This is a genomic window from [Clostridium] citroniae WAL-17108, assembly GCF_000233455.1.
GTDB lineage: Bacteria > Bacillota > Clostridia > Lachnospirales > Lachnospiraceae > Enterocloster > Enterocloster citroniae.
The window spans coordinates 176,167-291,509 of sequence record NZ_JH376426.1 but is presented as its reverse complement, the minus strand read 5'-3'; the positions used below and the strand labels follow the sequence as shown (position 1 = coordinate 291,509).

The window sequence follows — 115,343 nt, the reverse complement described above, 5'->3', positions numbered from 1 at the left end:
ATTGAGTTCCTTCACCGCAGCCATCCCCGGATCCTGGCATACAGGCGAAGTGATGAGGAAAATGAGCTGATGGTCTGGAATAATATGGGGAGTACGGCTGCTGCGCTTCCTGAGCCCTTTGGCCTGTGGGGGTGGAAGCTGCTCATTGGAAATTATGAGGATGAGGATGGAGCCGGGTTAGGAGATGATGGTGTGGGGAAATCCTGGTTAAGGAGTCTGCGTCCCTATGAAAGCCGGGTGTATATACGGAACAGGACAGGAGGAGACAGTTCGTGCGGGTAACGGTAAATCCGTCTGTCCCTACCATATTTTAGGCCGGTCTTCCGGCTTCCGATACATGCCGTCCCCCTCTTTTATGTCAAAGGCAGTATAGAAGCCATCGGTTGCGGACAGAACCCCATTGACACGTATGATCCCGGGGGCATGGACATCATTGGACATGATATAGGACAGGTATTCATCCCTGTATTTGCTGGCCCACACAGAGGCGTAGGCTTTGTATAGCTCTTTCAGGTCATAGCCTTCCTTTTTGGCAATCTCCGTCAGGCAGGAGACAGCCCCGAGATCAGCAATGTTTTCCGTGGCGCTGAGACTGCCGTTGACCGGTATCCCATTGACCTCCATCAAGCTGTAGTAATCTATGACTTTTTGGCCCAGCTCCTTAAAATGCTGTCGGTCCTCATCAGTCCACCAGTCCCGCAGGTTTCCCTTTTCATCATACTGGGAGCCGGTAGTGTCAAAGGCATGGGTGATCTCGTGCCCGATCACGGTTCCGATGCCGCCGAGATTGGCCACCGGATTCCCATTGGCAGAGTAGAAGGGGGCCTGCAGGATGGCTGCCGGGAATACGATTTCATTGTTCCCGGGGTTATAATAGGCATTGACGGTCTGGGGAGTCATCCCCCATTCGCCTCTGTCCACGGGATCGTGTCTGGTCTCAAACCTGAAATCCTGTTCCGCTTTTTTTAGGGACAGGATATTATCTATATAGAGCCCGCCCTGATCGGGGGGAGTTAATTCCAGTTCATATCTGTCCTGGGGCCATTGATCCGGATAGCCCACCTTTATGGTCAGGTTAGCCAGCTTTTTCCGGGCTTCCTGCCGTGTGGACCCGCTCATCCAGTCCATTGATGCAAGCCGCTGGTCATATACCCTTATGATTTTTTGGATCATAGCGGTCACATCCTGTTTGGCACTCTCGTCAAAATAGTTTTGGCAGTATATCCTGCCGCACTGATATCCCAAAAACTGCTGGACGGATTCGGATACGGTCCTGTCAAATGATTTTTTCTGTTCAATGCCGTTGGCGGATGTCTCATATACCTGGGCCGCATCCAGGGACTTTGTGCCTGCGATCCGGGACAGGTCCGAATACAGGCATGTCTTTACATAACGTTTCAAGAGAGGAAGATGTTCCTCTGAAAGGTATTGGCCCAACTTACGGCACAGGTCGGGCTCCGGTATGATGGTTTTTTCAGTCTGCTGAACGCCGTAGACATCTTCCAGGAGGGAAAAGGGAAGTGCGCCGGAATAAATAGCAGCCGCATCCTTTGCTGTATACACATTGTAGGTCTTAGACGAATCATAGGCCTCCTGTATAGTCAGGGACGAGGATGCCAGATCCTTCATCATTGCAGTCACCTGCGCCACGGTTTCCACTGCCTCCTGATGACTTGCTCCGTTTATTTCCTGGAGTGTGGTGAGATATTTTATATATTCCTCCACACGTTTCTTGTTGGAGTCATCCTCTGAAAACCATATTTCCCTTGTAAGCCCCTTGTCCGGCGGGCACACGTAGGCTGCTTTGACCGAGGAGTCCTGGCTGTCCCCTTCATACTCAATTCCTATCAGGCTGTAATATCCGTAATCCTTGTGGAACTGGAGGCAGGATCTTAACAGCTGGTCCAGTGTCCCGGCTCCGTCCACCTCCTTAAGAAATGCTCCGGCCGCCTGGCCGTAACCTCCCTTGTCCCTGGCTTCCTTATCCAGTCCGGTCAGGTTCAGGGCACGGATATTATACATATCCCTGCTTTCCCGGGGACGTTCCTGACTATTCCCCAAGGCGCCTTCCCGGGCGTTCTCCCGGGTATTCTCCAGGGGGGATTCCAGGGAGGAAACCTGTTGGATGATTTTGTTGACCTTTTCATAACTGTCCTCCCGGGATACCCGGAACCAGCTTATCTCAGGCTGGTCTGCCGGAATCGTCCACTCCTCCAGAGTCCGGCGGTTTACCGCGCTGTAAAAATCATCAGCGTAAGACGGGACCGTACTGGCCCTGGGCGGTGCGGCTGCTTCTGAGGCGCGGATGGAGTCCGGGGCGGAGGAGTCCGGGGTGGAGGAGTCCGGGGTGGAAGCGTCATGTGCAGGGAAGTCAGGGGAAGAGTCCGGGGCTTTTTCCCCATGGGAAGGACCGGATCCCCCGTGGTTTTCAGGGTAATAGCTGATGACAGCCAGGGCCATGGCGACCGCGACCGCGGTCCAGACAGAGGAATGATTTCTTTTTTTCATTAAAATGTCTCCTTTCTGTACGAATCCCAAACCTCATTTACATTTCCGTAAAAACATAGTACAATTGTGAAAGCAAATAAACGCTTAGATGTATCGCACGTAGGAGACCAAAATACGGTCTCTAAGTGCTCATAACGAGCCACTGCACTAAGTTCGTGGGAAACCTCACTAAGTGCCAGTGACATGTATCGCACGTAGGAGACCAAAATACGGTCTCCAAGTGCTCATAACGAGGAGGAGAGATCCGGAATGAAACATTATGATTATGTGTTGGTTGGCAGCGGGCTATACGCAGGAGTATTTGCCTGGTATGCAAGAAAGAACAAAAAGACATGCCTGGTTCTGGAGAAACGGGACCATATTGGGGGAAATATATATTGTGAGGATGTGGAGGGAATCCATGTTCATAAGTATGGCGCCCATATATTCCATACCAGCAATAAAAAGGTGTGGGAGTTTGTGAACAGCCTTGCGGAGTTTAACCGCTATACCAACAGCCCGGTGGCTAATTTTAAGGGGGAGATGTATAACATGCCCTTTAATATGAATACATTCAGCAAGATGTGGGGCATTTCCACGCCGGATGAGGCAAAGGCCGTCATTGAGAAGCAGAGGGCTGAGATAAAAGAAGAGCCCAGGAACCTGGAGGAGCAGGCGATCAGCCTGGTTGGACGGGAACTGTACGAAAAACTGATCAAGGGGTATACGGAAAAACAGTGGGGCAGGGACTGCAGGGAGCTTCCGGCCTTTATCATCAAGCGCATTCCTGTGCGGTATACCTATGACAACAATTATTTTAATGACCTGTACCAGGGAATCCCCATAGGCGGATATAACGTGATCATGGAAAAGCTGTTCGAGGGCTGTGACATAGAGACGGGAGTGGATTACCTGGAGAACAGGGAGCATTACGACAGTCTGGGCGAAACCGTAGTCTATACGGGAACCATTGACGCGTTTTATGGTTACCGGTTCGGGAAACTGGAATACCGCAGCCTGAGATTTGAATCCCAGGTCCTGGAGGAGGAGAACCACCAGGGCGTGGCTGTTGTCAACTATACAGACAGGGAGACACCGTATACCAGGGTGATCGAGCACAAGCACTTTGAGTTCGGAAGCCAGCCAAAGACTGTTATAACCAGGGAATATCCGGTGAGCTGGCAGGAGGGGATGGAGCCCTATTATCCGGTCAATGACCAGAAAAACCAGGAACTGTTCTGCCGCTATGAGCAGCTGGCAAAGGCGGAGGAACATGTATGGTTTGGCGGCCGTCTGGGAGAATATAAGTATTATGACATGGACAAGGTAATTGAGTCAGCCATGAGGCGGGCAGAGGAAATATTTGGGTGATGATTTTTGGGTGATACAGGTATGAGCCAGGGCACAGACCATCTTATAACAGTTTTGGCAGCCGCATACAATGGCAGGGAATATATTAAAGAGCAGATGGATTCCATCCTGGCCCAGAGCCAGGGAGGAATCCTTCTTGTGGTATCTGATGACTGTTCCTCAGACGGCACAGACAAACTTCTGGACCGGTATGGGGCGGAGCATGGAGACCAGGTGATCGTCCTTCACCGGAAAATTAGATCGGGCGGTGCGGCGGCCCATTTTCTTGCCATGCTGAAGCTGATGGCGGACCTGGCCTCAGGCCGGGGCATGGAGGCCTGGAACGGGATCTATGACCTGGGGGAGGAGACTTGTCTCCGGTTAAGGGAGGCTGCCGGCGCAGGGTATTTTATGCTCAGCGACCAAGATGATGTGTGGCTGCCTGAAAAGGCGGAGATCCTTCTTGGGAAGATGAAACAGATGGAAAGAAATGGGAATGCGGCAGGGGCCGAGCCGGGTAGTGGAACAAATGCCGGGGCCGAGCCCGGAACAAATGCTGGAACAAATGCCAAAGAACCCGGTCCCACGCCTCCGATCCTGGTCCACTCCGACCTGAAAGTGGTGGATGAGGATCTGAGGGAAATCGCCCCCAGCTTTTTCAGGTATCAGAAAATATCCCCGGAGCGCACCCGGCTTTCCCAGTTGCTGGTCCAGAACAATGTGACAGGCGGAGCGGTCATGATCAACCGTTATCTGCTTCCCTACCTGGAGCATACCCCCAGAATCTGCCTGATGCATGATGCCTGGCTGGCGCTGCTTGCCAGCTGTTTTGGATGCGTGGGATGTGTGGACCGGCCTCTTTACCTTTACCGCCAGCATGGGACAAACACCCTGGGGGCGGAAAAGGGTGATAACCTGGCGGGAATGGAAAATCGCCTGAAGGACGGGAGCGCGGCCAGGGAGAATTACAGGCGGATGTTCGGCCAGGCCGAGAGCCTGCTGGAGCTGTTTGGGGAGGAGCTGAGCCCGGGGCAGAGGAAGATCCTGGCCGCGTTTGCGGGCCTGCCGGGCAGGAGCAGGCCGGGCAAGATGTTCCTCATACTCAGGTATGGTTTTACGAAAAATACTGTCCTGCGTACCCTGGGACAGATGCTGTTGATTGGAGACTGAGAAAATGGATGAGCGAATAAAGGAAAATGTGCACAGAGGACCGGCGGATCAGGCGGATCCGCTGCAGGGCGGGGAGCTGTGGGACAGCCCCACTGTGAGTATTTGCTGTATCACATTTAACCATGCTTCGTATATAAGGAGCGCCCTGGACGGGTTTCTCATGCAGGAGGTGGACTTTACCTACGAGATCCTGATTCATGATGATGCGTCCACTGACGGCACGGCGGATATCATCCGGGAGTACACGGAGCGATATCCCCATATCATAAAGCCTATCCTGAGAGAGGAAAACCAGTATTCAAAGGGAATATCCAATATCAGTATATTTAATTTCCCAAGAGCCCGGGGAACATACATTGCCATGTGTGAGGGCGATGATTACTGGACGGATCCCCATAAGCTTCAGAAGCAGGTGGATTACCTGAAGGAGCATCCCCATTGTTCCCTTTGTTTTCACAGCGCAAAGATCATCAGCGTGGACGGTTCTAAGACAGAAGGTTTGATGCGCCCCTATGGGGAGAGCCGGAGGGTGGAGCCGGAGGAGATCGTGGATAAGACCTCAGGTTATCCCACGGCCTCCCTGGTGTTTCCGGCCTGGATCGTCAAGAAACTGCCTGATTATTATCTGGATTGTCCGGTGGGGGACATTCCCATGCAGCTGATGATGGCATCGGTGGGGGATGCCTTTTATATGGATGAGCCCATGTGCGTGTACCGGGTGGGCGTGGCCAGCTCCTGGACCAACCTGATGAAACAGGGGGATTATGAAGGGAAACAGAAGCGATACAGTGACCAGATGAGGGAAATGTATCAGGCCTTTGACCGGGCCACGGGAGGCAGGTTCCATGAGCAGGCAGTGAGCGCTGCAACGCGGATCTATTTTCTTACCCAGGTCAATACAAAGCATTATGATCAGGTCATGAGTAAGGAATACAGAAGGTATTACAGGGAACTCAGCTTCAGGACCAGGTTTTTTATACGGTTTGAGATACTGGCCCCCGGTCTGTACCGTCTGCTCCAGAGAATGGTCAGGGGGAGCAACTGATGCTCTGGCAGGCACTTTTTTGTACGGATCTTAAGGAAAGGAAGTTGTGCTTTGGCAGATACGGAGATTAAGAACAAGGTCATGCACGGATTGTTCTGGAAAATATTGGAGAATGGCGGGGCCCAGGGCATTCAGTTTGTGATCGCCATTATCCTGGCCCGGCTGTTGAGCCCGGCGGAATATGGGCTTGTAAGTATAATCATGATATTTATCACCATTGCCAATGTGGTGGTGCAAAATGGTTTCAGCACGGCCCTGGTGCAGAAGCGCCATTCCGATGACGTGGATTTTTCATCGGTTTTTTATTTCAGCCTTGCCATTGCGGCGGCTATGTACGTTGTGCTGTACATGGCAGCCCCCTCCATTGCAGGATTTTACCGCAGTGATGTGCTGGTACCCATTGTAAGGGTGCTCTCAGTGGTGCTGTTTCCGGGGGCCGTCATCTCAGTGCAGACAGCCTATGTTTCCAGGAAAATGGAGTTTAAGGGCCTGTTTAAGGCGACCATGGCAGCGGTCCTGGTATCCGGGGCTGTGAGCATAACCATGGCGTTCAGGGGACTCGGTGTATGGGCCATGGTGGGACAGCAGATCTCTTATTACCTGGCCCTCATGACCGCCTTGTTTGTTACGGTCAGCTGGAAGCCGGGCTTTATGTTTGCCATAGGGCGGGTTCGGGCCATGTTTGCCTTTGGCTGGAAACTCCTTTTAGCAGCTCTGCTGGATACGCTGTTTAACAATCTGTACGGCCTGATCATGGGGAAAATCTACAATGAGGAACTTCTGGGCGCTTACAACAGAGGCGACCAGTTCCCAAAACTGATTGTCAATAACCTGGGGGCGGCCATCCAGGCAGTGCTGCTGCCGGCATTTTCCTCCAGACAGGGGGACATTGCCCAGGTCAGGAGCATGGTGCGCAGGGCGATCAGGACCAGTTCCTTTTTGGTCCTGCCAATGCTGTTGGGGCTGTTTGCGGTGGCGGACACCATGGTGCTGGCCCTGTTGGGGGAAAAATGGATGATCTGCGTGCCGTATCTGCGGATCATGTGTATCGCATACTCCTTTTGGCCCATCCACATCACCAACCTTCAGGCCATCAATGCGGTGGGGCGCAGCGATATTTTCCTGAAACTGGAGGTCATCAAGAAATCCATCGGTATCATGGGACTTGTGATCGGGGCCATGTACAGCCCGGTGATCCTGGTGTCCATCAAGGCGGGGATCGATTTTCTGTGTACCTTTATCAACGCATGGCCCAACAAGAAGTTGCTTGGGTACAGCATATCCAGCCAGTGGATGGATATCATGCCTTCCATGGCTCTCTCCGCTGTAATGTGCATTTTTGTATATTTCCTGCAGTTTGCACTGCCCGGCGGCCCATGGGGGAAACTGGTTATGCAGATCGTGGCAGGGGCCCTGTTCTACGGGGGCGCGGCCTGGATATTAAAAATGGAAAGTTTTATGTATCTGCTGGGAATGATCAAAAGAAGGGGATCATCACAGGCATAAAAACAGGGCTGGACCCGGATCGTGAAAATCCGGGCACAGCCCTGTAATCTGTTATAATCATATCCCGTATCTGTTATGAACCTACTGACCTGCGTTTAAAGCAGCTGCGGCAACCGGGTCCGTAGGATCCCAGTGCTGGTCGGCAGAGATCGGCTGCTCAATGGCAGGCCTGTCGTATGGGCCGGGGATGGAGGAATTGTATACCTCAACCGTGGTGCCCAGAGAGCAGTGGTCGAAGATCCACTTGGAATCACCGGATGTATAGCGGATGCAGCCGGCGGAACGTACCACGCCCAGGAAGTTATAAGTCTCGGGCTTCAGTGTGTTCACATTGGGTGAATCGTAAATAATGGAGTGGAGCAGGAAGCTTAAGCCGGAGCCAAGGCGGGTTGCGTACTGGGTGTACACACCGCTGTTCATCAGCCTCCAGCGGTACTTCTCAGGCGTCTTGAACGTGCCCAGAGGAGTATCCTCACCGGTGGAGCACAGGAATGTCTTAAGGGGAATGATGAAGCCGTTTCCGCCGTCCTGCACATACACGGTGGTGGTGTTCATCTGCTTGTTGATCCGGATCAGGAAGGGACCGGTTGCGCCGAGGATCGGCTCCAGATCCGTTACCACCTTTCCTGTCTCGTCAAAGTAATACTTGTATCCGTCAATATACTGCCATCCAGTTACAGGAACATTGTTGACAAAATAATACCTGTCCCTGTCATTCCATCCCCATCCTGTAAAGGGAACGCCTGTGCCGCTGCTGTAAACAACAGCACCGTCAATGGTCTGGATGCCGTCCGGAGCAGCTGCTTCCACCGGCTTGGTGGTGTTGTAGGTGGCGCCGTCCACATTCTTTCCCCACAGGGACACGCGGAAGCTCTGCATCACCTTGCCCGTGCCCATGGTTCCGGCAGTCTGGCCGTTGCGGGCCCAGTTGAGTTCGGTCCCGTCATTGAGGGTAGAGCTGTAATACACATCAAAGGTGTTGCCCACAAATCCGGTAAAACGGATCTGGATCGCCTCCACCAGGGATCCGTCCTCCCACACCGTGGTGTGGTCGCCGTTCATGGCCCATTCACTCCAGCCATGGGCGCTGGTGTAGGTCCTGTACAGGACATTGCCCACAATGTTGTTTAAGTAAATGCACAGGGAGCGGAAGCCGCCCTCTGATGCCACCGGGGTGTCGCCGATCACCGGCTCACTCCAGGTAGTGTCAGGACGAAGGACCTGAATTTGGAGATAAGGCGTGTTGGCAATGATGGCCGCCTGCATGGCTGCTTCCTCAGCCGCCGCTGCCTGCTCGGCCGCCGCCTGGGCATCCGCTGCATTGGCATCGGCCTGTGCATTGGCCGCCGCGTCATTTCCCGGAAGGGTCTCTGTGGGAGTGCCCTGGGTCTGCTGGGGCTGTGTCTCCTGAGACTGCGTCTCCTGGGGCGCTGCCTGTGTTTGATTATCTCCAGGGGCCTGTTCGCTGCCAGGTGAAACCTGTGCAGGTTTCGTGGTGCCAAAGGCAGGCCCGTAATTGGAATCGTCCTGTGCTGCAAATGCCGTACATGCCTGTCCGAGAATAAAGATTCCGGCCAGGAGAGCGGCAGCAGTACGTTTCATGTACTTATGCATTGGAAAATCCTCCTAAGTTTTATATATACCATACATGTCCTAATTTATCATATTTACGGTAAAAATTCCAGATGTGATTTACTTTTTAACGGCGGTATTGTAAAATTGTAAACAAAATGACCTTAGAAAGACCAAAGAATGTAAGAAACAGGTGGCATAATATGGATTGGAACCAAGATACAGCAAATATCATATATGCATCCAATGACGGATACGCCGGACATCTGGCAGCATCCCTGTATTCCCTGATGGATCATAACCGCAATATAAGGAATATGGACATCTATGTGCTGTCCGTTGGAATGTGCAGGGAATACCGGGAACGGCTTTCCGGGATCGCGGACAGATTTCACAGGGGTCTGTACGTGGTGGAACTGGGTGATCTTAAAAGCAGGTTTAATTTTGACATTGACACCAGGGGATTTGACATCAGCGCCATGGCAAGGCTGTTCGCTCCCCAGGTCCTGCCGGAAACCGTAACAAGGGCCCTGTACCTGGACTGTGATACCATTGTGTGCCAGAGTATACGCCCCCTGTATGAGACGGATCTGGGAGACTGCCTGGTGGGCATGGTGATGGAACCCACGGTCTATGAGGAGATGAAGGCGTCCATCGGCCTTCAAAAGGACGACCCCTATTACAACTCAGGTGTTCTGCTTATGGACCTTGGAGGCTGGCGCAGGGAGGGTGTGCTGGGGCGGCTGCTGGATTTCTACAAAAGCTGTCAGGGCAGGCTTTTTGCCTGCGACCAGGATACCATCAACGGCGCGCTGAAAGGAAGAATAAAAACCCTTCCTGTGAAATACAATTATTTTACCAATTACAGGTACTTCAGGTACGCCACCCTGTGTTCCCTGTGCGGCGCATACAGGGAAGTGGGGGAGGAAGCATACAGGGAAGCCGGGAAAGCCCCGGCAGTCATCCATTATCTGGGGGATGAAAGGCCATGGATCGCGGGCAACCACAACCATTTCAGGAAGCTGTATGAATATTACCTGGCCAAGACACCTTGGAAAGATACCCCAAAGCAGAGGGGAAAGGAGCGGTACATGCACATGTGGTGGGTATTTAACCGCCTGACCTGGATCTGCCCGCCCTTCCGGCTGTGGATCAGCCGCTGCCTGGGCATGAAATTGGTGGACAGCCGCAGAAAACATGTAAAATCTTACTATGTAAAATCTTAAGAACAGGGATGGATATGGACAAAGTTTGCTGTATTATATTAAACTATAATGATGCTTCCACAACCATGAGTCTGGTGGATGAGATAAGGGAATACGACTGTCTGGACAGTATTGTGGTGGTGGACAACTGCTCCACCGATGGGTCCTGGAAGCAGCTTAAGGCGCTCCGTGGCCTGGACAAGGTCCATGTGCTGCGCACAGAGGAGAACGGCGGTTACGGAAGCGGGAACCAGGCGGGGATAGATTATGCGGTCACCTACCTGGAGGCCGGGTATGTTATAATTGCCAATCCTGACATCCACGTCAGGGCCTGCTGTATTGAGCGGGTAAAGCTCGCCCTGGATGGGATGCCTGAGGCTGTGATGGCCTCGGCCCGGGTGACAAGCCCGGAGGGCGGGGATCTGTTTTCTTACTGGACACTGCTGCCCATGTGGAAGGATCTGCTGGATACGGGCCTTATTACAAGACGCCTGTTTAAGCCCATGCTTAACACCCCGGCTTACCGGTTAAAGGAGGGTGGAGATGAGGGCTGCCGTCTGGTGGATGCCGTACCCGGGTCTTTTTTTATGCTGAAGCTGGGACTGCTTACACCTCAGGAGATCAAGGAATTATTTGACAGGCATATGTTCCTGTACTATGAAGAAAAGGTACTGGGGCAGAAGTTTAAGGAGATGGGCCTAAAGACCCTTCTGGTGACGGATGCATCCTACGTACACGCCCATTCCGCCACCATAGATAAAAGCGTGAAGCGGATCGTGGATAAGCAGAAGCTGCTCCATGAGAGCAAACGTTACTATTACAGGGAATATCTTCACGGAACACCGGCCCAGATGGCGGCGGCCCGTGTGCTTCTGGGCCTGGTGCTGGCGGAGGTGTGGTTCCTTACAGTTGTGTGCAGGATGCGGTGGTAAAGGGGCAGAAAGGAAATGTTACATGAGCCAACAGAGAGAGAACGGCGAGAAGATCCTGGTAACAAGATCTTCCATGCCTTCCTATGAAGAATATATTGAAATGATAAAACCCATATGGGACAGCGCCTGGCTGACCAATATGGGAGATTTCCACAAGCGCCTGGAACAGGAACTGAAGGATTACATGGGAATCAGCAACCTGGTGCTGTTTGTCAACGGGCATATGGCGCTGGAGATGGCTATCCAGGCCCTGAATCTCACCGGTGAGGTGATCACCACGCCGTTTACATTTGCTTCCACCACCCATGCCATTGTGCGCAATGGGCTTACACCGGTATTCTGCGATATCAATCCCCTGGACTATACCATGGATGTGGAGCAGATAGAGTCCCTGATCACGGACAAGACCTCGGCCATTATCCCGGTCCATGTGTACGGGAATATCTGTGATGTGGAGCGCATAGACGCCATTGCCAAAAAGCATGGGCTGAAGGTGATCTACGATGCCGCCCATACCTTTGGGGAGCGGTATAAGGGAAAGAGCGTGGCTGAGTTTGGGGATGCCAGTATATTCAGCTTCCATGCCACCAAGGTGTTCAACACCATTGAGGGAGGCGCGGTGTCCTTTGCGGAGGAATGGATGGACCACAGGCTGAACTGCCTGAAGAATTACGGGATTGTGGACCAGGACCATGTGGTCTGGGTGGGCGGCAATGCCAAGATGAACGAATTCCAGGCAGCCATGGGTCTGTGCAATCTGCGTCATTTGGATGACGAGATCGAAAAGCGCAAAATGGTGACGGAGCGCTACCATGAGAACCTTGGAGGCGTTCCAGGGCTTAAGCTCCCTGCATATAAGGAAGGACTGACGCCCAACTATGCTTATTTTCCGGTTGTGTTTGACGGGTTTAAGGCGGACAGGAATGAAGTGTATGACCGTCTGGCTGAGCACAATATTTTCCCCAGAAAGTATTTCTATCCCCTGACCAACGGGTTCCAGTGTTATTCGGACCGGTTTTCGCCGGAGGATACGCCGGTTGCAGCTTATATGGCGGACCGGGTGCTGACCCTGCCGCTGTATGCCGGCCTTTCCTTGGAGCAGGTGGACAGGATATGCAGGATCATGAAGGATATTTAGGTGGATGGGATCGGAGGGAAAGATGAACATTTTGCTTACAAGCGCGGGCAGGAGAAGTTACCTGGTCCAATATTTTAAGGAAGCCCTGAGACTGGGGGGCTGCGGCGGTCTGGTCCATGCGGCCAACAGCTGCCAATGTCCGGCATTTGCATGTGCGGACAGATCCGTGGTAACGCCCATCATCTATGACCAGGGATATATTCCCTTTTTGCTGGAATACTGTAAAAGAGAGGAAATAGGCATGCTGATCCCTCTGTTTGACATTGATGTGCCGGTGCTGGCAGCCCACAGGGAAGCGTTCGCGTCAGCGGGTACCGTGGTGGTTACGGCGGACCCTGAGGCGGTAGGTATCTGTAATGACAAGTGGAGGACCCACAGGGCGCTGGCAGAGGCGGGGATCCGGGTGCCTGCGGCCTGGCTGGACGGGGAACTGGCCCTGGGCGCTATTGAGGATGGACGCATGTCCTGGCCTCTTATGGTGAAACCGCGCTGGGGCATGGGATCCATTTCCGTGTATCAGGCAGACTGCCGGGAGGAGATGGAGGTATTTGCAGGCAAATGCCGCCGGGGCATACAGGAATCCTATCTGAAGTACGAAGCCATGGCGGATCAGGAACGCTGTGTCCTGTTCCAGCAGAAGATAAAGGGACTGGAATACGGCCTGGATGTGATCAACGACCTGGAAGGCAGATATTGCACCACCATTGTTAAGAAGAAGACGGCCATGCGGTCCGGTGAGACGGATGCGGCGGAGACTGTGGAAGATAGGGAACTTTCCGCGCTGGGAGAACGTCTGGGCACCCTTATAAGGCACAGAGGAAACCTGGATGTGGATGTGCTGGAGGAAGATGGAAGGTATTACGTGCTGGAGATGAATGCACGCTTTGGAGGCGGTTATCCCTTCAGCCATGCGGCCGGGGTGAACCTGCCCCTGGCGCTGGTGCTTTGGGCCATGGGCAGGGAACTGCCGCCAGGGCTTCTCACGGCCAGGACCGGAGTGAAGGCACAGAAAGACATATGCATGCTGGTCTGGTAAGAATAAATCTGACAGAGGAATCTATATGGAAAAGGTACTGCTGGTGATACCGGCCTACAATGAGGAAAAAAATATTGAAAAAGTGGTAAATCATCTGGAGCAGGATTTTCCGGAACTGGATTACGTGGTGGTGAACGATGGGTCCAGGGACCACACGGCTGAAATCTGCAGGAAAAACGGGTACAACCTTCTGGATCTGCCCGTGAACCTGGGACTTGCAGGCTGCTTTCAGGCCGGAATGAAATACGCCTACCAGAGGGGATACCGGTACGCGATCCAGTTTGACGGGGATGGGCAGCACAGACCTGAGTATGTTGCCTCCATGAAGGAGAAGCTGGACCAGGGATATGATATTGTCATAGGGTCTAGGTTCCTGACTGCAAAAAAAGACTGGTCCATGCGCATGGTGGGCAGCCGCCTGATCGCAGCGGCGATCCGGCTTACCACAGGGGCAAGGATCACGGACCCCACTTCCGGTATGCGTCTCTTTGACAGGAAGATGATCGAGGAGTTTGCCCTGAACCTGAATTACGGGCCGGAGCCGGATACGGTTTCATTTCTGATCAAACAGGGCGCGCAGGTGGCGGAGGTTCCGGTTACCATTGACGAGCGTTTGGAGGGGGAGAGTTATCTCAGGCCCCTCACCGCAGTTCATTATATGACCCGCATGCTTTTATCCATATTATTTATACAGAATTTTAGAAAGCGTTGAACCGGAATGAAGAATTTAACGAGACATTTATTATATAAAGGCACTGACATTGGGCGGCAGAACGTGCTCTGGAACATTGCAGGAAGCTTTGTTTATGCATTTGCCAGCATGGTTCTGTCTTTTCTGGTCATACGCGTGGTGGGGGATGACCAGGGAGGGATCTTTTCCTTTGGATTTTCCACCCTGGGACAGCAGATGTTCATTGTGGCTTATTTTGGCATCCGGCCCTTTCAGATCACGGACAACAAGGGAGAGTATTCCTTTGGGGAGTACCTGGAATGCCGAAATGCGACATGTATCCTGGCATTGGTGATGGGGGCGGTGTACCTGACCTACCGCCATGGAACCGGGGAGTACAGCGCGGGGAAATGCATGATTCTCATCCTTCTTGTCATATACAAGGTAATAGATGGGTATGCTGATGTATATGAGTCGGAGTTCCAGCGCCAGGGCAGTCTGTACCTGACAGGGAAATCCAACTTTTTCAGGACCATCCTTTCTGTGTCCTCCTTCCTGATCGTGCTGGTCTCTTTGGAGCACCTTCTGCTGGCCTGTCTGGCCGCAGTGGCGGCCCAGATGCTGGGGGTGGCTCTGTTTAACCTGGACGTGATCCGCGCCATCGGGACAGTGGACTGGAATAAGAGGGAAAAGCAGAACCTGAGGGTGCTTGGCAGCACCGTATTCCTGTTTGTGGCCACATTTCTGGACTTTTATGTGTTTTCCGCAGCCAGGTACGCCATTGACGCAAGAATGAACAATGCCGCTTCCGGATACTTTAACTTGATTTTTATGCCTACCTCTGTTATTTATATGGTAGCTAACTTTGTGATACGGCCATTCCTCACCAAGCTGACAGATATGTGGAACGGGCATGAGTTTGACTGTTTTAAAAGTGAGCTTAAACGGATCGCCGCTGTTATTGGCGGACTGACCGTGCTGGCAGTGGGCGCCACGGCTGTGTTGGGAAAATGGGTACTGTCCGTGATGGAAATGCTTCTGGGCGGACAGTACACAGGCATGCTGGTGCCTTATTATGGGGCATTTGTGGTTATTGTGCTGGGGGGAGGATTTTATGCCCTGGCTAATCTTATGTATTATTCGCTGGTTATCATGCGCAGGCAGAGAGCGATCTTTGTGGTCTATCTGCTGGCGGCGGTTCTGGCAGCGGCCCTATCGGGAACCCTGGTGTCTGGCTTCGGGATCAATGGGGCGGCAGGATGTTATCTGCTGTTAATGGTGGGATTAGTGCTGGGATTCGGCCTGTATACGGCAGGCGTTTATCAGAAGGAAAAAAAGGAGTATGCTTGTAATGGAGGAAGAGAGGACTAGAATATCAGAACACACATACAGCCCTAAAGTGGATGTGATCATACCCACCTATAAGCCGGGAAAGAAGTTTTCCAGGCTGCTTAAAATGCTGGGGCTTCAGACATATCCGGTGGGAAGGATCATAGTGATGAATACGGAAAAGGCCTACTGGAATGACAAGGGATATCAGGGGATCCCCAATATGGAGGTCCACCATTTGTCAAAGACCGAGTTTGACCATGGAGCCACCAGGAACCGGGGCGCCCGCTACAGCAGGGCGGACATCATAGTATTCATGACAGATGACGCCGTGCCTGCGGATGAGCACCTGATCGGGCATCTTGTGGATGCGTTTAAACAGCGGGGGCCCCAGGGGGAGTCTGTGATCATGGCCTATGCACGCCAGCTGCCGGATAAGGACTGCCCCATGGCAGAGCGTTATACCAGGTCCTTTAACTATCCGGAGGAGAGCTGTATCAAGACAAAGGAGGACCTGGAGCGCATGGGGATCAAGACCTTTTTTGCCTCCAATGCGTGCTGCGCCTACGACCGTGAAAAGTTTTGGTTCCAGGGCGGGTTTATCACCAAGACCATATTTAATGAAGATATGATATTTGCGGGCAGGGCCGTGCTTCAGGACGACTACGCCATTGCCTATGTGGCGGAGGCAAGGGTGATCCATTCCCATAACTACGGGTGCGCAGCCCAGTTCCGGCGGAATTTTGATCTGGCCGTATCCCAGACAGACCATCCTGAGGTATTTGCCGGCATCCGGTCGGAGAGCGAAGGAATCCGTCTTGTGAAGCAGACCGCAGGACACCTTGTGAAGATCCGCCGTCCATGGCTGATACCGGGTATGATCGTGAAAAGCGGATTCAAGTATATGGGATACCGGGTGGGAAGATGCTACCGCATGCTGCCCAAAAGCCTGGCAGTCAAATGCAGCATGAATAAAGAATACTGGAAATAACAAAAGAAAGCAGGTAGGACCATGATGCAACCTATATTCAGGATCATATTGATTATAGTCTCTTTATTGACTATGTCCTTTATGCTGAGGAAAATACGTCAGGCAAAGGTCCAGATCGAGGCAGCCATGTTCTGGGTGATCGTAGCCTTGATCCTGGTGGTGTTTTCCCTGTGTCCGGCCGTGGCTGATGCCTGCGCCAGGCTTCTGGGAATCTATTCCACCCCCAATTTCCTGTTCCTTTTTATGATATTTTTGCTTATGGTAAAGGTATTCAGCATGACCCTCCAGGTATCCCAGCTGGAGAGCAAACAGAAGGAGCTGGTCCAAAAGATCGCTCTTGCCCAGAAGGAGCAGGAGGAGTTGGAGCTGCGGATGCAGGAGCTTTTGGATGCCGGCACGGCCGGGGAGGAAGAAGATGGGAGGTAAGCGGACCACAGGCAAGCAGGCGGTGTCCTGTAAGCGGTATGGACTTTGGGTGGGCTGCGGCCTGACTCTGCTGATCCTGGCAGCCTGGCATTTCCTGGATGTGAGGGCCGGGGTACTGGAAACAGGAGAGACCTGGCTTTACGGCTGGTATGGAGGGCTCTGCTTTTTGGCGGCACTGACAGCTGGGGGGCTGGGATATGTGGTTTTTATAAGAAAGCAGTGGAAACTGGAACAGATATTTGCAGCGTCCGCCATCAGCCTGGGACTTTTGTTCCTCTTTGTACTGCCGCCCCTTTCAGCGCCGGATGAGGTGAGCCATTTTATCAGTGCTTACCAGCTGTCCAGCCATATGATGGGAAAGACAGCCAATGCCCATGACGGGCGGGTGCTCCTGCGGGCGCAGGATGCGTTCATCGAGGACCTGTATGATGTGATGGAGACGGACGGGACCGGATTCAGGGAACATGGAGGAGAACAGCAAAAGGCAGTGGTCCTGGGCCAGGAGTTGGGCCAGGATACCTACCGCGCCATCTATGACCGGGGGATAAGAGGCGCGCACCAGGAAGAAGAGGGGGAGGAGATGGAGGAGACGGCGGTTTCCTACCAGCCTCCGGTGAGGACAACCCCTCTGGCATACGTGCCCCAGGCCCTGGGAATTACCCTGGCCCGGCTGATGGGACTGGGAGGCATTGGCCTTCTTTATATGGGCCGTTTGTTCAACCTGTTTTTCTTTACGGCCATGGGCTGCCTTACCATAAGGCGGATGCCCTTTGGGAAAGAGGCGGCGTTTGGCGTGTACCTGCTTCCCATGACCCTGCATCTGGCGGCATCTTTTTCCTATGATGTGATGATCATCTCCCTCAGCGGCTATTTTGCCGCGGTCTGCCTGCATCTGGCTTATGAGGCGCAGCGTGTAAAGGTAAGAGATGTGGTTTTGCTGGCCCTTATCATGGCAGTCATGGGACCGTGTAAGATGGTGTACGGTGTAATCGCAGGTTTCTGCCTGCTGATCCCTGTAAGGAAATTTGGGGGATGGGGGAAATGGACGGTGAGCGCTGCCGCTGTGCTGGGTGCCTTCGGGGCCGCTATGCTGGCCGTAAACAGCCGGACGGTGGCCATGTATACGGAGGCTTCGGAGGGCTACATTGCCTGGGCTGAGGAGACGGGATATACATTTGCCCAGCTGGTGCACAGTCCCCTGCTGGTACTTAGAATGTGCTACAATACCCTGATGTGGCAGGGGGAAAAGCTGTATTCCGGTATGCTGGGGGAATCCCTGGGCAACATGGATGCGGTGCTGAACACCCCCTATGTGTTGATCCTTGGGCTGACAGCCATTCTTTTGATGCTTGCGTTCAGAAAACCGGGAGAGCGCCTGGTCATGACCATGGCGAACAGGGCATGGATCTGGTTTCTCTGTTTTTTGTGCCTTGGGGCCCTGATGTTCTCCATGCTTTTGGCATGGACTCCGGTGACTTCCAATGTGATCAACGGCGTACAGGGCAGATACCTGCTGCCCCTGCTTCCCATTTTCCTGCTGACCCTTAAAAACAACAGGGTGGTGCGGACGGACTGCAGCGACAGGCCGCTGCTTTATGTGATGGCAGTCATGGATCTGTATGTGGTGCTGAGGATTTTTTCTATTGTATGCCTTCGGGTTTCGTGACCGCAGTGGGTGGATCGGTTTGCCCGGCCGTGGATAAAGTAGATAAAGTATTGCCAGACCGTGGATAAAGTGATAAAATTGCCAGATGGATGTGGATAAGAGATAAAAGGAGCAGATAATAATGGGAAAGATAAAAGTGACGCCCTGTGAGATCAAGGGGTTATATGTGATTGAGCCAACTGTTTTTAAGGACGAGCGGGGATATTTTGTGGAAACTTATAATCAGAACGATTTCAGGGAAGCGGGACTGAATATGGTATTTGTCCAGGACAACCAGTCCATGTCCGTGAAAGGCGTGCTGAGAGGCCTGCATTTCCAGAAACAGTATCCCCAGGGCAAGCTGGTGCGCGCGGTCAGGGGAACTGTGTTTGATGTGGCAGTGGACCTGCGCTCTGATTCTGAGACATATGGAAAATGGTTCGGCGTGGTGCTCTCTGCGGAGAACAAAAAGCAGTTCTATATTCCGGAGGGGTTTGCCCATGGTTTCCTGGTGCTCTCTGATGAAGCGGAGTTTGCTTACAAATGTACGGACTTCTATCATCCCGGCGATGAGGGCGGCCTTAAATGGGACGATCCGCAGATCGGGGTTCAGTGGCCCATTGAAGAGGGCATGGAGCTGATCATCTCCGACAAGGACAAGAAGTGGAGCGGCCTTGAGGATACTTTTAAATTTTAGCTGTCTAAGTGGCATTGGAAAAGGAAATAACATATGAATTACGTACTGTCTCTTGGTAAGGAGATTATAGAGAAGAGAAAGCTGATCTGGGATTTAGGCAAGGCGGATTTCCGCAAGCGGTTTGTGGGATCCTATTTCGGCATTGTGTGGATGTTCATACAGCCCATTGTGACCATTGCCATCTATGCCTTTATATTTGGTGAGGGAGGCTTTAAGACGCCGCCGCCCGTGACTGGGGCATCCTATGTGGCCTGGCTGGTCCCCGGTATCGTGCCCTGGTTCTTTTACAGTGAATGCATGAACGCAATCACGGGCTGCCTTCAGGAATACAGCTACCTGGTAAAAAAAGTGGTGTTTAAGGTGGAGATCCTTCCCCTGATCAAGCTGGTGAGCTGCCTTCTGGTCCATGGATTTTTTGTGCTGATCATGATCGGCATGTACCTGGTTACGGGAGTACAGGTCCGAATTACCTGGATCCAGGCCATTTATTATACCTTTGCAGCCAGTATGCTGGCTCTTGGGATCGGGTTTTTCACCAGCGCGGTCAATGTGTTCTTTAAGGATATGACGCAGATCGTGGGTATCTGTCTTCAGTTTGGGATCTGGATGACGCCTATCATGTATGCGGAGTCCATGTTTTCAGACAGGCCCTGGATCGTGTCCCTGTTAAAGTTTAATCCATTTTATTATATTGCCGCCGGTTATAGGGACAGCATGCTCACCGGAAATTGGTTCTGGGAACGGCCGCTTATGACCATATATTACTGGGCGGTGACGATCACCGTGTTCCTGGTTGGACTTAAGATGTTCAAGCGTCTCAGGCCGCATTTTTCCGATGTGCTTTAGAGCGTGTGTTTCCGGATGTTTAGACCCGGTTTCAGGTATTTTGTAAAAAGCAGGTGTTTTCAATGATACGAAAAGTGGAAATCAACTGGCGCCGTGGACAGGAAGAGGGGGTGATCCCCGTGGAGGTGATCTACTCCAGGCGCAGGACCATGGGACTGGAGGTCAATGCCGATGGGCGGGTCTGTGCCCGTGTCCCCCAGAGAATACCGGGCCAGTCCGTGATGGACTTTATCCGGGAACGCCAGGACTGGATCGTCCAGAAGTGGTTTCTTACAGAGGAAAGGCGCCGCATCCGGGAGGAAAGGCCCCAGCCTGACTATGTGCAGGATCCCGGGCTGGAAGCAGTGTACAGGAAAAAGGCCAGGAAACAGCTGGAAGACAGGGCCGCGTATTATGCCGGTCTGATGGGCGTGACCTATAACCGGATCACGGTACGGGCTGCAAAGACCCGGTGGGGCAGCTGCAGCGCCCGGGGAAACCTGAATTTTCACTGGAAGCTGATCCTTATGCCTCCGGAGGTGTTGGACTATGTGGTGGTCCACGAGCTGGCCCACCGCAGGGAGATGAATCATTCTTCCAGGTTTTGGGCCGAGGTGGAGCGGATCATGCCTGATTATAAAAGGCGCAGGAAATGGCTGAAGGAGAACGGAGGCCAGGTGTAAGCCTGCCCGGCGAGGGTACATAGAAATTAAAAGGAGGTCTGTTCAGGCCTCTTTTTTTGCCCTGTCCCAGAGAAAATACATTGCATTATAACCAGCGAGGATGTATGATTACTTTTATGAAAGCATTGATGAAAGTAGGCGGATCATATGAAGATAAATGAAAAAGCAGCAGAGAAAAAGCGCCTGAACAAGGCCAGGATCGCCAGCCACATCCGTCTCAGAAAGCATATTTCCAAACCTGAGCTTGCCGTGGAGCTGGGACTTAGTATGCCCACGGTCCTCCAGAATGTGAAGGAGTTAATGAAAGCCGGTATTGTGGAGGAGGTGGGGGAGTACGAATCCACAGGAGGACGCAAGGCCAAGGCCCTGTCGGTTGTAAAGAGTGTAAAATACGCGGCGGGCATAGACATTACGGCCAACCATGTCAGCTATGTGATCATTGACCTGAACGGGGATGCTGTGTGCGGACACCGGATCCGCAGACGGTATGAGAATACATCTGAGTATTATGAGAAAGTGGCGGGGGAGTTGGAGAAGTTTCTGGACCAGGCCGGGGAGAGCCGCCGGATCAACAGGGATAAACTATTGGGGGTAGGTATTTCCATGCCTGGGATCATTGATAAAGAGAACGCCCGTCTGATCCGCTCCCATATCCTTCAGGTGAGTGATATTAATCTGGAGGTGATCAGCCGCCTGATCCACTATCCGGTCCACTTTGAAAATGATGCCAACAGCGCCGCCATTGCAGAACTGCAGGGGACGGACCGGAATGCGGTTTATCTCTCCCTCAGCAACACGGTGGGGGGATCGGTGTATCTGGACAATACCATATATGCCGGGGATCATTTCCGCAGTGCCGAGTTTGGGCATATGATCATACATCCTGGGGGAAAGCCCTGCTACTGCAAAAAGCGCGGATGCGTGGATCCCTATTGTTCCGCAGGAGTGCTGTCTTCCTTTGCGGGAGAGGACGCAGGGCTGGCTGATTTCTTCCAGCTTTTGGAACAGGGGGACCGGGAAGCCATGGAAATCTGGGATACCTACCTGGAGGACCTGTCCATCGTCATAACGAATCTCAGGATGGCTTTTGACTGTGACATTGTGCTGGGGGGATATGTGGGCGGTTATCTGAAGCAGTACATGTCAAAGCTGGAACACAAGGTAACGGCGTATAATATGTTTGACAACGACACCCTGTATCTGAGGACCTGCGGCTATGAAAAGGAGGCTTCCGCCGTGGGGATTGCCATGACCTTCCTGGATGAGTATTTCAGGACCCTGATATAAAAGGGGGAAAAGCCGGAAAATGCAAATACCATATTGACAAAATTTATTCGCAGTGCAATAATATAATTACTTTAGTAAAATATTTTATAAAAGATTATATATAAACAAAGAGAAGGGGAAAACATATGTTGCAGCAGGTAATGACAGCTCCGGGAAAAATTGAATTTCGTGAGATTCCGGTACCGGAGATCGGTGAGAATGAAGTGTTGATCAAGATTATGAAGATCGGTGTCTGCGGTTCGGATATCCATGTGTACCACGGGGAGCATCCGTTTACAAGCTATCCCGTGACCCAGGGACATGAGGTTTCCGGCGAGGTGGTAAAGACAGGGACAGCGGTGTCAGGAATAAAGCCGGGGCAGAAGGTGACTATCCAGCCCCAGGTGGTCTGCGGCCGCTGCTATCCATGCCGCCACGGCAAATACAATTTGTGTGAGGAACTTAAGGTTATGGGGTTTCAGACCACCGGTGTTGCCTCCCATTACTTTGCTGTTGACCAGGCAAAGGTTACCCCTCTGCCGGATGAGATGAGTTATGACGAAGGCGCCATGATCGAGCCCCTGGCTGTCGCCGTCCATGCAGTGAGACGGGCGGGGGATGTGAAAGGGGCAAAGATCGCGGTTCTGGGAGCAGGACCCATCGGCATACTGGTGGCCCAGGCAGCCAAAGGAATGGGAGCAGACCAGGTGATGATCACCGATGTCAGCAGCCTCCGCCTGGAAAAGGCTAAGGAGTGCGGAGTTGATTTTTGTGTCAATACCAGGAATCAGGACTTCGGTGAGGCTATGGTCCATAACTTCGGACCGGATAAGGCGGACGTGATCTATGATTGCGCAGGCAACAACATTACCATGGGCCAGGCGATCAAATATGCCCGCAAGGGAAGCGTCATCATTCTGGTGGCCGTATTTGCAGGTCCGGGACAGCTTGACCTGGCGGTTCTCAACGACCATGAGCTGGACCTGAACACCAGCATGATGTACCGGAATGAGGACTATCTGGATGCCATCCGTCTTGTGAATGAGAAAAAGGTGGTGCTGGCGCCTCTGGTTTCCAAGCATTTTGCGTTTGGGGATTACCTGAAGGCCTACCAGTACATAGATGAGAACAGGGAGAGCACCATGAAGGTTATCATCAACGTACAGGAATAAGAGACGTGAACGGAGAGGGGAACACAATGACAAACTATGATGTGACAGCGCTGGGAGAGCTTTTGATCGACTTCACTCCCTCCGGATTGAGCGCCCAGGGAAATCCTGTCCTGGAGCAGAATCCGGGCGGCGCACCGTGTAATGTCCTGGCCATGCTGGCAAAATGCGGCAGGCAGGTGGGATTTATCGGTAAGATCGGAAAGGATATTCATGGAAGGTTCCTGAAAGATGCTATTATGGAAGCAGGCATTGGCCTGGACGGCCTGGTCATGTCGGATGAGGTCCATACAACCCTTGCCTTTGTAAGCATAGACGGATCGGGGGACAGGAGTTTCTCATTTTACCGTAACCCCGGCGCTGATATGGCCCTGAGGCCGGATGAGGTGAATCTGGATATGATCAGCCATTCCAGGATATTTCACTTTGGCACCCTGTCCATGACCCACGATGGAGTGCGCAGGGCCACCAAGGAGGCGGTGGAATGTGCAAAGGCCAGCGGATGTATGATCTCCTTTGACCCCAATCTCCGTCCGCCTCTCTGGGAGGATATGGAGGAGGCCAGGAGACAGATGATTTACGGGGTATCTGTGTGCGATATCCTGAAGATCGAGGATAAAGAGCTGAGTTTCATGACCCGGACCGAGGATGAGGGGGAAGGGGTGCGCCGTTTACAGGATACATATGGTATTCCCCTTATTCTGGTCACGGCAGGAGCAGAAGGGAGCAGGGCTTACTGGGCCGGAAATTCCCTGAAAGCAGAGGCGTTTTTAACGGACCGGACCATTGACACCACGGGAGCGGGAGATACGTTCTGCGGATATTGCCTGAATTATCTTCTGGACCATCCGCTGGGATCCCTGACCATGGATAAGGTCGGAGAAATGCTCACAGGCGCCAGCGGGGCGGCGTCCATTGTCACCACCAGGAAGGGGGCTTTGCGCTCAATGCCTGAGTTGGCGGAGGTGGAGGCGGCGGTAAAACAAAGGACCGTCACCCGGGGATGATTATTTGAAATTCCTTTGGAACCCAATCATTGTAAAGAAAGAATCAAGTATGATCCCCTGGCTCAGCCAAACTGACAAAGGGGATCCTTTTTATTTTCAGTTTCCCCTTAATGCCGTTGTCCGGAGACTTCATCTTGAGGCAGATCCCAATCGCCGGTAAGAGATGAATATTAATATCACGGTAATGTAATATTCAGTAAATAATAAGGTATGGGCTCCGCAGTTCTGATATAATCAAAGCATACTGACACTACAGCGAGAGAAGGAGGAACATGGGACATGAAACGGATGATCACAGGAAGAAGCGGGGCCTGGATCCTAGTGCTGTGCATGGCGGTGCTGATCGGATGCAGCCAGAGAGCGGATGGGGCTGGGACAGCAGGAACGCCGGTGGAGACAGGAACAGCAGGAGCAGCGGGAGAGACGGACACACCAGGAGCAGCAGAGGAGGCAGGAACGCCGGGGACAACGGGAATACAGGGAAATGAAGATACTCTGCCCCCGATGGAAGAAACCGTTAATCGTTTTGAGATCCTGGATGTAAAGGAAAGCAGCATGCTGGTCTGCGGCCTGGATGATATGAAAGGCCTGTACCATGTGGGGCACGGTGAGGTTCTGAAAGATGTGGATCAGAAGGCGATCCAGGTATCGGACCTGGAAACAGGGATGATTGTGGATCTGACCTGGAATGGGGCTGTGCAGGAAACATATCCTGGGCAGTTTAGTTACCGGAAACTTCAGGTCACGGAGGAAAGGGGAAGCAGGGAACTGGAATTCTACAAACAGCTGATCCGGGATCTGGCGGAGGTGGATCCCGGGCTGAATGACGGGGTCACAGAGAGCTATTTTGACTTAACCCAGATGGAATCCCTGACTGATGCGGAAAAGGAAGGCCTGGCGTACATGGGAGGCGGTAGTTTTAATGTATGGGGATTCCTCTCCACGCCGGAGCAAGTGACACAGGATGGGATCATGGACCCCCAAAAGGGCCTGGAACATGGGATACTTATAACCATTGAGGAGATATCCGTCACGGAGACGGCCAATGAGGGCGGGGATGGCGATGTGATCACTGTGAACTGCAATGCGAGAAAGTACAGAAGCGGCACAGGGGCATATTATTTTACAGATGTAAAGGCAACATTCCAAGATGGCGGATGGAGTTATACCATAGGAGCAGAGATGATAAGCTGAAGGAATTTTTCCATGACCCGGACGGCCTTCCTTTGGAGCCTCATGAGTGAGAGGCAGGCACCGGCGCTTTGGGCCGTTCATGGTAAAAGGCAGTGAGCAAATTCCACACGGGAAGCAGGTACAGGTAAAATGCGTACAGCATACACACCATGGGCGCTCCGATGGTGGCCACAGGTACGGCGCCTGCAATTCCCCAGGGAACCAGGGCCGCAAGCACGATCACGGTATCTTCAAGGGCCAGAGCCAGTTTTTCCTTGCTGGGATACAGGGTATCGCACATCTGGCAGGTCAGTATGGTTGCCAGGCTCTGGTTGCAGCTCACGGCACAGGACAGTACGGAAGTGACCACCACGGTCCCAAACGGCGTAAAGATCCTGGCTGAGCGCTGGAGTGCGGATTTCACACCGGCCAGCAGGCGGGTGCGGGAAAAAATGCCGGAGTAGGAGGAAGAGATCAGTACAATGATGCCCACCTTGACCATGGAGGATATACCGCCTCCATTTAACAGGGATGACAGGCGTGTTTCGGATTCTGCCCGGTAACCGGTCCAGAGACTTTTCATAAGATCCGCAGGCATAGCTCCCTGATACAGGACCGCCACCACGGCAGCGGCAGCAATACTGGCACCCATGGCGTATTTTACATCCACATGGAAAAGGGCCAGTCCGAGAATGATAAGGGCGGGAAGGGCTGTTGCCGGGTGAAGGGAGAAGTTGTCCCGGAACAGTGCCAACAGGCCGCTGTCCACCTGCGCCCCTGTTTCCCTTCCTGCCAGAGCCACGTACAGGATACAGCTTATGAGCAGGGGAATGAGACAGGTGCGGCACATATTTTTCAGGTTTGTGTAAATATCGGTCCTGGTCAGGGTGCACACCAGCTGGGCGCTGGAGGACATGGGGGAACAGCGGTCCCCAAAAAAGCTGCCGGAGAGGACCGCTCCTCCTGTGAGGGCGGGATCCAGACCGGCCGCGTTGGATATCAGCATGCAGATAACACCCATGGTGCTGGCAGTCCCAAACGAGGTGCCTGTGAGAAAGGACATCATGGAGCACAGGAGAAATGTGCACAGCACAAAGAACCTGGGATCGATCAACCCCATGGCATGGTACAGGATAAAGGGAATGGTGCCGCAGGTGCGCCAGATGGATGTAAGGGAGCCGATCAGCACAAAGATGATAAGGATATTCTTAACTTTTCCCATGCCTTCTCCCAGCATGGAGCAGGTTTCCCTGACAGAATACCCTCTGGAAAGGGTGTAGAGGGAAAAGCAGGCAAGCCCAAACAAAAGCGCGTACAGGATTTGTATTCCTGTAAAGATACACAGGCCAAGCCCTGCCAGAAACAGTCCAAGTGTGATGATTTCAGCAATCATTTTAATCCCCCTGATACGGAAAAATAGGCGGCCGACAAGCGGCCGCTTATTATATTCTATATGGTATTCTATAGCGTAAGGGATATAAAGTCAATGGGTTTCATTTGTACGGCAGGAACCGCATGATAAGCTGGCACACTGTCTCAAACACGCCGGACAGCACCATTACCAGGATAGGGCTCATTTTAAAACGTATCAGCAGTACCAGAGCGCCCAGGAAAATGCAGACAGAGCGCAGGTTGAGCGCCTGGAGGTCCGGCGTAAATCCGCCCAGCCCCCAGAAGGCAGTCACCAGGATGCTGACACCGGCAGCGCCGATCATGGCCACCACCGCGGGCCTTAAGGACTGGAGCACACCCTGTATAATGCTCAGGTTTCGGTACTTCAGATAGATACGTGCCAGCAGGGTTACCAGGATACAGGAGGGCAGCACGCACCCGGCCGTGGCTGCCAGGGCGCCTGGGGTTCCGGCGATCCGGGTCCCCACAAAGGTGGCTGAATTGATGGCAATGGGTCCGGGGGTCATCTGGGAAATGGTTACCAGGTCGGTAAACTCAGCCAGGTTCAGCCAATGGTGCAGGTCCACCACCTGATTCTGGATCAGGGGCATGGCGGCATATCCGCCTCCAAAGCTAAAGGCGCCAATCTGAAGAAAACTCAGGAACAGCTGAAAATAAATCATAATGTCCGGCCTCCTTCCTTGCGCGTCTTTTCCGCTCGGAGGGTGCGGGCCACACCGATCAGGGCGCAGATCAGGATGATCAGGATCACGTTCACATTAAGAATATAGTTGGCAACAAACGCGGCGATCATGATGCATACAGAGATCCATTGCCGGTTCTTTGCAATACCGCTGCCCATTTCCCACACGACCTGGGCAATGACGGCTCCCACTCCGGCCTGCATGCCGCCCAGCATCCAGCCCACCACCAGGTTGGAGCGGAACGCCGCATAGAACAGGGAAATGGCAGAGAGGATGACAAAGGGAGGGATGACCGTGGCTAACACGGAGGTGAGAACGCCGGCCATGCCCGCCAGCTTGTAGCCCACCACAATGGCGCCATTGACGGCAATGGCCCCCGGAGAGGACTGGGCAATGGCCACCAGGTCCAGCATTTCCTGCTCATCGATCCAGTGGTATTCGTCCACGAACTTCTTTTTCATCAGGGTGATGATCACGTACCCGCCTCCAAAGGTAAAGGTGCTCAGGTACAGGGTAGAGATAAAAAGCTTACATAATAAAGAGCGGCGCCCCTTTGGATGGGACGCGGGCTGGGATTTTACATTGACGACCATAGGGAGTACTTCCTTTCCGCGTTTATTCTGTCTCTATACACTATACAGCTTGCAAATATATATGTAAAATACTATAATTAAATAATATTTATAATAAAACCATTATATATTTTCGGCTGATCCATGGGCCGGGAAAATTGGAAAGGAGAAATAGTATGACGCTGCGCCACTTACGGATCTTTGTGGCTGTATGTGAGACGGGGAGTATGACGGCGGCATCGGCCCAGATGTTTATTGCCCAGCCGTCCATCAGCCTGGCCATATCGGAGATGGAGGAATATTATGGGGTAAAGCTGTTTGACCGGATCTCACGCAAGCTGTACCTGACGGATAATGGGCGCAGGGCCCTTCAGTATGCCAGACATCTTATAGACCTGTTTGACGAGATGGAGCAGGGGATCAGGGACCAGGACGCGGTGGGACAGCTGAGGGTGGGCACCAGCATTACCATTGGCACCTATCTGCTTCCCCAGTATATCAACAGGTTAAAGCAGGTATATCCTTCCGTCCGGGTGGAGGCATTCATTGGAAATTCCGGGAGTGTTGAGCAGCAGATCCTGGATAATCAGATCGATATCGGAGTCATAGAGGGGGTATCCCACAGCAGCTATATACTCAGCGAGAGCTTCCAGGGGGACAGGCTGGCTTTTATCTGTTCCGTGGAACATGCCTTTGCGGGCAGGACGCTGAAGGAGCTGGCCGAAGTGAAGGATCAGGATTTTATCCTCAGGGAAAAGGGGAGCGCGGGCAGGGAGATATTTGATGGTCTGCTGGCCGCCCAGGAGCTGGCGGTTGCTCCGCTGTGGCAGAGCGCCAGCAATCAGGCCATTCTTCACGGGGTCAGGTCAGGGCTGGGGATATCCATCCTGCCATATTCTCTTGTGCAGGAAAGCCTTAAAAAGGGGGAGATTGCGGAATTTAAGATCAAGGGAATGGCCCTGAGCCGCAAATACTCCGTGATCTACCATAAGAACAAGTTTTTGTCCCAAAGCGCAAGGACCTTGGTGGAAATCTGCAAGGGGGAGGAGTTTCCGGGAAACTCCAAAACAGGATAAGGGCCTTATGCCAGCAGCTTACGCAGCTTCCGGGTGTCCACCACCGTGATGGTTCCCCTTCCAAGGGAAACAATCCCTTCCTTTTCAAAATATTTCAGCATCCTGGAAACCACTTCCCGGGCCGTACCCAGATTTTTTGCAACCTGTTCATGGGTGGTGGAAATGGTGTTGGTCCGGGACTTAACCTGCTCATCGGCCAGATAGGCGGCCAGGCGTTTGTCAAAGCTGGAAAAGAGAAGCTGGCCCATGGACCACATCACATCGGAGAAACGTTCCGCTGTCCGGCGGTAAATATAATTTTCCGCATAGATATTATCCTCCATCAGGCGGTGGATGCAGGCAGCCGTTGTGATGAGAAGGGTGGATTCCTCCACAGCCTCTATGAAAATGTCAAATGTGATTTCCTGCATCATACACGCAGCGGAAAGAGTGCACACATCCTCGGCACCCAGCCGGAACAGGGTTACCTCGCGTCCTTCCTCAGACTGGATATAGGTGCGGACCTGGCCTGAAAGCACAAGGATCACACCCAGGCACTCCTCGGAGCGGCTGTGGATAAAGCTGCCGGGGGAGTAGGCGCGGATGTGGGAACAGGAAACCAGCTGGTCCTTTTGTCCGGGACTGAGATGGTCCCAGAAGGGATAGCTGGTTTTTAAGGTCTCTGTTATATTATAGGAAACAGTACTCATGGCAGATGTTCCTCCTTTAACAAAAAATCATCTCACAAATCTGTGTGCCGGGAGATTCCGGGAGCACACTCATCTGCCATAAGTGTATCCTGTTTTTTGTCCTTTGTCAAAGAATCTGTCTGAGTGCCTGCTTTGGCTTTGCAGATCATCTGGGTCATGGTGCCCATGGGACAATAGACGCACCAGGAGCGGGGGCGGAACAGTACCATGGTAACCAGGCCCAGTATGGTGGAGGTGAGCATCACGCTGTAAAAGCCGAATGCAAACTGTGACATCCACAGGGGAAGCCCTGTAACGTAATAGGCGTGGTTCCAGGGAAGGCGGAAGGTCCAGAGCACAGTCACCACCTGTTTTAAACCGGTTCTTCCCCTGAACACCAGGTAGGTGCCCAAAAGCATCTGGCAGAACATGACCAGGAAAAAGACAAGGAAGCCGTAGCGGAATGCCCTGGACTTCATCCAGTTGGGAATGGGCCGGTTGGAGGAAAGGCGGAATGTTTTCCCCATAACGGAAAACAGCTGTCCCCTGCCGCAGTACCGGTTACAGTAAAGCTTGGAGCCTGTGGACAGGGAGATGAACAGAGGGACCAGAAAACAGATCAGGCCAAGCCAGGCGAACATGATGTTGAAAAATCCCAGGATCAGGTAAGCAAGGGAGGCGATCCATAAATAATCGTACCAGTGTTTGCCGGAACCGGCTTTTGTTTTCCGGGAAATGGAATCTGATTTTGATGTGCTGCCCATACTATGCTTCTCCTTTCCGGTTGTCTGAAGATGAGTTGGTTTTTATTTGGCGGGGAATGATATCAATGACAGATGCAGGACATTCCCTGGAGCATTTGCCGCATCCCACGCACAGGTCCGGGTGTACCACTGCGTAGGAGCCCTTCCAGATGTCCAGGGCCTGGCGTGGACATACCTTAAGGCAGCAGCCGCAGGCAACGCAGTCGTCTTGGTGGACATAGGCAATGGATTTAGATAAGGGTTTCATTATTAAATACCTCCGGTTTGCTGTAGTGTACTCTCGGAGTCATCCCGCAAATCCGGGTAGCGGGAGACTATGGGAGTACACTGTATCTTGTTAAAGGATACCACATACCGGGGATAGGGTCGGTGACCGCGGTCACATAGAAGCAATGTACGGAAGCGGTGTACAGATGTACCGTATAAAAATTAAAAACCGCGGCCTGTGTGAGGGGCCGCGGTTTTTAAATCTATTTTGGTAGCTGTCCGTCCGATGTGAAAATGGGTGTAAAAACGGACTTATAAGCAAGCTTAATGCCCGCTTTTGCACCCATTTTCCCGCCGTTCTGAACTGTTACCAATTTTGTAAGGATCGTGCAGACTATTTATTCTTCTGGATCTCCCGCTCCATATCGGCCGGGGACACAAGACCTACGGACTTACCAACGATCTCGCCCCTTTTCATGTAGAGGAGGGTGGGAACGCTCATGACCTGGAAACGGGAAGCAAGATCGATCTCCTCATCAATATCTACCTTATAAAAATGTACGTCCCCGTACTTGTCAGCCATACGCTCTACAACGGGTGAAAGCATCTTGCAGGGACCGCACCATGTTGCAAAGAAATCAACGATCACCAGATCATCCCCTGCGTTTACTGCCTGATCAAATTCGCTTTTAGATAAATGTTTAATTTCCATGATAAAACCTCCTGATTTATATTCAATATTATTATTTCATTAACTGCTTATAGCATACCACATTTTAGCGGAGAGTTATGTGACAAAAATCACCAAACATTCATTCTTATATCTAATGTTTAAGATTCCTCCTTTAAGCCAAACTTATAAGAGGACGGACAGGGTTTTATTTCACTCTGTCACCGTGTCATAGGGCCAATCTGCAATGCCGCCAAAATCATAGACATTGGTATATCCCAATTTGATCAATTTGTCGGAGGCCTGCCTGCTCCTTATCCCGGTGCGGCAGTGGACTAAAAGGACCGCGTCCAGGTCCGGAAGTTCTTCCGGCTGTGTGTCGCCGATCTCCTCATTTGGAACCAGGATGGAGCCGGGGATATGTCCTGCCGCATATTCATCCGACCTGCGCACATCCACCACCGTAACGTCTCCCTTATCCATCATTGCCTTTGCTTCCTGGGCCGTGATCTTGCGGTAGGTGCCCTGTGCTTCCTGGGGCTGTGCTTCCTGTGCTTGTGTTTCCTGGGGCATTGCCTGCGCAGAAGGCGGGGGAGCTGCTGTTGCGGTGCCGCCGGATGTGCTGCACGCGGCCAGGGCGGCGCCGCACAGGAGAAAAACAGCAAATAGGGTGGGATTTAGTTTCTTCATCACATGGCTCCTTTCTGTAATTGGTTTTAATACAGTTCATACTGTAACTATAAAACATACAGTTAAAAATGTCAATAGGATTCCTTAACTTTTTTTGAAAAATATTGTTTGAGGTATAAAAATATCGCATTGTATGCTATACTTATGCCCATAGCGTGTTTAAAAATTCATTTCCGACAGTCTGTCCCAACGGATCCGCCAGGCCCTGCCCGGCACAGTGGGACATAGCGCGCCCGCTTCGCGGTACATTGGCCCCGATTCAGCCGGCGTAGCCTTCTACGTCATCTTCTTCGGGGCCATAGTTTCCGGGAGATGGGACGTGCTGCTGCCGGAACCTGTTTTTAAACAGACATGTTTCAGGATGGAGATTGTTTTATGCCAGTAAAAGATCAAGACAACGGGTATGCCATCAATGTTGCGGATGTGACAAAGGTATACAGACTATATGAGAAACCCATTGACAGGCTGAAGGAATCCATGAGCATTTCCCATAAGAATTACCACAGGGATTTTTATGCATTGAACCAGTTGTCCTTCCAGGTAAAAAAAGGCGAGACCGTAGGTATCATAGGAACCAATGGTTCGGGCAAGTCCACCATTTTAAAGATCATCACAGGTGTTCTGACCCCCACCACAGGCCAGGTGGAAGTGAATGGAAAGATATCGGCCCTGCTGGAGCTGGGCGCCGGCTTTAATATGGATTACACGGGAATTGAAAATATATATATGAACGGCACCATGATGGGGTATACGAAAAAGGAGATGGACGCCAAGCTTCAGGATATTCTGGACTTTGCGGAGATCGGGGATTTTGTATACCAGCCGGTGAAGACTTATTCCAGCGGTATGTTTGTACGGCTGGCTTTTGCGTTAGCCATTAATGTGGATCCTGAGATACTGATCGTGGATGAGGCTCTGTCCGTGGGAGATGTATTTTTCCAGGCGAAATGCTACCGCAGGATGGAGGAGATACGCCAGAAGGGAACGACCATTTTGATGGTGACCCATGACATGGGGAGCATCATCAAATACTGTGACAAGGTAGTGCTGCTAAACAAGGGTGAATTTGTGTCGGAGGGCGAGCCCGGCCATATGGTGGATCTATATAAGAAGATACTGGCCGGTCAGATGGATTCCCTGAAAGCGGAGCTGGACAGGGAAAAGGCCGAGGATCCGGTAGGGATGTCTGACTTTTCCGGAGGCATGGGCCTGGATCAAAAGGAGGAAGGCCATGTAACAGGCCAACTCATGAAGGACCAGCTGACCATTAACTTTGACAGGACGGAATACGGGGACGGACGGGCGGAGATCTATGACCTGGGCCTCTTTGATGAGAGGGGCAATATCACCAACCTTCTCCTTAAAGGGGAAATGTTTACGATCAAGGAGTGCATCCGGTTTAACACCGAGATTGACGCACCCATTTTCACCTATACGATCAAGGACAAAAAGGGCACGGATCTGACCGGCACCAACACCATGTTTGAGGGAGCGGACATAAAGCCGGTGAAAAATGGGGATGAATATACCGTGGAGTTTACCCAGAAGATGACGCTTCAGGGAGGCGAATATCTGCTGAGCATGTCCTGTACCGGATTTGAACACGGGGAGCACGTGGTGTACCACCGCCTGTATAATGTGACCAATATCACCGTGATATCCAACAAGAACACAGTGGGCGTATATGATATGGAGTCCCAGGTCAGGGCAGAAAAGAAAAGCAGTGACAGTTAACATGCTAAAGTAAAAAGAGGAAATTCATGAACGACATCAGTTATGAAATCTTAGATTTATTTAAAACATACGGCAGCACGCAGGAAGGCATAGAGCGGGCGCTTACATCAGACCACCGTCCGGAGGTGCTTCATGCCCTGACTCCTGTCCGGGAGAATCTTCTGGAGTGGCTGGATCTCTCTGTCCATGACCAGGTGTTGGAGATAGGATCCGGTTACGGTGCGTTCACCGGGCTCCTGGCTGACCGCTGTGCCCATGTGACGGTGATGGACAGCAGGGATGAAAATCTGGCCGTTAACCGGGAACGGAACCGGGACAAGTCCAATATTACCTATGGACTGGAGGACGGGGAGAGCAGGTTTGACTGGGTTTTCCTCATAGGGCCGAGCAGCGGAACGGGGCAAAAGGCTGATATAAGACAGATCATAGGCCGGGCCGGGAAATACCTGAAGGATCATGGCCGCCTTGTATTTGCATGTGAGAATACCATAGGGCTTCGGTTTTTGGCAGGAGGCGGATATGACCCACAGGAGGGCGCCTGGATGAAGGGGGAGCTTGAGGCAGCCTTTTTGGATGCCGGACTGCCCCGGGTTGAGTTCTACTACCCTATGCCGGATCACAGGCTGCCTGTGTCCATTTATTCAGACCGCTATCTTCCGGGCAAGGGTGACATTACCCACATGGATATGGCCTATGACAAACCGCGGTATGCCTGTTTTCATGAGGAAGAGATCTTTGACAGGCTTATCAGCGAGGGGGACTTTGGACGGTTTGCCAATGGATTTTTAATTGTGGCGTCAGCGGATGCCCCTGCCCAGAAAACCATCTTCACAAAATATAACCGTACCAGGAAAGGAAAATTCCAGATCCGGACCAGCATTCTGGAGGAAAAGGGAACCCGCTATGTGGAAAAGGCGGCTCTTGGGAGCCAGGGAAGCTGGCATATTCTTTCCTTTCAGAAGAAATACGGACAACTCCAGGAATTTAACCCTTCGGTCCGTGTGCTGGAGCCGGATATATCCCGGGACGGGATGACGGTGCGGTTTTCCTTTTTGCGTGGAGAGACACTGGCAGAACGTCTGGGCAGGGAGATCAGGGAAGGAAAAGCGCCTGTGGAGGCTATAGAGGCAGCCATGAAGGTGCTCTTTGGCGTGCCAGAGGACCAGATCATGCCCTTTGCCGTTACACCTGAGTTTACGGAGGTATTTGGGGAGATACCGGATATCAGCGACAGTTCCTACCGTGTGAGCAACATTGACGGGCTGTTTGAAAATCTGATGGTCGTAGAGGGAGAGGACGGCAGGGAAGACGGTCTGTACTGTCTGGATTACGAATGGGTGTTTGATTTTCCCGTACCGGCCCATTTTGTACAATACCGTAATCTGGCTTATTTCTATTATAAATATGAAAACTTACTGGACTATGAAGGGCTGGAAGGGTTTCTGAAGGAATTCTCAGTATCCGGGGAGATGGCGTCCGTGTATGCTTCCATGGAAAGAGCCTTCCAGTCCTATGTGCACGGGGATGGAAACCAGGGATATCTGGCAGGCTACAGCCAGAAGGTGACCACATTGGAGGAACTGAGGCAGGCAGACCAGGGCCTTGCCAGGGCAAAGGACAGGATCAACCAGCTCCAGGCAGAGGTGGAGGAAAAGAATCTCCAGATCCGCAAGGAACAGGAGGTGCAGCGCCTGACCAACAACCATGTGGCCAACCTGGAGGTGATGATCAGGGACCTGCGCCATGAGATTGATGAGCTTGGCAAGCTGGCCACCTATCTGAACGGCCACGAAGCCCTTATATTCAAACTGCGCCGCAAGCTGGGCAATGGGGTGAACCGGGTATTCCCAAAGGGGACCAGGAAACGCAAGATCCTGAACTATTGTTTTAATACGGTAAAACACCCGGTGCGTTACGGCAGGATGTATGCGGCCAAAGAGGGGCGAAACCTGATCAATGGGGATTTTGAAATCGGGGAGGATTACCTGAAATATGGCAGACTAAGGTTCCCCCAGGTGCCGGGCCAGGGAAAAGAGGGACCCGGAGGCTGGGAAGGCCCCATGGTATCCATTGTCATTCCCTGCTACAACCAGGTGCATTACACCTATGCCTGCCTTCAGTCGATCCTGGAATTTACAAAGGATGTGACATATGAGGTCATTATTGCCGATGATGTATCCACGGATGCCACCGCCCGGCTGGACCAGTATGTGGAAGGCCTGGTCATCAGCCGCAACCAGACAAACCAGGGATTTTTGAGAAACTGCAACCATGCCGCAGAGGCGGCGCGGGGCAAATATATCATGTTCCTGAACAATGACACCAAGGTGACCCGGGGATGGCTTTCATCTCTTGTAACACTGATTGAGTCGGATCCCTCCATCGGCATGGTGGGATCTAAGCTGGTGTACCCGGACGGACGTCTCCAGGAAGCAGGCGGCATTATCTGGAGCGATGGCTCCGGCTGGAACTACGGCCGTCTGGATGACCCGGACAAAGCGGAATACAATTATGTAAAAGATGTAGACTATATATCAGGAGCAGCCATTCTGCTGCCCGTGTCCCTGTGGAAGCGGATCGGAGGATTTGACCAGCGGTATGCGCCGGCTTACTGCGAGGATTCGGACCTTGCGTTTGAGGTGAGAAAGGCCGGGTACCGGGTAGTGTACCAGCCGTTGTCCAAGGTGATCCACTATGAAGGCATTTCCAATGGCACGGATGTGAATGGTACCGGGCTTAAGCGCTATCAGGTGGAGAACAGTGAAAAGCTGAAGGAAAAATGGGCGGTGGAGCTGAAGGGGCAGTGCGTCAATACGGGCAATCCCAATCCCTTTAGGGCAAGGGAACGCAGCCAGGGAAAGGAGATTATCCTGGTGGTGGACCACTATGTGCCCACCTTTGACAGGGACGCCGGTTCCAAGACCACATACCAGTACCTGAAGATGTTCCTGAAAAAGGGATATGTGGTGAAGTTTTTGGGCGATAATTTCCTTCACGAGGAGCCCTATTCCACCACCCTGCAGCAGATGGGGATCGAGGTGCTCTACGGCGATGGATACGCGGCAGGCATCTGGGACTGGCTTAAGGAAAATGGGGATGAGATTTCCTATGCTTACCTGAACCGTCCCCATATCGCCACCAAGTATGTGGATTATATCAGGGATTACACCGGGATAAAGGTGATTTATTATGGCCATGACCTGCATTTTTTGCGTCTGGGAAGGGAGTATGCCCTGACCGGGGATATTGAGATCAAGCGGGAAGCAGATTACTGGAAATCCGTGGAACTGACCATGATGCATAAGGCAGCGGTATCTTATTATCCCTCCTATGTGGAGATCGATGCCATCCATGCCATTGACGGAAGCATCCGGGCAAAGGCCATAACCGCTTATGTATATGACACATTCCTTACGGACATCCGGGATGACTTTGCAAAAAGGGAAGGTTTGCTGTTTGTGGGCGGCTTTGCCCATCCGCCTAACGCGGATGCGGTGCTCTGGTTTGCAAGGGAGATCTTCCCGGGGATCAGGGAGCGCATACCGGGCATAAAGTTTTACGTGGTGGGCTCTAAGGTGACGGATGAGATCAGGGCCTTGGAGCAGGATGGAAATGGAATCATCATCAAGGGGTTTGTAAGCGAGGAGGAACTGGAAAGCCTTTATGCAAGCTGCAAGCTGGTGGTGGTGCCCCTCCGGTACGGAGCCGGAGTCAAGGGCAAGGTGGTGGAGGCCATTTACAATGGCGCTCCCATTGTGACCACCTCCACGGGAGCGGAGGGCATTCCCTTTGTGGAATCCGTCCTGGAGACGGCAGACGAGGCGGAGCAGTTCGCGGACCGGGTGGTAAACCTGTACCGGGACAATGAGCGGTGCAGGGAACTTTGCCGCAAAACCCAGGATTATATTAAAAAATATTTCAGCCTGGAAGGGGCCTGGAAGGTAATTGAGGAAGATTTTACACAGAGATAAGGATGTGCATTGGCCGTTGCAGCAGACCGGACCGGCGGACAGACCGGAAGAACAGACCGGAAGGACAGACGGAAAAACGGACCGAATGGAGGATGAGGAATGGAAGCAATACTTTTGGCCGGCGGACTTGGCACACGGCTTCGCAGCGTGGTAAGCGACCGGCCCAAGCCCATGGCGCTGATTGAAGGACGCCCTTTTATGGAGTATGTGACCAGGGAACTGGTGCGCCACGGGATCACGGACATTATCTTTGCCGTGGGGTATAAGGGTTCCATGGTGGAGGAGCATTTTGGCAGTGGAGACAGGTTTGGATTTCATGCTTCCTACGCCTATGAGGAGACATTGCTGGGAACAGCGGGGGCTATTAAGAATGCGGGCCGACTGATCACACAGGACAGGTTCTATGTCCTCAATGCGGATACATTTTATCAGATCGATTATACGCGGCTGTCCAAGATCATGGATGTCCGGGATCTGGACATGGCCCTTGTACTGCGGGAAGTGGAGGATGTGTCCAGATATGGACAGGCTGTCCTGGACCGGGAAGGGATACTCACTGCATTTAACGAAAAAATAGAGGAAGCCAGAACAGGGACCATTAACGGCGGCGTCTACCTGATGAAAAGGGAGCTGCTTGACAGGATACCGGAGGGAAAGGTTTCACTGGAAAATGACATGATACCCAGATGGCTGGGCGAGGAAAAAAGGCTGGGAGGTTTTGTCAATGACGGATATTTTATCGATATCGGCATTCCCGAGGCATACTACCAGTTCCAGGAAGATGTGAGGAGGAAGGTTATATGGTGATCAGAGGAAGGGCGCCCCTTCGCGTAAGCTTTGGCGGAGGGGGAACCGATGTGGCGCCGTTCTGCGAGGAACAGGGCGGGGCCATTATCGGAAGCACCATTAATAAATATGCGTATTGTTCCATTGTCCCCAGGGAGGATGACCAGATCATTGTGAATTCCATTGATTTTGATATGACGGTCAAATACAATACAAATGAGAATTATGTCTATAACGGAAAGCTGGACCTGGTAACCGCCGCCTTAAAGGCCATGGATATCAAGCAGGGCTGCGAGGTGTTCCTGCAGTGTGACGCGCCTCCGGGCTCAGGTCTTGGAACGTCCTCTACGGTGATGGTAGCCATGCTCATGGCCATGTCCCGCTGGAAGGGAACTATGATGGACGCCTATGCCATGGCGGACCTGGCTTACCAGGTGGAGCGTCTGGATCTGGGGATCGATGGAGGTTACCAGGATCAGTATGCGGCCAGCTTTGGCGGATTTAATTTTATCGAGTTCCATGGACGCAATAATGTGGTGGTGAATCCTCTGCGCATTAAGAAGGATATCATCCATGAGCTGCAGTACAACCTGCTGCTCTGCTACACGGGAAAGATCCATGTATCCGCCAACATTATCAAGGACCAGGTCCAAAACTATGAGAAAAAGGACAGTTTTCAGGCCATGTGCGAGGTGAAGGCCCTGGCCTATGCATTAAAGGATGAGCTGTTAAAGGGCAACCTCCACAGCTTCGGAAAGCTTTTGGACTATGGATGGCAGAGCAAAAAGCGCATGAGCTCCAAGATAACCACACCCCAGATTGATGAGCTCTATGACGAGGCCCTGAAAGCAGGGGCCCTGGGCGGAAAGCTTTTGGGAGCCGGCGGGGGAGGCTATCTTTTGATGTACTGCCCCTATAATGTGCGCCACAAGGTGGCGGCCCGCATGGAGCAGGTGGGAGGCCAGCTGGCTGATTGGAACTTTGAACTGCGGGGAGCCCAGAGCTGGGTTATGGATGACGACAGATGGCAGTACGACCAGGTGACGGTCCATATGCCTGACGGAGAGTACAGGTTCGGCCTGTAAGCCGGATACAGGGAGATATGATCTGAATGGAACGAATTGTATTTTTAGACAGGGATGGTACCCTGAATGAGGAGGTCCACTATCTTCACAGACGGGAGGACTTAAAGCTGATCCCAGGCGTTCCCCAGGCGCTGAGGCTGCTGAAACAGGCCGGATACCGGCTGGTGGTGGTGACCAATCAGGCAGGGGTGGCCAGGGGGTACTATAAGGAGTCGGATGTGGAGGCGCTGCACCGCTATATGAACCGTGTATTGGAGCGGGAGGGGGCGGCCGTTGACGCCTACTATTACTGCCCCCACCATCCGGAGCATGGTCTGGGAAAATACAAAACCCAGTGCAGATGCCGCAAGCCCGGGACCGGTATGTTTGAGATGGCGGAAAAGGACTTTGAAGTGGACAAGGCCCATTCCTTTATGGTGGGCGATAAACTGCTGGACGTGGAAGCGGGAAGGAATTACGGCATTGCCTCCATTCTGGTGGGCACCGGATACGGCAGGGAGCAGCACCAAAAGGATATGGACCGGGGAGTAAACCCTGTGTACGATCATTATGGCGAGACCCTTATGGACGCGGCACGGTGGATTGTGGAGAAAGGACAGGTGTGAACCCATGAAAGAGATGGAATATCTGGAGGAACTGACCGGAAGATATCCGGTGCTTGAAGCGGTAAAGGAGGATATCCGGGCCGCTTATGAGCTTTTAAAGGATTGTTATGAGCAAGGGGGAAAGGTCCTCATCGCGGGCAACGGAGGAAGCTGCGCGGACAGTGAACACATTGTGGGGGAACTTATGAAGGGCTTTGTTAAACGGCGCCCCGTGTCCCCGGAGTTTGCCCGTGCGCTCAGACAGGCCGATCCCCAGCGGGGCGCTGCGCTGGAGGAGGGACTTCAGGGAGCGCTTCCCGCAATCGCCCTCACCGGGCATACGGCCCTGTCCACCGCATTCCTCAATGATGTGGATGGGGAGATGATCTATGCCCAGCAGCTGTATGGTTATGGAAAAAAAGGAGATGTATTCATAGGTATTTCCACATCGGGCAATGCAAAGAATGTGATGTATGCCGCGGCTGTGGCAAAAGCCATGGGAATTAAGGTTATTGGCCTGGCCGGAAAGGATGGGGGAGCCCTGGCAAAGGCCAGCGATGTGCCCATTGTGGTTCCGGAAAAGGAGACCTTTAAGATCCAGGAACTCCATCTTCCGGTTTACCACGCCCTTTGCCTGATGCTGGAGGAGCATTTCTATGAAGTATAAGCATGTGTTTTCTATCTGCGCATACAAGGATTCCCCTTATCTGGAGCGCTGTATCCGTTCTCTGAAGGCCCAGAGCCTGCCGGGCCACATGATCCTGTGCACATCCACCCCAAGCCCCTACATAGACGGGCTTGCATGGAAATATGGAATTCCTCTGTATGTAAGGGATGGGGAGAGCAATATAAGGGATGACTGGAATTTTGCCTATGAGATGGCGGATGGTGAGTTGGTCACCATCGCACATCAGGATGATATGTATCACAGGGAATATTCGGCCCAACTTCTGGAAGCCTATGGCAGATACCCGGATATGACCGTGTTTACCACGGACTATGCCATTATAAAGAACGGCCGTCTGATCACAGGGGATAAAATGCTCTGGATCAAGCGTCTGCTGCGCATTCCGCTGCGTATGCCCTGTCTGAATGGTTTGACCTGGGTCAAACGCCTGTCCCTGATCCTTGGCAATCCGATCTGCTGCCCGGCCACCACCTACCAGAAAAAAATGCTGGGTGTACCCCTGGTGCGTTCCGGATTCCAGTTTGCCCTTGACTGGGACAATCTTTACAAGCTGGCCGGGGAAAGGGGCCGTTTTATCTGCGTGGAACGTCCCCTTCTCTATTATCGAGTCCATGAGGGCGCTACAACCAAGGCATGTATTGCGGACAACAGAAGGCAGCTGGAGGAGGAAATCATGTTCAGACGCTTCTGGCCGGAACCTGTTGCCCGTCTTCTGATGCATTTTTATAAGTCGGCTTACGCAGAATATGAGTGACGGATCCGTTTTGGAAAATCGAAAGAACAGAAGGATTAAAGGTTATATATGAAAGGTAGCAAGAGAGAGAACCTGCTCCTGGCAGGGCTTTTTGGGCTGGCAGGAATATTTCTTATCATATCATGCCATAAGGTAATGGTCACCGGTCCCCTGAGCCTTGTCCTGAAGGAGGCATCTTCCAGAACCATGATGGCTGAAGTGGGAGTTGTATTTATATGGAACCTGCTCTGGCTGAAGGGCAGGGGAAAAGCGTGGGTCAGGTGTCTGGGACTTGCTGCGGGTATCGTGGTATTTACCTGGTGTCACCGGATCTTCCTTCCTGGGGCGGTATCATTCCTGTATCTGGCGGCCCTGATGCTTTGGGGCAGATGGCTGCACCGGCTCATATCCCTTGAACTAAAGGAATGCACGATCCTGGAAATGTCTTTGTCCCTGGTGACCGGAAGCGGATTCTGGATCGTGTTTGTGTGCCTCATTTCCCTGACAGGCCATGGAGGAATCCGCCTGTGGCGGTGGTGCGCGCTGATTATGGGGGCCGCCGCCCTGCTGGCCGAGGGGGCCTTGTTTGTCAGGAGGCGCCGGAGAATGCCGGCCCAGGGGGAACGGTCCCCCAGGAACTGCCGGAGCGTATTCCTTGGCTGGATGCCGGAGCGCAGGTCCCATGCCTGGCTCCTGGCATTTATCATAACCATGGTGTTAATCCAGGCAGGACGCCTGAATATTGAGCTGGACTATGATTCCCTGCATTACGGACTCCGCTCCGTCTATGTCCTGGACAACGGCAGGGGGATCTATGAAAATCTGGGGATGATCAACCTGGTATATACCTACAGCAAAGGACTGGAGGTGCTGGTGCTTCCCCTGTGCGGCACGCCCACATATGGGTTCGTGCTGGCATTTTCATTGTGGATCGCCGTGGCTGTACTGGCCCTTGGGGCGTCCATGGTGAGCCGGGTCAAAGGGCGCGGGATGGGGCTGTTTGCGGCGGCCGTTCTCTCCTCCATACCGGGTATCATGAACATGGCGGCCACGGCCAAAAGCGATATCATCACCCTGCTGCACCAGCTGATTATCTATTATTTTTTGTGCCAGGCATTTGAGACAGGGAAAAAGGATGAAAAAGGCCCTGGCAGACAGTCGGGAACGCCCTGGCTTCTTATGGCCATAGGTACCTATCTTCTGACCATGGTCTATAAACCCACTGCATTGGTATTTTCCACCGCCCTTGGAGGCGTGGCGCTGTTGTGCCTGATCCTTACAGGCCGTCTCACCCTGGGGGATAAAAGGGGATGGCTGCTGCTGGTATTTCCCGCGGGCGCGGTGGCGGGGCTGTGGTACCGCACCTGGCTTTTGACCGGGGTGCCGGTGACCTCCATCTTTGCGGGCTTTTGCGAGAAGATCGGCTGGGCGGTTAAATATCCCTTTACCTTCCGCCATGTGATCGGGGATGCGTCCCTGCTCACAGTGGAGGAAAAGCTGGCCCGTCTGGGAAGGCGTCTTGGGGAAATGCTCCTGGCTCCCGTATCGGAGGATATGGACCATGTGATCATTGCCTGGGGAACCTGTCTGGTGACCCTGTTCCTTTTTATCTGGATATGGTCGGCGGTAAAGAGCAGGGACAGGAGGAACCCCAGGGTTTTCTTTGACCTGGTCCTGGTTCCTGTTATGGCACTGGGATGTATTGCAAGCATCTATACCCTTTCCCAGGTGGACGGAAACTATTTTATATTGTTCTATGCATTGGTGGTCATCAGCTCCATGAGGATGGCCGGGGGGATCGGTGAAGCAGGAGTTGAGAAAGCCGGGATTGAGGAAGCAGGCGCCGGGAAAGCAGGCAGGTTGTGCTGCTTGACGGTCATTCTCTTCATGGTATGCAACGTCCCTATTACCTGTCTGACCAGCTGGGCTGGAAATCCCGGATTTACCCCCATAAGCCTGAAGCACAGGGGATATTACGACCACCGCCGGGAGGCGCTTGTGAGAAGGCGGGAAAAGGGATATCAGGGCCTGGCCGGCAGCTTTACGCCCAGGACAAGGGTGGTTGCTTTTGGGACCCATCCCGATGTCCTGGAACTGCCCTGCAGCGTTCAGAGCTACTATGATGTGACGGGCAGCGGCGGAAACGTGTATCTGGTAAAGAGGCTGGCTTATTTTGAGGAATTCCTGGAATATGCGGGTACGGAATATTTCTTTGTGGAGGCAGGATATCTGGCGGGGCAGCCAAGGGCCCTTGAGATGATCGAGGACATGATCGAGGAGGGAAGCCTTACCGATATCCGGTATGAATGGGGGAATATGACAGCCAGGGTTACCCTTGACGGCGCTGCCCCTGAACATCCGGAGCAGGCTGTGGAGGAGTTTTACCAAAATTACAGCATGGAGCGTGTGACGGCCCACATGACACATCCATAAGGAAACCTGCAAGAGCAAGGGCACCGGGTGCCCGGGACAAGGAGGCGCGTACAGTGGAGACAAAAGAGAGTGCAAGAACCAGGATCGGTTTCTCCAGAATGGAGAAAAAATATGAATGGAAGGACCATGTGATCTTTATGGGGCTTCTGTTGGCCACGGCAATCTGGGTGAACAGGAATATTGAAATCAAGGGGCTTTACATGGATGACCTGTATTTCTGGTCCTGCTACGGGGAACAGGGATTCCTGCAGTATGTATTTCCCGTGGGCAGTACGAGGTTCCGATTCCTGTACTATCTGGCCGCCTGGCTGGAGATGGCGGTGGTGGGCAATCATGTGAACTGGTTCGTGCCCTTTAACGTACTGTTGAACGCAGCGGTGTCATGGTCCGTCTACCTTGTGGGACGCCGTCTGGCCGGCTCCAAGGCCATCGGTTTCCTGTGCGGTTTTATGTATCTGTCCAGCCGTATGGCTTACTACCAGATCGGCCAGGTCCTGGGGCTGATGGAGACCATGGCCCTGTGGATGGCCATCGGAATCCTATGGTATCTTTACCGCTATATGAATGAGGAGGACAGCCAGGGATGTATTTACCTGTCCTGCGCCCTTTATTTCGGCGTATGTTTTGTCCATGAACGATATATGGTGCTGTTTCCGCTGCTTCTGTTCGCATTGCTGGTAAAGCGCTCCAAAGGGCCTTGGGAATGGGGGATCAGCATCGGTTCCTTCCTCCTTGTCCAGCTGATCCGGGCATTTACCATCGGAAGCATTCTTCCGGCCGGCACGGGAGGAACCCAGGTGGCGGACACCTTTTCCATAGGGGATACTATCCGCTATGCCCTGTGCCAGGCCGCCTATGTGTTTGGGATCAATGCAGGCCCGGAACACCTGAACGGCTGTCCGTGGGACCAGAGCCCGCTGGGGATCCGGCTCCTGGTGCTTGCGGCCGACCTGGCCATTGTAATTCTTGTCATTGGCTTTCTGGTAAAACTCATAAGGGATAAACGGAAGGATGCCAGGCTGCGGATCATCTGGAATTCAGTCCTGTTCCTGCTGTTTATCGGGGCCTGCATTGCGTCCTCCAGTGTTACCATTCGGGTGGAAATGCGCTGGGTCTATGTCTCCCTCACAGCATCCCTATTGTTTCTGGCATATATGTATGGGGTGCTGACCCAGGGGGTGAAGCCGGAGCTTTACCTGAAACGCCTGTGGCCCTGGGGTGTGGTGTTTGCCTGTTATGTGGCGCTGATGCTGCCCGTGGAGTTGTTTTACAGGGGATACTATCCCAAACTGTATTTGTGGCCCAACCAGCTCAGGTATAACTCTCTGGCTGAGGAGACTTATGAGCGGTATGGGGATAGTATTTTCGGAAAGACCATTTATATCATAGGCAACAGCTATGAGATGAGCGATTTTACTGCCCGCACGTTCTTTAAGGTGTATGACAAGGACAGGACAGCGGAGGGGACCAGGGTGGAATTCATAGACAGTATCCGGGATATCGGGCTGGTGAACGACCGCATGCTTGTGCTGCGGGAGGATCCGGACCACAACGGATTCCAGGACATCACCCAGTTTGTGAAAGAACTGAAGCTCCAGGTGGACTATGGCTACTATGAGGACGGATGGATGGACGAACATGCCAGCCTTACAGTCATGGCGGGAGAGACGGGCTGCATTGATCTGGAGATCATGTACCCGGGCGTCATGAACGGAGGGGAGGGCATCAAGATCACCATGGACCAGGAGGAGCCGAGGGTCATCCCGGTCCGCTCCACGGTGGTGAATACCACCATTGAGGCGGAACCATGGCAGATGGTACACCTGACCTTTGATTATAATTTTTATATGCCCAATGCCCAGGAGCAGCGGGGAGACGACAGGCTTGCCGCAATCGTGCATATGACGGCCAGGTAGCGGACGGGACGCCTGGTACATCCCAAAGAGAGGAAAAGAAACCATGAACGCAGAACGATACAGAAAAATCATATATTGGATGCTCCCTGTTCTGGGCGTTTTATTCTGCCTGTGGTATGTGAAGAATGCCACCTGCGATGTGGTATATTCCGATTATATCAGGCTGGTGAACAGCTATCTTCCCGATGTGTATGATCCGGACAAGTTCTTTGTACCGGATGTGCTTACCAGGATCCCCATCAATTACCTTTGCAGGATCGTGAATGTGGAACTGTTCGGATTCTCCATTACCTTTGAGCGGGTCCTGGGGGTGGTGAGCCTGGGGCTGGCCGGATGGGCATTCGGTATTTACTGCAGGGACAAACGAATCGGCTGCGGCTGGTTTGCCCTTCTCATGGCGGTAATGTTCAGCCTGAACAAATGGGAAATGCTTACAAACGGAAGCGGATGGTCCCATTTCTTTGCCTTTGCCTGTTTTTACTACCATGAACTGGTTCTGGACCGTGTGTGGTCCGGCGGGGAAAAAAAACATGACAGGATGAAACTCCTGGCGCTTCCCTGGCTGATCATACTGGGAACAGCAGGCCCTTACTGCGCCGTCTATGCAGTGACGCTCCTTATGTCCTACGGATTCTGCATGGTGCGGGACGGACTTGGGAGAGGGGAGCGGACCGGAAAGGGAGTCTTAGATGTCCGGTCCTGGGACATGCGGTATCTGGCCTATATGGCATGTACCCTGATCCCGCTGCTTCTTTATATTCTCAGCAATTCCTTTGCAGTGGAGGAACATGCCGGGGCCACGGGGCGCTCTTTGATGGAGATCCTTTCTGACAATCCCACATTTCCGGTACGGTTCATGCTCAAATCCTTTGCAGGGATCCTGGTGGGGGGAGAGGAACTTCAGGAATTGATGAGACAGGGGGTGCTGAGCAGCCGGATGTGTTACCTCATAGGCATGTTTGTCCTTTTGGGCTATGTGTATGCCCTTTATCTGAACCTGAGATTTAAGCTTTATGAGAGGACCATATTTCCCATGATGCTGCTGGTGGGAGGCGGGCTTAACCATGTGATCATATTCATATCCCGCTATATATTTGAGAGTGAGACATATGCCCTAAGTTCCCGCTACGCCCTGCAGTTCCAGGTGGGGATCCTGGGGCTGGTCCTTACCTTTGCGCTTACCTGGAATAAGGGCGGGGGAAAACGTAGGGTGCGGCAGTGGCTGACGGCAGTATTCTGCCTTGCAATCCTGGCGGGAAATGGTTATACTACTTATCATGAGATCAGGAAGGCCCCAAACCGGGAGGCGAGTTTTGAGAAAAAGGCGGCAATGGCCCCGCTGATCCCGGGTATGAGCCGGGAGGAGCTGGAGGCCGCCAAGAAGGATCTGGAAGACACATACGAGTACAGGAAAGGCGTGGACAAGATCCAGGAGGCATTCCGTATCTTAGAGGAAAACAGGCTGAATATTTTCAGATAAAAGCACATAATGGAGGAAAAGAATGAAGGTTGTAATTTTAGCAGGCGGACTTGGCACAAGGATCAGCGAGGAGAGTCATCTGAAACCAAAGCCCATGATTGAAATCGGCGGAAAGCCCATTATGTGGCATATTATGAAGTACTACTCCGAATACGGATTCCATGATTTTGTTATCTGCCTTGGATATAAGCAGTACGTGGTCAAGGAATTTTTTGCGGATTATTTCCTTCACACATCAGATGTGACCTTTGACCTTGCCAATAACAAGATGGAGGTGCACAACAACTATTCCGAGCCATGGAAGGTGACCCTGGTGGACACAGGGCTTAACACCATGACCGGAGGGCGTGTGAAGCGGATCCAGCCGTATATTGGGAATGAGCCGTTTATGCTCACCTACGGCGATGGGGTATCCACAGTGGACCTGGACAAACTGGTGCAGTTCCACAAGTCCCATGGCAGGACGGCAACCATCACCACCGTGAACATCGGGCAGATGAAGGGGGTGCTGGATATTGATGAGGACAACACCATTATGTCCTTCCGGGAAAAGGAGGACAATGACGGCGCCCTGATCAACGGCGGTTTCATGGTGATGGAACCCGGTATCTTTGATTATCTGGAGGGGGATTCCACTGTGTTCGAGAAGGAGCCCATGCAGAGGCTGGCAGCTGAGGGGCAGCTTAAATCCTTTTACCACAGCGGGTTCTGGCAGTGCATGGACACCCAGCGTGAGATGAAGAAACTGGAGGAATTGTGGCAGTCCGGTAAAGCTCCCTGGAAGATTTGGAAAGATTGAGAAAAGCTGTGCGGCTGCGGAGCTGCCGGCAGTTGGAGAATGATTGATTGCAGGGAGGCGTTGGAATCATGACCATGGAAGAATTGACAAAGTTTTATAAAGATAAACGGGTGCTGGTGACAGGCCATACCGGGTTTAAGGGGGCCTGGCTTTCCAGGATACTCACATTGGCGGGGGCGAAGGTGACGGGGTATGCCCTTGAACCGCCCACGGATCCCAGCCTGTTTGAGATCGCAGGTCTTGAGGATACCATGGAGAGCGTGACCGGGGATGTGAGGGACCTGAAGCATTTGCGGGATGTGTTTGAACAGGTGGAGCCTGAGATCGTGTTCCATCTGGCCGCCCAGCCGATTGTGCGGGATTCCTATAAGGATCCGGTGTATACCTATGAGACCAATGTGATGGGAACCGTCCATGTGATGGAGTGCGTGCGGCTTACAGAGAGCGTGCGCTCGTTCCTTAATGTGACCACGGATAAGGTGTATGAGAATAAGGAGTGGGAGTATGGATACAGGGAAAATGATCCCCTGGATGGATTTGACCCCTATTCCAACAGCAAGTCATGCTCGGAGCTGGTGACCCACAGTTACCAGAAATCCTTCCTGTCCCAGGGACGCTGTGCTGTCTCTACTTCAAGGGCCGGTAATGTGATCGGAGGCGGTGATTTTGCCAATGACCGGATCATACCGGACTGTGTGAGAGCCGCTGCTGCCGGCAAGGATATCATTGTTCGCAACCCCCACTCCACAAGGCCGTACCAGCTGGTGCTGGAGCCCCTGGCGGTTTACCTCACCATTGCCATGAAGCAGTATGAAGACCGGCGTTATCAGGGATACTATAATGTGGGCCCTGATGACAAGGACTGCGTGACAACCGGACATCTGGTGGATATGTTCTGCCGCGTATGGGGACAGGGGATCAAGTGGATCGACCGCTATGACGGAGGCCCCCATGAGGCCGGTTTCCTGAAGCTGGACTGTTCCAGGATCAAGTCGGTATTTGGCTGGCAGCCCAGATACGGGGTGGAGGAAGCCATTGCAAAGACCGTGGAGTGGTCCAGGGCATATTTGGAGGGCGAGGAGATGCTGGAGGTCATGGACAGACAGATACGGGAGTTTTTTACCCGGGAGAATTGAGAGAGGAGATTTTGAACTATGTTTGATCATAAAACAGAAGCGGAGGCAAGAGAACAGATCCTTGCCATGGTGGAGGAATACTGCAGTACCTTCCATAATAAGAAAGGCCCGTTTAAGGAGGGTGACAGGATTCCCTATGCATCCCGCGTCTATGACTACCATGAGATGGTGAACCTGGTGGACAGCGCCCTGGAATTCTGGCTTACGTCCGGCCGGTTTACGGATGAATTTGAAAAGAAGCTGGCGGACTATCTGGGGATCAGGTTCTGCTCCCTGGTAAATTCCGGCTCTTCCGCCAACCTGGTTGCATTTATGACCCTGACATCCCCGCTGCTGGGCGAACGCAGGGTCAAAAGAGGGGATGAGGTCATCACGGTGGCCTGCGGCTTCCCCACAACCGTAGCTCCCGTACTTCAGTATGGGGCTGTCCCCGTATTTGTGGACGTGACCATTCCCCAGTATAATATAGATGTAACTAAGCTGGAGGAGGCATTCTCAGACAGGACAAAGGCGGTGATGATCGCCCATACCCTGGGCAATCCCTTTGACCTGAGGGCAGTGAAGTCCTTCTGTGAGCGCCATAACCTGTGGCTGGTGGAGGACAACTGCGATGCGCTGGGCAGCCGGTATACCGTGGAGGCGGAGGGAAAGGAGCAGACCAGATTTACCGGGACCATCGGAGACATCGGGACCTCCAGCTTCTATCCTCCACACCATATGACTATGGGAGAGGGCGGAGCCGTATACACGGACAATCCCCTTCTCAACAAGATCATCCGCTCCTTCCGCGATTGGGGGCGGGACTGTGTGTGTCCATCGGGCCGGGACAATATGTGCGGGCACAGGTTCGACAAACAGTTCGGCGAGCTGCCCCTGGGATATGACCACAAATATGTGTATTCCCATCTTGGATACAATCTGAAGGCCACCGACATGCAGGCGTCTATCGGATGCGCCCAGATTGAAAAGTTCCCATCCTTTGTGGAGCGCCGCCGTCATAATTTTGCGCGCCTGAAGGCAGGCCTTAAGGGGCTGGAGGACAAACTGATCCTGCCCGAGGCAGCGCCTCACTCTGAGCCCAGCTGGTTCGGCTTCCTGATCACATGCCGGGAGGGAGTGGACCGGAACCAGGTAGTGCGGTATGTGGAAGGAAAAGGCGTCCAGACCAGGATGCTCTTTGCAGGCAACCTGACTAAACACCCATGTTTTGATGAGATGAGAAGCACAGGCACGGGATACAGGATCGTGGGTGAGCTGGCCAATACGGACAGGATCATGTCAGATACCTTCTGGGTGGGCGTGTATCCGGGAATGACGGATGAGATGATCGATCATATGGCAAAGACCATCCGTGAGGCAGTGGGCGCATAGTGAAAAGGAGTACGGTAAGATGAAATCAGATTATGATATGAGCCGGGTCCATCAGGCCAATCTGACGATCCTGAAAGAGATAGACAGGATCTGCCGCAAATACAATATCAAATACATGCTGGATGCAGGAACACTGATCGGTGCGGTCCGCCACAAGGGGTTCATACCTTGGGATGATGACGCGGATGTGGCATTTACCAGAAACCAGTACGATGCGTTTATGAAGGTGGTAAAAAGGGAACTTCCCCAAGGTCTGGAGCTTGTGGAGCCCGACAGCTTTCGGAATGGGAAGGGATTCTATGATTTTACGGCACGGATCATCTATAAGAACAGCAGGTGTCATGAAGACAGCCCGCAAATGCGGTTCTATGAGGGAAAGCTGAACCACCTGTGGGTGGACCTGTTTGTCATAGACAGGCTGCCTGCCGGCAGGATGGGGGCTTCCATTACAAAATTACTGCACATGGCGGTATACGGAATGGCCATGGGACACAGGTATGAGCTGGATTTTAAAAAGTACAGTCTGGCCAATAAGATATTTGTGGGTATCCTGGCCGGTGTGGGCCGGTGCGTCCCTATGAAGGCTATTTTCTCCATGCAGAGGGCCCTTGCATTAAAGGACAGGAAAAGCAAGGGCAGACTGCGCTACTACAGCAACTACCAGCCGGATTTCCTGTACGTGACCGTGGACCAGGACTGGTGCGACAATGTGGAGGACGCCCCGTTTGAGGATACACAGCTGATGATACCAAAGGGCTGGCATGAGGTCCTGACCCTTCTGTATGGGGATTACATGCAGTTGCCTCCTGAGGAGCAACGGGTTCCCGCCCACTCCAGCATGGAGATTGAGGTGTTTGATTAGAGTGAGTTTGAAAATTGCTCCGGCTCTGAATGAAGAAAGGACTTAAGACATAGTTCATGGACAGATTGTTATCGGTTGTGGTCTCAGTCTACAACGAAGAAAAGGCATTGGAAGATTTTTACAGAGAAGCAACGGGGGTACTAAAGGGGATTGCGTGGGAGTATGAACTGATTTTTGTAAATGACGGAAGCGGGGATCAGAGTTTATCCATACTGGAACGCCTTGCTGCAGGAGACAGTAACGTAAAGGTGGTCAGCTTTTCCAGAAATTTCGGCCACGAGGCCGCCATGATCGCCGGACTGGATTACAGCAGGGGGGATGGCATCATATGTATGGACGCGGACCTTCAGCACCCTCCGGAATGTATTCCCGGGATTCTGGAATGCTTTGAGAGGGGATATGAAGTTATCAACATGGTCCGCACCAGAAATAAGACCGCGGGTCTTGTAAAGAACATAACATCTTCCGGTTTTTACTGGCTGATCAATCATATTTCAGACGTACATTTTGAGGCCAATGCCTCTGACTTCTTTGCCATCAGCCGTCACGTTGCCCAGGTCCTGAAGGAAAACTACCGTGAAAAGGTGCGTTTTTTGCGGGGCTATGTGCAGAATGTAGGCTTTAAAAAGACTACAATAGAATATGAGGCCAGGGCCAGGGTGGCGGGGGAGAGCAAATACAGCATCAAAAAGCTGTTTGTTTTCTCCATTAATACGATTTTATGTTTTTCCAATATGCCGTTGAAGCTGGGAATCTATGCGGGGATATTCTCAGCCCTGCTGGGGCTGCTGGTTATGATTTATACGCTGTTTACGCGCAGGGGGGCGCCCAGCGGTTACGCCACCATCGTGGTGCTGATCTGTTTTATGTTTGCCATGATGTTTGTGATCATTGGCATTATCGGGGAATACATTGCCATTCTGTTTACAGAGCTTAAAGACAGGCCGATCTACATTGTTGACAGGACGGAAAATTTTGAGGAGATCGGGAAGTGATCATATGAAGGGGGCTTGACATGTTCAGGTTCCTCTTTTTTAATTTGGTTCTTTGGCAGGATATATTGTTTAAGTTTATGGAAATTTAATGCTTCCTTTCTTGACAATACCTGGCATAAGTGTTTATAATTGGCTACGTGACAATATGTCACAATGACATTGTGTCATTTTAAGGGAATATGAGGATACCAATGATAGCAAGGAGGCTGGCTTAATGCCTACACAGCGTTTTTTGAAACTAAAGGAAGAAAAGAAGCAGGCCATACTGGAAGCAGCTGTCCATGAGTTCTCCAGAGTACCCTATTCTTCTGCATCCATTAACCAGATCATCAAGGAAGCCGATATCTCCAGGGGAAGCTTTTATACATATTTTGAGGATAAGGATGACCTTATGCAGTATATGCTGCGTGGGTTCAGGGAGAGTTGCCAGGCAAAGGTGTTCAGGACCCTGAAGGAATCAGGGGGGAACCCGTTTGCAGCAGCGGTGCAGCTTTTGGAGGCAGTGATGGAGCAGGGAGAGGACGGCCTGGGATACCGCATGTACAGGAACATGCTTTCCGACCTGAGCCTGGTCAACCAGAACCATTTGTTTGGGATCAGTGGCTTCATGCTTGAGGATGAAGCCTACAGGACGTTCATTAAGAATATTTATGAGCGCATTGACAGGGATCATTACCCCATTGATGAAGAGAATCTGGCATATCTGGTGGAGATGCTCATGCTTATTACCATCAAGGCCGTTACCCAGTATTATAAAAATGTTGTGGATAAAGAGCAGCTTCTTACAGTGACCAGAAAAGAAATGCAGATCCTGGAAAAGGGAATCTGTAATATTACCACATTGCAACACGGACAAAGAGGAGAATCAAGATGAGAAATATGAAAAAATACGGACACCGGGCAGCTGTCTTATTGGCAGCAACCGCCATTGCCGGATCCATGCCCATGACAGCATTTGCCACCCTTGCAAGCAAGCCGGATGAGAACTACGCGGTTGCGGAACCGCCCGCCCCGGACATCACCAAGGACATCAGCCCGGAGTTTGCCTATTCTGCCGACAAGTGGGCCAGCCTAAGGGACAATGTAATGGAATACGGCGAACTGGCGGATCTGATACACGAGTATAACCCCACGGTGCGCAGCAACCGTTCCACGCTCAGCGACCAGAAAAAGCAGAATCTTACCGACATCAATGAACAGCTTCTGGATGATGCCAGGGATCTGTGGGATGATGCCAGCAACACGGATACGGATTCCTATAATGGCAGGATGCAGGCAGCCCAGCTGGATTTTGCAGGCAATTCCCTGGCCAAGGTGGCGGACCAGAACTATATGGACGCGGATATGTATAAGATAACGTATGACCAGACAGAAGCCAACCTTGTGTTCCAGGCCCAGCAGCTGATGGCAACCTATGAACAGTCCGCCTATACCATGGAGAACCTTAACGCCAGCAGGGCGCTGGCCCAGGCTTCCTACGAGGCAACCGTTGCGCGCAGGAATGCGGGAATGGCCACTGAGACCGATGTGCTAACAGCCCTTAAGAGTGTCCAGGACATTGATGCCAGCATTTTGTCGGCCCAGAAGTCAACGGACAACGTACACCGCAATCTTTGCATGATGCTGGGATGGGGAGCGGATTCCCAGCCTGAGATCCGGTCCATACCGGCGCCGGACCTGAACCGGATCGCGGCCATGAATCCGGAGGCGGACAGGGAACAGGCTGTTGCCAATAATTATGATGTGAAATATAATGAGCGTAAAATACAGAACCTGAGGTCCGAGGACCTGATCGCTTCCACAAACGCGACCCTGGAGGATGCCAGGAACAAGGTATACAACAGCCTTAAGACCCAGTACAATACGGTGCTGGATGCCAGAGATGCCCTGGATGCAGCAAATATAAAGTTCCAGCTGGAGACAGTGAACATGAATGCGGCATCTGCCAAGGCTGCCACGGGAAATATAAGCTCACTGGAACTGGTCCAGCAGCAGAACGCCTACACATCTGCCAAGAATGATGTTGAAACCGGAAAAATGCAGCTCATGCTGGCCATGGAAAAATATGACTGGATCAAAAAGGGACTTACATTCTAATATCAGGAAGCAGGAAAGGGTGACAATTATGATGAAGATATACAGCAGGTATTTACTTGGCGCTTCCATGGCTCTGATATTATCTGCTTCCGGCCCGTTTACAGCCCTGGCGCTCCCGGCGCCGGCTCCGGATGCGGAGTTTACAGAAGCCTATGCAAGACTGCAGGATAATCAGATGGATTATGATGAACTGGAAGACCTGATCAAGAACTATTATGAACCCATAAAAAAGGGATACGATGCCGCCACCAACACCTACACAAAGGAAATGGCGGATATCAGCAGCACCATGTTTGAAGCCGCACGGGAGATGGAGGAAGCAGCGGACGATATAGAGGATGCCGTAAAGAGCGGCCAGGTGGAGGCAGAGAATATCCAGGATGAGATGGAGAAGGTATATACCAACCGCGGTTATGCAAAGCAGTACCGGCGTGTGGCCCAGTCCATGGGGATGAGCATAGGAACCTCCACAAGGGACGACAGCAAGGGAATGAAGTCCCTTCAGCGCCAGGTAAACCAGATCGTGTACAGCCTTCAGCTGGCCATGAACGGTTATGAGCAGCTTATGGTCAACCGGGATGCGGCTGCAAAAGGCGTGGAGATCGCAGAGACGGCAAAGAGCATACAGCAGACCATGCAGGCCCAGGGCCTTGCGGTGGATGCGGACGTGATCAGCGCGGCAGCCAGCCTTACATCTGCCAAATCCCAGCTGGAAGCCCTGGATACCCAGGCGGCCAGCCTTAAGAAGACCCTGTGCCAGTTTACGGGATGGGGACCGGAGGGGGACCCTGTGATCGGGACCGTGCCTTCAGCTGACGTGGCGGCCATTGCATCCATTGATGTAAATGCGGATAAGGAAAAGGCAGTAAACAACAATTATTCCCTGATCTCCCTCAGAGGGACCCAGGGAGGAGACATGAGCCAGATCGAAAAGGTGATGACGAAGTCCACCACCCAGGCCAGGAACAAGATGCGCAGCGTGGAATACAATGAAGATTCCGTGCGCTCCAATATCCAGACCCTGTATGATACCATACTGGAGAAAAAGGTGACCTTTGATTCCGCCTCCACAGCATGGCAGGCGGCTCAGAATACCTGGCAGGCGGCCCAGATCCAGCACGGCAACGGAAGCCTGAGCAAGATCGGCTTCATGCAGCAGGAGTTTCAATACCTGCAGGCCAGGGCCGCGTACAGAAGCGCGGACCTGAATCTTCAGCAGGCCATGCAGGACTACAACTGGGCAGTGGCCGGTCTGACTGTAGACGCTGAGTAGATATCTGGTTACAATAATCCCCTGTTTTTACCATAAAATTTGCCTATTGTCAAAGGTAACGGTAAAACGGGGGATTTTATGACTTTATTTTATTAATATTTTACAAAAAAACAACAGGTTATGAAGCTTATCCCTTGCAATTAAAGGAAAAAAATGTTATTCTTTCTATATAGGGGCATGAATAATTATCCAGAGGAGAGTGGTAACAAGTAGTTGGTTTTGTTCTTGAATTGAGGTGATTCTATGTTAACGAGACAGGTTGACAGTAAGGAGAGGATATTCAGACCCATTCCCATCTCCTATTTAATTCAGACAGCAAATCAATTTGACTGTGACATCTATGTTACTAGCGATAAAACCACGGCCAACATTAAGCGGTACGATGAGGTAAAGAACTTCAGAATGACCGGTTTTCTGACTTTTTACTTTAAGGGAAGCGATGAGCTGGAAGCCGAAGACAGAATACAGAGTATTCTTTGGGAGGATAAATAAGGGACAAGGAGCGTAGCAACTATGCGATGTAGACACTAAACGAGGGCTGTAAGGGCGGCCCTCGTTTTGCTGTATCTTTTTGTGATCATTCTCAGGTATGCTTTTCATGGTCCAGGTAATGCCTGGCGTCTTTAAAGAAACTCCACACGATCAATACAATGATAAAACCAATGGGAAATGCAGCTATAATGGAAACCGTCTGCAGGTTGGCCATGGAATTCTGCGCAAAGATCAGGGCAATGGGCAGGAGCATCAGCATGATGGCCCAGAACAGCTTTACGGATTTGTCCGGATCCTCGTCAGCGCCAAGGGCCTTATAGGAGTAGGAGCTGGCAACCATGGTCAGGGCGTCAAAGGAGGTTGCGTAGAATGCGATCATGGTAATGGCCAGCAGGACCAGTCCTGCTTTTGCCAGGGGCATGGTTTCAAATACGGCGATGATCGTCTGATACAGGTCGCCGGTCTGCTCATAGAACGCCATCAGGTCCAGCTTTCCGTGCATCTGAAGTCCCAGGGAATAGTTGCCCAGAATGATAAAAGAGGTAAAGGTTCCGGACAGCCCGAAACAATATCCTCCCAGCACGGTCTGGCGTATGGTCCTTCCCTTGCTGATGGTCCCGATAAAGAATGGGGTGGCAACACACCAGACCATCCAGTATGCCCAGTAGAAGATCGTCCATGTCTGGGGAAACGAGGTGGTGCGCAGGGCATCGGTCCAGGTGGCCATGCCGATGAAGTTCTGTGCCATGTTTCCCACCGCAGTGATCCCCGTCTCAATGATGTAACGGGTTTCCCCGCCAAAGAAAAGGAAGTAGGCCAGCAGGGCAAAGAACAGGTACACGCAGGATGCAGCCAGTTTTGCCACGCCCTGCATCCCAAAGTATACTGCCATGGTGTATACGATACAGATGATCACAAGGATGCCAATGGTGAGAAGGTTGCTTTCAGCAATTCCGAACACACGGCTTAAGGCCATGGACAGAAGAGGGGTTGCAAGGGAAAAGGTGGTTGCGGTTCCTGCCAGCAGCGCGAACACGGCTGTCAGATCAATGATCTTCCCCCAGATGCCGTCCACCCTTTTTCCAAGAAGGGCCCTGCAGGCTTCGGAATATTTCTGCTTGCTCCGTTTGCGCACATGGATCATGAATCCAAAGGCAACAGCCAGTATCAGGTAAAAGCTCCACGGTATGGGACCCCAGTGGAATAATGGATAGGTGGAGGCCCAGTCCTGCTGTGAACCCATGTCCAGGATGTGGGATTCGTTTGCGTACAGCATCCATTCACAGAGTGAGTAAAACAGGATGTCAGCGGCCAGGCCGGCGGTGAACATCATGGAGCCCCACTGAAAGGAGGAATACTGCGGCTTTTCCAGGTTACCCAGCTTTATTTTCCCGTATCTGGAAAATGCCATGTAAAAGGAGCAGATCAAAGCTCCCAGCCCAATGATCAGATAGTAACTCCCCAGCTGGTCGCCCAGGAAAAAGCGGACGGATTCCAGTATGGAGGTGGATCCTGAGGGAAATGCCATAAAAAGGAAACATAATGTGACAATACAGATAAAAGGTATGATGGTGGTGATCCAGTCCAGGCGCTTCGTCAAGGTCTGTTCCTGTGGGATGTTTGCTTCCGGTTTCATTCTATGTCCTCCTTTAGTGTTCAAAAAAATAAAATTAAGATTTATATTGAACATATTATCATCAGTCCCTGGAAAAAGCAAGCGGAATTTGGAAAAATAACAATAATTTTGTAAGAAAAAAGGACTGTTAAATTACAGTAAACTTCGTTATAATAGTACCGTTGACAAAAAGGAGGTTTTTATATCATGAGAAAATTTGGAAAATTATCATTGATATTAGTGGCTTTAGTGGCCATGCTCTGCGGCTGTACACAGAGTAATATCGTATCACCCAGCAGCGGACTGGTGGAAGGAGACGGACAGCCTGATCTGGAAGTAAGAAAAGACATTGACATTGACTGGACAGAAGTAAGGGAGGATCTAAGGGACAAGTTCCTGGAGCCATACGGGGAATTTGCAGATTATGTTATGGACATGGATGTGAGATATGATAAGGACAGCGGCCTGGTTACCCTGCTTCTTCCTGTAAGCCATAAGACGACAGGGGAAATCGCCACTGTGTTTGCCCAGACCGTGTTAAAGGAAGTGGGCACCTCGGTCTCCACCCAGAATTTTTATTATGAAGCTCCGGAAGAGGAAGATACGGACGGGACATACTATGGAAGCTACTTTGATGACCATGACGTCCTGGTGCAGGTATTCTTCTATGATAAAGAGGGCGAGACAGACACTTATCTGGTAAATGATACCGTGAAGGCCGGAGAGCAGAGAGCGCTGGTGGCCCAGAATTAATTAAGGAGATTATGGGAATGCGAATTGACAGATACTGGAAACAGGCGGCGGCAGGACTGCTGGCCATGATGCTGCTCATGACTGCGGGGAGCAGCATGAACAGCTTTGCAATGACTGATTCACAGCCGTTTAAGGCCCAGGGACAGGCCCTCACCTCGCCTGATAAGATTATCATAAAGGATGACCAGGATAACAGCCAGTCCGCACAGTCCAACCAGGCAGCGGCAGTGATCCAGCCCGCACAGTCAGGAGGCCAGGCAGCAGAACAGTCACAGGCAGCAGAACAGTCACAGACAGCAGGCCAGGCGGCGGGCCAGACCACAGGGCAGGCCGCAGATGCGTCTGCCGGTTCTTCGCAGGCAGCGGCTTCAGACCAGCCTGTGATTCAGACAAAGGCACAGATCGCACAGTTCGGTGAGGTATCCACTCCTAAGACGGATGCGTCCTCTCTGTTTGGGGCGGGACGCCTTACCATGTACGCCAACCACAATACATCGGCCCAGCTTTTGTCGGTTATTATTGAGACAGGAGAGGGCGGTCTGATCGTTGTGGACGGCGGATGGACCGACAATGCCGATTTTTTGCTGGAGCAGATCAAACAAAAGGGCGGCCATGTTCAGGCCTGGCTGATCACCCATCCTGACTCAGACCATGCCGGCGCCCTTGCGGATATCCTTTACAAACACAACGGCGAGATAACCATTGACGGGATCTATTACTCATTCCATGAGGACAGCTGGTATGCCGAGAAGGACCAGGAGGTAGCCAACATGGTATCCTACCTCAAGGGAGCGTTTGCCCTTGTGCCCCAGGGCACACTTCACGGCGACATCGTGTCAGGCCAGGTCATTAACGCAGGTCCGGCCAAGATCCAGGTGCTGAACAAGGCATATAAGACAACCAGTGATTTTGTAAATAACAGCAGCGTGGCATATCTGGTTTCCCTGAACGGGACCAATGCAGTGTTCCTGGGAGATCTGGCAAGGGCCGGAGGAGCCCAGCTCATGGCGGACCACGATCTGAGCGCGCTGAAGTGCGACATTGTCCAGCTGGCCCATCACGGGCAGAACGGAGTGGACTATGAAGTGTACAAGGCTTTAAGGCCCAGCGTTGCCCTTTGGCCCACACCTCAGTGGCTGTGGGATAATGACAATGGAGGCGGCGCGGGAAGCGGCCCGTGGCTCACCCAGGAGACAAAGAACTGGATGGTCCGTCTGGGCATCAAGACCTCCTACTGTATCAAAGACGGAGACCAGGTGATCGAATAGAGGCTTTGCCTGATTAATAAAAAAGTACGGTTTTCCCAGAAGCGCTCCGGGGAGACCGTACTTTTTATCATCATTTTTATCATCACATCGGATGTCCTGAACAGTTACATATGCGGGAAAAGTTTCAAACACGCTTTAGTCATCCACACACGGAAGACCGCTGTGATAGGAATAGTTTCCCAGTTCGGAGAGCAGCATCTCCAGTGTAGATGTCCGCAGGGGCTGTCCCGTATCCAGCATGGAATTGATCATGTAAAAAACCGTGCTCAGCTTTCCCAGGGACTGCTTAAACAGGTCCGGGAAGGAGGATTTGGAGGCGATCCGCTTATCCCAGGGGTTACACCAGGTCTCATGGTGCAGGTTCAGACTCCAGGCCGGATTCTCCACTATATCGGTGACCAGCTTGCTGGAGGCCACGGGATTCTTCAGGAAAATGGATTCAAAGAACTCGATCTTATCCTTCTTGCGGCTGTTGGGGTCCGACAGGGTCCTGCATCCAAAGCGCAGGGCCAGTATGGAACGGTGGATCATGGGTGCTGTCACCTGATACCGGTTCTTGTAGCTGAGGGGATAGAACGCCTCATTGATACAGTCTGACAGGAAGCGGGAAATAAACTGGGTTTCCATGCCATTCAGGCAGATGGTAGCGGCCTGATTAAACTGGGACGGCTTTTTCCTTTTATACTTTTGAAGAAGAAGGGCGTCAATATCATTCTCCAGCTTGGCATGAAGACCGTGGTAATAGGAACCAGGGTGGTGGACATCATACTCTATGCGCCCGTACACATATGGATGGCAGATGGAATCTCCGATATAATGGCAGATAAAGCCGCACATATAGGCCAGTCCCTCTTCCCTCTGCTGCCTGGAATCAATCCTGGAAAGCTGCAGGAAACAGCAGCGGAAAAAGTCATTCACATGATGCTCATGCATATAGGAACCTACATTGCGGTGGTCGCGGTGGCGCAGGATGGGCAGGTTGTAGAAGAACATATCCGGTCCCTGCAGTCCCAGCTGGTAAAGCCACCGGTATTTGGCAATGATAAACTTCAGATTGTTCTGCGGCATATCATTGTATGCTTTCATGCCTAAAATGTAGTGGGTTGTAAAACCTGGCATCGGCATACCTCTTTTCTCAATCATTCTCACCCTCAGTGGACAAGGGTATCCCAGGTATAGGGAGCGGTTTGGCGCACTCCTGAACTGTTACAATTATTTTATCATAAACCACCTTAAATTGCGAGGTACAACCACAAGAAAATTCCTGGAATTGTCATAGCAAGCATATTTGGGGAATAAGACATTTAATAAGAACTCATAGTGGACGGTATATTATTAATATGATGAAATGGCTGGAGCGGATACACCAGATGGTATGGGGGCCATGGACCCTTGTCATATTTCTGGGGGTTGGTATTTATTTTACTGTTAAATGTCATTTTTTCCAGATAAGGGGTTTTTTATACTGGTGGAGCCATACGGCTGGCCGTATCCTGTCAGGCAAGGCATCAGAAACAGGGGGACAGCAGGAATCGGACCATGCCGGGAAGGGACATGGGGAGGCCAAAAAGGGAATCAGCCAGTTCCAGTCCGTGTGCACGGCCCTGGCGGCCACTGTTGGCACGGGCAATATAGCGGGAGTGGCCACGGCCCTGACCGCAGGCGGGCCGGGAGCCCTGTTCTGGATGTGGATATCGGCCCTGATCGGCATGATAACAGCTTATGTGGAGACCATGCTGGGTATACGGTACCGTTATAAGGACAGTGAGGGCCATTATGTGTGCGGTCCCTTTGTGTACATGGAGCGGGGCCTTGGGATCAAGGGGATGGGAGTGCTCTACAGCTTTCTCTGCCTTATGTGTTCCCTGGGGATGGGCAGCATGGTCCAGGCCAATTCTGCCATCAGCACCATGGAATACACGTGGCAGGTCCCTGCCCTGGCCGGAGGGCTGGTGTTTACAGGGATCCTGACGCTGGTCATATGCGGAGGCATCAGCAGGATCGGAAATGTGGCGGAAAAGCTGATGCCTGCCGCCTCAGGCATTTATATCATATTTTCCCTGATCGTGATATTTTCCTGCTTTGACAGGATACCGGCAGCCCTGGCGTCCATGGTTTCCTCGGCATTCTGTCCGGAAGCGGCGGCGGGCGGCGGCGCCGGCTATGTGGTGAGCCGCAGCATCCGGTATGGAATATCCCGGGGTGTGTTCTCCAATGAGGCAGGCCTGGGAACCCTGGCAGTGCTCCATGGGCCGGCGGAGAATACCACGCCCCATGAGCAGGGGATGTGGGCCATGTTTGAGGTGTTTTTTGACACGGTGATCCTCTGCACCCTTACCGCCCTGGTGATCCTGTGCATGACGGACTCGGCGCCGGAAACCGTGCCTTATCAGGGAGCGGCCCTGGCGGCCTGGTGCTTCAGCGGGCGACTGGGACTTGTGGGAGAGTATCTGGTCAGCGGTTCCATGGTGGTGTTTGCCTTTGCCACCATTATGGCTTGGTTTTATCTGGGGAAACAGGCGGCGGCATATTTTGTCAGCAGGACAGGGCTGGGGGAATATGCGGGCCGTAAATTTGCGGCAAGAGTCTATCCCCTGCTGTTTCTGGGGGCAGTGTTCCTGGGCAGCGAGGCACGTCTGGATGTGGTCTGGATGCTGTCGGATATATGGAACGGACTAATGGCATTTCCCAACCTGACCGCCCTGCTGTTTTTGTCCAGGGAAGTGACGCTGCCTGAGGGATTTCGCGGAGGATTGGGAAGGAGAGCCGCGGGAGGGAAAACAACCCCTTGAAAATAACGGTTGATACGGCTATAATTAGCCTACAGGAAATATCGTACCATAGACAGGCTGCGGTTCGGCAACGGCCGGACCCGGAAAGGAACAGCAATGGAAACAAGACGGATTTGTCCGAAATGCAGAAAGAAATTTCCGCCGGATGCAATTGTGTGTGAGGAATGTGGGAAGCAGCTGATCGATGTTGCATCAGATTTTGAGGCGTCCTTTCAGATGGTGAGGGACCCGGTGCTCCTGTCCAATGGGCATAAGGTGGACACCGTATATCTGGAGGAGGCGTTAAAAGAGAGGAACATACCCTATTATGTGGAGAAAGGCCAAAATACCGTGCCTACCAACCGCTATAAAGAGGGGATTGTGGAAATCGTACCTTATACAAATTATTATGTGGATAAAAGTAACTGGAAAACAGCCCGGGAGGCCCTAAAAAGTGCCGCCCAGGAGACCAAAAAGGACGAGGAGGCCCCGGTGGTATTTCTGGATATGCCTATGGAGGAGCCGCAGGATGCTCCAAGGGACATGTCAAGGGACACTTCAAAGAAGACTTCAAGGAACACCTCAATGGGCGCATCCAAAAATGTTTCCAATGATGATTGGGCGGATTCGGAGGAAGATGGCGGCCGGGGACTGTGGGGCTGGGTTACGGAACAGGATATGGCAATGAAAGTGATTCTGGCCGGAGTCATCCTGCTCTTTCTTCTGGGGCTGTTCAAGATCATATTGTTTTGACAGGAATGGGAACTGAAAAATGATGGGAGGTCTGATCCTCCCAAACGTAAAAAACGTATCATCCGCGGATGATACGTTTTTTGAAAAAGTATTATTAAAAGGGAGGAGAGCTGATAATTTCTTATCAGCTCGAGTATTATGAAAAAAATCTTGTAAGCGTTTTTTATGTGACAGCTTTGTATCTCTCTGTCTATGGTTAAAGTATATACGGCAAAGATGAAGAAAAAATGTTGATTGTGTAAAAGGTTTTTGAATGAAATATGAACATTGTGTGAATGAGCCGGTTTCCACAGCGGCCCCATGCCATTGTTACTGTTTTTGAACCTGCCTGCGAAAGGGGATTTGACTGCATTTTGCCTGCGTGATATGATCTTAATCAAGAACATGGACGCGGGCGGTGGGGACCGCCGGAAAGGGGTATGGTTGTGGGTGTGGAGCGGGGGACAATGTTTGTACCGGGGTATGGAAGAGATAATGGATGTGAGGGAAAAGAAGGCAAAAAGAGCCGGGAAAGAGAGAAAGGTCAGAGCCGTCAAGCTGGAGATAAAGAAAATGCGTTCTGCCAGAAAGAGGGCGGATCATAATCTGGTCCGGGAGGGGATTTCAGACGCATACTGGATCCTGGGCATCAGGCGGGACAGGAAGGATCAGGCATTGGACCGGCTGTGCGGCAGCCTAGACCCGTATGCGGGCCAAATGACGGACGTTGGCGCCGGTATGGGGGCGGGAGGGGGATTTACATCCGCCGATGTAGTGGTTTCAGAGGGAGTGGGATTTTAGGGAAAGTATACTTATGGAGCCGGTTGTTTGGGGATAAGAGGAGAATGAAAGGGACAAAAAAGTATGAAGTTGTGAAGTATTTGTGAAATTAGCACTCACCTATTGACAGTGCTAACAATAAGTGGTATAACGTAGCCAGAACAAAGGAAAAGGGATCAGAAGGGAAGGCTGAAATAATGGGTTCTACTCCCACAGATCCGGATTCCCAGTCCAAAGAAACAAGGTACACAAGCATATAAAAAAAGGAGAGATGACTTATGTTAATGCCTAGTATTTTTGGAGAAAACTTATTTGACGACTTTTTTGATGTTCCATTCTTTGATGATAAAGAGCAGAAGAAATTGGAAAGGAAGCTGTATGGCCATCGGGGCAAAAACCTGATGAAGACCGATATCAAAGAGACTGATTCCGGCTATGAGCTGGAGATGGACCTGCCGGGCTTTGCTAAGAATGAGGTAAAGGTTTCCCTGAAGGACGGCACGCTGACCATCAGTGCGTCCAAGGGGTTTGACCAGGATGAGCAGGAGAAGAAGACAGGAAGGTACATCCGCAGGGAGCGCTATGCAGGGGCCTGTGAGCGTTCCTTCTATGTGGGGGAGAACCTCACGGAAGCTGACATAAAGGGTGAGTTCAAACACGGAATCCTGAAACTCTTTGTGCCGAAAAAGGAGGCAAAGCCTGCGGTGGAAGAGAAGAAATATATTACCATAGAATAATGATGGAGCACGATTAAAGCATCATTGGGACAGTGAGGGGTCAGCCAGTCTGACCTCTCCTTTCATGTAGAGCCAAGATCAGAAGGGAAGTGAGGAGAATGAAAAGAGACTACTATGAGATTTTGGGCATTGACAAACATGCGGATGCGCAGGCAATCAAAAAAGCATTCAGAAAGCTGGCAAAAAAATACCATCCGGACAGCAATGAAGGGAATGCACAGGCCGCAGAACGTTTTAAGGAAGTTAATGAGGCTTATGACGTACTGGGAGATGAGGAAAAGAGGAAACTGTATGACCGGTTTGGTCACGCTGCTTTTGACGCAAGCGCAGGGGAATATCAAGGCGCCCGTGACAGTGGCTTCCAGGGAGGATTTCAGGGCGGCTTCCGGAATGGTTTTCAGGGTGGTTTCCAAAATGGGTTCCAGGGCGGTTTCCAGAATGGTTTCCGGAGCGGCTCTTACACCAGGCCGGGGGGAGGCTTTCAGGAGTATCATTTTGAGGGCGGGGAGGACATGGACGATATTCTAAAAAGCCTGTTTGGCCATGATTCTAACAGGAAAGGTTCAGATCTGAAGGCTGAGATAGAGATCAGTTTTGATAAAGCTGCTTTTGGCGGCAAGGAGCGCGTTCAGCTGCAGGGCAGCGGGCTGGAAATGACAGTCCTGGAAGTCAATATCCCGGCAGGCATTGCATCCGGGAAAACCATACGCCTAAAGGGCAGGGGGAATCCGGGAACACAAGGCGCAGAGCCAGGGGACCTGCTGCTCACGGTCAGGGTAAAAGACAAACCGGGATTTCGCAGGGAAGGCCAGGATGTGTACACCACGGTCAGGATCCCATTTACCACAGCGGTCCTGGGAGGTGAGGCAACCATTCCCACTCTTTATGGGGATGTTGTATGCAAGATAAAAGAAGGTACCCAGCCGGGCAGCAAGATCCGGTTAAAAGGAAAGGGGATCGTGTCCATGGGGAATCCGTCTGTTTACGGCGACCAGTACGTGACCGTGGAGATCCGGGCGCCGAAAAAACTGACAGAGGAAGCCAAACAAAAATTAAGGGAACTTTCCGGCATATTGGCGGCCTGAGCGAAACAAATCGGAGTTCTCCTCCATGATGATAAAAATTATCGCTGGAAATACTTGCCACACGGGGTTTGCCCATGCTAACATGGGGCTGCTTTTATCGTGTGGCAATTTTTATTGTATGGCTTCTATTATATGGCTTTTGATTGAACGGCTTTATTGTTATGGCCTTGTTTACCCATGGAGGAGAGGATATGGAAATCAAGCAATTGGAATACTTTGTGGCAGCAGTGGATCACGGCAGCCTGAACCGGGCCGCAGAGCAGCTCTACACCACGCAGCCCAATGTCAGCAGGGTTATTCACTGCCTGGAGCGGGAACTGAAGACCAGCTTGCTGGTCAGGAGCAACAAGGGGATCCGTATGACGGAGCAGGGGGAAATGCTTTACAGGAATGCCGTACATATTCTGAGGCATTCCCATATCATACGGTCCCTGGCAGCCAGCCAGGGGGCTGCCAAGTTCGGAGTGTCCGGGTACCAGAGCAGCCTTTTGACAAAGCTGCTGGTGGAATTGTATAAAGGAAACGGGGAAAGGTCCGAACTTCATTATGAGTACCGGGAGGGCACGGTGGAGGAGATCACGGATGATGTGGCAAACCATATTTCCGAGATTGGGATCGTATACCTGGCAAATGCACAGATGCAGTGTTTCCGGCATATTATCGGGCATAAAAAGCTGGAATTTTTTCCGCTGGACAACAGGGGAATCTGTATTTATGTGGGAAAGTACCATCCGCTGTACGAAAGGGAGTCAGTGGATTTTTCCGAATTGCGGGGACTGAAATTTGTGGAGGAGACAGATGACTTTTTTGCAATGGAGCATCACATTGAGAGGGTGAGCGTGGGAGCGGTCATGATAGAGCATATGAACAATGTTTTCTCCACAAACAGTGATTACATGATCAATAACCTGCTGCTGCACACTGATGTCTGCTGTATGGGAGTGGATTTTGTATCAGGGGATTATGGAAAATATGATATCAAAGCACTGAAGGTAAAACATTGCGAACCCTTTTTGTCCATCGGGTACGTGACCCTGGCGGGAAGAAATCTGTCTGATGAAGCAAAACGTTATATCGATGCCCTGAAACAGGCGTTGGACGGAGAGCAGAAATGATGGATATAACAAATCCTGATAACCAACCCCTCTCAATTTGGCATTAGTAAGTCTTGACTAACTATGGTATAGTATCCTCTGAAATCTAATTGAGGAGGAACATGATGAAAAAAAGAATTTGGAGTCTGTGCCTTGCAGGCGTTCTGGCCGCATCTGTTGTCGGCTGCTCGGCATCCGGCTCGGGCACGGCCGGTAAATCGGCTGGGGATGACAAAGCGGAAAGCTCCGTAACAGCCCCGGCGGGCGATGATAAGGAAGGTTCCGGTACCCGGGCAGATGAGGAAGGTTCCGGCGCAGGTAATGAAATGGGAGCAAGGGATGAGTTGGTGTTTGTCAATTACCGGGATATCCGGGATCTGAACCCTCATCTGTATGCGGGTGAAATGTATGCCCAGGAAATGCTTTATGAGACTCTTGTAAATATCACGGAAGACGGCTACGAGCCGTGTCTGGCAGAAAGCTGGGAGATCAGCGGGGACGGCAGGATATATACATTTAAGATCCGCCAGGGAGTGACATTTTCCGATGGACAGGTTTGTGATGCCAATGCCATAAAAGCCAATTTTGACGCCATCATAGAGAACAAGGACCGCCATACATGGCTGGAGATGATGAATCTTCTGGTGGATGTTTCGGCCCCTGATGATGAGACCTTTGTGATTGAACTCTCCCAGCCCTATTACCCCATGCTTACGGAGCTGGGCGTTACACGCCCCTTTGCCATGATCTCTCCCAATGCCATGAAAGAGGGAAGCACCAAGGACGGTGTTGACGCTTACATCGGAACAGGACCCTATGTGCTGACGGATTTTGTGACAGATGAGTATGCTGTTTTTGAAGCCAATGAAAATTACTGGGGCCGGCAGCCCCGGATCCGGAAGATCACAGTGAAGGTGATCCCGGACAACCAGACCCGTGTCCTTGCCCTGGAGAAAGGGGAGATCGACCTGATCTTTGGAAAGAACATGATCGATGCGGATGCGGTGAACAAGTACCTGGACAGTGAAGAATTTCAGGTGGCGCTGTCAGACCCCACCTCCACCCGTCAGATCGTGCTGAACACTGCCAACGGGGTTTTGCGGGATAAGGCCGTGCGCCAGGCGCTGCAGCACGCTACAAACCGCCAGGCCATATCCGATGGAGTGTTCTATGGGCTGGAAAAGCCGGCAGACACCCTGTTTGCGTCCACGGTGCCCTACTGTGACATAGACCTCAAACCCTATGGATACGACACGGCTTTGGCAGAGTCCATGCTGGAGGAAGCCGGATGGACCATGGGCAGCGGCGGCCTAAGGGAAAAAGACGGACAGACCATGGCCATGTCCCTTTTGTACAACAGCGACAGTGTGACGGAAAAGACCATTGCCGAGTATCTCCAGTCCGAGTACGGGAAGCTGGGGATCAAGCTGGATATCAAGGGCGAGGAGGAGCAGTCCTACAGGGATAATATGAAGGCCGGTAATTTTGACATGGTATTTAATATCTGCTGGGGAACGCCCTATGACCCTCAGTCCTCCCTGGCAGCCATGAGGCAGCCTGTGTACGGAGACTATGCGGCCCAGCTGGGTCTGGAGGATAAAAAGGAGATCGACCAGGCCATCACCAATATCCTGGTGTCCACGGACGAGGCCAAACGGCAGGAACTTTACACCTTTGTGCTTACAAGGCTTCATGAGGATGCGGTCTATATCCCTCTCACCTATGAGTGCAACAAGGCCATTTCCACTTCGGCCCTTAAGGGAGTCGGATTTACCCAGACCCAGTATGAGGTACCCTTTACCAGCATGTATTTTGAGTAAGGTGATTGTCTGAAGCACATGAGCATGCCTGCCGCGGGATGACCGGGCGGCATGCTTTTTTAGGAAAAGGAGGGTATATGAAAACGTATATTGTTAAGCGGGTCCTATCCGCGGTCCCGCTTCTCGTCTGCATCTCATTTTTATGTTTTGTCTTTATCAATATGATCCCGTCTGACCCGGCAGAGGTTGCCCTGCGGGTGCGCCAGACACCTATCATTTCAGAGGAGGCCATTGAGCAGGTCCGGGAGGAACTTGGGCTGAATGATCCTTATCTGGTGCGGTACGGCCGCTGGGTAATGGACTGTCTGCGCCTGGACTTTGGGGTCAGCTACACCAACCCGTCCAGAACCGTTCTGGGAGAGATTGAAAGATGCCTGCCTGCCACCGCAGTGCTGGCATTTACATCCCTGGTCTTTGTGATCTTACTGAGTCTTCCCATTGGATTTTTCTGCGCTGTTTACAAGAACAGCTGGTTTGACCGGGTAGTGCGGGGGATCGTGTTTATGACCACTGCCATGCCTGCGTATTGGATCGGGCTTTTGCTGATCTGGTTCATCAGCATCAAGCTGGACCTGCTGCCCACCAGCGGAAACGGGGGATGGAAACATCTGATCCTGCCTTCCTTTACCGTATCTCTTACTTACATATCCACGTACATCCGGCTCATACGCAACAACATGCTGGAGAATATGAAGGAGGATTATGTGCTTTATGCCAATGTCAGGGGGCTGCGCCGAAGATCCATCCTGGTGAGACACATCCTGAAAAACTCTCTCCACACCTGTATTGTGGCTATTGGCATGAGTATCCCCCAGCTGATGGCGGGGACCATTGTGGTGGAAAACGTATTTGCCTGGCCGGGTCTTGGCAAGCTATGCATTAATTCCATCTTTAACCGGGATTACCCTGTTATCCAGACATATGTACTTTTGATCGGAACATTGTTTGTGGTATTCAATCTGCTTTTTGACATTATCCAGTGTATCGCGGATCCAAGGCTTAGAAGGGAGGTGTCCTGAGTATGTGGAAAAGGCTGTTCCAAAATAAAATGGCGGTTGTGATGATCGTTATCCTGCTCATGGTGGCGCTGACAGGGATATTTGCCCCCTGGATCGCGCCCAATGATCCTTATGAAAATGATATCCTGAATAAGTTTGCAGGCGGCAGCCGTCAGTTTCCCCTGGGCACAGACCAGTTGGGCCGGTGTATCCTCTCCAGGATGATATATGGAATCCGCCCCACGCTGTTTCTGTCACTGGTGACCATGGTGGGAACCATTGGACTGGGGACCATCATGGGGCTTCTGGCCGGATATTTCCGGGGACCGGTGGAGGAGGTTATCATGCGTGCCGTGGATGTAATGATGTCATTTCCCAGTCAGATCATGGTCTTCGCCGTGGTGGCCCTGCTGGGGATCGATGTCCGCAATGTGATCATGGCCAATGTGCTGATCAAATGGGCCTGGTATGCCCGCATGATACGGACCAATGTAATGAAATACAGAGACAGGAACTTTGTGTTGTATTCCCGGTGCATTGGCAGCGGAGAGACATTTATACTGACCAGGCATTTGCTTCCAAGCATTGCCTCTGAGATGGCGGTTCTGGCTACCCTGGATATCGGCTGGGCCATCCTGAATATTTCCACCCTGTCCTTTCTGGGGCTGGGGGTGCAGGCGCCCACACCTGAGTGGGGAGCCATGTTAAACGAGGCAAAAAACGTGATGACCACCAATCCGGTGCAGATGATCGCCCCGGGGGTTGCCATTGTGGTGGTGGTTGCCGCATTTAATCTGTTGGGTGATGCCCTCAGGGATGCCCTTGACCCAAAGGAGGTGTTAAGTTGACAGAGCCGGTGTTGTCAGTAAGGAACCTGCATGTGGCGTTTCATTATAAAAAGCGTGTGCAGGAGATTATACGGGGAGTGGATTTTGACGTATATACGGGAAAATGCCTTGGGATCCTGGGAGAATCGGGGAGCGGAAAAAGCATGAGTCTAAAGGCCGTCATGGGGCTTTTGGACCAGAGCTTTTCTGTCCGTGGCGAGGCGGTGTACCAGGGGGAAGACCTGATCCGGACAGGCAGGGAGGGATTAAGACGGATCCGGGGCAGGCGGATCGCCATGATCCTGCAAAATCCCATGACCTGCTTTGATCCTCTGTACCGCATCGGTCATCAGATGGCGGAGACATATGGGGAGCATTTTGAAATGGGGAAAGAAGAGATCCACGCCCGTTCTATTGAGGTCTTACGATCCATGCAGATACGGGGAGCAGAGGAAGTCCTGAAAAAATATCCCCACCAGTTAAGCGGTGGTATGCTTCAGCGCATTATGATCGGGCTTGCCATGTCCATGGAGCCGGATATCCTTATTGCGGATGAACCCACAACCGCTATTGATGCAATTACCCAGTATGAGATCATGAAGGAATTTGTCAGGATAAAAGGGGAAGCCAGGACAGCTATGGTGTTTATCAGCCACGACCTGGGAGTTATAGCGGAGATAGCAGACCAGGTGCTGGTGATGAACCAGGGGAGAGTGGCTGACCGGGGGACATTCCGGGAGATCATGGAACATGCCCAGGATCCCTATACCAGGCTTTTGGTGGAAAAGAAGCGGGCTGTCATGGCCAGGTACAGGGAGGCGCTGGCAGGAAGGAGGATGAATCTGATATGAATATGATCGAGGCAGAGGGCATCAATGTAAGTTTCCGCAGGGAGAACCAGAAAAAGATATTCGGTACGGAGCGTCAGCAGGTGCTGTTTGACGTTTCCTTTCATGTGGAGGAGGGGGAGTGCCTGGGGATTCTTGGCGAGAGCGGAAGCGGAAAGAGCACGCTGGGCCGGGTGCTGTGCGGGCTTTTAAAGCCGGATAAGGGAAGCGTGCACCTGGATGGAAGCCGGTTGTACGGCGGAAAGAAAAATAGGGATAAAACCGTGATGAGTGTGGTTTTTCAGGACTACACCACATCGGCCAATCCAAGATTCAGAGTCAGGGATCTGATCGCTGAATCCCTGACAGTCAGGGAAAAGAAAGAGAAAATCAAGATGGATATGGAAAGGGAGCTGGAACATCTTCTGGACCTGGTGGGGCTGGACATGGGGTACAGGGACCGTTTTCCCCATGAACTCAGCGGAGGCCAGCTGCAGAGAGTCTGCATTGCAAGGGCCATTGCCGTGAACCCCAGAATCATTCTTTTTGACGAGGCCATCAGTTCCCTGGACGCCCACACCCAGGTCCAGGTCATGGACCTGTTAAAGGAGATCCAGCGAAAGCGGAACTTAACCTATGTATTTATCACCCATGATCTGACTTCTGTCACCTATATTTGCCACAACGTGCTGTTTCTGTATCAGGGAAGGGTGGCTGAGGTCCGGGAAGTGGACTGCATCTCCCAGGTGGAGCATCCTTATGCCAAAAAACTGCTGAACTCCATTGTGGAGTTTGATGACAGGGGGATCATTTCCAGGGAAGAAGAGGAACGCCGCATATGGGAAAAAGCAGTCTGACACTGACACACAGGGAATATCTGGCAGTGGCCATTCCCTTTATGGTCTCCACTGTAACGCAGCCCCTGCTGGGAGCAGTGGACACGGCAGTTATCGGCATGATGGGGGATGCTCCGGCCATTGCAGGGGTATCTCTGGGCGCAAACCTGTTTAATACCCTGTACTGGCTCTTTGGCTTTTTGAGAGTCAGCACCACAGGCCACAGCGCCCAGGTTCAGGGTACAGGGGATGACGGGGAGAAAAAACGCACCTTTTTCCTGCCTCTTTTCTCTGCGCTCTTGGTCTCCGCGGCCTTCCTGGTGTTCCAGGAACCCATCATCCGTGGATATCTGTGGATGACCGGACCGGAGGCAGCTGTGGCAGGGTATGTGCAGGGGTATTTCAGGATCCTGGTTTGGGGAGCGCCCTTTGTCATGTCCAATTATGTGATGCTGGGATGGCTCATGGGTCAAAGCCGTGTGAAGGCTTCCCTGTTTATGCAGATCAGCGGAAACATTGTAAATATGGCACTGGATTACTGGTTTGTATGTATCCTGGGAAAAGGGATCACGGGGGTTGCCGCCGCCACCCTCATATCCCAGGTTTATACCTGCTCTTGCGGCGTGCTTTGCATGTGCCGGTATGGGAAGTTTGGAACCGTAAATATCCGCGGACTTTGGGACCGCCGGGGTGTGAGAGGCATGGTACAGGAAAACAGGGACCTGCTCTTTCGCACCATCTGCCTGGTAATACACAATAATGTATTTGCAGCCCTGGGAGCCAGACTGGGTACGGACATCCTGGCAGTTAACGCTATCCTGCTTCAGATCACTTCCATACAGGCGTACCTGTTTGAGGGGCTTGCCAATGGTTCCAGCGTATTTGCGGGAAGGGCGGTCGGGCAGCGGTCACAGTCCCTGTTCAGGGAGATCCTGAAGAAGACATGGCAGTGGGGCTGGCTGGCGGCAGCGGCGATGAGCGGAGCATGCTTTGTGCTGGGCAGCCGCATGTTTATGGTATTTACAGATATACCCCACATACTGGAACTGGCGCGTAAGTACGGGATATACTGTTTACTCTACCCTCCGGTGGCAGCGGCGGGCCTGGCAGTTTACGGGGTATATACGGGCAGCAGTGTAACCAGACCGATATTTCTGTCCACACTGTGGTCACTGCTTTTGTGCCTGCCGGTATGCTGGCTGGGAGTATATGCCTGGGGCAATGACGGGCTGTGGATCGGGTACTTGACCTTTTATGGGGGCAGAAGCCTGGGGCTGGCAGCTTACAGACACAGTCTGTGGATGAAAGTGTGTTCCCGGAGTCTTCCAGGGACCCATCTTTGCGGCTGATTTCCCGCCAGCGCACACAAATTTATACACGGAAATAAAGAGGAGTACTGTTTGATGGAAAAAAGAAATGTGAGACAGGAAGGTAAGGCAGGACAGGAGACGGAAGGGAGACAGGAAATAAAATCCATACAGGTTGGGACATACCGGGCCGTGTCCGGCGAAAAGAAAAACATTTGGCTGGAAGTGGAGGACAGTGATATAAAACTCCCCATCACCGTGATCTGCGGCAGGGAGGAGGGCGCGACCGTACTCATATCCGCCGGAGTCCACGGGGCCGAATATATCGGCATCCAGACCGTAATGGAGCTGTCCCGTGAGCTGGACCCGGAGCTGGTCCATGGAAATGTGATCTGCCTTTTGATTGCCAATCCTTCGGCAGCCAGGACATTTACCAGATTTGTGGTGCCTGAGGACGGGAAGAACCTGAACCGGGTCTTTCCGGGAAAAAAGGATGGGACACTTTCGGAGAAGATCGCCTATGCCATGGTGCATGAACTCCAAAGCTTGGCGGATTACTGCATCGATGTCCATGGAGGCGATACCAGCGAGGAGGTGATGCCTTTTGTGTATTATACGGGAGCTGCCCGGGAGGAAGTGTGCCGGGCATCGGAGGCCATGGCCATGGCAACGGATACTGCTGTCCGAGCCAGATCAGGTGCCGCCACAGGCGCCTACAGCTGCGCCTGCATCCACGGTATCCCCTCGGTTCTCATGGAGAGGGGCGGAGGAGGGATATTTACAAATAAGGAGGTGGAACTCTATAAACAGGATATCCGCAATATCCTAATCCGCCTCCGGGTGCTGGAGGGCAGGGAGATACACACGATGACCCAGGAACGGGTCAGACGTGCGACCTACATTGAAGCTGAAACACAGGGGTTCTGGTATCCGGCGCTGGCGGCGGGGGACCGTTTTAAGAAAGGTGCCCTGCTGGGACAGGTGAAGGATGTGTGGGGAAGCCTTCTGGATGAATACAGGGCAGAGTACGATGGGATCGTGCTTTACCAGACCAGGGGGCTTGGAATCGGAGAGGGGGATCCTCTGATCGCCTACGGCATGCCGGAACAGGTCAGCTGATACTTCCCAGGTCCACATCGCATCCCTGGAAATATGTCTCCAGCTTTGCCTTGGATTCCTTCAAAAGCCGGATAATAGACTGCAGCTTGTCCTCGGAATAGCGGAAGGTTGGGATGCACACGCTCAGGGCGGCAATGACCTGGCCGTTGCTGCACAGGGGAATGCCTGCGCAGTTTAAAAGGGGCATACATTCCTCGTGTTCCAGGGCATATCCCCGGTTTCTGGTTTGCTCCAGCTCCCGGAACAGTTCCTCCCAATCCGTGATGGTGTTTTTTGTAAAGGCAGTGAGCCCATCCGGATACAGGGCCCGGATCTCATCCTTCGTCTTCTGGGCAAGGAGGGCCCGGCCAATGGCGGTGCAGTACAGGGGAATCTGCTTTCCCACATAGGAGACAAGCCTAAGAGGTTCCGCGGAATCTTCTTTTGCAATATAGAGCAGATTGCTGCGCACCTGGATTCCCAGCTGGCAGGTTTCATTGCTTTGGGAAACAATATATTTCATTTCGCTCTGGATAAATTCCAGGGCGTTTTTTGTATTGGTGTAGGAGGAACCCACAGAGTAAGCTGCGATTCCCATACAGTACCTGGATGTGTCCTTATGCTGGTAGATGAATTTCCTGGATGTCATGGTGTGCACAAGGGGCATGATACTGCTTTTGGGTGCGTTAAGCGCCCTGGACAGCTGGGTCAGGGTCATTCCGTCAGGATTAGTGGAAAGCAGTTCCAGGATGTCCAGGACGCGTTCCGTGGGTCTGTGCTGGTTTGATGGCATATGATCTCTCCCTTAAGTGTGTAAATGATCGGATCCGCCTTGGCGGATGGGGGCGGTTGGTAAAGGCTTCCGCCATGTCACCCCGGCATGATATTGCTGTCCTTCATACCCATGGAATGATTCTGATGGGCGTCCGGTATATCCGCCGGAGATGTTTGACGATCGAAACAGTCAGCCTATAAAGGCGCTTTAAATAATATTATAGCAGAAATCGTGCAGGTCTGTCACGAAAATGTGTATGCAAGCCAGGATATACGCTGTAAGCCCAGACGTACGCCGCAAGCCAGGTACCTGCTGCCGGTCCTAAGGATTTCCCACGCGGCTCAAGAAACTCCACAAAGAATTGCAGAAACCATTTTGCACATCATCTACAAATGAAAAAGAAAATTTTATTCAGTTCTCAAAAAGTCTTATTTAGTATCCCGGCGGAATTGACAAGAAGGCATGGAAATGATATCGTATCATTATAATGTACGTTATATCAAACTGAGTATGTATATACGTACCAATGACACTGTAATAAAAACACCAAGCAAACCGCTTATGAACATTTATGACCCAGGCCAATTGCCTGCAAAGAGGAGGAAAGAAATGTATAAGATCATAACACCTGTAGTAACTGTATTGGACCAGCATGAAAAGCCGGATCACGAGGCCAACAAGAAGGTGATCGATTTTCTTGTAAACGGAGGTGTGGACGGCATTCTGGTGCTGGGTTCCACGGGTGAATTTACAGGGATGGACAGACAGGAAAAAAGTGATTTTTTCCGCTTTTACGCGGAGTACACCGCAGGACGCGTAGAGCTGTATGCGGGGACAGGAAGCATGAATTTCCAGGACACGGTGGCCCTTTCCAACGAAGTCTGTGACATGGGGTATGCGGGGCCTATGGTAATCGGCCCATACTACTACGGGATGGACCAGGAAAAACTATTTATCTACTATGATACCCTGGCAAAGTCGGTGAAGGGCAGCCTTTACATATATAATTATCCGGCCAGGACAGGATATTCCATTGCCCCTTCCACCGTGGCAAGGCTGCTTGAGGCCAATCCCAATATTGCCGGTCTCAAGGATTCCGTGTCGGAGCCCAACCACACCAATCTCATCTGCCTGGCTGCAAGGGGGCATTCCTTTGACACATATTCTGGTTTTGACGACCAGTACCTGTATAACATCACCTCCGGAGGAAACGGGTGCATTGGGGGCCTGTCAAACCTGGTGCCGGAGATTTGGAGCGCGCTGGTGAAGGCTACCAATGATAAGGATTTCCGCCGGTCCATGGAACTGTCCGGGCTGATCCATGAACTGATGCCTTTATATGATCTGGATTCCAACTTTTCCCTGCTATTTAAGAAGGTGATGAACCACAGGGGACTGGGGATCGCGGACAGGGCTATTTTCCCCTACAATCAGATGGGGGATGAGACCTTCCAAAGAGCCGTAAAACTGGTAGACCAGGTGCTGGAAAAGTTTAAGGCCCTGAACAGCCGTCAGGGACAGTACAGTTAATAAGTGCAGTATGAACCATCTTGTTTTATACCCCCTGGCATGATAAAATAAAAAAGGCGTCCGCGGTTGGACGGCGTTTCAGGCAAGGGGGTTTTGACATGATAGACAATAATAAGACCATATTATTCGAGCAGACACCGGTACCAAAAGCAGTGATGCAGCTGGCGGTGCCCACGATCCTCAGTTCGCTGGTCATGGTGATCTATAATCTGGCAGATACATATTTTGTAGGTATGATGAATAACCCGGTGCAGAACGCGGCTGTTACGCTGGCTGCACCGGTTTTGCTGGCTTTTAATGCGGTGAACAACCTGTTTGGAGTGGGAAGTTCCAGTATGATGAGCAGGGCGCTGGGCAGGAAGGATTATGAGGCGGTCCGAAGAAGTTCGGCCTTTGGGTTTTACTGCGCCCTGTTCAGCGGCATTCTGTTTTCCCTTCTGTGCACCGTATTCCTCCATCCCCTGCTGGTGCTTTTGGGGGCGGACGCCAACACCATGGAAGCCACTTTGGGATACCTGAAGTGGACTGTTCTCTTCGGGGCAGCCCCTGCCATTCTCAACGTGGTCATGGCCTACATGGTACGCTCTGAGGGATCGGCCCTCCACGCCAGCATTGGAACCATGAGCGGCTGCTTTCTCAACATTATCCTGGACCCTGTTTTTATCCTTCCATGGGGGCTGGACATGGGGGCGGCAGGAGCAGGACTGGCCACCTTTTTGTCCAACTGCGTTGCCTGCATTTACTTTTTTGTACTATTGTATGTCAGGCGAAAGAATACCTTTGTGTGTATCCTGCCTAAGAAATTTTCCATGCAAAAGGCCGTTGTGCTGGGCGTGTGCGGCGTGGGCATCCCCGCTGCCATCCAGAACCTTCTCAACGTGACCGGGATGACCATACTGAACAATTTCACTTCATCTTACGGTGCCCAGGCAGTGGCGGCCATGGGCATTTCCCAGAAGATCAATATGGTGCCCATGCAGGTGGCCATGGGATTCTCCCAGGGAATCATGCCCCTGATCAGCTACAGCTATGCCAGCGGGAACCATAAGCGCATGAAGGAGACCGTGATCTTTGCCGTCAGGACCCTGCTTCCCTTCCTGATCGTGGTATCTCTGGGATATTATTTTGGCGCAGGCACCCTGATACGGTCCTTTATGAACAATGAGAGCATTATTGCGTACGGCACACGGTTTTTGCGGGGCTTTTGTCTGGGACTGTCCTTTCTGTGCATGGATTTCCTTGCCGTGGGCGTGTTCCAGGCCGTGGGCATGGGGCGGGCCGCCCTCAGCTTTGCCATCCTGCGAAAGATCGTATTAGAGATACCGGCCCTCTATGTGCTGAACCGGCTGTTTCCCCTGTACGGCCTTGCCTATGCGCAGTTTACAGCGGAATTTGTACTGGCTATTGCTGCCGTATTCATGCTGTGCCGCATTTTCAGGAAAATGCAGAGGGATGACCGGACCGCATCTGAGGGAGCGTCTGGACAAACCTGACGGAATTTGTTATAGTTAGAAAAGAAAAAAGGCCGGCCTTATCCGGCCGTTGATAAAAGGAGAATAGTAAGATGGCAAATCCAGTAGTTACCATTACCATGGACAATGGGGATGTGATGAAGGCTGAGTTATATCCGCAGATCGCACCCAATACAGTTAACAACTTCATCAGCCTTGTAAACAAGGGCTTTTATGACGGGAAGATCTTCCACCGTGTAATCAGCGGATTCATGATCCAGGGCGGATGCCCCAACGGAAACGGTATGGGCGGTCCGGGCTACTCTATCAAGGGAGAGTTTTCGCAGAATGGTTTTAAGAATGATTTAAAGCACACGGCAGGCGTTCTTTCCATGGCCAGATCCATGATGCCGGACTCTGCCGGCTCCCAGTTCTTTATCATGCATGCCACTTCCCCGCATCTGGACGGTGCCTATGCCGGATTTGGAAAGGTGACAGAGGGTATGGATGTTGTGAACAAGATCGCGGATGTGCAGACGGATTATAATGACCGTCCCATGAAGGAGCAGAAGATCAAGTCCATGACAGTGGAAACCTTTGGGGAGACATATCCGGAACCGGAGACAGTGTAAGCAACAGTAAAAGGCAGGCCGTGTATGGTAATCGAATATAGGATCCAACTGGATGGAGTATCCCATCCGGTGATTATATCTGATGAGCCTGAGGCCCTTCTGGCAGCGCAAGCAGCCGGGAGGGCCATTATTGGCGTTCAGGGAGATGGAAATAAATGGTATTTAAAGGGCGTTTCCTATGTTATTCCCGGGTTTGAGGATGCCAGCCGGGAACTGGCACAGCTGGTGCTGCGCCGGCATCTGGGGTTGCCCTGGCTCATTGCCTCCACAGGAAGGCTGGTCATACGGGAGTTTGTGGAGGAGGATGCGGATCATATACCTGAGGAGGAGTACGGTGCCCAGGAGGGCGTGTTCCGTTCCCGGGAGCTTCTGGCCCTATACATAGACAGGCAGTATGGATTTTACGAATACGGGACCTGGGCCCTGACGGAGAAAGAGACGGATGTGCTGGTGGGAATGGCCGGGGTCTCCAATCCCAGGCTTCCGGAGGAGATGGAGGAGCTTTTATACCAAAACGATCCGGACCGGACCGTGCCGTGGCTGGAGCTGGGATATCACATTTTCCGGCCGTACAGGCGCCGGGGGTATGGGGCCGAGGCTGTTTCCGCCATCATGGACTATGCCCATGAGGTGCTGGATGTCAGGCTGTGCGCCCTGATCGATGAAAAAAACCAGGCGAGCCGCGCGATGGCGGAACGCCTGGGAATGGAATGTATCAGAGAAACCCGCATTCTGCCCCCAATCAGGGAAGCAGATAACCGATCACCAACCGGGGATGCAGGTACCCAACCACCGGTCAGGGAAACAGGTACCCGACCATCACAAGGGCAGCTTCTTTATGCGGAGCGCTGGATATCACCGCCAGATAGGGAGGATCCATAAGGATCCCGGTTTCCTGGGCAAAGGCGGTATCCTCCAGGGAAATGGCAAAGGGCTGTAAGCTGCCCTGTTCATCATTGGCACGGTATATATGGTCCTTCACCTTGTGGTAAAGTTCGGGAGGCAGATACTCCTCCAGGTTCTGATACGCATTGATGGAGGCATAGTGGTCAATGGAGGCCTGGTCCCCTATGACCACATCCAGTGACCTGCTGGCCACCAGTGCGGATATCTTGGCAAGAGTTGCATAATCGTACTGGGACATGCTGTCTTCACTAAAGCTTGCAGACAGGCCTTCGTTAAATTCGATCAGGTCCTTGCTGCCGCATCCAAGGGCCTCCTTAAGCCCTGCCTCCAGACCGGCGGTGGAACTGGTGGTTCCCGCCCTATCATTGATGACGGCTATGGACAGCCGGGTGGTAAAAGTCTGGCGGTAGATCATGGTGCCCACGGTCCACAGGGCGCCGGCTGCCAGTATCAGGGCCAGGATGTGGAATTTATAATATTCCCATACATACCATGCCCTGTCCTTCCAGGACATGTTCTTTAACTTTTGTTTCTCAGCCTCAGCTTCTTTTCTTACGGACATAGAAATGCTGTTCCTTCCATTTTATGTATTGTTCATATGGTATTTCCTGTTAGTATACCATAGAATGGGAAAAGGGGCACATTAAAAATTTATGAAAATGATTGATATATGGCGCAGGGGGGTAGGGCATGTTATAACTCTTTGCATTTTCTGTTTAATATGATAGAATAGTTCTGAAGTGTGTTTGAAAATCTATTTACAGAAAGAAGAGGACGGTATATGTTGCAAGGTTTATTCAATTATGACAATCCGGTGTGGAGGTTCATAGGCAAGCTGGGAGATCTGATCCTCCTCAACATCCTGTGGATCATTTGCTCCATCCCTGTGTTCACCATTGGCGCTTCCACTACGGCCGTATATTATGTAACCCTGAAACTGGCAAGGGATGAGGATGATTCCACCATCCGTTCCTTTTTCCGGTCCTTTAAGAATAATTTTAAGCAGGCAACTGCCATCTGGCTCATCCTGCTGGCGGCAGGACTGGTGCTGTCGGTGGACTTCTGGTTTTTTATCAGCGGACAGATGGCCCTTGGAGGTATATTAAAGACAGTTCTCACCGCTGTGTCAGGGGGAATGCTTTTAATCTACATGTTTATCCTCACCTACGTATTCCCACTGCAGGCCAGGTTCTATAACCCGGTAAAGCGGACCATCATGAACGCGTTCTTTATGTCGGTGCGGCATCTGCTGCAGACCATTGGCATCCTTGTCATTGATGCGGGCATGGTGGCCGCCTCCTATTTCAGCCTGTTTTACCTGCCCCAGGCTTCCATGCTCCTGATGCTTTTTGGAATGCCGCTGATTGCGTTTGTCAATTCTTACTTTTTTACCATGATCTTTAAGAAGTACATTCCCAAGGAAGATGAGGACAAGGTACATTCTGATTCCACGCCCATGCTGGGTGAGGAGGACGAGGCCATGAAAAAGGCAATTGAAAATTTAAAGAGCAGATAATCTCCGGCCGGCAGAAAAAAATCTGCCGGTTTTTTCATTTTTAACTTGAAAAAAACCTGAAAGTATTGTATACAATATAATGTATTATAAAAACAGAAATACAAACAATTTGTAACAGTTCAGAACAGAGGGAAAATGAATGTCCTGAACAGTGTCAGCAATTTACATATAGAGGAGCGCAGGTATGATTACACATTTACGCTTAAAAGCATATGGAAAGATCAATTTGGCCCTGGATGTGCTGGGCAGGCGCCAGGACGGATACCACGAAGTGCGGATGATCATGCAGACCGTTGGGCTTCATGACCGTATTGACCTGTACCGGACCAGCGAGCCGGGCATACGGATTGAGACCAACCTGTTCTATTTGCCTACCAATGAGCAGAATCTGGCTTACAGGGCTGCAAAGCTTCTGATGGATGAGTTCCATATCAGGCAGGGGGTTGCCATTCATCTGCGCAAGTTCATTCCCGTGTCCGCGGGCATGGCAGGCGGAAGCACGGACGCTGCCTCGGTGCTGTTTGGCGTGAACAAGATGTTCGGGCTTGGCCTTACCACCAGGGATCTGATGGAGAGAGGCGTGACGCTGGGGGCTGACATCCCGTACTGCCTGATGCGGGGAACCGCTCTTTCCGAGGGGATCGGTGAAAAGCTCTCCGAGCTGCCTCCCATGCCACAGTGCCAGGTGCTCATAGCAAAACCGGGTATCAGCGTTTCCACCAAGACCGTGTACGAGAGACTGGATGCCATGGAGCTGGCCCCGGAAGACCACCCGGATATAGACGGAATGGTGGATGCGATCCGCCGCCGGGACCTGATGGAGGTGGCCGGTAAATTCGGCAATGTGTTGGAACTGGTAACCGGGGAAACGTATCCGGTGATTGCAAAGATCGAACAGGTGATGCGGGATTACGGGGCGGTAAACGCCATGATGAGCGGCAGCGGTCCCACCGTATTCGGGCTTTTTACCAATCCAAGAGCGGCCCAGTCAGCTTATGAGGCGCTTCGGTTTGGGCAGGCTTCAGAGCTTGCAAGGCAGGTCTACCTGACTAACTTTTTTAATGTGAGAAGAAATCAGTAATAGAGTATATCAGTCATGGCAAATCATGGAGGAAAGGGGTTTGATACAATGGAAAATAATTTTAAGGTTAACATGAACGAGTACCTGCCGCTGAGGGATGTTGTATTTAATACATTAAGGCAGGCTATATTAAAGGGGGAGCTGGCTCCGGGAGAGCGTCTCATGGAGATCCAGCTGGCGGAAAAGCTGGGGGTCAGCCGCACACCCATCAGGGAGGCCATCCGCAAACTGGAGCTGGAAGGCCTGGTGCTGATGATACCCAGAAAGGGCGCCGAGGTTGCCAAGATATCTGAGCGGAGCCTGAGGGATGTGCTGGAGGTGCGCCGTTCCCTGGAGGAACTGGCCATAGAACTGGCCTGTCAGAGGATGTCCGAGGAAGATATGGATGAGCTGGAGCGGGTCCAGGGAAGCTTCAGGAATGCCATTGCCAGGGGAGAGGCAATGGCTATTGCGGAGACAGATGAGCATTATCATGATGTGATCTACCAGGGGACAGGCAACGACAAGCTGGTTCAGATGCTTAACAATCTTCGGGAACAGATGTACAGATACCGCCTGGAGTACATAAAGGATGAGGATAAGCGCCAGGTCCTTCTGGTGGAGCATGAGCACATTCTGAAGGCCCTGAGAAACCGCAATATCGCGGAGGCCAAGAACGCGGCCAGGGAGCATATTGATAACCAGGAGATCACGGTTTCCCGCAATATCAAGGAGCAGGAAATGGACAGCGCGGCTGTAGGCCGGGGGAGAAGGTAATGGAGGAAGATTTGGACAGGAAAGAAGCATTAAAAGAAGGAACCTTTAAGGAGCGTTATCTGGCAGGGGAGATCCCCTTTGAGGAGATAGACCGGTATATCAGCCGCTGGAACAACAGTGATGATCCCCGCACCCTGGCCCAGTACCTGGGCCTGAATGCAGAGGAAGAGGATGTGTGGATCGATGTGAGCGATGAGGCGCTTCAGGAATTGCTGGACGGACAGAAGGCGCTTTAATATATTTTATTTGGGAATACTTATTGCAGCAGGTCCAGGAAACGGAACCTGACCCGGACCTCCGGTTTTTTACCGTCCTTGTCTTTTTGGGCCAGCAGGGAACGATAGTCATCCTCATCCAGGAGACAGGCCAGGGTCTGTTTGGAGGAATCAGGCACAACCGCGCGGATGGAATCCGTATAACAGAGGGAAGGATAGAGGACACACCACCAGTTGTGTCCTTTTCCGCTGCCTATGGTGATCCTCACAGCGTCATAAGTGCCGCAGGGAAATACCATGTCGCCGTATGCCTTGGTGGGAAAATAGTCCTGTGTGACTTCCAGTGTCACCGGATGGTCGCTGCCCTGGTCCGAAAGCCATTCCTCGGACATGGTTTCGATGCTGGTCTTATTGTTTTCCAACCAGGTTATGAGTTCCTCTTTGCCGGAGCTGTCCGGTACCTGGCTGTGGACATAGTCCAGGACCAGTCCTTTAAGACCCAGCTTAAGAGCCTGATCCTGGGCGCTGTCGCTTTCCGCCAATATATGGAAACGAAGGATTTCCGGGGCGATGCGGGAAGCCAGGGCCTCCTCCCCGGTGGTTCGGCCGGCCAGTGTGATGAGAAATGCGGTTAAAAAACAAAGTGCGGATATGCACAGGCTGATTTTGTATTTCATAATATGTTAAAACCTCCTGAAATCAAAGTTTTTTGATAAATTGGCCCTACTTGCCAAATTAATTTCTGTTTGTAATTATTGCCACATATGATATACTATAATCATGAACCAAGCGCATTTTTTGCGGACTAAAAGGAGACTGACATGAGCAAACTAACAGCTGCAGTTATATTTGGCGGACAGTCATCAGAGCACATTGTGTCCTGTATGTCGGCTGCCAATGTTATAGAGCACATAGACAGAACACGTTACAATGTATTGCTGGTAGGCATCACAGAAGAAGGACATTGGATCAAGGCGGACTCACTGGATGATGTGAAGACTGGTGCCTGGAGAGGAGGTACTGTGACAGCCCTGCTTTCGCCGGATGCTACCAGGAAGTGCATGATCCTGATGGATGGAGATAAGATAGAAGAGGTGAAGCTGGATGTCGTGTTCCCCGTCCTTCACGGGCTGTATGGCGAGGACGGCACCATCCAGGGACTTCTGGAACTGGCCCGGATTCCCTACGTGGGCTGCGGTGTTCTGGCTTCGGCAGTATCCATGGATAAACTGTATACAAAAATCATTGTGTCGGACCTGGGAATACGCCAGGCGGAATACGAGGCGGTGTACAGGGAAGAACTGTCTGCCATGGACCAGGTGGCGGAACGGATTGAAAAGCACTTTCCCTATCCCGTGTTCATCAAGCCTTCCAATGCAGGCTCTTCCAGGGGCATCAGCAAGGCTGACAACAGGCGGGAGCTGATGGACGGACTTACAGAGGCGGCCCGCCATGACAGGAAGATACTGGTGGAAGAGACCATTGTGGGACGGGAGATTGAATGCGCTGTGTTCGGAGGAGGCGCCAGTGCGGTGGAAGCCTCAGGAGTGGGAGAGATCCTGGCAGCCGCAGAGTTTTATGACTTTGATGCCAAGTATTTTAACGAGGAGTCACGTACCGTGACAGATCCTGAACTCCCGGACGGGGCCGCCCAGCGTGTGCGCAGAGCTGCCATGGATATATTCCGGGCAGTGGACGGATACGGTCTGGCCCGCGTGGATTTCTTTGTAAAGGACGATGGCGAGGTGGTCTTTAACGAGATCAATACCATGCCCGGATTTACAGCCATCAGCATGTACCCCATGCTGTGGGAGGCCAGGGGGATCAGCAAGGACCAGTTGGTGGAAAAGCTGTTGTCCCATGGCATGGAACGCTATGCATAATGGAAACTTTGACGATACTAAGCTCATAAGGACCTCGCTGGGCAGGCGAAATGCGTTTGCACGTAAACGGCTGTAAGACAGGCACAGGTGACGGGCGAGGAAAAGAGGAAGAACTATGACGAAAGATGTGCTGATCACTATCAGCGGTATCCAGATGATGGACGAAGAGGACTCAGACGTCGAGATGATAGTGAGGGGTGATTACTATCAGAAGAATGGAAAGCACTACATCCTCTATGATGAAGTGATGGAAGGCTTTGAGGGCAAGGTGAAGAACGTGATCAAGATATCCCCGGTGGGGATGGATATCATCAAAAAGGGAATCGCCAACACCCATATGCAGTTTGAGAAGAACAAGAAAAACCTGTCCTGCTATACTACCCCCCTGGGGGATATGGTGGTGGGGATCCAGGCAAACAAGATAAAGATCAAGGAACAGCCTGACAGCCTGAAGGTGGATATTGACTACTCCCTGGACATCAACTACGAGCATCTGTCGGACTGCAGCATACGGCTGGATGTCCAGTCATGTGCCGGTTCCTACACACAGATGTCCGCTAATTAAAGTATATGTGCTGATGATGCGGGAATGTGCAGGAATGGTAAGAAGCGGTATGAAGGCAAATGGTATAAAGGCAAATAAAAAAGAAGCGGTTTGGCCGCTTCTTTTTGTTTACTTGTTCTTCCTGAATCTGGCAAAGAACCCCTTCTTCTTGGGAGGAGTCGGGATCGCGCCCCCGCGCACGCTTTTGATCTGGGTGATGTAAATACCGCTGATCACAACCTTGGCCTCTGTCTTGATGGGCAGGGATTCAAACACCCGTCCGTCCGCGATGAGAGTCATGACCTTAGGACCGATCTTAGCCTTGACCACCGGTACCTTTGCCCAACGCATGTACTTTGGCGTCTGGTCAGTCACTGCCTTTGGTAGTCCGGCCTGGGTAATCTTCATCTTCTTCTTGTCAATCACCAGGATGGATACGGTCTGGGCAGCCGCGTCTATGAGCTGCTGCTGCTCCAGCTGACGCTTCTGCAGCCTGTTCCCCAGAAAATAGAGAACAACCAGAACGACCACTGCAATGGCTAAGATTACAAGCAGTACGTGCATAATGGTATCTGCCATAAAGGTATACCTCCAAACTGTAAATATATTGTCATTCCCCCCGTTGGAGCCTGCTTGAAACATCATTGCACCTGTCTGGCTGCTCATCTTCTCATATCGGATCAGCAGTCTCCGCCCTTGCAAGCGGAGCAGTCAGACAGGCACAAATATTTTTCTGGCATGCTCTGGTACACCTGTTAATTATTCCACAACCCCAGGGGACATTCTTTAATAGTATATCATTTTCACCGGCAAAAAGCAAGTAAAAAATGCTTGACACCTTGACAGGGCTGTGTTATTATGGAGTGTGCACTATTGTGGTGAGGTGGGCTTTTTGCGCCCTTTGGTAAGATGCCCTCCGCCCAATCACAGAGAACGACAGTGATATTTTGTTTTGTTCGGCGCAATGTTACTGCCTCCCGGAGGGATCATCCCCCGCGGCAGCACTGGATTTCAGTGAAGATTGTATCAATAACAAACGGAATAAAAATATTACGAACCAAATTAGAAAACAGGGGTGAAACGTCAATGGAGAAAAGCAGAATACGTCCGGTACCGGCCGGGAAAAGCGTAAGAATGAGCTACTCAAGACAGAAAGAAGTGCTTGAGATGCCAAACCTGATTGAGATTCAAAAAGACTCCTACCAGTGGTTCTTAGCCGAAGGACTCAGGGAAGCTTTTGATGATATCTCTCCGATAGCAGACTTCGCAGGACATTTAAGTCTGGAATTCGTTGACTTTACATTGTGTAAGGATGATATTAAATATACCATCGAAGAGTGTAAAGAACGGGATGCAACTTACGCCGCACCACTAAAGGTAAAGGTAAGACTGTACAATAAAGATAAAGATGAAATGAACGAACACGAGATATTCATGGGCGACCTGCCTTTGATGACAGATACCGGTTCCTTTGTGATCAACGGTGCTGAGCGTGTTATCGTCAGCCAGCTGGTACGTTCCCCTGGTATCTACTACGGTATTGGCCATGATAAGGTAGGTAAGGAACTGTATACCTGTACTGTCATCCCCAACCGTGGTGCATGGCTGGAATATGAGACAGATTCCAATGACGTGTTCTATGTACGTGTAGACAGAACCCGTAAGGTACCAGTGACTGTTCTGATCCGTGCCCTGGGATTCGGTACCAATGCGGAGATTCTGGAGCTCTTTGGTGAAGAGCCTAAGTTATTAGCCAGCTTTGGAAAGGATACATCCGATAATTACCAGGATGGTCTGCTGGAACTATACAAGAAGATTCGTCCCGGTGAGCCATTATCTGTTGACAGTGCGGAAAGTTTGCTTAACAGTATGTTCTTTGATCCCAGAAGATATGATCTGGCCAAAGTGGGAAGATATAAATTTAATAAGAAGCTTTCCTTCAAGTACCGTCTGAACGGACAGGTGCTTGCAGAGGATGTGGTGGATACTTCCACAGGTGAGATCCTGGCAGAGGCCGGAACCAAGCTTAACAAGGATTTTGCCATGCAGATCCAGAATGCCGCTGTTCCTTATGTCTGGGTTGACGGACCTGACAGGAAGCAGAAGGTTTTATCCAACATGATGGTGGAACTCTCCTCCTATGTGCCCTTTGATCCTGAAGAGGTGGGGGTCACGGAATTAGTATACTACCCTGCACTTTCTTCTATTCTGGAAGAAGCTGGCACCGATCCCCAGGAGCTGAAAGAAGCGATCCGCAGGAATATCCATGACCTGATCCCAAAGCATATCACAAAGGAAGATATTCTTGCTTCCATTAACTATAATATGCACCTTGAGCAGCAAGTGGGAAACGCAGATGATATCGACCATTTGGGCAACCGGCGGATCCGCGCCGTGGGCGAACTGCTTCAGAACCAGTACCGCATCGGTCTGTCCCGTATGGAGCGTGTGGTAAGGGAACGTATGACAACCCAGGATATGGACGGTATTACGCCCCAGTCCCTGATCAATATCAAACCCGTGACCGCGGCGGTTAAGGAGTTCTTCGGAAGTTCCCAGCTGTCCCAGTTCATGGATCAGAATAACCCTCTGGCTGAGCTGACCCATAAGCGCCGTCTCTCCGCCCTGGGCCCTGGCGGTCTGTCAAGGGACCGTGCCGGATTTGAGGTGCGAGATGTACACTACACCCATTACGGACGTATGTGCCCCATTGAGACGCCTGAGGGTCCCAACATTGGTCTGATCAACTCACTGGCAACCTATGCAAGGGTGAACCAGTACGGCTTTATCGAAGCGCCTTACCGTGTGGTGGATAAGAGCACGGATCCGAATAACCCCAGGGTTACGGACGAGGTGGTGTACCTGACAGCTGACGAGGAGGATAACTTCGTGGTTGCCCAGGCGAATGAGGCACTGGATGACGAGGGGCATTTTATCCATAATAATGTATCCGGACGTTTCCGTACAGAGACATCCGAGTTCCAGAAAAAGTCCATTGACCTGATGGACGTTTCTCCGAAAATGGTATTCTCCGTGGCTACGGCCATGATTCCTTTCCTGGAGAACGATGATGCTAACCGCGCCCTGATGGGATCCAACATGCAGCGTCAGGCAGTGCCCCTTCTGACCACGGAAGCGCCTGCAGTAGGAACCGGTATTGAGGCAAAGGCAGCTGTTGACTCCGGCGTTTGCGTGGTTGCAAAGAATGCCGGTGTGGTTGAACGTTCCGCATCCAACGAGATCATCATCAAGAGGGATAAGGACGGCAACCGTGATGTATACCATCTGACCAAGTTTAAGAGAAGCAACCAGAGCAACTGCTACAACCAGAAGCCGATCGTTTATAAGAACGACCACGTGGAGGTTGGGGAGGTAATTGCCGATGGCCCATCCACATCCAACGGCGAGATCGCCCTTGGCAAGAACCCGCTGATCGGATTCATGACCTGGGAAGGATACAACTACGAGGATGCGGTTCTTCTCTCTGAGCGTCTGGTCCAGGAAGACGTATATACATCGGTCCACATTGAGGAGTACGAGGCAGAGGCCCGTGACACCAAGCTGGGACCGGAAGAGATCACACGTGATGTTCCCGGCGTGGGCGAGGATGCGTTAAAGGATCTGGATGAGCGCGGTATTATCCGTATCGGCGCTGAGGTGCGCGCAGGAGATATCCTGGTAGGTAAGGTTACTCCCAAGGGAGAGACGGAACTGACCGCTGAGGAAAGGCTGCTTCGTGCCATCTTCGGTGAGAAGGCAAGGGAAGTAAGGGATACTTCCTTAAAGGTGCCCCATGGTGCCTACGGCATCATTGTGGACGCAAAGGTGTTTACAAGGGAGAACGGAGACGAGCTTTCCCCTGGCGTGAACGAAACCGTGAGAATCTATATTGCCCAGAAGCGTAAGATTTCCGTTGGTGATAAGATGGCCGGACGTCACGGCAACAAGGGTGTTGTTTCCCGCGTGCTTCCTGTGGAAGATATGCCATTCCTGCCCAATGGCCGTCCTCTGGACATTGTGCTGAATCCTCTTGGCGTGCCTTCACGTATGAACATCGGACAGGTGCTGGAGATCCACTTAAGCCTTGCTGCCAAGGCATTGGGCTTTAACGTGTCCACGCCTATCTTTGACGGAGCAAACGAGAATGATATTCAGGATACCCTGGAGCTTTCCAGCGATTATGTAAATATGACATGGGAAGACTTTGAGGCAAAATATAAAGACCTTATTAAACCCGAGGTTATGGACTACCTTGGCTCCCATCTGGAGCACCGCGAACTGTGGAAGGGTGTCCCCATCAGCCGGGATGGTAAAGTGCGCCTGCGCGATGGACGTACCGGCGAGTTCTTTGACGGAGCCGTTACCATCGGACACATGCATTATCTGAAACTGCACCATCTGGTTGATGATAAGATCCATGCCCGTTCAACCGGCCCATACTCCCTGGTAACACAGCAGCCACTGGGCGGCAAAGCACAGTTCGGCGGACAGCGTTTCGGAGAGATGGAGGTTTGGGCTCTGGAGGCATATGGCGCTTCCTACACCCTGCAGGAGATCATGACTGTGAAGTCGGATGACGTGGTAGGCCGTGTGAAGACCTATGAAGCCATTATTAAGGGCGAGAACATCCCTGAACCGGGCGTGCCTGAGTCCTTTAAGGTTCTCCTTAAGGAAATGCAGTCCCTTGGACTGGATGTTCAGGTTCTGCGCGATGACGGCACGGAAGTTGAGATGGCCGAGAATATCGATTACGGCGATACAGAGCTTCGCGCCATGCTGGAAGGCGACCGCCGTTTTGCACCTTCAGAGGAGCCTTATGCTGAATTGGGCTACCAGGAACAGGAGTTCAAGAACAACGAACTGGTGACTGTGGACGAAGAAGAGGCAGCCGATGATTATATCGAGGAGGCAGATGATGAGGAGATCTTCCTGGATGATTCTGCTGACGATGAAGACGAAGAATAGAAGGGAGTAAATGCTCATGCCAGAAACTAATGAAACTTATCATCCAATGACATTTGATGCCATTAAGATTGGTCTGGCCTCCCCTGATAAGATCCTGGAGTGGTCCCACGGCGAGGTCAAAAAGCCGGAGACCATTAACTACAGAACGTTAAAGCCGGAGAAAGACGGCCTGTTCTGTGAGAGGATCTTCGGGCCTAGTAAGGACTGGGAGTGTCATTGTGGTAAATACAAGAAGATTCGTTATAAAGGTGTTATCTGCGACCGATGCGGCGTGGAAGTGACAAAGGCAAGTGTCCGTAGAGAGCGCATGGGCCACATCAAGCTGGCCGCTCCCGTATCCCATATCTGGTATTTTAAGGGAATTCCCAGCCGTATGGGCCTGATCCTGGACATCTCCCCCAGAACACTGGAGAAGGTGCTGTATTTTGCCTCCTATATTGTATTGGATGCCGGTTCCACCAGCCTGCAGTATAAGCAGGTACTGTCTGAGAAGGAGTACCGGGAAGAGGTGGAGAAGTACGGCGGCACCGGCGGTTTCCGTGTGGGAATGGGCGCTGAGGCCGTGCAGGAACTGTTAAGGAGCATTAACCTGGAAAAGGATTCTCTGGACCTGCGCAAGGCCCTGGCGGATTCCACGGGCCAGAAGCGTGCAAGGATCATCAAGAGGCTGGAAGTGGTGGAGGCATTCTTAAACTCCGGCAACCGTCCCGAGTGGATGATCATGGATGTGATCCCTGTGATCCCGCCTGATATCCGTCCCATGGTACAGCTGGACGGCGGACGTTTTGCCACCTCTGACCTTAACGACTTATACAGAAGGATCATCAACAGGAACAACCGTCTTGCAAGACTGCTGGAACTGGGCGCTCCGGATATCATTGTCCGCAACGAGAAGCGTATGCTCCAGGAGGCTGTGGATGCCCTGATCGACAACGGCCGCCGCGGCAGACCTGTTACCGGCCCGGGCAACCGTGCACTCAAGTCCCTTTCCGATATGTTAAAGGGTAAGCAGGGACGTTTCCGCCAGAACCTTCTGGGCAAGCGTGTTGACTACTCCGGACGTTCTGTTATCGTAGTAGGACCTGAACTGAAGATCTACCAGTGCGGTCTTCCCAAGGAGATGGCTATCGAGCTGTTTAAGCCCTTTGTTATGAAGGAGCTGGTTTCCAACGGAACCGCCCACAATATAAAGAACGCCAAGAAGATGGTGGAGAGACTGCAGTCAGAAGTATGGGATGTGCTGGAGGATGTTATCAAAGAGCACCCTGTTATGCTGAACCGTGCCCCTACGCTCCATAGACTGGGAATCCAGGCATTTGAGCCGATTCTGGTAGAGGGCAAGGCGATCAAGCTTCATCCTCTTGTGTGTACTGCGTTTAACGCCGACTTTGACGGCGACCAGATGGCTGTCCATCTGCCGTTGTCCGTAGAGGCACAGGCAGAATGCCGCTTCCTGCTCTTAAGCCCTAACAACCTGTTAAAGCCTTCAGACGGCGGCCCTGTTGCCGTTCCTTCACAGGATATGGTACTCGGTATCTACTATCTGACCCAGGAGCGTCCCGGCGCAAAGGGTGAGGGCATGGTTTTCAAGAGCGTCAATGAGGCGATCCTGGCTTATGAGAACCAGGAGGCAACCCTGCATTCACGCGTCAAGGTAAGGGTCAACAAGACCATGGCGGACGGTACTGTGAAAACCGGTGTGATTGAATCCACCATCGGACGTTTTATTTTCAATGAAATCATTCCTCAGGATCTGGGCTTTGTGGACAGAAGCATCCCGGAGAATGAGTTAAAGCTGGAAGTAGACTTCCATGTGGCCAAGAAGCAGTTGAAGCAGATTCTTGAAAAGGTTATCAATGTCCATGGCGCTACCCAGACAGCCGTGACACTGGACGATATCAAGGCTATCGGTTACAAGTATTCCACCAGGGCAGCCATGACGGTTTCCATTTCCGATATGACCGTGCCTGAGAGCAAGCCGAGGCTGATCGAGGAAGCGCAGGCAACCGTTGACCGTATTGCCAAGAACTACCGCCGCGGACTGATCACCGAGGAGGAGCGCTATAAAGAGGTAATTGAGACCTGGAAAACCACCGATGATCAGCTGACCCATGACCTGCTGACCGGGCTGGATAAGTACAACAACATCTACATGATGGCTGACTCCGGCGCCCGTGGTTCTGATAAGCAGATCAAACAGCTGGCAGGTATGCGTGGACTGATGGCGGATACAACGGGACACACCATCGAGCTTCCCATCAAGTCCAATTTCCGTGAAGGTCTGGACGTACTGGAGTACTTCATCTCCGCCCATGGAGCGCGTAAAGGTCTGTCCGATACGGCTCTGCGTACGGCTGACTCCGGTTACCTGACAAGGCGTCTGGTAGATGTTTCTCAGGATCTGATCATCCGTGAAGTGGACTGCTGTGAGGGCAGGGATATCCCGTTTATGGAGATCAAGGCTTTCATGGACGGCAACGAGATGATCGAGGACTTGGAAGAGAGGATCACAGGACGTTATATTGCTGAGACCATTACGGATCCTGACACAGGAGAGGTTGTGGTCAAGGCTAACCATATGTGTACACCAAAGCGTGCGGCAGCTGTTATGAAGGTGCTGAACAAGACCGGCCGAAAGACAATCAAGATCCGTACAGTCTTAAGCTGTAAGTCCCACGTGGGTGTGTGCGCCAAGTGTTACGGCGCCAACATGGCTACCGGCCAGCCTGTACAGGTGGGCGAGGCAGTCGGAATCATTGCGGCACAGTCCATCGGTGAGCCTGGTACGCAGCTGACCATGCGTACGTTCCATACGGGCGGCGTGGCCGGCGGCGATATCACACAGGGTCTTCCCCGTGTGGAGGAGCTTTTTGAGGCCCGTAAGCCAAAGGGTCTTGCCATCATCACTGAGTTTGGCGGCGTGGTACAGATCAAGGATACCAAGAAGAAGAGGGAGATTACTGTAACGGACAACGAGACAGGAAATTCCAAAACCTATCTGATCCCTTACGGCTCCAGGATCAAGGTGCTGGACGGCCAGGTGCTGGAAGCAGGCGATGAGCTGACGGAAGGCAGTATCAATCCACACGATATCCTGAAGATCAAGGGCGTGCGTGCGGTTCAGGATTATATGCTTCAGGAAGTACAGCGCGTTTACCGTCTCCAGGGCGTGGAGATCAATGATAAGCATATTGAGATGATCGTTCATCAGATGTTAAAGAAGATCAAGATCGAGGAGAGCGGCGACAGCGATGTTCTGCCCGGCGTATCCATGGATGTGCTTGATTATAACGAGATGAACGAAGCATTGATCGCCGATGGCAAGAAACCGGCGGACGGAAGACAGGTAATGCTTGGTATCACCAAGGCATCCCTGGCAACAGATTCCTTCCTTTCAGCAGCATCCTTCCAGGAGACTACCAAGGTTCTGACCGAGGCGGCCATCAACGGAAAGGTGGATCATCTGATCGGATTAAAGGAAAATGTTATCATCGGCAAGCCGATCCCGGCAGGTACGGGCATGAAGCGTTACCGCAATGTGAAGCTGGACACGGATGAGATGCTTTCCGATGAGATTATGCTTTCCGATGAGGATGAGCTGGTCCTGGCCTCTGAGGATGAGAATGAGATGAATCTCACAGAGGACAATGTGGCGGAAGAAGTCCTGGCATTGGATGATATGGCTGATGTGGATGAGGATGAAGAAGTATAAAAGAAATTCCATCGGCCGGCCGCGTGAGATCCAGCGGCAGATTAAGGTATAAAGGGGCTGTGAATAAGTCCCGTATTATAAAAAAGAAGAACGCATTCAGGTATAGACACCTGGAAGCGTTCTTCTTTTGCTTTCCTCCGGCAGGCTGCCGGTATCTTCAGCGGAAAAGCCCCGGCGTTTCCGGCAAGCTTATGTTCCTCTTTCAATGGATCTGCATTAGTCGCTGTATGGGTGGGCCCGCCAATAGGTGACAGCCATCCGTATAAAGTCTTTGGCAGCATTGTTGATATAGTGGTTCCGGGCGTGGACGGCGGCCAGTTCCCAGCTGGCGTCAGGTCCCAGGGAAAAGTAGGAAACATGGCTGTTGGGCAGGGCGTAATATCTGGGGATGATGGAGCAGCACTGGCTGTTTTCAGTCAGCCGGAGCATGGTTCTCATGCTGGTGGATTCAAAGAGAAGATTTGGTTCAAAACCCGACTTTTTAAAAAGCTGGTCAATGACAACACGCATGGTGGAGGATTTTTTGACCAGGGTGAACAGTTCGTTTTTAAAAAGAGACAGGGATATCTCAGGATATTGGTCCGGTTCTGTTTTCTCCTTGTAAGCCAGGGGGTGGGTTTTGGGGATACACAGGTAAAAGGGCTCATAGAAAATAGTTTCGTACACCAGATGCTTATACTTTCTCTCGAAAATGGTCTGGAAGCTGATATCCATTTCCTTGGAATCCATCATTTTAACCTGTGTATCCACATTTGCTTCAATGGGCTGGAAAATAGTTTCCGGATACTTGGCATGGATGATGGGATAAATAGCTGTAAACATCTGTATCCCTCTCTCTGGTGTCAGCCCAATGGTGATGGTGCCAGTCCATTTTTTTGCCATATCCTGGATCTGGTTGTAGGTCTGCTTTTTTATCTGGAGGATCTGCTGGGAGCGTTCCACGTAGAGTTTCCCGATCTCAGTAAGCTCCCAGTGATTCCTTGTGCGGACAAACAGGGGAGCGCCCAGTTCTGTCTCCAATTTCAGCAGCTGCTGGTTCAGGGCGGATTGGGTCAGATATAACTCGTCTGCGGCTTTTGAGATGCTTTTATGCTTGGCAATGGTTATGATATATTCGATCAGTTTACTTTCTATAACAAAAACCCCCTTCCTCTAAAATTAAAATATGGAAAAAATACACAATGAACTTTAGAAAAACTAAAGAGATATTTATTTTAATTAAGTTGCTTTTCAATATACATATTTATATAATAAAAACATACAAAATGCAAGTGTACTAAATAAAAAAAATCATAAATATGTACAAATCAAAAAAGGAGGAAGTATTTTATGAAAAAGAGAAGGTTAATGCGTACTGTGGCAGCAGCGGTTATGGCTGTAAGCATGCTGGGGGGCTGCGGGGGATCAGGAACGCAGAGCACAACGGGGGCAGGCACCACCGCTGCAAAGGCAGAAGAGGGGAACGCGGCGGATACAACGGCCGCAGATACAGCGGCTGCCGCAGATTCAGCGCCTGCTGTAGAAAAGAACTATAACAGCACCTTTGATGTGGCGGGGGCAGGAGATGTCTCTCTGGATGTGATGATCACCTCCCTTGGGGATTCTGACGGGGGACCCTATTTAAGAGGTGTGATGGATGATTATATGGCCATGTATCCAAACGTCAAGCTGACACCGGTGGAGTGTTCCATGAATGATCTGTATACCACACTGATCACTCAGGCCACGGCGGGGACCCTTCCTGATATCTTCACCATGACAGAGGCGTATTCCGCTAATTGTCTGGAGATGGGAATGAGCGTCAGCAATATGGACCAGCTTCTGGGTGAGGAATACTTAAATGGCCTCATGCCTGCGGCTGTTGAAAATGCAACAGTGGACGGCACACTGGTTTATATGCCATGGCAGAATAACATTACGGCCATGGTATACAGAAAAGACCTGTTTGAGGAAAAAGGAATTGAGATACCAAAGACATGGGAGCAGTTCCTTGAGGCAGCCAAGGCTCTGACGGAGGATCTGGACGGGGACGGCAAAACCGACCGGTATGGCTGTGCCTTTGCAGGAACCAGAAATGATTCCGCCGAGTCCAGGTTCCAGACATTTGCCCTGACCTACGGCTGTGACTTTGTTACTGACAATGGGGATGGTACCTTTACATCGGGCTTTGGAACACCGGAGTTTAAAAATGCAATGACATCCTTTGTCAATATGGCTGCAAACCAGGGAGTAACACCTCCGGGACTGATCGAGACCGGTTATTCTGAGGCTTACACAATGATAGCGGCTGACCAGGCTTGTATGTTTTTCAGCGCATCCAATGTATTGGGAGGAATTTACAACGCCAATCCTGAGATGCGGGGTAAGATGGGAAGTTTCCCAATGCCAACAGCTGAAGGAGTTGACCCTGTGACTTCATTTTCCAGCGTGGGTATGACGGTCAGCAGCACCTGCAAGAATCCGGAAGTAGCAGCGGATTTCCTGAAATATATGACAAGCGTTGAAAATAGTGTAACCTGGAACGAAGCCACCTGCCGTCTGCCGGTTGTCAATGACGCATTGACGGCGATCTGTGAAAAGGATGAGGCATATGCCGGTTTTGCGGAAGCCTCTGACAGTGCGGTGATCTATCCTGCATTTGCAGGTCTTGCTGAGCTGAGGGATATATGCGGCGAGTGCTGGCAGACCGTTGTTTCAGAAAATGTGTCCATTGATGATGCGGTTGCTGCCGCTGCAGCCAAGGCGGAAGAGGTTGCAACGTCATACAGCAATTAGGAGGTAAGGGTTTGAAAGGAAAATTGCAAGGGATGAGCCGGAATAAGCTTAAGTCGGCGCTGGTTCCATATGGCTTTATCACACCGGCCACACTGACCATAGTTCTGTTGGTCCTATACCCTATCATGTACGGCATTTACATCAGTTTTTTTGATACCAACCTGGTCAATAAATGGAACTTTGTGGGCTTTAAGTATTATATCCAGGCATTGACAGATTCCTCATTCCTGCACAGCCTGTGGAAGACCCTGGTGTTTACAGTGACCGTGGTTGGAGGCCACTTTGTATTGGGATTTATATTCGCATCCTTCCTCAACATGGATATTAAGATGCGCACCCTTTTGAGGGGGATCCTGATACTGCCCTGGCTGTTCCCGGACGTGGTCATTGCGTACCTGTACAAATGGATCCTGAACACCCAGGGAGGGATCCTCAATGAGCTGCTGATGCATTTTAATATTGTATCTGAACCGGTGGGGTGGCTTACCACTTCGGCAACCGCATTTCCCTGTGTGATCCTGGTGAGCATCTGGAAGGGGTATCCCCTTGTTATGGTGCAGATACTGGCGGGAATCCAGACCATCTCAACGGACATGTATGAGGCGGCCAAAATAGATGGTGCCAATGCATGGCAGCGGTTCTGCTATATAACGGTTCCGGCTTTAAAGCCGATCCTGACCACTATCCTGATCCTGGATACGGTGTGGGTGTTTAAGCAGTTTACCATGATCTGGCTCATGACGTCCGGAGGGCCGGGAAGTTCCACCATGGTGTCGGCCATTGAGATTTACAAAAATGCGTTTTCCTACTTCAAATACGGCTTTGCCTCGGCCCAGTCAGTATATATTCTTGTGATATGTTACCTTATAGGAGTTGTTTTCAGGAGGTTGCTGCGCGATGACTAGAACAAATAAGAACAGACTTGTATTGCTGCTGGGGTACGTGGTCCTTATTACAGGCTGCCTTCTGGTGCTGCTCCCATTGTCATGGATGGTGATTACATCCCTTAAATCCATGACGGATATTACCCTTTCCAGGGGCCTGAAGTTGTTTCCGTCAGGCCCCACCCTGGAAAACTTTGTAAATATATGGAAAGAATATCCCATTGCCACATACATTAAAAACAGTGCCATAGCCGTGGGGGGATCCACCATATTCGGCGTTGTATGCGCGGCTCTGTGCGGATACGGACTGTCCAGATATGAATTTAAGGGCAAGGCCCTGCTGCTCAGCTTTCTGCTGGTCACCCAGATGTTTCCGGCAGTGATGAAGATCATTCCCTATTATAAGATCCTGGTTTCCCTGCACTTAAATAACACCCGCACCGGTCTGCTGATCGTGTACGCTTCCTTCAGCATTCCGTTTTGTACCTGGATGATGTACGGATATTTTAAGAGTATCCCCACCGGACTGGATGAGGCCGCAAGGGTGGATGGAAGCAGTGCGTTCCATACATTTTATAGGATTATCATGCCCATTGCCCTTCCCGGGCTGGTGGCAACGGTCATCTATGCGTTTTTACAGAACTGGAACGAGTATATGTTTGCATCCGTGCTAATGTCGGCTGATGAGAAAAAGACGATCACCTACGCGATCAGCACCATGGCTGACGCGTACAAGATCCAGTGGAACTACCTGATGTGCGCTGCCATGATTTCCAGCGTACCCACATTGGCGGTTTTTACAGTTATGCAGAAATACCTGATCGCCGGTATGACGGCAGGTGCAGTTAAGGAGTGATGGTTAGAGGTGCAGTTATGAAAAATGATACATTTCGCAATCCAATTATCAAGGGAGGATACCCGGATCCGTCTGTGTGCAGGGTAGGGGATGATTATTATATGGTTACGTCCTCCTTCTCCTATTTTCCGGGGCTTCCGGTGTTTAAAAGCAGGGATCTGGTGCACTGGGAGCAGATCGGCAACGCTATATCAAGGCCAAGCCAGCTGGACTACAGAAACTGTGACAGTTCAGAAGGTCTGTGGGCAGCCACCATAAGATACCATAAGGGCATGTTTTATATTGTGAATACCCTGGACGTCCAGGGCAGGACTTACCGGTATAATTTTATCCTTACAAGTAAGGATCCTGCCGGGGAGTGGTCCGATGCGGTGATTATCAAAGGCGCGGACGGGATCGACCCATCCCTGTATTTTGATGAGGAGGGCAGGATCTGGTATTGCGGCAACATGATACCTGAAGATCTAAAATACCCCACCCACAAGATGATCTATCTGTGCGAGCTGGACCGGAATACCTTTCAGTTCATTGGCAGACGCCATATCATATATGATGGAAATGTGGATCACAGCCTGTTCATGGAAGCTCCCCACATTTATCATGTCCAGGGCATGTACTATCTGATGACAGCCTGCGGAGGCACGCAGACAAACCACTGCGTAAATATCTGCCGTAGTAAGAGTTTGTTCGGACCCTATGAGCCGTGTCCCAGAAATCCCATTGTAACCAACCGGGGCCTGCGCCTGATCAATGACCTGGGGGTTGCGGTGACTGGGCATGGGGATCTGGTTCAGACGCAGGAGGGGGAGTGGTATATGCTCCTGCTGGGGATCAGGCCCTATGAGCAGGAAATCGATGATTATGAGCGGTACCAGCCAAGGAAATGGATCCGTACCCCTGACCGCAACAGGAATGCGCAGTTTAATCTGGGGCGGGAGGTGTTTATGGTCCCCATTGCCTGGGACTATGACGGGTGGCCTCTGGTGGACAACCATAATGGGATGGTGAACCTGGAGGAGAGAAGGCCGGGCCTTTCCTACAACCGTCCGCCTCTCCACAGCAGGGTGGACAATTTTGAGGATGAATCCCTGGACATGATCTGGTGCATGAGGCGTCCTGTACAAACTCCGTTTCATGATCTGACCCAGCGGCCCGGATATCTGAGAATGGAACTGCTGCCGGTAAAGCTGGAGGATATGGAAACTCCGGCCATGCTTGTGCGGCGGCAGCAGCATTATAATTTCCAGGCAGCGCTCGCCATGGAGTTTGAACCATTGAGGGACGGTGAGGAGGCTGGGCTGGTCCTGACCCAGAATGAACGTTTTTCTTTCCTCCTGGTAAAGGAAATCCACAGGGGAAAACCCAGGATCAGCTGTTACCGTGTGGTTAACGGAACCAGGGAGCTGATCGGATGCTCCGAGATTGGTTCAGGCAGAGTCTATCTGTTTGTAGAAGGCAGCGAAGGGCGCTATGATTTTTACTGCGGTTCAAAGGAACGGGACAAAAGGGTGGTGGTCCTGGGCGCTGACGGCTCCATCTTGAGCACTTTGGTGGCCGATGGATATGTGGGCACATACCTGGGAATGTATGCTTCGTCCGGTCACGAAAAGTCAAAGAACCATGCGGATTTTGACTGGTTCAGATATGAGATTATAGAAGATTAGGTATGGGTATGGGCAGACGGCCGGCTGGTGACAGCCGGCTGTTTGTCTATATCCTTAAACCATTACCAGTTCAATTCCCTTTTCCCGAATGATCTCGGCCCATTCACTGGAAAGGCCAGTATCTGTAATAATCATGTCCAATACATCCATTTTTTCAAAGTAAACAGTTTTTACAGTTCCGAATTTACTGGAATCAGCTACCAGTATCTTTTTGAGGGCAGACTTTAGGACCGTTTGTTTTACAGCCACCTCAAAGTCATGCGCACAGGTCATCCCTAAAGATGTATGTACGCCGGATGCGGACAAGAATAATTTATGTGCCCTGATGGTTTCGAGAAAGTTAATATTTTCTGTAGACTCGAACATCTGATCGCTGGGATGAAAGTATCCTCCGGCAAAAATTATGTTCATTTTTTCACGGTTAGCCAGTTTGACTAAAATATTCAGGTTATAACAGGCAACCGTTAATTCAATACCATAGGGAATGTGATCAGCGATCCGGTCCGTGGTTGAACCGTTATCCAATATAATGACCTCTCCTGGTTCAATCAGGCTGGCTGCATACTTTGCAATGCGGCTTTTTTGCTCATCCATTGAAACGCTGGCCCATGATAAACTGTAAATATGCTCAATATTTTCATAAAGTCCATGTGGTGTATTCTTGCACAGCGATGCTTTTCCATAAGACCGTTCTACAATACCATCTACCTGAAGTTCATCCAGATCGCGGCGGATTGTCATAAGGGAAACATTCAGGGATTCAGACAAATCACGTACAGTCATAGTGCCCTGACTGCGAAGGATATCCACTATTTTAGAAAGCCGCTGTCTCTTCTTTTCCATAATTACCTCTTTCTCTATGGTAAATTTCTTGAATTCATTTAAGCGAATATAATCACCCTCCCTTCATCTTATACAATGAGAATAAGAATGTCAATCTAAAATGTTTGACTTTATAGCTAAAATGTTTGTTGTGTATAAAGTGTTTATTATTTATGTAGATTGCCACATAGATATGGAGCAAAATAATTTAAAGCAAAATTTAGGCCGCATTTGTAAATAAATCCCATTTATTTCGATGTGATTTATTTGAGCATAAACGAACAAAAAATACAAAATAGAAACAGTAAATGATTGATTTGGCATATAAATATAAAATGTTTATGTCATAATGCACATAAATCATTAAAAATATTTTATATTTTGAACAATATTAATATAAAAAGGAAATAAAACATTGACAATGATTGATTTATGCGTTAATCTAATAAAAAGAACAGAAAATAAAACAAAAAACGCACAAAAACAAAATATGGAGGAAAAAGCAGAATGCCCAAAAAAATTGTCAATCAAGCAGATGACGTTGTGGTTGAGATGATGGAAGGATTTGTTGCAGCCCATAACCGTTATTATGAGAAAATGGATCATGTGAACGGTGTGCTTTATAAGCAACGCAGATCGGGTAAGGTTGCGTTGGTGATCGGGGGTGGGAGCGGACATGATCCTATGTTCGCCGGGTTTGTTGGCCGGGGGCTGGCAGATGCGGCTGCCTGCGGGAACGTGTTTGCCTCCCCTGATCCAGGGACTATTATGGAAGTGGGGCAGGCTGTACATACTGGAAAGGGAATCCTTTTTCTTTACGGGAACTATTCAGGTGATAATCTGAACTTTGATATAGCAGAGGAGATGCTTCAGGAAGAGGGTCTCAAAACTGCCCACATACGAACATGGGATGACTGCGCTTCTGCACCTCCTGACCGGATGGAGGACCGCAGGGGAATTGCTGGTAACGTATTCATGATCAAGATAGCTGGAGCTGCTTGTGATGCAGGGCTTCCGCTGGATGAAGTTGTCCGGATTGTACAAAAGGCCAGGTCAGAGCTTCGTACCATCGGGGTTGCCACCAGTCCGGGACAAATTCCTGGTGCCGAAAAGCCAACATTCCAACTGGCGGAGGACGAGATTGAATATGGCATGGGAATTCATGGGGAACCTGGAATCCAGCGCGCCAAAATGTGTTCCGCAGATGAACTGGCACAGGTAATGTATTGGAATTTAACAAAGGATATACCATTAACAGCAGGAGATGAGATTTGCGTACTGATCAATGGACTGGGATCCACCACGATTATGGAGATGAGCATTGTTTTTCGCAAAGTAAAGAGCCTGCTAGATCTGGATGGAATAAATATACATGACGCGGACATTAACAATTATTGTACCTGTATGGAGATGGGAGGTTTCTCAATCTCTGTGTTGAAATTGGATGAGGAGCTGAAGAAATATTATGATTATCCTTGCCACAGCCCTTATTATTCCAGAGAGGAGAGATGAACAGATGCTGACTAGGCTGGATGAGTCAAATGTTCGTAAAATGATTATTTACATAGCTGATAAAATAATTGAAAATAAAGCATTCTTAACAGAGATAGACAGCGCCATCGGCGATGGGGATCATGGGATTGGAATGACTCTTGGAATGCAGAAGGTAAAAGATAAGATGTCGGTTTTTGCAGACAGTGGGAATGCCTATGATCTGTTTGCATTGGCTGGGAAAACCATGTTGATGAGCATGGGAGGGGCATCAGGTGTTATTTTTGGAAGCCTTTATCTGGAAGGATCTAAGAATGCCGGTCCTGCGGCTGAACTTACGGCAGAAGATCTGTTCCTGATGATGAAGAAAAGTCTTGAAGTGATCCAGGAAAGAGGAAAGGCGCAGATGGGGGATAAAACCATGGTAGATGCACTGCAGCCTGCAGTGAATGCCATGAACAGGAGTTACGCAGATGGATTGCTGCCAATGCTTCAGGCAGCAGAAAAGTCTGCCAAACAGGGAATGGAGGATACAAAAAAATATCAGGCAAAGTATGGACGGGCTAAATCATTAATGGAGCGTTCCATTGGTCATCAGGATGCCGGGGCTACCTCGGTGTGGGTCATCATTCGGTCCATGCGGGAGTTTGTAGAGCAAGAGGATTCTATAAGTACATAAAAATGGAGGTTATTGATATGACGAATTCTGTTGTCATAGGATGCGATAATGCGGCTGTGACTATGAAAGAAGGGTTGAAGCGCTCGATTGAGGAGTTGGGGATCCTGGTAGAGGATATGGGGGTTTTAAACGGGGCGGACCAGACACCTTATGCCCTGACTGCGAAAGCTGTATGCGATAAGATCATTGACAGCGGTTATGAAAAACGTGGAGTACTAATCTGCGGTACGGGAATCGGCATGTGTATGACGGCCAATAAATTTAAAGGAATCCGCGCAGCAGTGGGACATGATATTTTTTCTGCCCGGCGTTCCATTCTTAGTAATAACAGCAATGTGATTTGTTTTGGGGCTCGTGTTATTGGGCCGGAGCTTGCCAAAACAATTTTAAGGGAATGGCTTTTGCTTGATTTTATTGATGGACCTTCTACACCGAAGATAAAGGTAATCACGAATTTGGAATCCGAAAATTTCCGCTAAAGAATCCTTTTAGAAAGAAGATATACCCTATGCAAACAAAACTGTATATCGGTACAAATACAAAGATGTATAAGACTACACGTCAGACCATCGCGTTTTTAGACGAATTGGGCCGCCTTACGCAGGATATTGACAGGGAATGCTTGGAATTGTTTGTTATTCCTTCTTATACAACGTTAGAGGCATCCTCAAGATCTGCGTATGTATCGTCAATCACTCTCGGCGCACAAAATATGAGTTGGGAGGACGAGGGCCAGTTTACTGGGGAAGTTTCTCCTCTCATGTTAGAGGAAGTGGGGGTCCGGGTGATCTGTATTGGACATAGTGAGCGCCGGCATATATTCGGTGAAGATGATGAGGTAGAAAACAAAAAAGTTCTGGCAGCGCTGCGTCACAATTTTACTCCCTTGTTATGCGTGGGGGAAACTGACGGACAGAAAGCGTTCGGAATAGAAAATGAGGTATTGAGAGCTCAGTTGAAAATCGGCTTGTGGGGGACTGCGCCGGAGCAGGCCGGAAACATCTGGATCGCGTATGAGCCGGTCTGGGCCATAGGAGTTGGAGGCATACCTGCGGATGTATCATATGCTAATGAAAAACACACTGTGATCCGTGAAACACTGGAGGAGATCTACGGAAAGGAAACAGGCGCTAAGATTCCAATCCTCTATGGGGGGAGTGTAAATAATATAAATGCGCATGAATTGGTCCAGACCCCAAATATTGATGGGCTTTTTATTGGCCGCAGTGCCTGGGATGCAAAAAACTTTAGTATGATCATTCACGATCTGATGAATATGCAGCCCTACCTGTTGGCAACAAAAAAGAAGTAACTGGCAATGGCAGACGGACTGCTTAAGCCTGACAAATAAAAAAATGGAGGAACTATTTATGAGAAGAAAAATAAGTATTGCCCTGTCAATTATAATAATCGCTGCTAACTTGGGAGCCTGCGCCAGCAATGCGGCGGCTCCGGCAGACAGCAAAACCACGAAAGCGTCTGAAGAGAGCACTTCCACATCCGGCAGTGCCCCTATTAAAATCGCTTTCTCAGGTCCTATGACAGGTGATTATGCTGAATATGGACAGAATTTTTATGCAGCTTGTGAAATCGCAGTGGATGAGATCAATAGTAACGGCGGCCTTCTTGACGGTTCACCTTTGGAATTGCTCCAGTTTGACGACAAAAACAGCCAGGAAGAAGTAGGGGCAATTGCAGAAATGATTGCATCCGATGACTCCATTTCAGCTGTTCTTGGCCATTTCTCCTCAGGTGTTGCCATGACCGCAGCCAATACATATCTGGATGCCGGCATTCCGCTGTTATCAGCATCCGCTTCACATCCGGATTACTCAGGAATGGGTGAGTATATTTTTCGTAACAATGTCTTGATCTCACAAGAAGTTGAGACTGTGCTGCAGATCTGCCAGAACAGCGGAAGCAAACGGGTAGGTGTCCTGGTTTTGAAAAATGACTGGGGACAGGGCGCATTACAGGCAATGGAGGCCGCTTATGAACAGGTGAAGGGCAAGGTGGATTTTGAGATTGTACTTCAGGAGGAAGTAATGGATGGTACCGAGGAGTTTTCCGCCAATATCACCAAGTTTATGGAGAAGGACTGCGACACGATCTTTGTATTGACCATGTATGCTACCTTTGCACCTTTTGCAAACCAATACCGGACTTTAAACCCTGATATAAAAATGTTCTCGGTTGGCTCTGCTTATTCCACCGAACTGATCAATCTCGGAGGAAGCGCTGTGGAAGGCGTTCGCATGTGCGCTGGTTTTAATCCGGAAAACCCTGATCCCGCAGCCCAGAAATTTGTTCAGCAGTTCAATGAAAAAACAGGACATGATCCGGACAATATGGCAGTGCAGACCTACGAGAATGTGAATATGGTCGCCCAGGCCATTGAGCGAGCCAAAAGTGCGGACCGTGCAGCAATCAAAGATGCGCTTTATGATACGGATTACGATGCCATTACAGGCCATATTACCTTTGATGAGATTGGAGATGCGCAGAAGAATCTGCTAGTGTTTGAGGTGAGCGATGGTAAATTTGTGGAATTAAAAGATATGAATATTCTGCCTTGGAATGAATTTGTTGCCTCACTGTAAAAGATGAAAAGTTGCCTTTTAAATGAATCGACTGGGGGTTAGCACATGTTATTTCAGCAACTTATTAACGGATTGTCTCTTGGCATGATCTATGCACTGATTGCTGTGGGATATTCATTGGTGTTTGGAATCTTACGTCTGGTCAATATGTCCCATGGAGCAGTGTATGCCTTAGGAGCCCATGTGGCACTGCTCTTTGTGACCTTGGAATGGGGGTGGGGACCGGCGCTCATACTCTCCTGTGTTTTGACAGCGATCATTAATGTGGGGTTTGACCGGATCGTTCTGGCCCCTTTGCGGGAAAAGAACACACCCAGCATTGCAGCATTGATCAGTACGGTAGGCTTTTCCTATATTGTACAGAATCTTCTGATGATCGCCTTTGGAAGCGAGAGAAAACCTTTTCCGAAAATATTTGATTTTGGAGTGTGGAATGTGGCAGGGATCCGGCTGAATTCCACCCAGGTGATAATCGCTTTGGTTTCCCTTGTCATGCTGTCCGTATTTACCCTTTTGATCTACCGGACCAGTATGGGACTTTCCATGCGGGGAACGGAACAGAATGCGCGCGCCGCCCAGCTGGTGGGAGTGAATGTGCGAAATGTTATAACCTTTACCTTTGCCCTGTCCGGCATTTCGGCTGCCCTTGCAGCGTATCTGGTTGCCGGTTACTACAATACCGTTTATCCCACAATGGGAGTGCAGATCGCGCTGAAGGCGTTTGCCGCCGCTGTTTTGGGCGGCATTGGTGTGCTGCATGGAGCTGTGGTAGGCGGGCTTGTGGTTGGAGTTGCGGAAGCCCTGGCTGTCACATACCTTGGAGGTGCTTACCGTGATGCCACTGCATTTATTATTCTGTTCCTTGTTTTGATCATCCGCCCCAACGGAGTTTTTGGTAAGAAAGTGACGGTGAAGGTGTAGAATGGATACCATAAAAGTGATGATTCGCAATCTGAAAGAACTTTACTGGAAACATGATAAGGCGGTGCATGCCGCATTGGCTGCTGCCCTGGCCGCGCTCTACTTCCTGGATGTAAACCAGTATGTGTACCGGGTGCTGATTATGATCGGGCTTTACACCATACTGGCCCTCAGCCTCAATGTCATCCTGGGACTCACCGGGATGCTGTCCATGGGGCATGCGGCATTTTATTCCATTGGAGCTTATGTGTCAGCTATCATAGGAACCCGGTTTGGAATGAACTTTTTTGTATCGGCAGTCGCCGGAGTCGTGTTTTCCGCGGTGCTGGGTATGCTGCTGGGGCTGACGACCATGAGGCTTTCCGGTTCCTATCTGGCCATCACCACCATGGGGTTTGCGGAAGTGGTCCGGATGATCCTGCTTAGCTGGGAGAGCATGACCAACGGAGCGTTCGGGATCCAGCAGATTCCCCGGCCGCGGTTTTTGGGATATGAACTGACAACTGCAAACGGCGGCCTGTACCTTCTGGTATTGATACTGGTGATCCTTTCCATTGCCTTTTGCGCGGCAATTGATGATTCCAAATTGGGAAGGACCCTGAGGGCGATTAAAAACGATGAATTGGCCACTGTGCTCATGGGGGTCAGCGTGGAACGATATAAGGTAACGGCTTTTGCCATTGCGGGAGGGCTTGCAGGGCTTGCAGGTGCGACCTTTGCGGCCATGAACCGCTACATCGATCCCAATACCTTTAACTTTGATACGTCCATGCTCATTGTCTGCATCTGTATTCTTGGGGGAATGGGCAGTATCAAGGGGCAGATCTTAGGAGCTGTTCTTCTGGTCGCATTTCCTGAGGTGCTCCGCTCCTTTGCATTATACCGGTTTGTGGTATATGGCCTGATCCTTCTTGTCATGATGCGCTTCAGGTCTCAGGGCCTCTTGGGAAATCTGTCTGACCGGCCTTATCATTTTCCCAGGGGAGTAACCTGCAAATCTAAATCTAGTCCAGGCGGTGACACGGTATGAGTCTTCTTGAAATGAAAAATGTGACCAAAAAGTTTAAGGGTCTTGTGGCGGTCAATGATGTTTCCCTGCATGTGGAACAGGGAGAGATCATCAGCATCATCGGCCCCAACGGCGCAGGCAAAACTACATTGTTTAATATGCTTACTGGTGTTTATCAGGTTACATCAGGCGAGATCATCTTTAAGGGCAAGCCGATCCAAAACAACAGACCACAGACGATTGTTAAGGCAGGCATTGCGCGCACCTTTCAGAATATCAGGCTTTTTAAAGAGATGCGTGTGATTGAAAATGTCCTTGTGGGCGGCAGCATCAATATAAAATATTCGTTCCATGACCTGGTATTTAAGACGCCAAGATACAGGAAGGTTGAACAGGAAAGCACCCGGAAGGCCATGGATATCCTGCAGTCCATCGGACTGGCCGATTATGCCAGTGATTACGCACAGAATCTTCCCTACGGCCTGCAGCGCCGTTTGGAAATCGCACGTGCCATTGCCACGGACACCACGGTACTGCTTCTGGATGAGCCTGCTGCCGGCATGAATCCCCAGGAATCAGAGGATCTGCTGGACTTCATAAAGGAACTGCAGGGACAGGGGTACACCATACTTATGATAGAGCATGATATGAACGTAGTTATGAATATCTCCGACCGTATTTATGTATTGGATTACGGCAAATTGATCGCTTCCGGTTTGCCCAAGGAGATTGCATCTGATCCCAGGGTCATCGAAGCCTACCTTGGTCAGGAGGAGGATGACAATGCTTAAAATACGAAATTTACATACCTATTACGGAGCGATCCATGCGCTAAAGGGGATCGATCTGGATGTGCCTGAGGGCAAGATCGTAACGCTGGTCGGCTCAAACGGAGCCGGAAAAAGTACTACAGTCCTTTCTGTTACGGGTATTTTAAGAGTTTCAGAGAATTCTGTTATTGAGTTGAATGGTGAAAATATAGCAAATATGCGGCCGCATAAGATCGTACAGCGGGGGGTCAGCCTTTCTCCCGAAGGGCGGGAGGTATTTCCGTCCCTGACAGTGGAAGAGAATCTCCGTTTGGGGGGATACCCCATCCGGTCACAAAGAAAACAGATCAGTGAAGGTTATGAACGGGTCTGCCAGTTGTTCCCCAGATTGAAAGAACGCTTAAAACAGCAGGCAGGTACTCTGTCCGGAGGCGAGCAGCAGATGCTTGCCATCGGCCGTTCACTGATGAGCAATCCCAAGCTCCTGCTGCTGGACGAACCTTCCCTGGGCCTGGCCCCCAATTTGGTGAAAATGATTTTTGGCCTGATCCGTGACATCAACAAACAGGGAGTGACCATTTTGCTGATCGAACAAAATGCAAATATGGCCCTTAAGGTGGCTGATTACGGATATGTACTGGAAACGGGAAAGATCACGCTCCATGGACCGGCTCAGGAGCTGCGGAATAATGAAGAGGTAAGAAAAGCGTATTTAGGCAAGGCCCATGTCTGACGGAGTTTGATATGGAGCAGTATATGGTCCTGAGAAAGGAGCACTTATGAAACAGATTGTGATCGGCGGTATAGTTGAATCCTCGGCAGTTGCACTGGGCTGTATGCGTATCTGCCGTGTGCCCTATGATGATGCCAGGAAGGTGGTATTCCAGGCTTTGGATCTGGGGATCCGTCTCTTCGATCATGCCGATGTCTATGGATTTGGAAAAAGTGAAGAGATTTTTGGAAAGATATTGGATTTAAACGTACCTTCAGTCAGGGAGAACATCCAGATCCAGACAAAATGTACCCTGATCCGCGATGAGGTTCAAACCTTGTATAACGATCAGTCCAAAACACATATTATCAAATCTGCAGAGGCCAGCCTGAAGCGCCTTGGCACGGAATATCTGGATATGTTCCTGCTCCACCATCCGGATACGCTGGTGGAACCCGAGGAGGTGGCGGAGGCATTTGATCATCTGCACGCAACGGGAAAGGTGCGCTGTTTTGGGGTGTCTAACCACAAGCCGCAGCAGATCGAGCTGCTTAAAACCTGTGTGCGGCAGCCTCTGATCATCAATCAGCTGCAGCTTTCCGTGGCACACCCCGATCTGGTGGATGAGTCCCGGCCAATGCGGCTGCAGCCCCATGTTTTAACGGATACCAACGGAGATGTCCTCACTTACAGCCGGATCCATAACATGACGATCCAGGCGTGGAGTCCTTTCCAGTTTGGGTTTTATGGCGGACCATTTATGGAAAATGAAAATTACCCGCATTTGAATGCAGTGGCCGGGCGCTTGGCAGATGAAAAGAAGGTCTCAAAATCGGCCATAGCCATTGCCTGGATCTTACGCCATCCGGCCAAGATCCAGCCTCTCATTGGAACAACAAATGGAGAACGCCTGAAAGATATATGTACCGGAGTAAATGTGGAATTGAGCAGGCAGGAGTGGTATGAGTTATACCGCGCCCAGCTGCGGGACGAGGATAAAAGTGATCTGTCCAGCTCTGCATCAGGGTCAAAAGGCAGGTAAGATTTATGATACGTACTGTTATAATCGGAAGCGGAAGTATTGCCCATGCCAGGCATATACCTAATTTATGGAAGTCTGAACTTGCGGTCTTGCATGGGATCTATAACCGCAGCTATAGCCACAGCAAAGCGGATGCGGCTAAGCTGGGATGCAAAGCTTATGCCGCGCCGGATGAGATATGGGCGGACAGCTGTGTGGATGCGGTGATCATCTGTACGCCTGCCTCCACCCACTGCCCATATGTACTGGCGGCCTTGTCCGAGGGAAAACATGTTTTATGCGAAAAACCCATGAGTGTCACTGCAGAGGAAGCGCGGCTTATGCTGGAGGCAGTCAAAAAAACTGATAGGAAATTAATGATCTCCCACAACCAGCGCTATTACCAGCCTCACCAAAAGGCAAAGGAATTGCTGGAACAGGGGGTGATCGGCAGGGTGTTGAACATACGCAGCAGCCTTGGGCTGAATCTGCCCATGCCTGCCCATATTCCGGAAGACTATAATGCCGCAAGTGAGGTTCTGAGCCATCGGATAGACTTAATGCATTATCTGCTGTCTACAACTGCAAAAGGCGTGATGGCCCGTACAACACGTGTGGACAATCATGGATATAACCGGCATGTGACCGGCGGGGATGATACTGCCATGGCAATTATCCAATATCATAACGGCGTGATAGCCAGCTTTGCAGCCAGCCGGGTAAGCTATAATGGCAATGACCGGTCTACACGTATTTTTGGTACTAAGGGAAGTATTACCTTATACGGACAAAAAGCACCGGTATGTGTGGAAAAGGCGGACGGGGAAGTGGATTATTGTTGTTTGCCTTTTGTCCCCAGTCAGAGAGAGGTGGAACAGACTCAGGTAGATGAAGCTTTTTTTAACTGTATTTATAAAGATACGCCGCCGCCCGTGTCCGCGGAGGATGGTCTGCGGGTGATGGAGGTTGTGGAAGGGATCTACCGTTCCAACCGGGAGGGACGTTATATCGAATTGTAGAAATAGGTTGATAATGTATGCAATATACAAGAAAGAAGGGGTGTATGATGAATCATCGTGAGCGCGTTTTGGCAGCTTTTGATCAACAGCCGGTTGATCGTGTCCCGTTTTCGTTCTGGTTCCATTTCGTGAAAAATGAAGACAAAATCGATGCCATGGAGGATCCGGATATTCTGGATATGGTATATGAAGGGCATCGGCGTTACATTCAGGAGGTGCAGCCTGATTTTGTAAAGGTAATGTGTGACGGCCTTTTTAGATATCCAAGTGACGGACTGATCAATTTCAGGTCCGTGGACGACTTTTCTGATGTTAAGGCATTAGACCGCAGCCATCCGTGGATTCAGGCACATGTCAGGAATGCCAGGCGCATTTCACAGCTGCGGGAACAGACTGTTTATATTTACAATGTATTTTCGCCGTCCATGCTGTTTCGTATTTTGCATGGAGAGGAAACATTTATGGCTGCATTCAGGGAAGCACCCGTGAAAATGAGTGATGCCATGAAACGGATCAGTGAAGGAACCGTTAATCTGGTGCGGGCATTGATGGAGGACGGCGGAATAGACGGTATTTACTATTGCGTGCAAAATCAGAATATTGATTTGATCAGCGATGAGGAACACGAAAAGTTCTTCGGTGCGGCAGACCGCCAGGTTTTAGAGGCAGCCAACGCCATCCATGACTCCTCTATCCTGCATGTGTGCGGATATGAGGGAAGACGCAATCATGTGGACCGCTGGACGGGGTATAAGTCCAAGGCAGTCAACTGGGCGGTTAATGTGGAGGGGATCTCTTTGACAGAGGGCAAAAAGATTTTTGGGAACCGCTGCGTGGTGGGCGGATTTCCGAATACGCTCCAGGGTGTTCTGAACGCGGGAAGTGAGGAGGAGATAAAAGCTGCTACAAGAAAGATAGTAGATGAAGTGGGACGGGAAGGATTGGTGGTTGCTGCAGATTGTTCACTGCCGTTTTCCATAGACTGGGAGCACCTGATATGGGTACGCGAAGCTTTGGAGTCGATTGGATAAGAGGAATTTCAGGCTTCTGCCCTTTGACTGCAAAAAGAGGATGAAAAAAACCAAATAAGATGTTATAATAGTAACATCATAAGATTACAATGTTAAACTTTCATACTGTATTGCAGGGGAAGGCGGGTAGAGGCGTGGATTCAGTGATAGATAAGAAAATCAAGGTCCCTTTGCATTACCAGATTTATCTGGATTTGCTCAAGAAGATTCAAAGCGGTCTCCTCAGGCCAGGAGAAAGGATTCCCTCGGAGCCTGAGCTGGAGCGGATTTATGGGGTCAGCCGGGTGACGGTCCGGGGCGCTATAGAGATGCTGGCCCAGGAAGGGCTGGTGGAAAAGAACCGGGGAAAGAAGGGGACGGTTGTCTGTAAGGCAAAGCATGCCTATGACATGAAAAAGCTTACAAGCTTTACGGATGACGTCCGCCTGTACGGGGAGAGGGCCAGCTCCCGGCTCTTGGATTTTCAGGAACTGGTGCCGGAAAAGCGGATCGCACAGCTGTTGGAATTAGAGGAGGGCGAGCCTGTCTTTTATATTGAACGGAAACGGTACCGTCAGGATGTGGCAGTGGGCCTTCACAAATCATACATTAAGATGGTTTCCGGGCTGAAGCTTAGGGAGGAGGAGTTTGGGCCGGATGTGTCCCTCTATGCCATATTGAGGGCCAATGGAATCGTGCCCACCACGGCGTCTGAGGTTCTGGAGGTGAAGACGCCATCGGACCGGACACTGGAGGTGCTGGGACTGAAACCCCAGACAGCTGTGTTTTACAAGGAGCGGGTGACCTATTCAGGGGATAAGAACCCCTTTGAGTATGTTCAGATGTTTTATAATCCAGACTACTATCAATATAAGGTGGAGCTGCGTCTGGACTGATATAAGAGAAAAATATGGCAGGGATATCGGATGAGGATCCGGTATCCCTGTTTTATTGTACATTATTTTTGGAAAAACTATTGACAAAATGATTCAAGTTTACTATATTATGATTATAACGTTATAATCATAATATGTTAAAACCACAAGTCAGGAGGATGGTCAGATGCTTATCTATGATATTCACTCTCATCTGGGAAAGACCAGTTCGGGGGATGAGAATTCACCGGAAGATCTGGTGAACGACCTGAAGGCCTACGGGATATCAAAAGTAGGGATCAGCAGTTTGTCAGGTATTTCCACAAGGGCACAGAATGATCTGGTCCACAGGGCCATGGAAGCATTTCCGGGGGTCATTAAGGGATATGCATTCATTAATCCCAAGGCGCCGGACGCCATTGACGAGGTGAACCGCTGTCTGGGAGATTATGGGATGGACGGTGTGAAGTTCCATTCCTGGAAGCATGGATATTACCCGGATAATACGCCGGCGCTGAATGATATCTTTGCCGAGATCCGCAAGTATGGAGTGCATGTGCAGACCCATGTGGGGACCGCTCCCTTTTCAACGCCTTATACCTGGGCTGAATATGCCAGGAAGTTTCCGGATATCAATTTCCTTTTCACCCATATCGGTTACTATGAGTTTGGGCTTTCCGCCATAGAGGCGGTGAAGGATTTAAAGAATGTATGGGTTGAGACTTCCGGTCAGATGGACGTGGATGTGCTTCTTAGGGCCATCGATGTGCTGGGGCCTGAGCGTGTGTGCTTTGGGACGGACTGGCCTTATAAGCCTGTGAACATAGAGGTTGAGAAGTTTTATGAGCTGAAAGTACCGGAGGAAAAGCTGGAGTATATATTCCATAAGAACGCAGAATATCTTTGGAGCCATTCTTCCGGGTGTTTGTAAAGAGATTGGAGGCAGGAAAATGATACACATTTTAATCACATCCCACGGCGGCATGGCTGAGGGGATGATGCAGTCGGTGAAGATGTTGGTAGGAGAACAGGAACACCTGGATTACGTTACCTTTGGCGAGGAGATGGGTTCGGATGAATTGGATGAATTGTACGGGGAGAAGATAACCGGTGTTTCACCGGATAACCAGTATCTGGTCCTGTGCGATATCAAGGGAGGAACGCCCTTTAACGTGGTGTCCAGGTATTCCTTTAAGAATGAGGACGTGGCTGTCATATACG

General features: G+C 51.2%; 105 protein-coding genes (2 of these 105 only partly in view). 87 read left to right on the top strand and 18 right to left on the bottom strand.

Features of this window, described 5'->3' with window-relative positions; translation table 11 throughout:
• Positions 1–282, top strand: the 3' portion of a protein-coding gene (gene treC / locus HMPREF9469_RS21665; RefSeq protein ID WP_007866798.1) for an alpha,alpha-phosphotrehalase. 1,416 nt of this gene lie to the left of the window's left edge; 282 of the gene's 1,698 nt are visible here — the last part of the coding sequence; its start codon lies off the left edge, out of view; its stop codon occupies positions 280–282.
• Between the two features lie 18 nt (positions 283–300).
• Here the strand turns inward: treC and HMPREF9469_RS21660 are convergent, their stop codons facing one another.
• Entirely contained in the window at positions 301–2,508 is a 2,208-nt protein-coding gene (locus HMPREF9469_RS21660) for a M13-type metalloendopeptidase (protein WP_007866795.1), read from the bottom strand.
• Positions 2,509–2,757: 249 nt separating this feature from the next.
• Between HMPREF9469_RS21660 and glf the strand changes: the two genes are divergently transcribed.
• From glf to HMPREF9469_RS21640, 4 genes are read left to right on the top strand one after another with little or no spacing between them, the layout of a single operon-like run.
• Positions 2,758–3,858: a UDP-galactopyranose mutase gene (gene glf, locus HMPREF9469_RS21655; RefSeq protein ID WP_007866791.1), complete on the top strand. Its 1,101-nt coding sequence runs from the start codon at positions 2,758–2,760 to the stop codon at positions 3,856–3,858.
• Positions 3,859–3,879: 21 nt separating this feature from the next.
• Positions 3,880–5,007, top strand: a complete 1,128-nt coding sequence (locus tag HMPREF9469_RS21650) for a glycosyltransferase family 2 protein (RefSeq protein WP_007866789.1) — start codon at positions 3,880–3,882, stop codon at positions 5,005–5,007.
• A 4-nt stretch (positions 5,008–5,011) separates the two neighbouring features.
• A complete protein-coding gene (locus tag HMPREF9469_RS21645) occupies positions 5,012–6,052 on the top strand; it encodes a glycosyltransferase family 2 protein (protein WP_007866786.1) in 1,041 nt (346 codons plus the stop codon).
• Between the two features lie 51 nt (positions 6,053–6,103).
• Entirely contained in the window at positions 6,104–7,558 is a 1,455-nt protein-coding gene (locus HMPREF9469_RS21640; RefSeq protein WP_007866783.1) for a lipopolysaccharide biosynthesis protein, read from the top strand.
• Between the two features lie 81 nt (positions 7,559–7,639).
• On the opposite strand, the gene HMPREF9469_RS21635 is transcribed toward HMPREF9469_RS21640, so the two are convergent.
• Positions 7,640–9,172 carry a L,D-transpeptidase gene (locus tag HMPREF9469_RS21635; protein WP_007866780.1) on the bottom strand — a complete coding sequence of 511 codons (1,533 nt, stop codon included), beginning with the start codon at positions 9,170–9,172 and terminating at the stop codon, positions 7,640–7,642.
• Positions 9,173–9,333: 161 nt separating this feature from the next.
• Between HMPREF9469_RS21635 and HMPREF9469_RS21630 the strand changes: the two genes are divergently transcribed.
• The 16 genes from HMPREF9469_RS21630 to HMPREF9469_RS21555 all read left to right on the top strand — a co-directional run bounded on the left by HMPREF9469_RS21630 (position 9,334) and on the right by HMPREF9469_RS21555 (position 25,343).
• Complete coding sequence (locus tag HMPREF9469_RS21630) at positions 9,334–10,356, top strand: glycosyltransferase family 8 protein (RefSeq protein WP_007866778.1); 1,023 nt, start codon at positions 9,334–9,336, stop codon at positions 10,354–10,356.
• A 14-nt stretch (positions 10,357–10,370) separates the two neighbouring features.
• On the top strand, positions 10,371–11,267 hold the full coding sequence (locus tag HMPREF9469_RS21625) for a glycosyltransferase family 2 protein (RefSeq protein ID WP_007866775.1): 897 nt from the start codon (positions 10,371–10,373) through the stop codon (positions 11,265–11,267).
• A 22-nt stretch (positions 11,268–11,289) separates the two neighbouring features.
• Positions 11,290–12,405, top strand: coding sequence for a DegT/DnrJ/EryC1/StrS family aminotransferase (locus HMPREF9469_RS21620; protein WP_007866773.1), 1,116 nt, complete (start codon positions 11,290–11,292; stop codon positions 12,403–12,405).
• A gap of 22 nt (positions 12,406–12,427) precedes the next feature.
• Complete coding sequence (locus tag HMPREF9469_RS21615; protein WP_007866770.1) at positions 12,428–13,441, top strand: ATP-grasp domain-containing protein; 1,014 nt, start codon at positions 12,428–12,430, stop codon at positions 13,439–13,441.
• Between the two features lie 25 nt (positions 13,442–13,466).
• Positions 13,467–14,153, top strand: a complete 687-nt coding sequence (locus HMPREF9469_RS21610) for a glycosyltransferase family 2 protein (RefSeq protein WP_007866767.1) — start codon at positions 13,467–13,469, stop codon at positions 14,151–14,153.
• Positions 14,154–14,159: 6 nt separating this feature from the next.
• Complete coding sequence (locus HMPREF9469_RS21605; protein ID WP_007866764.1) at positions 14,160–15,482, top strand: lipopolysaccharide biosynthesis protein; 1,323 nt, start codon at positions 14,160–14,162, stop codon at positions 15,480–15,482.
• Positions 15,463–16,431, top strand: a complete 969-nt coding sequence (locus HMPREF9469_RS21600) for a glycosyltransferase family 2 protein (protein ID WP_007866761.1) — start codon at positions 15,463–15,465, stop codon at positions 16,429–16,431. The genes HMPREF9469_RS21605 and HMPREF9469_RS21600 overlap by 20 nt, the downstream gene beginning before the upstream one ends.
• 21 nt (positions 16,432–16,452) lie before the next feature.
• Complete coding sequence (locus tag HMPREF9469_RS21595) at positions 16,453–16,857, top strand: DUF2304 domain-containing protein (RefSeq protein WP_007866758.1); 405 nt, start codon at positions 16,453–16,455, stop codon at positions 16,855–16,857.
• Complete coding sequence (locus tag HMPREF9469_RS21590) at positions 16,847–18,523, top strand: DUF2142 domain-containing protein (RefSeq protein ID WP_227884513.1); 1,677 nt, start codon at positions 16,847–16,849, stop codon at positions 18,521–18,523. The genes HMPREF9469_RS21595 and HMPREF9469_RS21590 overlap by 11 nt, the downstream gene beginning before the upstream one ends.
• 121 nt (positions 18,524–18,644) lie before the next feature.
• Positions 18,645–19,199 carry a dTDP-4-dehydrorhamnose 3,5-epimerase gene (rfbC, locus tag HMPREF9469_RS21585; RefSeq protein WP_007866752.1) on the top strand — a complete coding sequence of 185 codons (555 nt, stop codon included), beginning with the start codon at positions 18,645–18,647 and terminating at the stop codon, positions 19,197–19,199.
• 33 nt (positions 19,200–19,232) lie between these two features.
• Complete coding sequence (locus tag HMPREF9469_RS21580; protein ID WP_007866743.1) at positions 19,233–20,045, top strand: ABC transporter permease; 813 nt, start codon at positions 19,233–19,235, stop codon at positions 20,043–20,045.
• Between the two features lie 62 nt (positions 20,046–20,107).
• The gene (locus HMPREF9469_RS21575; RefSeq protein WP_007866739.1) at positions 20,108–20,707 is read left to right on the top strand and encodes a M48 family metallopeptidase; all 600 of its coding nucleotides are present in this window, start codon (positions 20,108–20,110) and stop codon (positions 20,705–20,707) included.
• 147 nt (positions 20,708–20,854) lie between these two features.
• Positions 20,855–21,994, top strand: coding sequence for an ROK family transcriptional regulator (locus tag HMPREF9469_RS21570; protein WP_007866736.1), 1,140 nt, complete (start codon positions 20,855–20,857; stop codon positions 21,992–21,994).
• A 125-nt stretch (positions 21,995–22,119) separates the two neighbouring features.
• A complete protein-coding gene (locus HMPREF9469_RS21565; protein ID WP_007866732.1) occupies positions 22,120–23,145 on the top strand; it encodes a zinc-dependent alcohol dehydrogenase in 1,026 nt (341 codons plus the stop codon).
• 26 nt (positions 23,146–23,171) lie between these two features.
• Positions 23,172–24,149 (top strand): carbohydrate kinase family protein, encoded by a 978-nt coding sequence (locus HMPREF9469_RS21560; protein ID WP_007866729.1) that lies wholly within the window; start codon positions 23,172–23,174, stop codon positions 24,147–24,149.
• A 279-nt stretch (positions 24,150–24,428) separates the two neighbouring features.
• Positions 24,429–25,343 carry a hypothetical protein gene (locus tag HMPREF9469_RS21555; protein WP_007866726.1) on the top strand — a complete coding sequence of 305 codons (915 nt, stop codon included), beginning with the start codon at positions 24,429–24,431 and terminating at the stop codon, positions 25,341–25,343.
• A gap of 40 nt (positions 25,344–25,383) precedes the next feature.
• Here the strand turns inward: HMPREF9469_RS21555 and HMPREF9469_RS21550 are convergent, their stop codons facing one another.
• The 3 genes from HMPREF9469_RS21550 to HMPREF9469_RS21540 form a co-directional block, all read right to left on the bottom strand.
• A complete protein-coding gene (locus tag HMPREF9469_RS21550) occupies positions 25,384–26,715 on the bottom strand; it encodes a Na+/H+ antiporter NhaC family protein (RefSeq protein ID WP_007866723.1) in 1,332 nt (443 codons plus the stop codon).
• A 100-nt stretch (positions 26,716–26,815) separates the two neighbouring features.
• A complete protein-coding gene (locus HMPREF9469_RS21545; protein ID WP_007866721.1) occupies positions 26,816–27,397 on the bottom strand; it encodes a chromate transporter in 582 nt (193 codons plus the stop codon).
• Positions 27,394–28,011 (bottom strand): chromate transporter, encoded by a 618-nt coding sequence (locus HMPREF9469_RS21540; protein WP_007866718.1) that lies wholly within the window; start codon positions 28,009–28,011, stop codon positions 27,394–27,396. Before HMPREF9469_RS21540 ends, HMPREF9469_RS21545 begins: the two co-directional genes overlap by 4 nt.
• Positions 28,012–28,166: 155 nt before the next feature.
• Between HMPREF9469_RS21540 and HMPREF9469_RS21535 the strand changes: the two genes are divergently transcribed.
• Positions 28,167–29,066: a LysR family transcriptional regulator gene (locus HMPREF9469_RS21535; RefSeq protein ID WP_007866716.1), complete on the top strand. Its 900-nt coding sequence runs from the start codon at positions 28,167–28,169 to the stop codon at positions 29,064–29,066.
• 5 nt (positions 29,067–29,071) lie between these two features.
• Here HMPREF9469_RS21535 and HMPREF9469_RS21530 read toward each other — a convergent pair whose 3' ends face one another.
• From HMPREF9469_RS21530 to HMPREF9469_RS21510, 5 genes are all read right to left on the bottom strand, one after another.
• On the bottom strand, positions 29,072–29,755 hold the full coding sequence (locus tag HMPREF9469_RS21530; protein WP_007866714.1) for a Crp/Fnr family transcriptional regulator: 684 nt from the start codon (positions 29,753–29,755) through the stop codon (positions 29,072–29,074).
• Between the two features lie 32 nt (positions 29,756–29,787).
• Positions 29,788–30,498, bottom strand: coding sequence for a hypothetical protein (locus HMPREF9469_RS21525; RefSeq protein ID WP_007866712.1), 711 nt, complete (start codon positions 30,496–30,498; stop codon positions 29,788–29,790).
• A gap of 1 nt (position 30,499) precedes the next feature.
• Entirely contained in the window at positions 30,500–30,745 is a 246-nt protein-coding gene (locus HMPREF9469_RS21520; RefSeq protein WP_007866711.1) for an ATP-binding protein, read from the bottom strand.
• 354 nt (positions 30,746–31,099) lie between these two features.
• Positions 31,100–31,417 (bottom strand): thioredoxin, encoded by a 318-nt coding sequence (trxA, locus tag HMPREF9469_RS21515; RefSeq protein ID WP_007866709.1) that lies wholly within the window; start codon positions 31,415–31,417, stop codon positions 31,100–31,102.
• A gap of 171 nt (positions 31,418–31,588) precedes the next feature.
• Entirely contained in the window at positions 31,589–32,065 is a 477-nt protein-coding gene (locus HMPREF9469_RS21510; protein WP_007866707.1) for a rhodanese-like domain-containing protein, read from the bottom strand.
• A gap of 375 nt (positions 32,066–32,440) precedes the next feature.
• On the opposite strand from HMPREF9469_RS21510, the gene HMPREF9469_RS21505 reads away from it, so the two are divergent.
• The 19 genes from HMPREF9469_RS21505 (at position 32,441) to HMPREF9469_RS21415 (ending at position 56,500) form a co-directional block, all read left to right on the top strand.
• A complete protein-coding gene (locus HMPREF9469_RS21505; RefSeq protein WP_007866704.1) occupies positions 32,441–33,799 on the top strand; it encodes an ABC transporter ATP-binding protein in 1,359 nt (452 codons plus the stop codon).
• 26 nt (positions 33,800–33,825) lie between these two features.
• A complete protein-coding gene (locus tag HMPREF9469_RS21500; RefSeq protein WP_007866702.1) occupies positions 33,826–37,770 on the top strand; it encodes a glycosyltransferase in 3,945 nt (1,314 codons plus the stop codon).
• A 99-nt stretch (positions 37,771–37,869) separates the two neighbouring features.
• Entirely contained in the window at positions 37,870–38,577 is a 708-nt protein-coding gene (locus HMPREF9469_RS21495) for a nucleotidyltransferase family protein (RefSeq protein WP_007866700.1), read from the top strand.
• Positions 38,571–39,641: a GHMP family kinase ATP-binding protein gene (locus tag HMPREF9469_RS21490; RefSeq protein ID WP_007866698.1), complete on the top strand. Its 1,071-nt coding sequence runs from the start codon at positions 38,571–38,573 to the stop codon at positions 39,639–39,641. The genes HMPREF9469_RS21495 and HMPREF9469_RS21490 overlap by 7 nt, the downstream gene beginning before the upstream one ends.
• Before the next feature lie 26 nt (positions 39,642–39,667).
• Complete coding sequence (gmhB, locus tag HMPREF9469_RS21485; RefSeq protein ID WP_007866695.1) at positions 39,668–40,246, top strand: D-glycero-beta-D-manno-heptose 1,7-bisphosphate 7-phosphatase; 579 nt, start codon at positions 39,668–39,670, stop codon at positions 40,244–40,246.
• A gap of 4 nt (positions 40,247–40,250) precedes the next feature.
• Complete coding sequence (locus tag HMPREF9469_RS21480) at positions 40,251–40,892, top strand: D-sedoheptulose-7-phosphate isomerase (protein ID WP_007866693.1); 642 nt, start codon at positions 40,251–40,253, stop codon at positions 40,890–40,892.
• Complete coding sequence (locus HMPREF9469_RS21475) at positions 40,882–41,667, top strand: glycosyltransferase family A protein (protein WP_007866691.1); 786 nt, start codon at positions 40,882–40,884, stop codon at positions 41,665–41,667. Before HMPREF9469_RS21480 ends, HMPREF9469_RS21475 begins: the two co-directional genes overlap by 11 nt.
• Before the next feature lie 48 nt (positions 41,668–41,715).
• Entirely contained in the window at positions 41,716–44,079 is a 2,364-nt protein-coding gene (locus tag HMPREF9469_RS21470; RefSeq protein WP_007866689.1) for a glycosyltransferase family protein, read from the top strand.
• 53 nt (positions 44,080–44,132) lie between these two features.
• Entirely contained in the window at positions 44,133–45,995 is a 1,863-nt protein-coding gene (locus HMPREF9469_RS21465; protein WP_007866687.1) for a glycosyltransferase family 39 protein, read from the top strand.
• 43 nt (positions 45,996–46,038) lie between these two features.
• Positions 46,039–47,475: a hypothetical protein gene (locus tag HMPREF9469_RS21460; protein ID WP_007866684.1), complete on the top strand. Its 1,437-nt coding sequence runs from the start codon at positions 46,039–46,041 to the stop codon at positions 47,473–47,475.
• A gap of 22 nt (positions 47,476–47,497) precedes the next feature.
• The gene (rfbF, locus tag HMPREF9469_RS21455) at positions 47,498–48,274 is read left to right on the top strand and encodes a glucose-1-phosphate cytidylyltransferase (protein ID WP_007866682.1); all 777 of its coding nucleotides are present in this window, start codon (positions 47,498–47,500) and stop codon (positions 48,272–48,274) included.
• A gap of 68 nt (positions 48,275–48,342) precedes the next feature.
• Entirely contained in the window at positions 48,343–49,410 is a 1,068-nt protein-coding gene (rfbG, locus tag HMPREF9469_RS21450; protein ID WP_007866679.1) for a CDP-glucose 4,6-dehydratase, read from the top strand.
• Between the two features lie 18 nt (positions 49,411–49,428).
• Positions 49,429–50,781, top strand: coding sequence for a lipopolysaccharide biosynthesis protein RfbH (gene rfbH / locus HMPREF9469_RS21445; protein WP_007866677.1), 1,353 nt, complete (start codon positions 49,429–49,431; stop codon positions 50,779–50,781).
• Between the two features lie 19 nt (positions 50,782–50,800).
• Positions 50,801–51,643, top strand: coding sequence for a LicD family protein (locus HMPREF9469_RS21440; RefSeq protein ID WP_007866676.1), 843 nt, complete (start codon positions 50,801–50,803; stop codon positions 51,641–51,643).
• Between the two features lie 56 nt (positions 51,644–51,699).
• The gene (locus tag HMPREF9469_RS21435; RefSeq protein ID WP_007866674.1) at positions 51,700–52,638 is read left to right on the top strand and encodes a glycosyltransferase family 2 protein; all 939 of its coding nucleotides are present in this window, start codon (positions 51,700–51,702) and stop codon (positions 52,636–52,638) included.
• A 214-nt stretch (positions 52,639–52,852) separates the two neighbouring features.
• Complete coding sequence (locus HMPREF9469_RS21430) at positions 52,853–53,512, top strand: TetR/AcrR family transcriptional regulator (RefSeq protein WP_007866672.1); 660 nt, start codon at positions 52,853–52,855, stop codon at positions 53,510–53,512.
• Positions 53,509–54,735 carry a TolC family protein gene (locus HMPREF9469_RS21425; protein ID WP_007866669.1) on the top strand — a complete coding sequence of 409 codons (1,227 nt, stop codon included), beginning with the start codon at positions 53,509–53,511 and terminating at the stop codon, positions 54,733–54,735. The genes HMPREF9469_RS21430 and HMPREF9469_RS21425 overlap by 4 nt, the downstream gene beginning before the upstream one ends.
• Positions 54,736–54,763: 28 nt before the next feature.
• Positions 54,764–56,008 carry a TolC family protein gene (locus tag HMPREF9469_RS21420; protein WP_007866667.1) on the top strand — a complete coding sequence of 415 codons (1,245 nt, stop codon included), beginning with the start codon at positions 54,764–54,766 and terminating at the stop codon, positions 56,006–56,008.
• 243 nt (positions 56,009–56,251) lie between these two features.
• Entirely contained in the window at positions 56,252–56,500 is a 249-nt protein-coding gene (locus tag HMPREF9469_RS21415; RefSeq protein WP_007866664.1) for an HPr family phosphocarrier protein, read from the top strand.
• Between the two features lie 91 nt (positions 56,501–56,591).
• Here the strand turns inward: HMPREF9469_RS21415 and HMPREF9469_RS21410 are convergent, their stop codons facing one another.
• Positions 56,592–58,136, bottom strand: a complete 1,545-nt coding sequence (locus tag HMPREF9469_RS21410; RefSeq protein WP_007866661.1) for a BCCT family transporter — start codon at positions 58,134–58,136, stop codon at positions 56,592–56,594.
• A 186-nt stretch (positions 58,137–58,322) separates the two neighbouring features.
• Here HMPREF9469_RS21410 and HMPREF9469_RS21405 point away from each other — a divergent pair, with 186 nt between their 5' ends.
• Positions 58,323–58,868, top strand: coding sequence for a hypothetical protein (locus tag HMPREF9469_RS21405; RefSeq protein WP_007866659.1), 546 nt, complete (start codon positions 58,323–58,325; stop codon positions 58,866–58,868).
• A 17-nt stretch (positions 58,869–58,885) separates the two neighbouring features.
• Positions 58,886–60,136, top strand: coding sequence for a ComEC/Rec2 family competence protein (locus HMPREF9469_RS21400; RefSeq protein WP_007866637.1), 1,251 nt, complete (start codon positions 58,886–58,888; stop codon positions 60,134–60,136).
• 135 nt (positions 60,137–60,271) lie between these two features.
• On the opposite strand, the gene HMPREF9469_RS21395 is transcribed toward HMPREF9469_RS21400, so the two are convergent.
• Positions 60,272–61,255 carry a zinc dependent phospholipase C family protein gene (locus tag HMPREF9469_RS21395; RefSeq protein WP_007866635.1) on the bottom strand — a complete coding sequence of 328 codons (984 nt, stop codon included), beginning with the start codon at positions 61,253–61,255 and terminating at the stop codon, positions 60,272–60,274.
• A gap of 221 nt (positions 61,256–61,476) precedes the next feature.
• Here HMPREF9469_RS21395 and HMPREF9469_RS21390 point away from each other — a divergent pair, with 221 nt between their 5' ends.
• The 13 genes from HMPREF9469_RS21390 (at position 61,477) to HMPREF9469_RS21330 (ending at position 75,069) form a co-directional block, all read left to right on the top strand.
• The gene (locus tag HMPREF9469_RS21390) at positions 61,477–62,928 is read left to right on the top strand and encodes an alanine/glycine:cation symporter family protein (RefSeq protein ID WP_007866633.1); all 1,452 of its coding nucleotides are present in this window, start codon (positions 61,477–61,479) and stop codon (positions 62,926–62,928) included.
• Between the two features lie 96 nt (positions 62,929–63,024).
• Positions 63,025–63,660 carry a zinc ribbon domain-containing protein gene (locus HMPREF9469_RS21385; protein WP_007866631.1) on the top strand — a complete coding sequence of 212 codons (636 nt, stop codon included), beginning with the start codon at positions 63,025–63,027 and terminating at the stop codon, positions 63,658–63,660.
• A 480-nt stretch (positions 63,661–64,140) separates the two neighbouring features.
• Positions 64,141–64,440: a hypothetical protein gene (locus HMPREF9469_RS21380; protein WP_147329408.1), complete on the top strand. Its 300-nt coding sequence runs from the start codon at positions 64,141–64,143 to the stop codon at positions 64,438–64,440.
• A 257-nt stretch (positions 64,441–64,697) separates the two neighbouring features.
• Positions 64,698–65,156, top strand: a complete 459-nt coding sequence (locus HMPREF9469_RS21375; RefSeq protein WP_007866629.1) for an Hsp20/alpha crystallin family protein — start codon at positions 64,698–64,700, stop codon at positions 65,154–65,156.
• A 98-nt stretch (positions 65,157–65,254) separates the two neighbouring features.
• The gene (locus tag HMPREF9469_RS21370) at positions 65,255–66,241 is read left to right on the top strand and encodes a DnaJ C-terminal domain-containing protein (protein WP_007866626.1); all 987 of its coding nucleotides are present in this window, start codon (positions 65,255–65,257) and stop codon (positions 66,239–66,241) included.
• A gap of 191 nt (positions 66,242–66,432) precedes the next feature.
• Positions 66,433–67,356: a LysR family transcriptional regulator gene (locus HMPREF9469_RS21365; RefSeq protein ID WP_007866624.1), complete on the top strand. Its 924-nt coding sequence runs from the start codon at positions 66,433–66,435 to the stop codon at positions 67,354–67,356.
• Positions 67,357–67,460: 104 nt separating this feature from the next.
• Positions 67,461–69,155 (top strand): nickel ABC transporter substrate-binding protein, encoded by a 1,695-nt coding sequence (gene nikA, locus HMPREF9469_RS21360; RefSeq protein ID WP_007866622.1) that lies wholly within the window; start codon positions 67,461–67,463, stop codon positions 69,153–69,155.
• Positions 69,156–69,232: 77 nt separating this feature from the next.
• Positions 69,233–70,174, top strand: coding sequence for a nickel/cobalt ABC transporter permease (gene opp1B, locus HMPREF9469_RS21355; protein WP_007866619.1), 942 nt, complete (start codon positions 69,233–69,235; stop codon positions 70,172–70,174).
• Positions 70,175–70,176: 2 nt separating this feature from the next.
• Positions 70,177–71,001 carry a nickel/cobalt ABC transporter permease gene (opp1C, locus tag HMPREF9469_RS21350; protein WP_007866617.1) on the top strand — a complete coding sequence of 275 codons (825 nt, stop codon included), beginning with the start codon at positions 70,177–70,179 and terminating at the stop codon, positions 70,999–71,001.
• Positions 70,998–71,831 carry an ABC transporter ATP-binding protein gene (locus HMPREF9469_RS21345; RefSeq protein ID WP_007866616.1) on the top strand — a complete coding sequence of 278 codons (834 nt, stop codon included), beginning with the start codon at positions 70,998–71,000 and terminating at the stop codon, positions 71,829–71,831. Before opp1C ends, HMPREF9469_RS21345 begins: the two co-directional genes overlap by 4 nt.
• Complete coding sequence (locus HMPREF9469_RS21340; protein WP_007866614.1) at positions 71,828–72,664, top strand: ABC transporter ATP-binding protein; 837 nt, start codon at positions 71,828–71,830, stop codon at positions 72,662–72,664. Before HMPREF9469_RS21345 ends, HMPREF9469_RS21340 begins: the two co-directional genes overlap by 4 nt.
• Complete coding sequence (locus HMPREF9469_RS21335; protein ID WP_007866612.1) at positions 72,646–73,992, top strand: MATE family efflux transporter; 1,347 nt, start codon at positions 72,646–72,648, stop codon at positions 73,990–73,992. The genes HMPREF9469_RS21340 and HMPREF9469_RS21335 overlap by 19 nt, the downstream gene beginning before the upstream one ends.
• Positions 73,993–74,046: 54 nt before the next feature.
• Positions 74,047–75,069: a M14 family metallopeptidase gene (locus tag HMPREF9469_RS21330; protein ID WP_007866611.1), complete on the top strand. Its 1,023-nt coding sequence runs from the start codon at positions 74,047–74,049 to the stop codon at positions 75,067–75,069.
• On the opposite strand, the gene HMPREF9469_RS21325 is transcribed toward HMPREF9469_RS21330, so the two are convergent.
• Positions 75,062–75,841 (bottom strand): IclR family transcriptional regulator, encoded by a 780-nt coding sequence (locus HMPREF9469_RS21325; protein ID WP_007866610.1) that lies wholly within the window; start codon positions 75,839–75,841, stop codon positions 75,062–75,064. The two genes, HMPREF9469_RS21330 and HMPREF9469_RS21325, sit on opposite strands and share 8 nt — an antisense overlap.
• Before the next feature lie 591 nt (positions 75,842–76,432).
• On the opposite strand from HMPREF9469_RS21325, the gene HMPREF9469_RS21320 reads away from it, so the two are divergent.
• The 4 genes from HMPREF9469_RS21320 to HMPREF9469_RS21305 all read left to right on the top strand — a co-directional run bounded on the left by HMPREF9469_RS21320 (position 76,433) and on the right by HMPREF9469_RS21305 (position 80,318).
• On the top strand, positions 76,433–77,353 hold the full coding sequence (locus HMPREF9469_RS21320) for a dihydrodipicolinate synthase family protein (protein ID WP_007866609.1): 921 nt from the start codon (positions 76,433–76,435) through the stop codon (positions 77,351–77,353).
• Positions 77,354–77,451: 98 nt separating this feature from the next.
• The gene (locus HMPREF9469_RS21315) at positions 77,452–78,846 is read left to right on the top strand and encodes an MATE family efflux transporter (RefSeq protein ID WP_007866608.1); all 1,395 of its coding nucleotides are present in this window, start codon (positions 77,452–77,454) and stop codon (positions 78,844–78,846) included.
• 71 nt (positions 78,847–78,917) lie between these two features.
• Positions 78,918–79,436, top strand: coding sequence for a peptidylprolyl isomerase (locus HMPREF9469_RS21310; protein WP_007866607.1), 519 nt, complete (start codon positions 78,918–78,920; stop codon positions 79,434–79,436).
• Between the two features lie 24 nt (positions 79,437–79,460).
• Complete coding sequence (locus HMPREF9469_RS21305) at positions 79,461–80,318, top strand: GNAT family N-acetyltransferase (protein ID WP_007866604.1); 858 nt, start codon at positions 79,461–79,463, stop codon at positions 80,316–80,318.
• Here the strand turns inward: HMPREF9469_RS21305 and HMPREF9469_RS21300 are convergent.
• Positions 80,233–80,904, bottom strand: a complete 672-nt coding sequence (locus HMPREF9469_RS21300; RefSeq protein WP_007866602.1) for a hypothetical protein — start codon at positions 80,902–80,904, stop codon at positions 80,233–80,235. The genes HMPREF9469_RS21305 and HMPREF9469_RS21300 overlap by 86 nt on opposite strands.
• A 219-nt stretch (positions 80,905–81,123) precedes the next feature.
• Here HMPREF9469_RS21300 and HMPREF9469_RS21295 point away from each other — a divergent pair, with 219 nt between their 5' ends.
• The 4 genes from HMPREF9469_RS21295 to HMPREF9469_RS21280 all read left to right on the top strand — a co-directional run bounded on the left by HMPREF9469_RS21295 (position 81,124) and on the right by HMPREF9469_RS21280 (position 83,931).
• Complete coding sequence (locus HMPREF9469_RS21295; RefSeq protein WP_007866599.1) at positions 81,124–81,858, top strand: YesL family protein; 735 nt, start codon at positions 81,124–81,126, stop codon at positions 81,856–81,858.
• Between the two features lie 184 nt (positions 81,859–82,042).
• Positions 82,043–82,939 (top strand): 4-(cytidine 5'-diphospho)-2-C-methyl-D-erythritol kinase, encoded by an 897-nt coding sequence (ispE, locus tag HMPREF9469_RS21290; RefSeq protein WP_007866596.1) that lies wholly within the window; start codon positions 82,043–82,045, stop codon positions 82,937–82,939.
• A gap of 48 nt (positions 82,940–82,987) precedes the next feature.
• A complete protein-coding gene (locus HMPREF9469_RS21285; protein ID WP_040417065.1) occupies positions 82,988–83,695 on the top strand; it encodes a GntR family transcriptional regulator in 708 nt (235 codons plus the stop codon).
• Positions 83,695–83,931 (top strand): hypothetical protein, encoded by a 237-nt coding sequence (locus tag HMPREF9469_RS21280; protein ID WP_007866590.1) that lies wholly within the window; start codon positions 83,695–83,697, stop codon positions 83,929–83,931. Before HMPREF9469_RS21285 ends, HMPREF9469_RS21280 begins: the two co-directional genes overlap by 1 nt.
• A gap of 20 nt (positions 83,932–83,951) precedes the next feature.
• On the opposite strand, the gene spoIIR is transcribed toward HMPREF9469_RS21280, so the two are convergent.
• Positions 83,952–84,587 (bottom strand): stage II sporulation protein R, encoded by a 636-nt coding sequence (spoIIR, locus tag HMPREF9469_RS21275; protein ID WP_007866578.1) that lies wholly within the window; start codon positions 84,585–84,587, stop codon positions 83,952–83,954.
• Between the two features lie 144 nt (positions 84,588–84,731).
• Between spoIIR and HMPREF9469_RS21270 the strand changes: the two genes are divergently transcribed.
• Both HMPREF9469_RS21270 and HMPREF9469_RS21265 read left to right on the top strand, forming a co-directional pair.
• On the top strand, positions 84,732–85,793 hold the full coding sequence (locus HMPREF9469_RS21270; protein ID WP_007866575.1) for a D-alanine--D-alanine ligase family protein: 1,062 nt from the start codon (positions 84,732–84,734) through the stop codon (positions 85,791–85,793).
• Positions 85,794–85,908: 115 nt separating this feature from the next.
• The gene (locus HMPREF9469_RS21265) at positions 85,909–86,358 is read left to right on the top strand and encodes a YwiB family protein (protein WP_007866574.1); all 450 of its coding nucleotides are present in this window, start codon (positions 85,909–85,911) and stop codon (positions 86,356–86,358) included.
• 108 nt (positions 86,359–86,466) lie between these two features.
• On the opposite strand, the gene HMPREF9469_RS21260 is transcribed toward HMPREF9469_RS21265, so the two are convergent.
• Entirely contained in the window at positions 86,467–86,916 is a 450-nt protein-coding gene (locus HMPREF9469_RS21260; protein ID WP_007866573.1) for a hypothetical protein, read from the bottom strand.
• Positions 86,917–87,423: 507 nt separating this feature from the next.
• Between HMPREF9469_RS21260 and rpoB the strand changes: the two genes are divergently transcribed.
• Positions 87,424–91,302 (top strand): DNA-directed RNA polymerase subunit beta, encoded by a 3,879-nt coding sequence (rpoB, locus tag HMPREF9469_RS21255; RefSeq protein ID WP_007866572.1) that lies wholly within the window; start codon positions 87,424–87,426, stop codon positions 91,300–91,302.
• Between the two features lie 10 nt (positions 91,303–91,312).
• Complete coding sequence (rpoC, locus tag HMPREF9469_RS21250; protein WP_007866571.1) at positions 91,313–95,014, top strand: DNA-directed RNA polymerase subunit beta'; 3,702 nt, start codon at positions 91,313–91,315, stop codon at positions 95,012–95,014.
• 216 nt (positions 95,015–95,230) lie between these two features.
• Here rpoC and HMPREF9469_RS21245 read toward each other — a convergent pair whose 3' ends face one another.
• Complete coding sequence (locus tag HMPREF9469_RS21245) at positions 95,231–96,124, bottom strand: LysR family transcriptional regulator (RefSeq protein ID WP_270279512.1); 894 nt, start codon at positions 96,122–96,124, stop codon at positions 95,231–95,233.
• 219 nt (positions 96,125–96,343) lie between these two features.
• On the opposite strand from HMPREF9469_RS21245, the gene HMPREF9469_RS21240 reads away from it, so the two are divergent.
• From HMPREF9469_RS21240 to HMPREF9469_RS21225, 4 genes are read left to right on the top strand one after another with little or no spacing between them, the layout of a single operon-like run.
• A complete protein-coding gene (locus tag HMPREF9469_RS21240) occupies positions 96,344–97,789 on the top strand; it encodes an ABC transporter substrate-binding protein (RefSeq protein WP_007866569.1) in 1,446 nt (481 codons plus the stop codon).
• An 11-nt stretch (positions 97,790–97,800) separates the two neighbouring features.
• Entirely contained in the window at positions 97,801–98,694 is an 894-nt protein-coding gene (locus HMPREF9469_RS31475) for a carbohydrate ABC transporter permease (RefSeq protein ID WP_007866568.1), read from the top strand.
• The gene (locus HMPREF9469_RS21230) at positions 98,687–99,529 is read left to right on the top strand and encodes a carbohydrate ABC transporter permease (RefSeq protein WP_007866567.1); all 843 of its coding nucleotides are present in this window, start codon (positions 98,687–98,689) and stop codon (positions 99,527–99,529) included. The genes HMPREF9469_RS31475 and HMPREF9469_RS21230 overlap by 8 nt, the downstream gene beginning before the upstream one ends.
• A gap of 17 nt (positions 99,530–99,546) precedes the next feature.
• Positions 99,547–101,193, top strand: a complete 1,647-nt coding sequence (locus tag HMPREF9469_RS21225) for a glycoside hydrolase family 43 protein (RefSeq protein WP_007866566.1) — start codon at positions 99,547–99,549, stop codon at positions 101,191–101,193.
• A gap of 54 nt (positions 101,194–101,247) precedes the next feature.
• On the opposite strand, the gene HMPREF9469_RS21220 is transcribed toward HMPREF9469_RS21225, so the two are convergent.
• Entirely contained in the window at positions 101,248–102,036 is a 789-nt protein-coding gene (locus tag HMPREF9469_RS21220; RefSeq protein WP_007866565.1) for a DeoR/GlpR family DNA-binding transcription regulator, read from the bottom strand.
• A gap of 486 nt (positions 102,037–102,522) precedes the next feature.
• Between HMPREF9469_RS21220 and HMPREF9469_RS33035 the strand changes: the two genes are divergently transcribed.
• The 15 genes from HMPREF9469_RS33035 to HMPREF9469_RS21145 all read left to right on the top strand — a co-directional run.
• Positions 102,523–103,527 carry a dihydroxyacetone kinase subunit DhaK gene (locus HMPREF9469_RS33035; protein WP_007866564.1) on the top strand — a complete coding sequence of 335 codons (1,005 nt, stop codon included), beginning with the start codon at positions 102,523–102,525 and terminating at the stop codon, positions 103,525–103,527.
• Between the two features lie 4 nt (positions 103,528–103,531).
• Complete coding sequence (gene dhaL, locus HMPREF9469_RS33030) at positions 103,532–104,185, top strand: dihydroxyacetone kinase subunit DhaL (protein WP_007866563.1); 654 nt, start codon at positions 103,532–103,534, stop codon at positions 104,183–104,185.
• Between the two features lie 17 nt (positions 104,186–104,202).
• Complete coding sequence (locus HMPREF9469_RS21205; protein ID WP_007866561.1) at positions 104,203–104,664, top strand: RpiB/LacA/LacB family sugar-phosphate isomerase; 462 nt, start codon at positions 104,203–104,205, stop codon at positions 104,662–104,664.
• A 29-nt stretch (positions 104,665–104,693) separates the two neighbouring features.
• Positions 104,694–105,497, top strand: a complete 804-nt coding sequence (locus HMPREF9469_RS21200) for a triose-phosphate isomerase family protein (RefSeq protein WP_007866560.1) — start codon at positions 104,694–104,696, stop codon at positions 105,495–105,497.
• A 58-nt stretch (positions 105,498–105,555) separates the two neighbouring features.
• The gene (locus tag HMPREF9469_RS21195) at positions 105,556–106,785 is read left to right on the top strand and encodes an ABC transporter substrate-binding protein (protein WP_007866559.1); all 1,230 of its coding nucleotides are present in this window, start codon (positions 105,556–105,558) and stop codon (positions 106,783–106,785) included.
• A gap of 45 nt (positions 106,786–106,830) precedes the next feature.
• The gene (locus HMPREF9469_RS21190; RefSeq protein WP_007866558.1) at positions 106,831–107,706 is read left to right on the top strand and encodes a branched-chain amino acid ABC transporter permease; all 876 of its coding nucleotides are present in this window, start codon (positions 106,831–106,833) and stop codon (positions 107,704–107,706) included.
• Between the two features lies 1 nt (position 107,707).
• The gene (locus tag HMPREF9469_RS21185; protein ID WP_007866557.1) at positions 107,708–108,736 is read left to right on the top strand and encodes a branched-chain amino acid ABC transporter permease; all 1,029 of its coding nucleotides are present in this window, start codon (positions 107,708–107,710) and stop codon (positions 108,734–108,736) included.
• A complete protein-coding gene (locus HMPREF9469_RS21180) occupies positions 108,733–109,506 on the top strand; it encodes an ABC transporter ATP-binding protein (protein WP_007866556.1) in 774 nt (257 codons plus the stop codon). The genes HMPREF9469_RS21185 and HMPREF9469_RS21180 overlap by 4 nt, the downstream gene beginning before the upstream one ends.
• Positions 109,499–110,218 carry an ABC transporter ATP-binding protein gene (locus tag HMPREF9469_RS21175; RefSeq protein ID WP_007866555.1) on the top strand — a complete coding sequence of 240 codons (720 nt, stop codon included), beginning with the start codon at positions 109,499–109,501 and terminating at the stop codon, positions 110,216–110,218. Before HMPREF9469_RS21180 ends, HMPREF9469_RS21175 begins: the two co-directional genes overlap by 8 nt.
• Before the next feature lie 46 nt (positions 110,219–110,264).
• Positions 110,265–111,239: an aldo/keto reductase gene (locus tag HMPREF9469_RS21170; protein WP_007866554.1), complete on the top strand. Its 975-nt coding sequence runs from the start codon at positions 110,265–110,267 to the stop codon at positions 111,237–111,239.
• A 5-nt stretch (positions 111,240–111,244) separates the two neighbouring features.
• Positions 111,245–112,237 carry a Gfo/Idh/MocA family protein gene (locus HMPREF9469_RS21165; protein ID WP_007866553.1) on the top strand — a complete coding sequence of 331 codons (993 nt, stop codon included), beginning with the start codon at positions 111,245–111,247 and terminating at the stop codon, positions 112,235–112,237.
• Between the two features lie 44 nt (positions 112,238–112,281).
• Positions 112,282–113,268, top strand: a complete 987-nt coding sequence (locus tag HMPREF9469_RS21160; protein ID WP_007866552.1) for a uroporphyrinogen decarboxylase family protein — start codon at positions 112,282–112,284, stop codon at positions 113,266–113,268.
• A gap of 134 nt (positions 113,269–113,402) precedes the next feature.
• Positions 113,403–114,143 carry a GntR family transcriptional regulator gene (locus HMPREF9469_RS21155; protein WP_007866550.1) on the top strand — a complete coding sequence of 247 codons (741 nt, stop codon included), beginning with the start codon at positions 113,403–113,405 and terminating at the stop codon, positions 114,141–114,143.
• 166 nt (positions 114,144–114,309) lie between these two features.
• On the top strand, positions 114,310–115,053 hold the full coding sequence (locus HMPREF9469_RS21150; RefSeq protein ID WP_007866541.1) for an amidohydrolase family protein: 744 nt from the start codon (positions 114,310–114,312) through the stop codon (positions 115,051–115,053).
• Between the two features lie 19 nt (positions 115,054–115,072).
• On the top strand, positions 115,073–115,343 hold the 5' portion of the coding sequence (locus HMPREF9469_RS21145; protein ID WP_007866538.1) for a PTS sugar transporter subunit IIA. 125 nt of this gene lie beyond the right edge of the window; only the first 271 of its 396 coding nucleotides appear in the window; its start codon is at positions 115,073–115,075; its stop codon lies off the right edge, out of view.

Bases quoted from the DNA above. Each gene is read 5' to 3' on its own strand.
- HMPREF9469_RS21660 (WP_007866795.1), bottom strand. From the start codon at position 2,508: ATGAAAAAAAGAAATCATTCCTCTGTCTGGACCGCGGTCGCGGTCGCC.
- glf (WP_007866791.1), top strand. From the start codon at position 2,758: ATGAAACATTATGATTATGTGTTGGTTGGCAGCGGGCTATACGCAGGA.
- HMPREF9469_RS21650 (WP_007866789.1), top strand. From the start codon at position 3,880: ATGAGCCAGGGCACAGACCATCTTATAACAGTTTTGGCAGCCGCATAC.
- HMPREF9469_RS21645 (WP_007866786.1), top strand. From the start codon at position 5,012: ATGGATGAGCGAATAAAGGAAAATGTGCACAGAGGACCGGCGGATCAG.
- HMPREF9469_RS21635 (WP_007866780.1), bottom strand. From the start codon at position 9,172: ATGCATAAGTACATGAAACGTACTGCTGCCGCTCTCCTGGCCGGAATC.
- HMPREF9469_RS21630 (WP_007866778.1), top strand. From the start codon at position 9,334: ATGGATTGGAACCAAGATACAGCAAATATCATATATGCATCCAATGAC.
- HMPREF9469_RS21625 (WP_007866775.1), top strand. From the start codon at position 10,371: ATGGACAAAGTTTGCTGTATTATATTAAACTATAATGATGCTTCCACA.
- HMPREF9469_RS21620 (WP_007866773.1), top strand. From the start codon at position 11,290: ATGAGCCAACAGAGAGAGAACGGCGAGAAGATCCTGGTAACAAGATCT.
- HMPREF9469_RS21615 (WP_007866770.1), top strand. From the start codon at position 12,428: ATGAACATTTTGCTTACAAGCGCGGGCAGGAGAAGTTACCTGGTCCAA.
- HMPREF9469_RS21610 (WP_007866767.1), top strand. From the start codon at position 13,467: ATGGAAAAGGTACTGCTGGTGATACCGGCCTACAATGAGGAAAAAAAT.
- HMPREF9469_RS21605 (WP_007866764.1), top strand. From the start codon at position 14,160: ATGAAGAATTTAACGAGACATTTATTATATAAAGGCACTGACATTGGG.
- HMPREF9469_RS21600 (WP_007866761.1), top strand. From the start codon at position 15,463: ATGGAGGAAGAGAGGACTAGAATATCAGAACACACATACAGCCCTAAA.
- HMPREF9469_RS21595 (WP_007866758.1), top strand. From the start codon at position 16,453: ATGATGCAACCTATATTCAGGATCATATTGATTATAGTCTCTTTATTG.
- HMPREF9469_RS21590 (WP_227884513.1), top strand. From the start codon at position 16,847: ATGGGAGGTAAGCGGACCACAGGCAAGCAGGCGGTGTCCTGTAAGCGG.
- rfbC (WP_007866752.1), top strand. From the start codon at position 18,645: ATGGGAAAGATAAAAGTGACGCCCTGTGAGATCAAGGGGTTATATGTG.
- HMPREF9469_RS21580 (WP_007866743.1), top strand. From the start codon at position 19,233: ATGAATTACGTACTGTCTCTTGGTAAGGAGATTATAGAGAAGAGAAAG.
- HMPREF9469_RS21575 (WP_007866739.1), top strand. From the start codon at position 20,108: ATGATACGAAAAGTGGAAATCAACTGGCGCCGTGGACAGGAAGAGGGG.
- HMPREF9469_RS21570 (WP_007866736.1), top strand. From the start codon at position 20,855: ATGAAGATAAATGAAAAAGCAGCAGAGAAAAAGCGCCTGAACAAGGCC.
- HMPREF9469_RS21565 (WP_007866732.1), top strand. From the start codon at position 22,120: ATGTTGCAGCAGGTAATGACAGCTCCGGGAAAAATTGAATTTCGTGAG.
- HMPREF9469_RS21560 (WP_007866729.1), top strand. From the start codon at position 23,172: ATGACAAACTATGATGTGACAGCGCTGGGAGAGCTTTTGATCGACTTC.
- HMPREF9469_RS21555 (WP_007866726.1), top strand. From the start codon at position 24,429: ATGAAACGGATGATCACAGGAAGAAGCGGGGCCTGGATCCTAGTGCTG.
- HMPREF9469_RS21550 (WP_007866723.1), bottom strand. From the start codon at position 26,715: ATGATTGCTGAAATCATCACACTTGGACTGTTTCTGGCAGGGCTTGGC.
- HMPREF9469_RS21545 (WP_007866721.1), bottom strand. From the start codon at position 27,397: ATGATTTATTTTCAGCTGTTCCTGAGTTTTCTTCAGATTGGCGCCTTT.
- HMPREF9469_RS21540 (WP_007866718.1), bottom strand. From the start codon at position 28,011: ATGGTCGTCAATGTAAAATCCCAGCCCGCGTCCCATCCAAAGGGGCGC.
- HMPREF9469_RS21535 (WP_007866716.1), top strand. From the start codon at position 28,167: ATGACGCTGCGCCACTTACGGATCTTTGTGGCTGTATGTGAGACGGGG.
- HMPREF9469_RS21530 (WP_007866714.1), bottom strand. From the start codon at position 29,755: ATGAGTACTGTTTCCTATAATATAACAGAGACCTTAAAAACCAGCTAT.
- HMPREF9469_RS21525 (WP_007866712.1), bottom strand. From the start codon at position 30,498: ATGGGCAGCACATCAAAATCAGATTCCATTTCCCGGAAAACAAAAGCC.
- HMPREF9469_RS21520 (WP_007866711.1), bottom strand. From the start codon at position 30,745: ATGAAACCCTTATCTAAATCCATTGCCTATGTCCACCAAGACGACTGC.
- trxA (WP_007866709.1), bottom strand. From the start codon at position 31,417: ATGGAAATTAAACATTTATCTAAAAGCGAATTTGATCAGGCAGTAAAC.
- HMPREF9469_RS21510 (WP_007866707.1), bottom strand. From the start codon at position 32,065: ATGAAGAAACTAAATCCCACCCTATTTGCTGTTTTTCTCCTGTGCGGC.
- HMPREF9469_RS21505 (WP_007866704.1), top strand. From the start codon at position 32,441: ATGCCAGTAAAAGATCAAGACAACGGGTATGCCATCAATGTTGCGGAT.
- HMPREF9469_RS21500 (WP_007866702.1), top strand. From the start codon at position 33,826: ATGAACGACATCAGTTATGAAATCTTAGATTTATTTAAAACATACGGC.
- HMPREF9469_RS21495 (WP_007866700.1), top strand. From the start codon at position 37,870: ATGGAAGCAATACTTTTGGCCGGCGGACTTGGCACACGGCTTCGCAGC.
- HMPREF9469_RS21490 (WP_007866698.1), top strand. From the start codon at position 38,571: ATGGTGATCAGAGGAAGGGCGCCCCTTCGCGTAAGCTTTGGCGGAGGG.
- gmhB (WP_007866695.1), top strand. From the start codon at position 39,668: ATGGAACGAATTGTATTTTTAGACAGGGATGGTACCCTGAATGAGGAG.
- HMPREF9469_RS21480 (WP_007866693.1), top strand. From the start codon at position 40,251: ATGAAAGAGATGGAATATCTGGAGGAACTGACCGGAAGATATCCGGTG.
- HMPREF9469_RS21475 (WP_007866691.1), top strand. From the start codon at position 40,882: ATGAAGTATAAGCATGTGTTTTCTATCTGCGCATACAAGGATTCCCCT.
- HMPREF9469_RS21470 (WP_007866689.1), top strand. From the start codon at position 41,716: ATGAAAGGTAGCAAGAGAGAGAACCTGCTCCTGGCAGGGCTTTTTGGG.
- HMPREF9469_RS21460 (WP_007866684.1), top strand. From the start codon at position 46,039: ATGAACGCAGAACGATACAGAAAAATCATATATTGGATGCTCCCTGTT.
- rfbF (WP_007866682.1), top strand. From the start codon at position 47,498: ATGAAGGTTGTAATTTTAGCAGGCGGACTTGGCACAAGGATCAGCGAG.
- rfbG (WP_007866679.1), top strand. From the start codon at position 48,343: ATGACCATGGAAGAATTGACAAAGTTTTATAAAGATAAACGGGTGCTG.
- rfbH (WP_007866677.1), top strand. From the start codon at position 49,429: ATGTTTGATCATAAAACAGAAGCGGAGGCAAGAGAACAGATCCTTGCC.
- HMPREF9469_RS21440 (WP_007866676.1), top strand. From the start codon at position 50,801: ATGAAATCAGATTATGATATGAGCCGGGTCCATCAGGCCAATCTGACG.
- HMPREF9469_RS21435 (WP_007866674.1), top strand. From the start codon at position 51,700: ATGGACAGATTGTTATCGGTTGTGGTCTCAGTCTACAACGAAGAAAAG.
- HMPREF9469_RS21430 (WP_007866672.1), top strand. From the start codon at position 52,853: ATGCCTACACAGCGTTTTTTGAAACTAAAGGAAGAAAAGAAGCAGGCC.
- HMPREF9469_RS21425 (WP_007866669.1), top strand. From the start codon at position 53,509: ATGAGAAATATGAAAAAATACGGACACCGGGCAGCTGTCTTATTGGCA.
- HMPREF9469_RS21420 (WP_007866667.1), top strand. From the start codon at position 54,764: ATGATGAAGATATACAGCAGGTATTTACTTGGCGCTTCCATGGCTCTG.
- HMPREF9469_RS21415 (WP_007866664.1), top strand. From the start codon at position 56,252: ATGTTAACGAGACAGGTTGACAGTAAGGAGAGGATATTCAGACCCATT.
- HMPREF9469_RS21410 (WP_007866661.1), bottom strand. From the start codon at position 58,136: ATGAAACCGGAAGCAAACATCCCACAGGAACAGACCTTGACGAAGCGC.
- HMPREF9469_RS21405 (WP_007866659.1), top strand. From the start codon at position 58,323: ATGAGAAAATTTGGAAAATTATCATTGATATTAGTGGCTTTAGTGGCC.
- HMPREF9469_RS21400 (WP_007866637.1), top strand. From the start codon at position 58,886: ATGCGAATTGACAGATACTGGAAACAGGCGGCGGCAGGACTGCTGGCC.
- HMPREF9469_RS21395 (WP_007866635.1), bottom strand. From the start codon at position 61,255: ATGCCAGGTTTTACAACCCACTACATTTTAGGCATGAAAGCATACAAT.
- HMPREF9469_RS21390 (WP_007866633.1), top strand. From the start codon at position 61,477: ATGATGAAATGGCTGGAGCGGATACACCAGATGGTATGGGGGCCATGG.
- HMPREF9469_RS21385 (WP_007866631.1), top strand. From the start codon at position 63,025: ATGGAAACAAGACGGATTTGTCCGAAATGCAGAAAGAAATTTCCGCCG.
- HMPREF9469_RS21375 (WP_007866629.1), top strand. From the start codon at position 64,698: ATGTTAATGCCTAGTATTTTTGGAGAAAACTTATTTGACGACTTTTTT.
- HMPREF9469_RS21370 (WP_007866626.1), top strand. From the start codon at position 65,255: ATGAAAAGAGACTACTATGAGATTTTGGGCATTGACAAACATGCGGAT.
- HMPREF9469_RS21365 (WP_007866624.1), top strand. From the start codon at position 66,433: ATGGAAATCAAGCAATTGGAATACTTTGTGGCAGCAGTGGATCACGGC.
- nikA (WP_007866622.1), top strand. From the start codon at position 67,461: ATGAAAAAAAGAATTTGGAGTCTGTGCCTTGCAGGCGTTCTGGCCGCA.
- opp1B (WP_007866619.1), top strand. From the start codon at position 69,233: ATGAAAACGTATATTGTTAAGCGGGTCCTATCCGCGGTCCCGCTTCTC.
- opp1C (WP_007866617.1), top strand. From the start codon at position 70,177: ATGTGGAAAAGGCTGTTCCAAAATAAAATGGCGGTTGTGATGATCGTT.
- HMPREF9469_RS21340 (WP_007866614.1), top strand. From the start codon at position 71,828: ATGAATATGATCGAGGCAGAGGGCATCAATGTAAGTTTCCGCAGGGAG.
- HMPREF9469_RS21335 (WP_007866612.1), top strand. From the start codon at position 72,646: ATGGGAAAAAGCAGTCTGACACTGACACACAGGGAATATCTGGCAGTG.
- HMPREF9469_RS21330 (WP_007866611.1), top strand. From the start codon at position 74,047: ATGGAAAAAAGAAATGTGAGACAGGAAGGTAAGGCAGGACAGGAGACG.
- HMPREF9469_RS21325 (WP_007866610.1), bottom strand. From the start codon at position 75,841: ATGCCATCAAACCAGCACAGACCCACGGAACGCGTCCTGGACATCCTG.
- HMPREF9469_RS21320 (WP_007866609.1), top strand. From the start codon at position 76,433: ATGTATAAGATCATAACACCTGTAGTAACTGTATTGGACCAGCATGAA.
- HMPREF9469_RS21315 (WP_007866608.1), top strand. From the start codon at position 77,452: ATGATAGACAATAATAAGACCATATTATTCGAGCAGACACCGGTACCA.
- HMPREF9469_RS21310 (WP_007866607.1), top strand. From the start codon at position 78,918: ATGGCAAATCCAGTAGTTACCATTACCATGGACAATGGGGATGTGATG.
- HMPREF9469_RS21305 (WP_007866604.1), top strand. From the start codon at position 79,461: ATGGTAATCGAATATAGGATCCAACTGGATGGAGTATCCCATCCGGTG.
- HMPREF9469_RS21300 (WP_007866602.1), bottom strand. From the start codon at position 80,904: ATGTCCGTAAGAAAAGAAGCTGAGGCTGAGAAACAAAAGTTAAAGAAC.
- HMPREF9469_RS21295 (WP_007866599.1), top strand. From the start codon at position 81,124: ATGTTGCAAGGTTTATTCAATTATGACAATCCGGTGTGGAGGTTCATA.
- ispE (WP_007866596.1), top strand. From the start codon at position 82,043: ATGATTACACATTTACGCTTAAAAGCATATGGAAAGATCAATTTGGCC.
- HMPREF9469_RS21285 (WP_040417065.1), top strand. From the start codon at position 82,988: ATGGAAAATAATTTTAAGGTTAACATGAACGAGTACCTGCCGCTGAGG.
- HMPREF9469_RS21280 (WP_007866590.1), top strand. From the start codon at position 83,695: ATGGAGGAAGATTTGGACAGGAAAGAAGCATTAAAAGAAGGAACCTTT.
- spoIIR (WP_007866578.1), bottom strand. From the start codon at position 84,587: ATGAAATACAAAATCAGCCTGTGCATATCCGCACTTTGTTTTTTAACC.
- HMPREF9469_RS21270 (WP_007866575.1), top strand. From the start codon at position 84,732: ATGAGCAAACTAACAGCTGCAGTTATATTTGGCGGACAGTCATCAGAG.
- HMPREF9469_RS21265 (WP_007866574.1), top strand. From the start codon at position 85,909: ATGACGAAAGATGTGCTGATCACTATCAGCGGTATCCAGATGATGGAC.
- HMPREF9469_RS21260 (WP_007866573.1), bottom strand. From the start codon at position 86,916: ATGGCAGATACCATTATGCACGTACTGCTTGTAATCTTAGCCATTGCA.
- rpoB (WP_007866572.1), top strand. From the start codon at position 87,424: ATGGAGAAAAGCAGAATACGTCCGGTACCGGCCGGGAAAAGCGTAAGA.
- rpoC (WP_007866571.1), top strand. From the start codon at position 91,313: ATGCTCATGCCAGAAACTAATGAAACTTATCATCCAATGACATTTGAT.
- HMPREF9469_RS21240 (WP_007866569.1), top strand. From the start codon at position 96,344: ATGAAAAAGAGAAGGTTAATGCGTACTGTGGCAGCAGCGGTTATGGCT.
- HMPREF9469_RS21230 (WP_007866567.1), top strand. From the start codon at position 98,687: ATGACTAGAACAAATAAGAACAGACTTGTATTGCTGCTGGGGTACGTG.
- HMPREF9469_RS21225 (WP_007866566.1), top strand. From the start codon at position 99,547: ATGAAAAATGATACATTTCGCAATCCAATTATCAAGGGAGGATACCCG.
- HMPREF9469_RS21220 (WP_007866565.1), bottom strand. From the start codon at position 102,036: ATGGAAAAGAAGAGACAGCGGCTTTCTAAAATAGTGGATATCCTTCGC.
- HMPREF9469_RS33035 (WP_007866564.1), top strand. From the start codon at position 102,523: ATGCCCAAAAAAATTGTCAATCAAGCAGATGACGTTGTGGTTGAGATG.
- dhaL (WP_007866563.1), top strand. From the start codon at position 103,532: ATGCTGACTAGGCTGGATGAGTCAAATGTTCGTAAAATGATTATTTAC.
- HMPREF9469_RS21205 (WP_007866561.1), top strand. From the start codon at position 104,203: ATGACGAATTCTGTTGTCATAGGATGCGATAATGCGGCTGTGACTATG.
- HMPREF9469_RS21200 (WP_007866560.1), top strand. From the start codon at position 104,694: ATGCAAACAAAACTGTATATCGGTACAAATACAAAGATGTATAAGACT.
- HMPREF9469_RS21195 (WP_007866559.1), top strand. From the start codon at position 105,556: ATGAGAAGAAAAATAAGTATTGCCCTGTCAATTATAATAATCGCTGCT.
- HMPREF9469_RS21190 (WP_007866558.1), top strand. From the start codon at position 106,831: ATGTTATTTCAGCAACTTATTAACGGATTGTCTCTTGGCATGATCTAT.
- HMPREF9469_RS21185 (WP_007866557.1), top strand. From the start codon at position 107,708: ATGGATACCATAAAAGTGATGATTCGCAATCTGAAAGAACTTTACTGG.
- HMPREF9469_RS21180 (WP_007866556.1), top strand. From the start codon at position 108,733: ATGAGTCTTCTTGAAATGAAAAATGTGACCAAAAAGTTTAAGGGTCTT.
- HMPREF9469_RS21175 (WP_007866555.1), top strand. From the start codon at position 109,499: ATGCTTAAAATACGAAATTTACATACCTATTACGGAGCGATCCATGCG.
- HMPREF9469_RS21170 (WP_007866554.1), top strand. From the start codon at position 110,265: ATGAAACAGATTGTGATCGGCGGTATAGTTGAATCCTCGGCAGTTGCA.
- HMPREF9469_RS21165 (WP_007866553.1), top strand. From the start codon at position 111,245: ATGATACGTACTGTTATAATCGGAAGCGGAAGTATTGCCCATGCCAGG.
- HMPREF9469_RS21160 (WP_007866552.1), top strand. From the start codon at position 112,282: ATGATGAATCATCGTGAGCGCGTTTTGGCAGCTTTTGATCAACAGCCG.
- HMPREF9469_RS21150 (WP_007866541.1), top strand. From the start codon at position 114,310: ATGCTTATCTATGATATTCACTCTCATCTGGGAAAGACCAGTTCGGGG.